The sequence below is a fragment of the Paraburkholderia sp. MM6662-R1 genome (assembly GCF_050436245.1).
GTDB classification, from domain to species: Bacteria; Pseudomonadota; Gammaproteobacteria; order Burkholderiales; family Burkholderiaceae; genus Paraburkholderia; species Paraburkholderia tuberum.
Window position 1 is genome coordinate 2,114,406 of record NZ_JBNDLV010000001.1, and the last position, 111,913, is coordinate 2,226,318.

113 protein-coding genes, 1 tRNA gene and 5 pseudogenes (2 of these 119 only partly in view) are annotated in these 111,913 nt (G+C 62.9%); 50 read left to right on the plus strand and 69 right to left on the minus strand.

Features of this window, described 5'->3' with window-relative positions; translation table 11 throughout:
* The 6 genes and pseudogenes from OKW39_RS09915 to OKW39_RS09940 form a co-directional block, all read right to left on the minus strand.
* A pseudogene (locus OKW39_RS09915) lies at nt 1–394 on the minus strand (antitoxin Xre/MbcA/ParS toxin-binding domain-containing protein) (it extends 156 nt beyond the left edge of the window).
* A 3-nt stretch (nt 395–397) separates the two neighbouring features.
* The gene (locus tag OKW39_RS09920; protein WP_429562559.1) at nt 398–784 is read right to left on the minus strand and encodes a hypothetical protein; all 387 of its coding nucleotides are present in this window, start codon (nt 782–784) and stop codon (nt 398–400) included.
* Between the two features lie 37 nt (nt 785–821).
* Nucleotides 822–1,268, minus strand: coding sequence for a hypothetical protein (locus OKW39_RS09925; protein ID WP_429562560.1), 447 nt, complete (start codon nt 1,266–1,268; stop codon nt 822–824).
* Between the two features lie 23 nt (nt 1,269–1,291).
* Nucleotides 1,292–1,498 carry a hypothetical protein gene (locus tag OKW39_RS09930; protein ID WP_429562561.1) on the minus strand — a complete coding sequence of 69 codons (207 nt, stop codon included), beginning with the start codon at nt 1,496–1,498 and terminating at the stop codon, nt 1,292–1,294.
* A 388-nt stretch (nt 1,499–1,886) separates the two neighbouring features.
* Nucleotides 1,887–2,543 (minus strand): metallophosphoesterase, encoded by a 657-nt coding sequence (locus OKW39_RS09935; RefSeq protein ID WP_429562562.1) that lies wholly within the window; start codon nt 2,541–2,543, stop codon nt 1,887–1,889.
* Between the two features lie 4 nt (nt 2,544–2,547).
* Nucleotides 2,548–3,033, minus strand: a complete 486-nt coding sequence (locus tag OKW39_RS09940) for a hypothetical protein (RefSeq protein WP_429562563.1) — start codon at nt 3,031–3,033, stop codon at nt 2,548–2,550.
* Between the two features lie 221 nt (nt 3,034–3,254).
* Between OKW39_RS09940 and OKW39_RS09945 the strand changes: the two genes are divergently transcribed.
* A complete protein-coding gene (locus OKW39_RS09945; protein ID WP_429354873.1) occupies nt 3,255–3,554 on the plus strand; it encodes a helix-turn-helix domain-containing protein in 300 nt (99 codons plus the stop codon).
* 1,690 nt (nt 3,555–5,244) lie between these two features.
* Here the strand turns inward: OKW39_RS09945 and OKW39_RS09950 are convergent.
* From OKW39_RS09950 to OKW39_RS09970, 5 genes and pseudogenes are all read right to left on the minus strand, one after another.
* Nucleotides 5,245–5,600: pseudogene (locus tag OKW39_RS09950) on the minus strand (antitoxin Xre/MbcA/ParS toxin-binding domain-containing protein); the annotation flags it as partial.
* Between the two features lie 73 nt (nt 5,601–5,673).
* Nucleotides 5,674–5,916, minus strand: coding sequence for a hypothetical protein (locus tag OKW39_RS09955; protein ID WP_429562564.1), 243 nt, complete (start codon nt 5,914–5,916; stop codon nt 5,674–5,676).
* Between the two features lie 351 nt (nt 5,917–6,267).
* Entirely contained in the window at nt 6,268–7,113 is an 846-nt protein-coding gene (locus OKW39_RS09960; RefSeq protein WP_429562565.1) for an MBL fold metallo-hydrolase, read from the minus strand.
* Between the two features lie 21 nt (nt 7,114–7,134).
* Nucleotides 7,135–7,461, minus strand: coding sequence for a hypothetical protein (locus OKW39_RS09965; protein ID WP_429562566.1), 327 nt, complete (start codon nt 7,459–7,461; stop codon nt 7,135–7,137).
* Between the two features lie 7 nt (nt 7,462–7,468).
* On the minus strand, nt 7,469–8,014 hold the full coding sequence (locus tag OKW39_RS09970; RefSeq protein ID WP_429562567.1) for a sugar ABC transporter: 546 nt from the start codon (nt 8,012–8,014) through the stop codon (nt 7,469–7,471).
* Between the two features lie 166 nt (nt 8,015–8,180).
* Here OKW39_RS09970 and OKW39_RS09975 point away from each other — a divergent pair, with 166 nt between their 5' ends.
* From OKW39_RS09975 to OKW39_RS10010, 8 genes are all read left to right on the plus strand, one after another.
* Nucleotides 8,181–9,074, plus strand: a complete 894-nt coding sequence (locus tag OKW39_RS09975; RefSeq protein WP_429562568.1) for a LysR substrate-binding domain-containing protein — start codon at nt 8,181–8,183, stop codon at nt 9,072–9,074.
* A gap of 400 nt (nt 9,075–9,474) precedes the next feature.
* Nucleotides 9,475–9,858, plus strand: coding sequence for a hypothetical protein (locus tag OKW39_RS09980; protein WP_429332209.1), 384 nt, complete (start codon nt 9,475–9,477; stop codon nt 9,856–9,858).
* A gap of 275 nt (nt 9,859–10,133) precedes the next feature.
* Complete coding sequence (locus tag OKW39_RS09985) at nt 10,134–10,754, plus strand: hypothetical protein (RefSeq protein WP_429562569.1); 621 nt, start codon at nt 10,134–10,136, stop codon at nt 10,752–10,754.
* A complete protein-coding gene (locus tag OKW39_RS09990) occupies nt 10,639–11,250 on the plus strand; it encodes an ABC transporter substrate-binding protein (protein ID WP_429562570.1) in 612 nt (203 codons plus the stop codon). Before OKW39_RS09985 ends, OKW39_RS09990 begins: the two co-directional genes overlap by 116 nt.
* A complete protein-coding gene (locus OKW39_RS09995; RefSeq protein WP_429332207.1) occupies nt 11,247–12,290 on the plus strand; it encodes a FecCD family ABC transporter permease in 1,044 nt (347 codons plus the stop codon). The genes OKW39_RS09990 and OKW39_RS09995 overlap by 4 nt, the downstream gene beginning before the upstream one ends.
* On the plus strand, nt 12,287–13,084 hold the full coding sequence (locus tag OKW39_RS10000) for an ABC transporter ATP-binding protein (RefSeq protein ID WP_429562571.1): 798 nt from the start codon (nt 12,287–12,289) through the stop codon (nt 13,082–13,084). The genes OKW39_RS09995 and OKW39_RS10000 overlap by 4 nt, the downstream gene beginning before the upstream one ends.
* Nucleotides 13,085–13,200: 116 nt before the next feature.
* Nucleotides 13,201–14,352 carry a porin gene (locus OKW39_RS10005; RefSeq protein ID WP_429562572.1) on the plus strand — a complete coding sequence of 384 codons (1,152 nt, stop codon included), beginning with the start codon at nt 13,201–13,203 and terminating at the stop codon, nt 14,350–14,352.
* Nucleotides 14,353–14,858: 506 nt separating this feature from the next.
* Complete coding sequence (locus OKW39_RS10010) at nt 14,859–15,290, plus strand: hypothetical protein (protein WP_429562573.1); 432 nt, start codon at nt 14,859–14,861, stop codon at nt 15,288–15,290.
* 162 nt (nt 15,291–15,452) lie between these two features.
* Here the strand turns inward: OKW39_RS10010 and OKW39_RS10015 are convergent, their stop codons facing one another.
* The 5 genes and pseudogenes from OKW39_RS10015 to OKW39_RS10035 all read right to left on the minus strand — a co-directional run bounded on the left by OKW39_RS10015 (nt 15,453) and on the right by OKW39_RS10035 (nt 18,099).
* Complete coding sequence (locus OKW39_RS10015) at nt 15,453–15,902, minus strand: hypothetical protein (RefSeq protein WP_429562574.1); 450 nt, start codon at nt 15,900–15,902, stop codon at nt 15,453–15,455.
* Nucleotides 15,903–16,182: 280 nt separating this feature from the next.
* Nucleotides 16,183–16,701: a hypothetical protein gene (locus tag OKW39_RS10020; protein WP_429562575.1), complete on the minus strand. Its 519-nt coding sequence runs from the start codon at nt 16,699–16,701 to the stop codon at nt 16,183–16,185.
* A gap of 204 nt (nt 16,702–16,905) precedes the next feature.
* Nucleotides 16,906–17,130 carry a hypothetical protein gene (locus OKW39_RS10025; RefSeq protein WP_429563514.1) on the minus strand — a complete coding sequence of 75 codons (225 nt, stop codon included), beginning with the start codon at nt 17,128–17,130 and terminating at the stop codon, nt 16,906–16,908.
* Between the two features lie 199 nt (nt 17,131–17,329).
* Nucleotides 17,330–17,743: pseudogene (locus OKW39_RS10030) on the minus strand (HAD domain-containing protein); the annotation flags it as partial.
* Between the two features lie 41 nt (nt 17,744–17,784).
* Nucleotides 17,785–18,099: a hypothetical protein gene (locus OKW39_RS10035; RefSeq protein WP_429562576.1), complete on the minus strand. Its 315-nt coding sequence runs from the start codon at nt 18,097–18,099 to the stop codon at nt 17,785–17,787.
* Nucleotides 18,100–18,602: 503 nt separating this feature from the next.
* Between OKW39_RS10035 and OKW39_RS10040 the strand changes: the two genes are divergently transcribed.
* Nucleotides 18,603–18,908, plus strand: coding sequence for a helix-turn-helix domain-containing protein (locus tag OKW39_RS10040; protein ID WP_429562577.1), 306 nt, complete (start codon nt 18,603–18,605; stop codon nt 18,906–18,908).
* Nucleotides 18,909–19,070: 162 nt separating this feature from the next.
* Here OKW39_RS10040 and OKW39_RS10045 read toward each other — a convergent pair.
* The 7 genes and pseudogenes from OKW39_RS10045 to OKW39_RS10075 form a co-directional block, all read right to left on the minus strand.
* Nucleotides 19,071–19,261 (minus strand): annotated as a pseudogene (locus OKW39_RS10045) (SDR family oxidoreductase); the annotation flags it as partial.
* Nucleotides 19,262–19,411: 150 nt separating this feature from the next.
* Nucleotides 19,412–19,879 carry a hypothetical protein gene (locus OKW39_RS10050; RefSeq protein WP_429562578.1) on the minus strand — a complete coding sequence of 156 codons (468 nt, stop codon included), beginning with the start codon at nt 19,877–19,879 and terminating at the stop codon, nt 19,412–19,414.
* 117 nt (nt 19,880–19,996) lie between these two features.
* Nucleotides 19,997–22,045: an integrase gene (locus OKW39_RS10055; RefSeq protein WP_429562579.1), complete on the minus strand. Its 2,049-nt coding sequence runs from the start codon at nt 22,043–22,045 to the stop codon at nt 19,997–19,999.
* Nucleotides 22,017–23,654, minus strand: a complete 1,638-nt coding sequence (locus OKW39_RS10060; RefSeq protein WP_429562580.1) for a tyrosine-type recombinase/integrase — start codon at nt 23,652–23,654, stop codon at nt 22,017–22,019. Before OKW39_RS10060 ends, OKW39_RS10055 begins: the two co-directional genes overlap by 29 nt.
* Before the next feature lie 12 nt (nt 23,655–23,666).
* Nucleotides 23,667–24,848 (minus strand): site-specific integrase, encoded by a 1,182-nt coding sequence (locus OKW39_RS10065; protein WP_429562581.1) that lies wholly within the window; start codon nt 24,846–24,848, stop codon nt 23,667–23,669.
* A 257-nt stretch (nt 24,849–25,105) separates the two neighbouring features.
* A complete protein-coding gene (locus OKW39_RS10070; protein WP_090802962.1) occupies nt 25,106–25,636 on the minus strand; it encodes a single-stranded DNA-binding protein in 531 nt (176 codons plus the stop codon).
* Between the two features lie 146 nt (nt 25,637–25,782).
* A complete protein-coding gene (locus OKW39_RS10075; protein ID WP_090802960.1) occupies nt 25,783–26,970 on the minus strand; it encodes an MFS transporter in 1,188 nt (395 codons plus the stop codon).
* 302 nt (nt 26,971–27,272) lie between these two features.
* On the opposite strand from OKW39_RS10075, the gene uvrA reads away from it, so the two are divergent.
* The 3 genes from uvrA (at nt 27,273) to OKW39_RS10090 (ending at nt 32,777) form a co-directional block, all read left to right on the plus strand.
* Nucleotides 27,273–30,146: an excinuclease ABC subunit UvrA gene (gene uvrA / locus OKW39_RS10080; protein ID WP_429335713.1), complete on the plus strand. Its 2,874-nt coding sequence runs from the start codon at nt 27,273–27,275 to the stop codon at nt 30,144–30,146.
* 34 nt (nt 30,147–30,180) lie between these two features.
* The gene (locus OKW39_RS10085) at nt 30,181–31,266 is read left to right on the plus strand and encodes an AI-2E family transporter (RefSeq protein ID WP_429562582.1); all 1,086 of its coding nucleotides are present in this window, start codon (nt 30,181–30,183) and stop codon (nt 31,264–31,266) included.
* 284 nt (nt 31,267–31,550) lie between these two features.
* Entirely contained in the window at nt 31,551–32,777 is a 1,227-nt protein-coding gene (locus tag OKW39_RS10090; RefSeq protein ID WP_429562583.1) for a PepSY-associated TM helix domain-containing protein, read from the plus strand.
* A gap of 58 nt (nt 32,778–32,835) precedes the next feature.
* Here OKW39_RS10090 and purU read toward each other — a convergent pair whose 3' ends face one another.
* From purU to OKW39_RS10115, 5 genes are all read right to left on the minus strand, one after another.
* Nucleotides 32,836–33,705: a formyltetrahydrofolate deformylase gene (purU, locus tag OKW39_RS10095; protein WP_429562584.1), complete on the minus strand. Its 870-nt coding sequence runs from the start codon at nt 33,703–33,705 to the stop codon at nt 32,836–32,838.
* Nucleotides 33,706–33,789: 84 nt separating this feature from the next.
* On the minus strand, nt 33,790–34,683 hold the full coding sequence (locus OKW39_RS10100; RefSeq protein WP_429562585.1) for an NUDIX hydrolase: 894 nt from the start codon (nt 34,681–34,683) through the stop codon (nt 33,790–33,792).
* A 73-nt stretch (nt 34,684–34,756) separates the two neighbouring features.
* The gene (locus OKW39_RS10105) at nt 34,757–35,371 is read right to left on the minus strand and encodes a LysE family translocator (protein ID WP_184027294.1); all 615 of its coding nucleotides are present in this window, start codon (nt 35,369–35,371) and stop codon (nt 34,757–34,759) included.
* A gap of 172 nt (nt 35,372–35,543) precedes the next feature.
* A complete protein-coding gene (locus tag OKW39_RS10110) occupies nt 35,544–36,110 on the minus strand; it encodes an adenine phosphoribosyltransferase (RefSeq protein ID WP_184062472.1) in 567 nt (188 codons plus the stop codon).
* 81 nt (nt 36,111–36,191) lie between these two features.
* Nucleotides 36,192–38,189 carry a cation:proton antiporter gene (locus tag OKW39_RS10115; protein ID WP_090802948.1) on the minus strand — a complete coding sequence of 666 codons (1,998 nt, stop codon included), beginning with the start codon at nt 38,187–38,189 and terminating at the stop codon, nt 36,192–36,194.
* Nucleotides 38,190–38,396: 207 nt separating this feature from the next.
* Here OKW39_RS10115 and kdsD point away from each other — a divergent pair, with 207 nt between their 5' ends.
* The 11 genes from kdsD to OKW39_RS10170 all read left to right on the plus strand — a co-directional run bounded on the left by kdsD (nt 38,397) and on the right by OKW39_RS10170 (nt 47,841).
* Nucleotides 38,397–39,380 (plus strand): arabinose 5-phosphate isomerase KdsD, encoded by a 984-nt coding sequence (kdsD, locus tag OKW39_RS10120; protein ID WP_429562586.1) that lies wholly within the window; start codon nt 38,397–38,399, stop codon nt 39,378–39,380.
* Nucleotides 39,380–39,940, plus strand: coding sequence for a KdsC family phosphatase (locus OKW39_RS10125; protein WP_184026959.1), 561 nt, complete (start codon nt 39,380–39,382; stop codon nt 39,938–39,940). Before kdsD ends, OKW39_RS10125 begins: the two co-directional genes overlap by 1 nt.
* A complete protein-coding gene (gene lptC, locus OKW39_RS10130) occupies nt 39,937–40,524 on the plus strand; it encodes an LPS export ABC transporter periplasmic protein LptC (RefSeq protein WP_429562587.1) in 588 nt (195 codons plus the stop codon). The genes OKW39_RS10125 and lptC overlap by 4 nt, the downstream gene beginning before the upstream one ends.
* Nucleotides 40,525–40,563: 39 nt before the next feature.
* Nucleotides 40,564–41,235 (plus strand): lipopolysaccharide transport periplasmic protein LptA, encoded by a 672-nt coding sequence (gene lptA, locus OKW39_RS10135; RefSeq protein ID WP_090802944.1) that lies wholly within the window; start codon nt 40,564–40,566, stop codon nt 41,233–41,235.
* 17 nt (nt 41,236–41,252) lie between these two features.
* Entirely contained in the window at nt 41,253–42,029 is a 777-nt protein-coding gene (lptB, locus tag OKW39_RS10140; RefSeq protein ID WP_090805577.1) for an LPS export ABC transporter ATP-binding protein, read from the plus strand.
* 193 nt (nt 42,030–42,222) lie between these two features.
* On the plus strand, nt 42,223–43,740 hold the full coding sequence (locus tag OKW39_RS10145; RefSeq protein WP_429336607.1) for an RNA polymerase factor sigma-54: 1,518 nt from the start codon (nt 42,223–42,225) through the stop codon (nt 43,738–43,740).
* Nucleotides 43,741–43,910: 170 nt separating this feature from the next.
* The gene (hpf, locus tag OKW39_RS10150; protein WP_027199628.1) at nt 43,911–44,267 is read left to right on the plus strand and encodes a ribosome hibernation-promoting factor, HPF/YfiA family; all 357 of its coding nucleotides are present in this window, start codon (nt 43,911–43,913) and stop codon (nt 44,265–44,267) included.
* A gap of 342 nt (nt 44,268–44,609) precedes the next feature.
* The gene (locus OKW39_RS10155; RefSeq protein ID WP_184026940.1) at nt 44,610–45,125 is read left to right on the plus strand and encodes a PTS sugar transporter subunit IIA; all 516 of its coding nucleotides are present in this window, start codon (nt 44,610–44,612) and stop codon (nt 45,123–45,125) included.
* Between the two features lie 80 nt (nt 45,126–45,205).
* Nucleotides 45,206–46,174, plus strand: a complete 969-nt coding sequence (hprK, locus tag OKW39_RS10160) for an HPr(Ser) kinase/phosphatase (RefSeq protein WP_008921706.1) — start codon at nt 45,206–45,208, stop codon at nt 46,172–46,174.
* A gap of 98 nt (nt 46,175–46,272) precedes the next feature.
* Nucleotides 46,273–47,166: an RNase adapter RapZ gene (gene rapZ, locus OKW39_RS10165; protein WP_041734268.1), complete on the plus strand. Its 894-nt coding sequence runs from the start codon at nt 46,273–46,275 to the stop codon at nt 47,164–47,166.
* Between the two features lie 39 nt (nt 47,167–47,205).
* Nucleotides 47,206–47,841, plus strand: coding sequence for an LON peptidase substrate-binding domain-containing protein (locus OKW39_RS10170; protein ID WP_184067043.1), 636 nt, complete (start codon nt 47,206–47,208; stop codon nt 47,839–47,841).
* 68 nt (nt 47,842–47,909) lie between these two features.
* Here the strand turns inward: OKW39_RS10170 and mutY are convergent, their stop codons facing one another.
* The gene (gene mutY / locus OKW39_RS10175; protein WP_429562588.1) at nt 47,910–49,043 is read right to left on the minus strand and encodes an A/G-specific adenine glycosylase; all 1,134 of its coding nucleotides are present in this window, start codon (nt 49,041–49,043) and stop codon (nt 47,910–47,912) included.
* A gap of 7 nt (nt 49,044–49,050) precedes the next feature.
* Nucleotides 49,051–49,881 carry a bifunctional DNA-formamidopyrimidine glycosylase/DNA-(apurinic or apyrimidinic site) lyase gene (gene mutM / locus OKW39_RS10180; RefSeq protein ID WP_090802940.1) on the minus strand — a complete coding sequence of 277 codons (831 nt, stop codon included), beginning with the start codon at nt 49,879–49,881 and terminating at the stop codon, nt 49,051–49,053.
* A gap of 87 nt (nt 49,882–49,968) precedes the next feature.
* Here mutM and OKW39_RS10185 point away from each other — a divergent pair, with 87 nt between their 5' ends.
* The 8 genes from OKW39_RS10185 to hisC all read left to right on the plus strand — a co-directional run bounded on the left by OKW39_RS10185 (nt 49,969) and on the right by hisC (nt 57,226).
* A complete protein-coding gene (locus tag OKW39_RS10185; protein WP_429562589.1) occupies nt 49,969–51,810 on the plus strand; it encodes a tetratricopeptide repeat protein in 1,842 nt (613 codons plus the stop codon).
* Nucleotides 51,810–52,442 (plus strand): lipoprotein insertase outer membrane protein LolB, encoded by a 633-nt coding sequence (lolB, locus tag OKW39_RS10190; protein ID WP_090802938.1) that lies wholly within the window; start codon nt 51,810–51,812, stop codon nt 52,440–52,442. Before OKW39_RS10185 ends, lolB begins: the two co-directional genes overlap by 1 nt.
* 88 nt (nt 52,443–52,530) lie before the next feature.
* Nucleotides 52,531–53,412 (plus strand): 4-(cytidine 5'-diphospho)-2-C-methyl-D-erythritol kinase, encoded by an 882-nt coding sequence (gene ispE, locus OKW39_RS10195; protein WP_429362417.1) that lies wholly within the window; start codon nt 52,531–52,533, stop codon nt 53,410–53,412.
* Between the two features lie 52 nt (nt 53,413–53,464).
* A tRNA-Gln gene (locus tag OKW39_RS10200) sits at nt 53,465–53,541 on the plus strand.
* A gap of 62 nt (nt 53,542–53,603) precedes the next feature.
* Nucleotides 53,604–54,560 carry a ribose-phosphate pyrophosphokinase gene (locus OKW39_RS10205; protein WP_008921698.1) on the plus strand — a complete coding sequence of 319 codons (957 nt, stop codon included), beginning with the start codon at nt 53,604–53,606 and terminating at the stop codon, nt 54,558–54,560.
* 163 nt (nt 54,561–54,723) lie between these two features.
* Nucleotides 54,724–55,341, plus strand: a complete 618-nt coding sequence (locus OKW39_RS10210) for a 50S ribosomal protein L25/general stress protein Ctc (RefSeq protein WP_090802936.1) — start codon at nt 54,724–54,726, stop codon at nt 55,339–55,341.
* Between the two features lie 149 nt (nt 55,342–55,490).
* A complete protein-coding gene (gene pth / locus OKW39_RS10215; RefSeq protein WP_429562590.1) occupies nt 55,491–56,096 on the plus strand; it encodes an aminoacyl-tRNA hydrolase in 606 nt (201 codons plus the stop codon).
* A gap of 50 nt (nt 56,097–56,146) precedes the next feature.
* Nucleotides 56,147–57,226: a histidinol-phosphate transaminase gene (gene hisC / locus OKW39_RS10220; RefSeq protein ID WP_429362420.1), complete on the plus strand. Its 1,080-nt coding sequence runs from the start codon at nt 56,147–56,149 to the stop codon at nt 57,224–57,226.
* A 78-nt stretch (nt 57,227–57,304) separates the two neighbouring features.
* On the opposite strand, the gene OKW39_RS10225 is transcribed toward hisC, so the two are convergent.
* Both OKW39_RS10225 and OKW39_RS10230 read right to left on the minus strand, forming a co-directional pair.
* Entirely contained in the window at nt 57,305–57,562 is a 258-nt protein-coding gene (locus OKW39_RS10225) for a YfhL family 4Fe-4S dicluster ferredoxin (RefSeq protein ID WP_184062491.1), read from the minus strand.
* Between the two features lie 33 nt (nt 57,563–57,595).
* A complete protein-coding gene (locus OKW39_RS10230; protein ID WP_429562591.1) occupies nt 57,596–58,366 on the minus strand; it encodes a hypothetical protein in 771 nt (256 codons plus the stop codon).
* 1,075 nt (nt 58,367–59,441) lie between these two features.
* Between OKW39_RS10230 and OKW39_RS10235 the strand changes: the two genes are divergently transcribed.
* On the plus strand, nt 59,442–59,789 hold the full coding sequence (locus OKW39_RS10235) for a MarR family transcriptional regulator (RefSeq protein WP_090802929.1): 348 nt from the start codon (nt 59,442–59,444) through the stop codon (nt 59,787–59,789).
* A 491-nt stretch (nt 59,790–60,280) separates the two neighbouring features.
* Here the strand turns inward: OKW39_RS10235 and coaD are convergent, their stop codons facing one another.
* Entirely contained in the window at nt 60,281–60,790 is a 510-nt protein-coding gene (coaD, locus tag OKW39_RS10240) for a pantetheine-phosphate adenylyltransferase (protein WP_062125937.1), read from the minus strand.
* A gap of 100 nt (nt 60,791–60,890) precedes the next feature.
* Nucleotides 60,891–61,505, minus strand: a complete 615-nt coding sequence (gene rsmD, locus OKW39_RS10245; RefSeq protein ID WP_429562592.1) for a 16S rRNA (guanine(966)-N(2))-methyltransferase RsmD — start codon at nt 61,503–61,505, stop codon at nt 60,891–60,893.
* Nucleotides 61,506–61,754: 249 nt separating this feature from the next.
* Between rsmD and ftsY the strand changes: the two genes are divergently transcribed.
* Nucleotides 61,755–62,936: a signal recognition particle-docking protein FtsY gene (gene ftsY / locus OKW39_RS10250; protein WP_429563483.1), complete on the plus strand. Its 1,182-nt coding sequence runs from the start codon at nt 61,755–61,757 to the stop codon at nt 62,934–62,936.
* 112 nt (nt 62,937–63,048) lie between these two features.
* Here the strand turns inward: ftsY and maiA are convergent, their stop codons facing one another.
* Together maiA and OKW39_RS10260 are read right to left on the minus strand one after the other, a co-directional pair.
* Nucleotides 63,049–63,693: a maleylacetoacetate isomerase gene (gene maiA, locus OKW39_RS10255; RefSeq protein WP_429562593.1), complete on the minus strand. Its 645-nt coding sequence runs from the start codon at nt 63,691–63,693 to the stop codon at nt 63,049–63,051.
* A 34-nt stretch (nt 63,694–63,727) separates the two neighbouring features.
* Complete coding sequence (locus OKW39_RS10260; RefSeq protein WP_429362427.1) at nt 63,728–64,426, minus strand: fumarylacetoacetate hydrolase family protein; 699 nt, start codon at nt 64,424–64,426, stop codon at nt 63,728–63,730.
* A gap of 222 nt (nt 64,427–64,648) precedes the next feature.
* On the opposite strand from OKW39_RS10260, the gene ybiB reads away from it, so the two are divergent.
* Entirely contained in the window at nt 64,649–65,620 is a 972-nt protein-coding gene (gene ybiB, locus OKW39_RS10265) for a DNA-binding protein YbiB (protein WP_176078932.1), read from the plus strand.
* A gap of 381 nt (nt 65,621–66,001) precedes the next feature.
* Nucleotides 66,002–66,988, plus strand: a pseudogene (locus OKW39_RS10270) (2-isopropylmalate synthase); the annotation flags it as partial.
* A 197-nt stretch (nt 66,989–67,185) separates the two neighbouring features.
* Here the strand turns inward: OKW39_RS10270 and OKW39_RS10275 are convergent.
* On the minus strand, nt 67,186–67,569 hold the full coding sequence (locus tag OKW39_RS10275) for a nuclear transport factor 2 family protein (protein ID WP_008921685.1): 384 nt from the start codon (nt 67,567–67,569) through the stop codon (nt 67,186–67,188).
* A gap of 41 nt (nt 67,570–67,610) precedes the next feature.
* Nucleotides 67,611–68,183, minus strand: coding sequence for an acyloxyacyl hydrolase (locus OKW39_RS10280; protein WP_090802919.1), 573 nt, complete (start codon nt 68,181–68,183; stop codon nt 67,611–67,613).
* Between the two features lie 354 nt (nt 68,184–68,537).
* On the opposite strand from OKW39_RS10280, the gene rpoH reads away from it, so the two are divergent.
* The 5 genes from rpoH (at nt 68,538) to cydX (ending at nt 73,056) form a co-directional block, all read left to right on the plus strand.
* Nucleotides 68,538–69,473, plus strand: a complete 936-nt coding sequence (gene rpoH, locus OKW39_RS10285) for an RNA polymerase sigma factor RpoH (protein WP_090802918.1) — start codon at nt 68,538–68,540, stop codon at nt 69,471–69,473.
* Between the two features lie 416 nt (nt 69,474–69,889).
* The gene (cydP, locus tag OKW39_RS10290) at nt 69,890–70,150 is read left to right on the plus strand and encodes a cytochrome oxidase putative small subunit CydP (RefSeq protein ID WP_018419327.1); all 261 of its coding nucleotides are present in this window, start codon (nt 69,890–69,892) and stop codon (nt 70,148–70,150) included.
* Complete coding sequence (locus OKW39_RS10295; RefSeq protein WP_090802916.1) at nt 70,140–71,732, plus strand: cytochrome ubiquinol oxidase subunit I; 1,593 nt, start codon at nt 70,140–70,142, stop codon at nt 71,730–71,732. Before cydP ends, OKW39_RS10295 begins: the two co-directional genes overlap by 11 nt.
* A 34-nt stretch (nt 71,733–71,766) precedes the next feature.
* Nucleotides 71,767–72,903 (plus strand): cytochrome d ubiquinol oxidase subunit II, encoded by a 1,137-nt coding sequence (gene cydB / locus OKW39_RS10300; protein WP_429362430.1) that lies wholly within the window; start codon nt 71,767–71,769, stop codon nt 72,901–72,903.
* 36 nt (nt 72,904–72,939) lie between these two features.
* Nucleotides 72,940–73,056, plus strand: a complete 117-nt coding sequence (gene cydX / locus OKW39_RS10305; RefSeq protein WP_184062516.1) for a cytochrome bd-I oxidase subunit CydX — start codon at nt 72,940–72,942, stop codon at nt 73,054–73,056.
* Nucleotides 73,057–73,163: 107 nt separating this feature from the next.
* Here the strand turns inward: cydX and nagE are convergent, their stop codons facing one another.
* The 5 genes from nagE to OKW39_RS10330 form a co-directional block, all read right to left on the minus strand.
* On the minus strand, nt 73,164–74,978 hold the full coding sequence (nagE, locus tag OKW39_RS10310; protein WP_429362432.1) for an N-acetylglucosamine-specific PTS transporter subunit IIBC: 1,815 nt from the start codon (nt 74,976–74,978) through the stop codon (nt 73,164–73,166).
* Between the two features lie 132 nt (nt 74,979–75,110).
* On the minus strand, nt 75,111–77,705 hold the full coding sequence (ptsP, locus tag OKW39_RS10315) for a phosphoenolpyruvate--protein phosphotransferase (protein WP_429562594.1): 2,595 nt from the start codon (nt 77,703–77,705) through the stop codon (nt 75,111–75,113).
* Nucleotides 77,706–77,716: 11 nt separating this feature from the next.
* The gene (locus tag OKW39_RS10320) at nt 77,717–78,733 is read right to left on the minus strand and encodes an SIS domain-containing protein (RefSeq protein WP_429562595.1); all 1,017 of its coding nucleotides are present in this window, start codon (nt 78,731–78,733) and stop codon (nt 77,717–77,719) included.
* Nucleotides 78,717–79,820, minus strand: a complete 1,104-nt coding sequence (gene nagA / locus OKW39_RS10325; RefSeq protein ID WP_429362435.1) for an N-acetylglucosamine-6-phosphate deacetylase — start codon at nt 79,818–79,820, stop codon at nt 78,717–78,719. Before nagA ends, OKW39_RS10320 begins: the two co-directional genes overlap by 17 nt.
* A gap of 74 nt (nt 79,821–79,894) precedes the next feature.
* Nucleotides 79,895–80,629: a GntR family transcriptional regulator gene (locus tag OKW39_RS10330; protein ID WP_184067009.1), complete on the minus strand. Its 735-nt coding sequence runs from the start codon at nt 80,627–80,629 to the stop codon at nt 79,895–79,897.
* Nucleotides 80,630–80,995: 366 nt separating this feature from the next.
* Here OKW39_RS10330 and OKW39_RS10335 point away from each other — a divergent pair, with 366 nt between their 5' ends.
* Nucleotides 80,996–81,922, plus strand: coding sequence for a bifunctional helix-turn-helix transcriptional regulator/GNAT family N-acetyltransferase (locus OKW39_RS10335; protein WP_429562596.1), 927 nt, complete (start codon nt 80,996–80,998; stop codon nt 81,920–81,922).
* 77 nt (nt 81,923–81,999) lie between these two features.
* Here the strand turns inward: OKW39_RS10335 and OKW39_RS10340 are convergent, their stop codons facing one another.
* Entirely contained in the window at nt 82,000–82,812 is an 813-nt protein-coding gene (locus tag OKW39_RS10340) for a MetQ/NlpA family ABC transporter substrate-binding protein (RefSeq protein ID WP_429562597.1), read from the minus strand.
* 270 nt (nt 82,813–83,082) lie between these two features.
* Here OKW39_RS10340 and OKW39_RS10345 point away from each other — a divergent pair, with 270 nt between their 5' ends.
* Nucleotides 83,083–83,373, plus strand: coding sequence for a YciI family protein (locus OKW39_RS10345; RefSeq protein WP_090802901.1), 291 nt, complete (start codon nt 83,083–83,085; stop codon nt 83,371–83,373).
* A gap of 75 nt (nt 83,374–83,448) precedes the next feature.
* Here the strand turns inward: OKW39_RS10345 and OKW39_RS10350 are convergent, their stop codons facing one another.
* Genes OKW39_RS10350 through OKW39_RS10370 form a run of 5 tightly spaced genes read right to left on the minus strand, consistent with a single transcriptional unit; the run spans nt 83,449 to nt 87,568 of the window.
* Nucleotides 83,449–84,078 (minus strand): SCO family protein, encoded by a 630-nt coding sequence (locus tag OKW39_RS10350; protein WP_429362440.1) that lies wholly within the window; start codon nt 84,076–84,078, stop codon nt 83,449–83,451.
* Nucleotides 84,079–84,082: 4 nt separating this feature from the next.
* Nucleotides 84,083–84,988 (minus strand): heme o synthase, encoded by a 906-nt coding sequence (gene cyoE, locus OKW39_RS10355; protein WP_090802898.1) that lies wholly within the window; start codon nt 84,986–84,988, stop codon nt 84,083–84,085.
* A 5-nt stretch (nt 84,989–84,993) separates the two neighbouring features.
* Nucleotides 84,994–86,103 (minus strand): COX15/CtaA family protein, encoded by a 1,110-nt coding sequence (locus tag OKW39_RS10360; RefSeq protein WP_090802896.1) that lies wholly within the window; start codon nt 86,101–86,103, stop codon nt 84,994–84,996.
* A gap of 22 nt (nt 86,104–86,125) precedes the next feature.
* A complete protein-coding gene (locus OKW39_RS10365) occupies nt 86,126–86,800 on the minus strand; it encodes an SCO family protein (RefSeq protein ID WP_184066991.1) in 675 nt (224 codons plus the stop codon).
* 51 nt (nt 86,801–86,851) lie between these two features.
* Nucleotides 86,852–87,568, minus strand: a complete 717-nt coding sequence (locus OKW39_RS10370) for an SURF1 family protein (RefSeq protein ID WP_429562598.1) — start codon at nt 87,566–87,568, stop codon at nt 86,852–86,854.
* A gap of 111 nt (nt 87,569–87,679) precedes the next feature.
* Here OKW39_RS10370 and OKW39_RS10375 point away from each other — a divergent pair, with 111 nt between their 5' ends.
* Nucleotides 87,680–87,889, plus strand: a complete 210-nt coding sequence (locus tag OKW39_RS10375; protein ID WP_429562599.1) for a twin transmembrane helix small protein — start codon at nt 87,680–87,682, stop codon at nt 87,887–87,889.
* A gap of 160 nt (nt 87,890–88,049) precedes the next feature.
* On the opposite strand, the gene OKW39_RS10380 is transcribed toward OKW39_RS10375, so the two are convergent.
* The 8 genes from OKW39_RS10380 to OKW39_RS10415 all read right to left on the minus strand — a co-directional run bounded on the left by OKW39_RS10380 (nt 88,050) and on the right by OKW39_RS10415 (nt 95,433).
* The gene (locus OKW39_RS10380) at nt 88,050–88,907 is read right to left on the minus strand and encodes a cytochrome c oxidase subunit 3 (RefSeq protein WP_429335693.1); all 858 of its coding nucleotides are present in this window, start codon (nt 88,905–88,907) and stop codon (nt 88,050–88,052) included.
* Between the two features lie 127 nt (nt 88,908–89,034).
* Nucleotides 89,035–89,244 (minus strand): DUF2970 domain-containing protein, encoded by a 210-nt coding sequence (locus tag OKW39_RS10385; RefSeq protein ID WP_090802890.1) that lies wholly within the window; start codon nt 89,242–89,244, stop codon nt 89,035–89,037.
* A 50-nt stretch (nt 89,245–89,294) separates the two neighbouring features.
* Nucleotides 89,295–89,933, minus strand: coding sequence for a cytochrome c oxidase assembly protein (locus tag OKW39_RS10390; RefSeq protein ID WP_187612627.1), 639 nt, complete (start codon nt 89,931–89,933; stop codon nt 89,295–89,297).
* A 42-nt stretch (nt 89,934–89,975) separates the two neighbouring features.
* Nucleotides 89,976–90,110 (minus strand): cytochrome oxidase small assembly protein, encoded by a 135-nt coding sequence (locus tag OKW39_RS10395; protein WP_429562600.1) that lies wholly within the window; start codon nt 90,108–90,110, stop codon nt 89,976–89,978.
* 109 nt (nt 90,111–90,219) lie between these two features.
* Nucleotides 90,220–91,833, minus strand: coding sequence for a cytochrome c oxidase subunit I (gene ctaD, locus OKW39_RS10400; RefSeq protein ID WP_429362445.1), 1,614 nt, complete (start codon nt 91,831–91,833; stop codon nt 90,220–90,222).
* 44 nt (nt 91,834–91,877) lie between these two features.
* Nucleotides 91,878–93,530 (minus strand): cytochrome c oxidase subunit II, encoded by a 1,653-nt coding sequence (gene coxB, locus OKW39_RS10405; RefSeq protein ID WP_429562601.1) that lies wholly within the window; start codon nt 93,528–93,530, stop codon nt 91,878–91,880.
* Nucleotides 93,531–93,594: 64 nt separating this feature from the next.
* The gene (locus OKW39_RS10410) at nt 93,595–94,071 is read right to left on the minus strand and encodes a DUF2244 domain-containing protein (RefSeq protein ID WP_429362446.1); all 477 of its coding nucleotides are present in this window, start codon (nt 94,069–94,071) and stop codon (nt 93,595–93,597) included.
* 396 nt (nt 94,072–94,467) lie between these two features.
* On the minus strand, nt 94,468–95,433 hold the full coding sequence (locus OKW39_RS10415; protein ID WP_429335691.1) for a methyltransferase domain-containing protein: 966 nt from the start codon (nt 95,431–95,433) through the stop codon (nt 94,468–94,470).
* 121 nt (nt 95,434–95,554) lie between these two features.
* Here OKW39_RS10415 and OKW39_RS10420 point away from each other — a divergent pair, with 121 nt between their 5' ends.
* A complete protein-coding gene (locus OKW39_RS10420) occupies nt 95,555–96,301 on the plus strand; it encodes a phosphoribosyltransferase family protein (protein ID WP_429562602.1) in 747 nt (248 codons plus the stop codon).
* A gap of 18 nt (nt 96,302–96,319) precedes the next feature.
* The gene (trmL, locus tag OKW39_RS10425; protein ID WP_184026590.1) at nt 96,320–96,790 is read left to right on the plus strand and encodes a tRNA (uridine(34)/cytosine(34)/5-carboxymethylaminomethyluridine(34)-2'-O)-methyltransferase TrmL; all 471 of its coding nucleotides are present in this window, start codon (nt 96,320–96,322) and stop codon (nt 96,788–96,790) included.
* Here trmL and OKW39_RS10430 read toward each other — a convergent pair.
* The 5 genes from OKW39_RS10430 to OKW39_RS10450 all read right to left on the minus strand — a co-directional run bounded on the left by OKW39_RS10430 (nt 96,763) and on the right by OKW39_RS10450 (nt 99,762).
* Entirely contained in the window at nt 96,763–97,323 is a 561-nt protein-coding gene (locus tag OKW39_RS10430) for an O-acetyl-ADP-ribose deacetylase (RefSeq protein ID WP_429335689.1), read from the minus strand. The genes trmL and OKW39_RS10430 overlap by 28 nt on opposite strands.
* 111 nt (nt 97,324–97,434) lie before the next feature.
* Nucleotides 97,435–98,433: an NAD(P)H-dependent glycerol-3-phosphate dehydrogenase gene (locus tag OKW39_RS10435; RefSeq protein WP_090802873.1), complete on the minus strand. Its 999-nt coding sequence runs from the start codon at nt 98,431–98,433 to the stop codon at nt 97,435–97,437.
* Between the two features lie 22 nt (nt 98,434–98,455).
* Nucleotides 98,456–98,932: a protein-export chaperone SecB gene (gene secB / locus OKW39_RS10440; RefSeq protein ID WP_018419299.1), complete on the minus strand. Its 477-nt coding sequence runs from the start codon at nt 98,930–98,932 to the stop codon at nt 98,456–98,458.
* 147 nt (nt 98,933–99,079) lie between these two features.
* A complete protein-coding gene (gene grxC, locus OKW39_RS10445; protein ID WP_090802871.1) occupies nt 99,080–99,340 on the minus strand; it encodes a glutaredoxin 3 in 261 nt (86 codons plus the stop codon).
* Nucleotides 99,337–99,762 (minus strand): rhodanese-like domain-containing protein, encoded by a 426-nt coding sequence (locus OKW39_RS10450; protein ID WP_090802869.1) that lies wholly within the window; start codon nt 99,760–99,762, stop codon nt 99,337–99,339. Before OKW39_RS10450 ends, grxC begins: the two co-directional genes overlap by 4 nt.
* Before the next feature lie 137 nt (nt 99,763–99,899).
* Between OKW39_RS10450 and gpmA the strand changes: the two genes are divergently transcribed.
* The 3 genes from gpmA to OKW39_RS10465 all read left to right on the plus strand — a co-directional run bounded on the left by gpmA (nt 99,900) and on the right by OKW39_RS10465 (nt 103,571).
* Nucleotides 99,900–100,646: a 2,3-diphosphoglycerate-dependent phosphoglycerate mutase gene (gene gpmA / locus OKW39_RS10455; protein WP_429562603.1), complete on the plus strand. Its 747-nt coding sequence runs from the start codon at nt 99,900–99,902 to the stop codon at nt 100,644–100,646.
* A 354-nt stretch (nt 100,647–101,000) separates the two neighbouring features.
* Complete coding sequence (locus OKW39_RS10460; protein WP_090802863.1) at nt 101,001–102,578, plus strand: S41 family peptidase; 1,578 nt, start codon at nt 101,001–101,003, stop codon at nt 102,576–102,578.
* Between the two features lie 234 nt (nt 102,579–102,812).
* The gene (locus OKW39_RS10465) at nt 102,813–103,571 is read left to right on the plus strand and encodes a HesA/MoeB/ThiF family protein (RefSeq protein ID WP_429562604.1); all 759 of its coding nucleotides are present in this window, start codon (nt 102,813–102,815) and stop codon (nt 103,569–103,571) included.
* A 100-nt stretch (nt 103,572–103,671) separates the two neighbouring features.
* Here OKW39_RS10465 and ptsP (OKW39_RS10470) read toward each other — a convergent pair whose 3' ends face one another.
* From ptsP (OKW39_RS10470) to OKW39_RS10500, 7 genes are all read right to left on the minus strand, one after another.
* Complete coding sequence (gene ptsP / locus OKW39_RS10470; RefSeq protein ID WP_090805570.1) at nt 103,672–105,414, minus strand: phosphoenolpyruvate--protein phosphotransferase; 1,743 nt, start codon at nt 105,412–105,414, stop codon at nt 103,672–103,674.
* A gap of 370 nt (nt 105,415–105,784) precedes the next feature.
* Nucleotides 105,785–106,054, minus strand: a complete 270-nt coding sequence (locus OKW39_RS10475; protein ID WP_018419292.1) for an HPr family phosphocarrier protein — start codon at nt 106,052–106,054, stop codon at nt 105,785–105,787.
* 124 nt (nt 106,055–106,178) lie between these two features.
* The gene (locus tag OKW39_RS10480; RefSeq protein WP_429356540.1) at nt 106,179–106,706 is read right to left on the minus strand and encodes a PTS sugar transporter subunit IIA; all 528 of its coding nucleotides are present in this window, start codon (nt 106,704–106,706) and stop codon (nt 106,179–106,181) included.
* A gap of 243 nt (nt 106,707–106,949) precedes the next feature.
* Nucleotides 106,950–107,906 carry a glutathione synthase gene (gshB, locus tag OKW39_RS10485; RefSeq protein WP_429562605.1) on the minus strand — a complete coding sequence of 319 codons (957 nt, stop codon included), beginning with the start codon at nt 107,904–107,906 and terminating at the stop codon, nt 106,950–106,952.
* 103 nt (nt 107,907–108,009) lie between these two features.
* A complete protein-coding gene (gshA, locus tag OKW39_RS10490; protein WP_018434736.1) occupies nt 108,010–109,299 on the minus strand; it encodes a glutamate--cysteine ligase in 1,290 nt (429 codons plus the stop codon).
* 252 nt (nt 109,300–109,551) lie between these two features.
* The gene (locus OKW39_RS10495; RefSeq protein ID WP_090802852.1) at nt 109,552–111,018 is read right to left on the minus strand and encodes an ammonium transporter; all 1,467 of its coding nucleotides are present in this window, start codon (nt 111,016–111,018) and stop codon (nt 109,552–109,554) included.
* Nucleotides 111,019–111,064: 46 nt separating this feature from the next.
* On the minus strand, nt 111,065–111,403 hold the full coding sequence (locus OKW39_RS10500; RefSeq protein ID WP_013088261.1) for a P-II family nitrogen regulator: 339 nt from the start codon (nt 111,401–111,403) through the stop codon (nt 111,065–111,067).
* 388 nt (nt 111,404–111,791) lie between these two features.
* On the opposite strand from OKW39_RS10500, the gene OKW39_RS10505 reads away from it, so the two are divergent.
* Nucleotides 111,792–111,913 carry the 5' end (the start) of an accessory factor UbiK family protein gene (locus OKW39_RS10505; protein WP_026228952.1) on the plus strand. Its footprint extends 133 nt past the window's final position, so the window shows 122 of its 255 coding nt (coding positions 1–122); the start codon lies at nt 111,792–111,794; its stop codon lies beyond the right edge, outside the window.

Sequence of the window (111,913 nt, forward strand, 5' to 3'; positions counted from 1 at the left end):
CGCCTGCGCGACTATTTTCGCGAGACGTGTCGCAAGGAGTAACGTGCCACGGGACTCGTCTTGCTCGCCGAACAGCAGTGGATTCATCTGGTCCACAGTTACCGCGCACGTCGGGTCGGGAAACGACGCCCTTCAAGGCTTCAATCACGTTATCCGTTGCGGACGGCGGATCGACCCGCAGCCATGACCCGAGCGTATCGCGGAGACACTGCTGACAAAGGTCAATGCTCAGATGGGCGCCGTCGCCAAAAACCGAGCCAAAGCCGCCGCGCCAGTCGAGCGACACTTTTTCATACCACTCCCCTTGGTCATCATCGGGCGACATGCGCTGGCTGCAGCGGTCGCATGTGCAGGCGGCGATCTCCTGCACCATCCTGTCACGGTATTCGCGCATGACCTACTCCCTTTCCCAGCCCGACTTTTTCCAGCCCGGAGGCACGAGACCGAGCTGCTTCGCGGTGGCGACCGGCAGGCGCAACAGCACCGTGCCCGGCCCGCGCTCCAGGTTCCCGAGCATCGTGACTTCAGCGTCTACACCGTCAAGTTCCAGATACACGACGTCCTCTGGCTCAAAAATCTCGGCGTAAAGATCCCAGCCGGGCTGACCGCCCTCTTTCGCCTGATACCGGATGTGGTCCTTGCTGCTCATAAATCGCTGTTCCTTTTGCGGGCGTTTAGCCGACGCGCCACGTGTCACGGGCAGTCGCTTCAGATACTGGACGCAATCCGCGTCGTCAATGACATAAGCCTTTTTCTGCCACGCGGCGGTCGCGCGTTCGGACATGTGCCCATCAGATCGAGCTGACACTTGCATCCTGGCATCAGCGGTGACCGTTGAGAAAGTCGAACCAGTCGTGCGCGAAAGCGCAGCCGTGATCCGGAATGCCCGAGCCGGCCAGCTTCCGGTCGAAGAACGTTCTGGTCGGCTCGGGAATTTCATCCAGACGCACGTAACGGTAGCCCGCATCGTTCGTGCGAACCGTTACCTCCGGCCGTGCAGGTCGCGGCGGCAACGCTTCGCGCCCCTGATTCAGCGCGGTGGCAAGACAGCGGGCAACGAGATCCCATACGCTGCTCGCCCATCTCGGATAGCTGCGCACGACCGTCGGTTCGCCAACCTCGCCGAGTATTGCGTCGCTCAGGGCGACCCTGTAATCGCCGAGTGCGCCGGTCGGCCCGTCACTCGCCCGTGCGATATCCGCCGTCGCGATGACACGCTTTCCCTCCTCCTGCCCACCGGGCAGCAACTCAATGGTGATTCGAAGCATCCGCTTCTCCTTCTGTTGACCTTTCATCGGGTGCAGCAGGCGTGCAGATCCGCAGTCGCCCGGACAGCCATATGCACCGCGGCCGCCTGCGTGACCCGGCTCGTTCTCGGGATGAACATCAACAGATTGGTCACGGCTAACAGATTCGTGGCCCCCAGATTCTGCCGCCTGCAGACCGTTTGAGCGGTCAGCCACATCGTTTCCTCAAGCGCGGCCGCAATTGTAGTCATCGCTGTTCCTGTTTTACGCGTGGCGAGCGCAAAGGCCTTCAGGCGCGCCCGTAACTGTGCGCTGCTCCCGTCAGGCGGCAATGACTGTCGCCGTCTTTTTCGCCGGTTCGCCCTGGTCAAGCGCGCTCCATGTCGAGATGCTCCCTCGAGTCCGTAGTCTTGGGGGTCAACCATTTTTTTGCAGGCGATCTCCTCGCGGCAGCGCCCATGCGCATCGCCAGAATGTTTGCGCCGCCTCAGCGCGCCACGGCACAGCTGCTCACAACTCGATCATCAGCGCCGGATCAAACGCCGGGTTTTCCCATTTCAGGTCGGTCGGCGCACCCGCCATCAGACGGTTCGTCGCATAGCCGCGCGGGTTGGCAATCACCCGCGACTGGCCAACGCGCTAATCGAACGAGTCATGCACGTGACCGTGAATCCACACGTCGGCCAGCTCGAGCACAGGTCGCAGGTCACTCACGAATGCAGCGTTGACCGGGTCGTTCGCATAGCGCGGATGCACCGACGGCGGAGCAACGCCGTGATGGGTCACGACGACCGTGCGCCCGTCGAAGGGCTTTGCCAGCTCGGTCCGCAGCCACTTCACTGTCTTTTCGTGCTCGGCCAGCGCATGCTCTGGCCGAAACCGTCCGCCATCGCTAGTGCGGATAACACGATGGTCATGCAACATACGCCCGGCCAGCGCCATACTCCGGTCGCGCACGCCACTGAGCGCATAGTCTGTCCAGAGGCAACAACCGAGAAACCGCACATCACCCATGAAAAACGTGTCGCGCTCAAGGTAATGAATCGCAGTACCGGCCGCGCGCATACGGATGGAGTTGGCAAGCGTGTCGTACTCCGTGCCATACGCTTCATGGTTGCCATGCACGTAGATGACGGGCACCGGCCAGCGCGCAAACGGCTCAACCGCATCGGCACCCTTCGCGATGTCCCCCGCGAGCACCAGCACGTCCGCATTGGACCGCACGACCGGGTTGAAGCCCGGAAAACTCTGGTGCACGATCTCCAGATGCAGATCCGAGGCGATCTGGATACGCATGCCGTCAGCTCATATCTGCGACATCAACCGTCGGTTTCCGGCGACCAGCCTTCGACGAACGCGCCGGCGTGGACGGGTAAATGCGCTTTCCGAGAGAGTGTTTCTCCGCGATACCGACAGGCATCGAGAATTCCTCCCCCCCTGCTGTCGTGAATCGCGCAAACGAGACCAGCGGATGGTCCTCGTCATAGGCTGCCGTTGCGCCGATGTGAATTTCGCTCAGCGGCTCCAGACTCCATTGTGCTGAGTCCTTGTGCGGCTTCGCGCTCAGCACTGCCGCGCCCCGCACGGTCTGGCCGTCTGCCGTCAGTTGTAGCAGCGTCTTCGCGGCACCCGACGCGAATTCCACCATGACAACCCGGGGCAGGTCGCGTTTTCCAGCGGCAAATTGCAGGATGAGCACATCTCCACAACCCGCCATCTCGGCAACGGCCCACAACGCCATTCCGTGCCATGTAGGCAAACGGTTCTGGTCAGAAGTCAAAAACATAAGTCTAGATTCCTATCTCTATAGGCCACCCACCGCCGCTTTTGAAAACAGTTCGGCGGCCGTGGGTTCGCAGAATGCCGCTTTCAACTCCTGCGCTGGGACGCCGCCGAAGCCGCTATCGCCGCGCTAAAAAGAGTGGTGATGACACGATAATTCATACTCGAGTATGAAGACAAATTATAGCGGTAAAAGGACAGTGCTCCCATTTCACGGGAGCAAATTTGGAAGCAGCGGAAGCCTTCGGAACTGTACTGCGTGCACGCCGGCTTGAGGCAAACCTGACTCAGGAGCAGTTGGCATTTGAGGCTGATATTCAACGGGTATATGTAAGCAAGCTGGAATTGGGCCGCGCCCAACCGACACTTGCAATGCTGCTTACTCTGGCAAGGGCGCTTGATTGTGCGGCCAGCGAACTGGTTGCTGCTGTCGAGCAACATATCGCGAACGCCCACTCGAAAAAGAAATCGGGACTTGAGCCCAGACGCCAGCGCGCTAGGGCAAGCGGGAAGCTTCCAAAATAAACATGCGTATTGGGTGAGGTATTCCAGGCGGAACGCATGAGCAGCGCCCTTCCGTGTTGCGCGCCGCCCTTTTCGAATGACGCGAAATTCGTTGTGGTTACGCCTGCATACCGAATCCCTCATTACCCCAGTTTCCAATGCGTCCCACGAATCGTCGAGCGTGCGTTTGCGCACCACATCATGGCTTGCCTTCAGAACATTGGCCCGGCGCTTCAGGTGCCTGGCATTGCGCCTTGGGTCTCCGCGCATGCTTTCCCGTGATAAGGGCGTCTTCGTCCAGAGGCATCCAAACAGCGGAGAGCATCACCAAGTCGAATTCTCTTCGTCGCGAACGTACAGACATGAGATCCGGCAGACTGTCGTCCACCCATTCAATCCGGGAAGACGAATGCAGCCCGATTCCTGCGACGCGCAACGCGTCCACTGGTTCTACGGCCACAACAGTATGCCCCATACCGGGTTACGGAAATTCGAAATGCGTTTCGGGCTGCAGCCCGACATAACAACGAGCCGGTCAAGTGGCCCGATTACGCCGATCCTGAGGTGGCTCCTATACGCCGATCATCGAGTGGCTCCAATACGCCGATCCTGCACTGGCTCGATTACGGTGATCATCTGGTGGCTCGATTACGCCGATCCCGAAATGGCCTCATTACGCCGATCCGTGACACTTGCGGAGCACCGTTTGCGGTCGCATTCTGTAGCGTCGCGCAGAGGTCGTCGATCAGGTCATACCAACCATCCCCGCACTCGAAGCTCCAGGATGCAAATGCCGAAGGCATAGCAGGAAGGTCTGGGTCGTCCGGATTATTAATTGGTTCGGTGGCAAAGATCAGCTGGTAGTTAGCGCGCAGCTTCTGGTCTCATCTGTTTTCTCCGTTGTTGGCGCGTTGACGCACGCCGGCCAAGCCGAGTGTTTCGCCGATCACGTTCATCGCGGTGTCGAGCTTCCTGCGGTCCGGTCTCGAGAAGATACGGTGCGGACCAGTTATGAAGCGGCCCCGACTGCGATGGCAAGCGCCGATAAACCGCCCGCGCCGGTTCCTCTGGAGATCTACCTATTCAACAAACGCACGAGGCGGGGCGACGCGCCGTGGGATTGGCCAGAGGAAACTATCTATCGGAGGCTGTGTGAAATCCAGCCAAAGCTCGCTCCTGACGGATTCGTCACAATCAATAGACATATCTACAGTTCAGATAGGTTGAAATTGCTTGCTAAAGAATATAAGCAAATGCATGGCAAGACGATCAGCATCACGACATACGAAATACCAAATGCTCCGCAATTTCTCCTTTGGGAGGGTCCCGACAAAAACTTAGATGTGTTAAACGCCACATCACAGACCGAGGAGGCATTTGGGTCCGGGCCTAGATGGGAGCATGACTTCATGGGTAAACTCAAGAACAGCGGACTTCAGGCTGCTCGCTATAGGTCACGGAAGGCTCCTTCGGTGGTGGAAACCGTGAGCTCAGGAACAGTGTCCGGAGCCACCCAGAAGAAAATTGAGGCGGTCGAACAGCGCGCTGAAAGGAGGGGCACAAAGACTGGGTTCGCTTGTGGAAGCAAAAGCGAAGGCGATAAAACACGAGCAAGAGCGACGTGCCAATGATGCGGCCGATTTGCTGGGCGCGCCACACAGAATCCCCGATTCCCGAGGGTCGGCGCAGTCGCTGATCCTCCACAACACCTTCAGGCGAAGAAGCCTTCGTTGAACTGCACCAAGGCTTCTTCGACGAGCCGCGCACCTTGTTCGGCGCCCGTCATCTGAAGTGCATTGCGCCCAGCAAACCTAACTTGCGCGCCGCGCAGCCAGCGCATGGCCTTCTCTGCATTTCCGAATGCGATGTTAGCCCGCGCAAGGATTCGCGCGAGGCGGATGGCGCGGTCGGACTCCTCGGCCGACAGCCGTTCGTGCTTCTGCCGACGATGTGCCAGCGTGCGCCGAGGGATGATGAACACCAGTTCGTCACCCTTGAGGCCTGTGCGTCCAGTCGGGCGATCACTTGAACGTCAATGCCTTCTTGCGCGATCTCAGCGAGATCGGCATCGTTTAACTCCGCGGGGTCTTCGATGTGCACACGATACGCACAGTTTGTGCATGGTGCGCAGCGCGGTCGGTTAGTGAATCGTCGTCGCTCTGGCGGCACCTTCGGCCTTCAGGTGCAGCACGAAACGCTGCACTGCCGACCAGCTACCCGTGTAGTCGTGGTTGCACTGAAGCGCGTTGAAGCGCGGCAGCGTCGGATTGCATCCGAAGTTCGCCGCCAGCTCGGCGTCGCCCGGTAAAGGCCCGACCGGGATCGCGCCAGCCCCCGGGGCGAGCGCGACCTGCCTGACGGTCTTCAGCGTCCCACGCTTCATAGGTGGGCTTTGCCCGTGCAATCCGCAAGGGTGCTGGCCGATTGACCATTGCGATCGCGCATCCGTGTCGAATTCCGCCGATCGCATAAGGCAGCAACCGGCCAGGAGCCGCCGTTCACATGCGTTGTCGGTCGGACGTTCATGCGTCGGCTTCATCCCGTAACCGGCCGTCCGATTGACAAAGACAAACGCTCCTTCATCGGCCGAAGTGGCCGCTCCGTTAGTGCAGTGGGAATGTCCCTCAAAGAGCACGAAGCGGCCAATGCCGTTGTCACGGCATCGTAGTGTTCGTCGTTGGTCCAGTGCAGAGTGCCGGACTGATATCAGACATGGTTGCTTCTGTTCGCGGCCTCATGCTTCGGTCTCGTAAAGCAGACCGTAGCTTCCGCTCGTTCGCTTTATTCGCGCGAAGCCGAGTTCCCCCAAATGCATACCGGCGATCAAAAGTCCCTCCGAGCTGACCAGGTCCAGAAGCCGTGAACGTGTGGTGGCTGCCAGGGCAGGGTCTTGATCGAATGCAATCGATACGTCTGGCCGTTTAATCTGGATGTGAGGAAAATGAACAATATCTCCCCAAACAAGCAGGCCCTGATCATGGGATTCGAGAAGATATCCGGAGTGTCCATCTGTGTGTCCCGGTAGCGGCATCGCTCTGATACCGGGCAGCACTTCGCCCTCGTCGAAAGTACGGAGCTTGTCGCGGTAGCCGTCGAACACTTGACGGGCTATCAGGAAGTTACCGCGGGCACGCTCGCTGGCACGGCTTAGATTTCCGTCATCCTGCCAAAATTCGACCTCTCGCTGATGAGCAACAAGTTCCGCATTCGGAAAGGTAATTTGTCCGGCTGTGTCCACTAGTCCTCCGACATGGTCGGGATGGGCGTGTGTGAGCAGGATTGTGTCGATCTCCGATGGTTCGACGCCAGCAAGCGATAAATTAGTTCTCAGCCGGCCGCCCCATCGCTTGATGCCCCCAGCCCCACCGTCGATGAGAATTGTGCGGCCCGCTCCGCGTACCACGTAGCAGTTGATATGCACGGCGGAAGGCTCCTTCTGCCCTGCATCACTTTGTATTCTGGAGGCCTCGGACGGGTCGATATTCGAGAGGAAGTCCAGGCTAGCGGTGAGGTAGCCGTCGCTGATTGCGGTGATCGTGAAATCCCCGGCTCGCTGACTTGGAAAGGTAATGGTGGACACAGTTCTTCTCCAGAAAACTTCCTAATTTCCGGCGTGAATGTTCGACGCGGCATAGCCGAAACAACGGATGCGCGCCGTGAGTCCAGTGCAGCGCGTGATGGCGTCGTCCAGGGCTTCCATGAACTGGTTCATTACCGGGGGCGTGCGAAACGTCTCAAGGCGATACTGGACTTCCGCGAAGACGGGATGTCCGTGCCCATGCCGAACCTCGACATAGATGACATGAACGTTTTCGAGTGCCGCTTCAAGCACTCTCGTGCAGAGTTTGATGCAGTCGCAGGAAAGCTCGGCAAGCCTCTCATCAGACGGCATTTGCCCCGTAGGAACATAGATAGTGACATTGGGCATTGCGGATCTATTTTTCCTGTTCGGTCGAAACGGTGCGGGAGCTTGTCAGTTGTTCCGTCATCGGCGAGTAGAGATGGACGCCTTCCGACATGCTCTCGACAAGCCGGGCGTTTCGCCGAGGCAGTCTTGCGAGCCAACGGCGTTCCGGAAACTTCTCCAATGCAACTGCTCGCATGGCCAACGGTGTGAGGCCCATCTGGATCAGAGGTTCGGGGCCGCTTGCACAAAGCACGAGGAGTTCGTCTGCATTGACCGCTGGCGCATGGCCGATATCGCTGTAGAGATTTCGGTGCCAGTCGGTGATGTGTTGCTGCCACCTTGCGAAATCGCCGCCGCCTTTCTGGCGATATTCCTCTCCCGTCAGGACATCGAGACCGTCAATCGTGTGGACGGCCAGGTAGACCGGGCAACCATCGCTTAACGACTTGAAGCGCTGCGACGTGCGAAAGCCAGTAACCGAGATGAGGGCGGGCAGTTTTTCAAGGCTGTAGAAGTCGTTCCATTCGGCTTCGCTGCTGGGATCGGCGAAGCTGCATTCCACGGTGTAGATCATCAGATTAACCTTCGTGACGGGTGAGCATATTGCAGCAAACGATCCATGTTCATTGCAATAACGTAATGCTAACCTGTGATTTCCTGCGTATATATCGATATATAGTCAGCCTTCAGTGACGTTTGCTCAAGCTGGCGTCGAACGCACATCAATCGGCGAGACTCCAATGCGACGTAAGATTCCAAGCAATTCCGCGCTCCTGGCTTTTGAGGCTGCGGCTCGACACGGCAGCTTCGCACGCGCGGCCGAGGAATTGGCGCTGACCGAGGGCGCCGTCAGTCGTCAGATCGGTCGATTGGAGGCGTTTTTGGGTGTCGCGCTGTTCGAGCGCGTTGGAAATCGGGTACGGCTTGCGCCCAACGGCACGCGATACGCGGTGCAGGTTCGCGAGATTCTGGATCGGCTGGAACGGGACAGCCTATATCTGATGGGGCAGCCCATCGAGGGTGCGAGCATTGATATCGCCGCAATTCCGACCTTCGCCACCCGTTGGCTTATCCCTCGACTGAAACGCTTTCAAAATAAGCATCCGAACATTACCGTGCATATCGCCGAACGTATGGAACCGTTCATTCTTGCTGGTAGCGGTTTCGACGCAGCAATCCATTTTGAGCATCCAGCATGGGCGGGTATGCATTTACATCGCCTGCTGGAGGAGGTGCTTGTGCCCGTCTGTAGTCCGGCGCTCCTCGCAGACGCCGATGCGAACATATCGCTAAATGAGCTGCCCCGCCTTCACAGACGACAAAATCCGGACGCGTGGCAGCTTTATGCGCAAGAGGCCGGCATCGTGCTGACCAATTCGGCGGTTGGCGCACGTTACGATCTCCATTCCATGCTGATAGAGGCGGCGCTAGCCGGCCTGGGTGTGGCATTGGTGCCGCGTCTTTACATCGGGGCAGAGCTTGAACAGGGCCGTTTGGTCGCACCCTGGCCGGACGGCAAAGCGATTACCAAAAACTTCTGCCTCGTTCTTCCTGAGCCGATCGAGTTGAGTGAAGGGCCGCTACAGGCATTTGCGAAATGGATTCTTCACGAAACCCGGGGCTTAACGCCTTAAAGCAGCACCTGACGCTCATCACAAAATAGCCATCCTGGAGTGTTGCCATCGCCAGACGGTCGCCTCGCTTCGAACTGACTGTCGCTGGTCGACGAACGGCCGTTGTAGCTGGCGGATTCAAGGGTGAAGCGCAACAGCGGGATTAATGTTTAGAGCTTAGAGGTTGACTTGCTGATGCGATGGTCGCACACGACGTTGTCCTTCGAATCGTGTTGCCGCAGCAGCCTTACAAACGCTGGTTGTTTGAGGCTAGCCTACCAAGGCGTTCGTAATCTCTGTAAAATGCGCGACCATGAATTCGCTCCGCCATCGCCTGACGTGGTGCGGTGCACGGGGACGGCAGGTCATCATTTGGATGCTCGCCATCCTCCTGCTCCGCGCTATCTGTCCAGGTGCCATCATGCTTGACCCTGAAGCGCCATCCGGCAGCTTCGGACTGGCCCTATGTACCGGACATGGACCGTTGGTGCTTCCTCAAGGCAGCAATCTCAGCGCCATGTCCGGCGTGATGGCAATGCCCGATGTGAGTGGGCTCAGCGACGCTCGCGACATCAGCGCATCAGGAGACGCCCACAACCCGCTTTCTGACTCGCGCGACACCCATTCGCTCTGCTCTTTCAGCGCGGCATTCCTGAGCGCGATCGCATCGATTTTCGCGCTGTCGGTGCTTTTCGGCATTATCGTCACCACCCCGTTCTGGTTCGCACCGAACCAGAACGGTCTCCCGCAGTTTCTCCTCCTGCGTTGCCCTGGCGCGCGTGCGCCTCCCGCCTTTTCGGGCTGACATTGAGCATATTTCCCCGCTGTGTCGAGCGATCGACCGCGAGAATGCGCTCGTTGACTGATGTGATCCGTGTTTCTTAGGTCCCCCTCTCGACCCTTGTGTCGAGGCCCTCACTCGCCATCTCGAACCGCGTTGTTTGTGACGATCGGATGACACGCCCGGGATTGACGGATTCGCATCGCCACATCATTTCGACCAGACATCACTGCCAACGCCGACCTCCGATCTGACTGAGCGGGCGGTTTTCGCGCGCACGTCTGGTCACCGGAGCTTATATGTTGAACTGGAAAGGCATGCTGACCGCGGCCCTAGTCGCCCTCGCCTGCATCCCTGCAAGCCAGGCCATCGCAGCACCCGTACATGTCATCGATGCACTGAATCGCGATGTCGTGGTCGACGCACCTGCAAAACGGATCGTTCTAGGTTTTTATTTCGAGGAATTCACCGCCGTTGCCGGCACCAGCGGATGGAACCGCGTCGTGGGTTTGAGCAAGGCAACCTGGGCGGGATGGCGCGCCGCGACCTGGAAAGAGTATGTCAAGGTGATTCCGCGGCTGCAGGATCTGCCTGACGTTGGGTACGCGGGGGACAACACGTTTAGCGTCGAGAAGGTACTGGCCCTGCGCCCCGATCTTCTGATTCTTTCGCAACTCGAATTCGATTCGCTCGGCACATCCAAAAGCCGTTTGGATGCGGCTGGTATTCCGATTGTCGTCATCGACTATAACGCCCAGACACTGCAACGCCCACCTCGCCAGCACGCGTGCCATTGGCGCCGTTATGAGCGAGAACACCCGCGCCGAGGAACTAGCCCGCTTCTATCAGCGCAAATACGACGACATCCTGCGTCGTGTCGCCGCCGCCCGCACGACCACGAAACCCAAGGTCTACGTTGAACTGGGGTATGACGGCGCAGGAACCATCGGCAATAGCTACAACGGCACGATGTGGGGAAAGATTCTCGATAACCTCGGTGCGGAAAATATCGCAGCGGGTCGAATTCCCGGTGGTTGGGGGCAAATGAATCCGGAGCTCGTCCTGGCGGCCGACCCGGCATTCGTCTTTATCGCAGGTTCCTCGTGGGACAACGCACCTAACGCGGTTCGCCTAGGCTTCGGAAGCGATCCCGCACCAGCCCGTGCCACCCTGAAGACCTATACCGCGCGTCCAGGCTGGTCGAACATGCGTGCCGTGCGGGAGGGGCACGTCTACGGCATTGATCACGCGTTATGCCGGACGTTCTTCGACTACACCGCGATGGAGTACATCGCCAAGCAGCTCTATCCTGCACAGTTCGCCGATATCGACCCGATGGCCGACCTGCGCGACTACTACGCCAGATATTTGCCAGTGAAGCTGACTGGAACGTGGATGTTGAGCGCGAAGCCATGACCGTCGTAGATTCCTTTCTTGCCGAGTACCGTCGACAGATAATGCGTCGCGGCGCGTGGTTGATAAGCGCCGTCCTGTTATTGACAGTCCTGTTCATGATTGACATCGCGACTGGCCCCGCGATGTTGCGACCGTGGGACATGCTCACGGCTCTGTTTGGGGCGGATACTGACCCGGTCAACCGTATCATTGTCTGGACGATCCGCCTGCCCATGGCGCTGATGGCGGTCGGTGTCGGGATGTCGCTCGGTCTCTCGGGCGCAGTCATGCAGACGGTGCTGCACAACCGGCTGGCCTGCAGCTATACGCTCGGCATTTCGGCTGCAGCGGGATTTGGCGCCGCCTTCGTGATCGTCCTGGGGCGATGGATCCCTCTCCCCGCCGATTATGCGATACCGATCGCAGCCTTTTTCTTTTCAGCAATTGCCTGTGCCTGTGTCTTTGCAATAGGAAACAGCAAAGGCGCAAGTCCCGAAGCGATGATTCTGGGCGGCATTGCGCTGTTGTTCCTCTTTCAGGCGCTGACATCGCTTGTACAGTTTCAGGCTTCGCCGGAAGCTTTGCAGCAGGTTGTCTTCTGGCTGTTCGGCAGTTTTCTTAAAGCGAGCCTCGGCAAGGTCGCTGTGCTGGCCGCAGTGGTCGCCGTGGTTTTTCCGTTTCTGATGCTGGACGCGTGGAAGCTGACGACGTTGCAACTCGGCGACGACCGTGCGCACGCTCTAGGCGTGAACCCTCGCGCATTACGGCTACGCTCACTCGCCTTCGTATCCTTGCTGACGGCCGCGGCCGTCGCGTTTGTCGGAACGATCGGATTTGTCGGTCTCGTAGCCCCGCACATCGCCCGGATGCTGCTTGGCGACGATCATCGCTTCCTGCTGCCTGGCGCCGCGATCACAGGCGCTTTACTGTTATCCGGCGCCTCGATTGCCAGCAAGGTGGTCTACCCGGGTGCGGTCGTGCCGATCGGCATCGTCACTGCACTCATCGGCGTTCCGTTTTTTGTCTGCCTCATCGTCAGCCAGAAGCGAGGTCCAGCGTGAAGATCGAACTTCGTGATATCAGTATCTCGTACGGGAAACGTGCGGTGATGCAATCAATTTCCCTCACCGCCATGCCCGGAGACGTGACCGCCATCGTCGGTCCGAATGGCTGCGGGAAGACATCAGTGTTGCGTGCCATTGCGGGGCTTGCTGGATACAGCGGCCAACTCCTGTTCGACGGCCGCGCGCTGGACCGCCCCCCGAAGAAATCGAACCGAAGCCTCGTCAGCTATGTCGCGCAGGATTCTGCAGGGCGTAGCAGCCTTACCGTTCTCGAAGTTGTCCTGCTGGGTCGACTGGCAACACTAGGTCTGCGTGTGACTGAAGTGGACAAACATGTCGTGTGCGAGGTCCTTGCGGAACTTGGCATCCTGCATCTCGCGCAACGCTTTCTGGTGGAACTAAGCGGCGGTCAGCGCCAACTCGTTTTCATTGCGCAGGCCCTCGCGCGCAATCCTGCGGCACTGTTGCTGGACGAGCCGACCAGTGCGCTGGATATATATCACCAGTTGCACGTGCTGGAGGTGGTAAGGCGAACGACGCAGAAGCGCGGGCTGGCAACCGTCATCGTCTTGCACGACCTCAACGCCGCCATCCGCTACGCGGACCAAGTCGCGGTCCTGCGAGAAGGACACATGCTTGCATGCGGCAAACCTGAGGAGATCGTGCGGCCGGACGTCGTCGGCCCGGTCTTTCGCGTGGAGATGGTGAGCCTCCCCGGCGCGGGCAATTACCCAACGCTGGTCGCGACAGGACCCGTGCATGGATCGCAGGGCGCCGCCAGTCCAACGTAGCCCCCCAACCGCAACTTCGATTTCATAGTCTCATTTACCAGGGGAGTCCGCGCTGCGTCGCGACTCACCGCGCGCGACGCTTCCGGACATCGGATAAAAACGTACGTATTGCGAAAATGAAAATAGCATCTACTCTTGCACTTATTCCTGCTGCGCTGGGACTGATCGCGCCACAGGTCAATGCACAAAGCGTCACCTTATATGGGGTGGTCGACTCCGGTCTGAGCTACATGACGACGAATACTGGTAACAGGACAAGCCTCGTAAGCGGCGGCTTGTCCAGCAACCGGTGGGGGATCCGCGGTAGCGAAGATCTCGGCGACGGCCTTCAGGCTGTTTTCCGCCTCGAAAATGGGTTCTCGATTGTCAACGGAAAGCTGGGACAGGGTGGCCGGCAGTTCGGACGGCAATCGGTTGTGGGTCTGGCAAGTCAACGGTGGGGAACCGTGATTTTCGGACGTATGTATGATCCGGTCGTCGATATGACAGAGGTGCTGACGGCCGAGACGATCGGCGGTTCGCCATTCGCGACCCCGGGCGACGTCGACAACAACGACGGCAGCGCCCGCGTCTCGAACGCGGTGAAATACACGAGTCCTGTGATCGCGGGACTTCGGGCTGAGGCAATGTACGCGCTGGGCGGCATCGCGGGGCAGAACGGCCAGGGATATACGGCTGCGGGTGCAGTTTCCTACACCTATGAAAGCCTCAGTGTTGCAGGCGGCTATTACCAGGCCAGCAATACGCATATGGGTTCGACATTGCGCTTGGGGTGGAGCGGCGCATCGTCAGACTCTCTGTTCGACGGTGGCTCGATCAATGCCGCGTACGCAACGGCGCACGTCATCGGGATTGCGCAAGTTGCGACGCAGTATACCGGTAAGCGTGTCTCATTTGGCTTCGGTTACAGCAACGCGACGTACAGGCCCGACGCACTGTCGTCGTTTTCAAGGACTGAGACATACAACACAGCGCGCGCCTTCACGTTCTATCGCGTGAACCCTATGCTTCAGTTTGGCTTGGGCTACGCCTATACGCATGCGAGCGGCGATACCTCGGCGAGTTATCATCAGTTCAGCGCTGGCAGTTTTTATAACCTGTCCGTGCGCACGGACGTTTATCTGACAGGTGCGTATCAAATCGCGAAAGGTGCGCAACGTACCGCAGATGGCGGTACGCAGCGCGCTGTTGCTTCGATCTCGTCGTACGGCGTCGACGGTACGCGCTGGCAAGCGCTAGCACTCGTCGGCATGCGTCACCGTTTTTGACCCGCCTTCGGGCCGTCGTTGGTCGAAGAATCTTTGCCCATCGAGGATTTGCATTTCCGGATAGCGGAGCAAGGTCGAGCCGCAGAGCCCTGCTGCAAGCGGCGCTGCCGGCGATCACCGCCACGTTTCTCACGGAAGGTGCCATGACCCGGAATCCGTGTTTCGTTTGCCGCGAAGCCACGATTGGGTGCGGCTGTTTCTGACCGTGCGATAGTTCCGAATAGAAAGCGGAACACTTGGCGCGTGGCGTGAAGGGAGGTTACTGCGGTTGACAATAAGCTTGCCATCAAAAGGCCGCTGCAGATAAAGGGATGGCTGCTGTACTCGGAAAGCGGTCATACAGGTGGCACCGGCTCTATGTCCGTAGTGGGTCGTTCAGCGACAGTCGTCAATGAGCAGTCCGATTCGCCTCACCTCCTGCATACGACGACACTTGTCCTCTCTCTGAACATCGGCTCCACCGGCCGCGTGCTGCCCAGCCACCTGCAACTCAAGAAGGATCTGGCATGAACTCACATCGCAGTATCGATCAGACCGGCAAGCGTACAGTCGATCCGTTGTCGGAAGCCGTTGCAGCGGTGATGAACGGAACGGAATGGGTGACAGCGCAAACGGTCGGCCAATGGCACGACCCCGAAGCAGCCAATCCGCTTGAAGTGACGAACCGGTGGAAGCAGGAAGCCAGGATTTTCGCCATCGAACTGGCCGGCCAGACCTTGTACCCCGCCTACCTCTTTGACGAAACCGGCAACCCGATCCCTGAGGTCGCAGAGATTCTGCGCGTTTTTGCGAGCTACGGTCCGTTCCGGATCGCGTCCTGGTTCGAGTCGACCAGCAGCATGCTTCATGGCAAGCGTCCTCGCGAGGTCCTGGCTTCGGACTCCCCGGCAGTCCTGGCCGCCGCAAAGGATCATGTGGTGGGCCCGGTGCACGGGTAGCTCTGCGCACACCATGCCGCACTGCCCGATTCATTCATGCCCGCCTCCGCCGGATGAAAAACTTCGCCGAGGCGGCCCCGTCTGCCCGCCACGCATTCCCACGCGCAATCCGCGTCGCACGCAGGCCAGACCCGCGCGTCACGTACGCGTTGCCCCCTGACATCAGCGCTGGCCGTTGAGAAAGTCGAACCAGTCGTGCGCGTAGGCGCAACCATGATCGGGAATGCCCGAGCCGGCGAGCTTCCGGTCGAAGAATGTTCGGGTCGGCTCGGGAATTTCATCCAGACGCACGTAGCGAAAGCCTGCTTCGTTCGTATGAACCGTCACCTCCGGTTTCGTCGGTCGCGGTGGCAACGATTCGGTATCCTGATTTAGCGCAGCGGCAATGCCACGAGCAACAAGGTCCCACACGCTAGTCGCCCATCGCGGATAGCTGCGCACCACAGCGCGCTCGCCGATCTCGCCACCAAGCACCGCATCTTTCAGGACGACCCGGTAGTCCGCGAGTGCCCCGAACGGCGCCTCGCTCACCCGCGCGATATCCGCCGTCGCGATGACACGCTTTCCGCTTTCCCGCCCGCCGGGCAGCAACTCAATGGTGACTCGAAGCATCCGCCTCTCCTTTTGGTAACCACACCTGCAGGGCCGCTTCCAGCAATTTCACCGCAGTTGCGTTCGCCCTGGCCGCAAGTTCGACTGGGTCAGCCCCGTCGCCCTTCGGCGCTCTCGCAGGCGCCGAGCAATCTTCGGTGCATCGGCTCGCGGAATCCATACACGGCCCCCGGTCATCCTGGTCTCCTGCCTGAGTACTTTCTTTACAGATGGAAAAGATGCGTCCGAGCGGCCGGACAAACGTGGTCCCCTGGCGGTCGCTTTACGTCCGCCGCCGCTTTCAGCCTGCATGGGCATACGCATTCGCCCGCGCGTCATGCAGCGCATGGTGCTCGCCGCCATGCCGGGCGAAGTATGCGGCGCGCCGTTCGCTGTCGCACCGTCCCGCGATGTTCTCCAGCGCCCACCCGCGCGGCAGTGGGCCACCGAGGAGATACCGCAGCAGGTTCAGGTCCGTTTCGTAGTCGTAGCAGAGCACCGGCCCGGACGTAACCGGAATGTCGGCAAGCCACGCATGCAGCGCCTCGCGCAACCGCTCAAGCGGCATGGCACGCTCCGCGAAGCGGCCAAGCTGCGGCAGCACCACCGCCCCGACGAAGTCGCTGCACAGCGCGACATCATAGTCAATGCGCTCGCCGTAGAACTCACAGCCGTTCTCGCCCACGATGGCGAGGCTGATGAGCTGGCAGCGCTGGAAATCAGTGAACTCGGTGTCGAGGAAGCAGCGGTTGTTCCAGCCGCTGTGCTCCCCGGGCGGGATTGGCCAGGCCAGCGCGCCGTGAAAGCGGGTATCCGTCATGACCGCATGCGCCTCACGCCGTCGTCCAGGGGCAGGTCCCAGCCGTCGAGCCCGGCGCGCACGCCCGGCGGCCCATCGTCGTCATCCAATCGTTCAAAACCTGGCACAGAGATCCTCCTGCCTGACTGAATCGATCCCGAGCGCACACGTGCGTGCCCGTCGCCGCGCCCCGACCTTCCATTTCCATGCCACATTCCGTTTGCCTCATGGCCGATTACTGTCATCTTCCTGCTCGACTCCGGCGGCGCCACGCCCCTGCTGCGGCCCGCTCCGGGCGGATGCGGACGCATACGGGCGGATGCGGCGCAGCGGCCCGGCAAGCCGGGTCGCGTCGTCGCGGGTGGCGAGCGCGAACCGCCGCAGCCGCGCGCGCAGTTGCGCCGATACCTCGTGCGGCGGCAATGCCGGCCGTATCCTGCGCTTTCTCATGGCAGCTCCCTGAAATACCTCGTCGATGGCGGCAGTGGTCAGCTGGCCGCGATAAGCGGCGGATTATCACGGCTACCCCTGCTCCGGTCGATGCATCGCGACGAGGTACGCCTGTAGTTGCGCGAGGACCGCCGGGGCCGATACCGAGCACGGGGTCGGTGTGCACCAGGTGACTTCGGCACACCACCGGCCAACCGATGTCATCGTCGTCGAGCGCGAGCCATGCTGCGGGCTGACGCCGGCACACGTCGCCCCAGACCTGCACGCCACGCGGCCCGGACCGGAAACACACTGGATCCCTCCAGCAGTGAAAGGTCGCGCCGACCACGCGTTGACGCAGTTCCGGCGGCAGACGGTGGGCCGCCTTGCGAACGCTGCGGAACACCCTCACCCAGCTAGTGGACAGCACGATGCGCAGCTCAGGGGACGGCTCGAGGCAACACGCGAGCCGCGCCGCGTGTTCGAACAGCGCATGGCCCGGCGGGCTCGCGACATACGGTCTGGTGCCCGGCCGGCGCCTCACGTCCTCCGGATGAAGCACACCGCCGAAATCGAGATACAGCAAGATGCCACCCCGTCGGCGCGGCAGCATGTCCGGCTCCTCGATGGCCATGCCCCGCCCCTGTCCAAATGCGCCTCCACGGCAAGCCAGGATCAGCAACGGGCCGCTGCGGTCGGCGCCTTCGCGCGCCAGAGCCGCCTGCCGCGCGCAGGCTGCGTCGCCACGTCGTACGGGATCGACAACGTGCGCCCCGCAGCGGTCGTGAACCGGGTCACCGTGAGCAACTGCTTGTCTTCGCCGCGATGCTCGTACTCGGTCACACCCACCCGGATTTCGCAAAGCGGTTCGAGCGTCCACTGGTCGACCTCCCGTGCCAGCCGCGTGCTCAGTATGGCCGCGTCGCGCAGGACAACCTCCCCTTCGACGAACTGTTCTAGCGTCGCAGCCGTTTCGGGCAGGTCCAGCATCACGATTGTCGGGACGGCCCGCGAACGCGCCCGCGACACCCTGAGAATCAAGACGTCCCGCGGTAGCAGTAGCTGAACCGCTGACCATACCCCCCTGCCCGGCAACCCGCCGAAAGGCACGTTCAACGCAGGCACACGGTTAATTTCACTCGTCACAAACATACAGCCACTACCTCAAACGCTTTCATTACCAACTAACGCTCGCTAGGCATTTGGTCCGCACGACAAAAGCCGACGAAAAAGAATCCACAGACATTTGCCCAACGAAACCCGATGCTGAGTATTTAGTCACCTCTGTATCGACGCTCGACGCGAGACTCAACAGAGACCATCCATGAGACTTCGACGGATCGTAAGCGTTGGAACCAGGCACGTGAGCGCGTCCAGCGAGGCGTCTAGTCCCTAGCTATGACCATTGCACCCGCCGAATTCGTTACATTTTGCACATTATAGATTGTAGCTCAATCGTGTGCATGCGAAGACATTGCTCGTATTTGAACTTCATGAGCAAACAGTCGATTCGCATCGGTTTGGGGCGGGCACTCAGGGCTGCTCGGCGCTACAGAAACGTGTCCCAGGAATCGATGACCGCTACCAGTCGGACGTATTTGAGTGCGTTAGAGAGAGGAAGGCAGAGCCCGACGCTAGACAAGCTCGAAGGTATCGCCGACGATATCGGCGTACACCCCTTGACCCTACTGATCTACGCGTACACGGCAGGGGCATCAGAGACAGAGATAGAGGAAACCAAGTCTCGGGTTCAGAGCGAACTCGACGATTTTGTTCGCTACGATCTTAATGCGCAGTAGCGAACCCGCACGGACGATTGCTCTTGGCCTATCGAGCGTCAATGATCGGATCACCCAACGACCGCGAATGCCTCGAACGAGGTGACAGTTCGAAACGGTGTGCGGCCCAAATACCGTGAGCGGCGAAGCGTCATTCAGAAATCGGGAACAGGCGTCCATTGATCAGCCCGTATCACCGCCGGCAACGGGCAATACCGTGCCCGGTGATATAGCTTGCCTCGTCGGAAGCGAGAAACAAGATCGGTACAACCTGTTCGTCGATACTGCCGCAACCCTTGAAGAAGATCAATTCGGTCACTTGGTGAACCGCCTCGCTCATCCACGGCTCTTTCCTGCTCACTGTCGCCGACGGCATCGGGCGCAAAGCGAAGCTTTCCTGTCCCGCGGTCGAAAGTGCGGCTCCTTGGGTGAATCGATACGCGGGACGCTCATCGCAGTTTGCAGGACAACACGCCCGGCACAAACACATCGAAGGCGGCGAAAGGTCATCGCACCCACCGTCCCTAATGCTGTCCCTTTCGCTTCCTGCCCCGCTTCACTTCCGACGTATCGCCCCGCCGGTTTAAATCGTCAAGTGGCTTATCGAGATCTTCAATGTTCAGCCCAAGCTCGCTGCAACGGACAGCAATGCGTTGCCAACGCTGGAACCACGTTTGCTCCAGATCCTGGTATCGCTTCACTTTCCCTTCCAAGTCCCTAACCGTTTGATCAAAATATTTCGGTTCTTCATCCCTGGAGCGCGAAGACGATACGCGCGCCGGATCGGCAAGTGCGCGCTTCGCTTCGTCATAGGCCAACTTGATTCTCGGATGGCGGCTTAGCGCCTGACGGGTATAACCTGAAAAGGCCTCAATTTTCTCCCACGTGAGCTTGGTCCCCAGCTCGCGGTCACGCCACCTCTCCAACTCGGAAACGATAGTGAGCGCTTTCACGTCGCTGATTTTTGCACTCGCCCTGATTACCTTGACCATACGTTATTCCCCAACCCGATATTTGGTTGCGCCAGCCTTTTTGCGCGACAATTCGTTGTGCAAGCGACCGGGAGTCCAGTGTGAATAGACCTTCGATGCGTAACCCTGTGCGCGTAGTCAACGGCCTTCCTCGGGAACTGGTTCAGACAATTCTTCGCCTCTATCAAGACCGTTCTCAGCGATATACCGATCGATATCCGATTTTTTCAGCCCTGACGATTTCATCTGCTTCAGGAGCTGACGGTACTTCGTTTTCAAGTGTTTCCACCAGTCACTCTTGACGATCCCTCCTGCTGCCTTGCGGCTAAGTGCGGCGCGGATGGTCCCCTGCACGAACGCCATTTGACGCAATAGCGCATCCTTGCGTTCCAGGTCACCTTTCTCCCAAACATATTCATCGCAATCGGCTGTGCACTCCAGATACTTGGGGCATGGCATCATCTGGAAATCATGGACGCACATCCCTGGGCCAACGTCGTGGACAGCCTGAACACGCGTAAGCAAGAAACCTCTGGCGACTTCAGTCGGCAATACCTTGGCAATATCGGTGACTTTCCCCTCCACCTTCCCGGCCATGATATCGTCGACAACCTTCCTCGCCCGCTGCGCAGGCGTCAGATGTTGATACGCTCTCGTATCCGAAGGATTCTTCCGCCCGAACCATTTGGTCTGAACCATATCCGGAGCCCCACCCTCATCCAGCAGATTGTTCAGAAAATGGCGAAACCCTTTTGAACTAATTTCGATTGGCTGCCCGTCAGCGTCGACAATGCCGGAGCGCTCAAAGATATTTCTGGTCCCCGTGCGAGCTGTCAGGAAATCGCGGATCTGCAGATCGGCGACCGGCTGTGCCGCGTAGAGCAACGTGGTTAGGGTTCCACGATGCATCTGGTTCGTGTACACGACACACAGGGCTTGATGAAGTTCGAGTCCCTTCCCTTTTGGTCCACGCAGCATCGGCCGTGACCAATGATCCCGGGCGATGCCTGCCAGGAAGTCCGACTTTCGAACCTGAACTCTTTTGGTCAGGACTTCGTATGGAATCTTGCGCTGCTTGAGAAACTGCGCGACGTTCTTGCTTTCGAGACCGACGAGTCGTCGGACATCTACGGGGCCCAGGACGGGCTTCAGATTTTTCCCGACAAGCAGTCTTCCAGTGTGGCTGAACGAGCGTGCGACGTTTCGAGCTCCGTCTGTCAACTCGTGTAGCTCCCTAATCGCCCCTTCCACAAGTTCAACGGTTGCGCTGAGGAGTGGTTTCACTTTCCACTCAACGGTAACATGGTCCCGCCGCCCCTTGAGCCGCGCATATCGCAGGCTTCTGGTGCCATCTCGTTCAGTCAGCAGCGGATCTTCTGGCAAGGTGAGGACTTCACCTATTCGCAGACCCGTGCACACGAGAATGGTCGTAATCAGGATTGCTATACGATCTGGATTCGCTACGCCACTGGCGGGGTCCTCACTCCGGATATTCTGGTATAGCCATCCCACCGCACGAATAGCCTCTTCTTTCGGAAGACGGTCGTCGGGCTCCGCAACGGGGAGTACGTCTTCGATACGGTCTGTTCGGAGCTTTTCTGGCCGGACCTTCCTGCGACACCGCCAGTCAAGCCGCAGCCTGCAGAGCCCGTTCGCGTCCAGCATGTCCGCGAACTCTTCCATATGGCCGACGGCCTTATACGCGGAGACCTCGGCCTCCCGCTTGAAAATCGCGGCGGCAGCAAGATCGAGATGCGCTGGCGTTATCAGGCTGATGTCGTAATCGACGGATTTCAGTGCGTCGTAGACATAGCGTGTCGCACGGACAAATACCATGTGACTCGGGACGGATTGACCTCGTTGTGAGTGACGTGCACAAACGAGTGACTTGACCACGTCACCGAATGTTCCGGCAAGAGGCTCGCCAGCGATAGGCGCCTTCTGTGAATGCTGAGTGAACAGCAAATTATGAGGTGTGCCGTTGGACTTATATCCACGATCCCGGGACTCATATGACGCTGTCACGTCCCAGACCGGATCCTCCCAGGTCACATGAAGAAAGGGGTTGGACATCTTCGAAAGCGCTATCAGGATGCCTTGGTTCGCGATCCAGTTATCGCACGGCAGCCCGATGACTGAGCCGACAGCTGCCATCGACTTACGTTTTCGTGCCTTTTCGTCGGACATAGGCGGCCACCTCCATTATCACCTCGCATACGGCGTAGATCACGTCGTCGATCTGGATCGCAATCTGCAACGAATATTTTTTTCGACGCTCTTCCCGGGTTGAAAGCAATTCAGTGAGGACGGCGTTATGATCGGCCTCCACGAACGGCTCGAATTGTGGGCAGCAATAGCAGGTAAAGGGGGGATCAAGCTGACAGTTCTTCTTTTTGCCGCAACCGCCAATGTCGACCGGGTCGACGACATGCTCAGCCCCGAAAAAAGTCACCGTTTTCTCGGGCTTCTCGCCATTTGTCGAATCCGCTGCAGATTCAACTATCCTGCCCTTAAAGAGCTTCATTAGGGGTCCGAGCCGGAGCGCGGCAGCGCGGTCGAGGATGCGCGTCAATCGCTTTCCCTTGAGCGAATAGTAAACCTGCACGTGCTGGGTATCAGAGTGATCCAGCATTGCCGCCAAGGTGCGCTTGGCCACCCCACGCTCGACCATCATCGTCGCAAACGTATACCGTAGGCGACGTGGCGTAATGAACAGGCGCTGATTTGTTCTGGGCGATTTCAGATCCAGGCGGTTCACAAACCTTGATAGGAGGCTACGATATTCGTCAATCGGGAGATGATATTTGTATTCACTCACGCCCGTTTCGTCGAACCATGGATCTGGAGTCGCTCGCATAAAGAGCGGACGCGGAAATTGTCCGCAGTCGATCACCCTGTTGCGGTCGATAAGATCCTGGATAATCTGGACGAGTCTTTCATCAATGCGCTCGTCAATGAACGCGGCCCGCGGCCCAATTCCCGGCTTCTTGATGCGGGGGATGGACAGAACCCACTCGGGCGGTACCTTGAAGCCTGCGAGCGCATTCTTCAAATCCTCCTCGCGAAGCAGGCAGTAGTTGGACGGGTTACGGCCAAAGGCCAGTCCCAGCGCTACCGCAGCCCTTTGCATGACGTGCTCACGCTCGGACGAATGATCGTCCAGAATTGCGTGTTGAAGCACTGAAACCTCGACGTCCCAAAGCGGCCCAGACTCCTCGTCTTCCAGTTCTACTGCAACACCTGAGTCGCGCCCGGGTACGCTAACCCTATCCAGCTCCAACGCAAACTCTTCGTCGAATCCGAGGCACGCAAGTAGGTCCGATGACCTACAGTACCATTGACGAAGACGATAGAAATCCTCCATTCTTTTCGTTGCTCTCAGGGTCTCAATTGCAGACCGCAAGAGAACGCGAAGAGCGTCGGCTAGCTCCTGTGCATCCTCAATGTCACACATGGAGTGCCACAGCTGATTCACGCGCTTAGAGGTTTGCGTCCTCCCGACCTGGCCCTGAAGGGCGTTCGCGACAGCATGTATATTCACTAAAGTGCCTTTCGCAGACTGCTGCTTGAGCAGTTGCTGTGTCCAAAGCCGCAGGGCATATATCACGATGATGTTGCCACCCGCCAACCGGCTCCAGTCAAAAGACGATTTCTGTGTTGGGACGTTGAATTTCCACACGACGCCACTTAGGTCCATCGTACGTCCGTCGCGATCCACAATCTGGCTCTCTAGCGGCGACAGTCCGAACTGATGGAGCTTACGACCCAATTGGCGGTTTATCTCGTCGTTTGTCACGATTCAGCTCGCTCAGCTTGAACTGCCGAAAAGCGAGTGCTGATACGCCAGTCCGATCTCGGCGGCTTCCCGGCGTGTTGCGTCCTCGACGTACGGCGCGATTGACTTGTCAGAGCGCCAGCCGAAGAAGGTTTGCATGTCCTTGTCGATATCCGATTCATCGAGACCTCTTCGGCGGGCGGTCTCCTTGAAGTCGGTGACACAGGTACTTCTCAAGCAGTGCGGATGCAGATCGGAGAATTCCGGATGCACCAAGCCGATCTGGCCGAAGATTCCATCCAGCCGGTTCAAGCTCAGGGGCAGGCCAGACCGGCTCTGGAACAGAAACGGCATTCGATCCGCCAGACGGTTTTCCCTCCGCGTGACACAGATAAACTGATGCAGGTCTCTGGCGAGCTGTCTGTCACAGGGCAACTGACGGGACTCGGTCTTGACCTGAGGTTCATTGATGCGGGGATCCTTGTCGTCGTCAGGTGAACGCTCAACGTGAATCTCCGGGATGGCACGCGAGAGATGGCAGTGAGAAACCTGCAGCTTGAGAAGTTCCCCCCGCCGCAGGCCGAGCGCCAGCATCAAGCGAATGATGAGGCGATTCCTGATGCGGTAGGGCTTCTTCCATGGATTTTCAGGGCTGTCTACCTCGCATATCGCCAGCAGCCTCCGCTTCTCCGGCTCCAGAAGGGGTTTGGCATGTTCAGATGATTGCCCGCGCCCTTTGGCGGCATCCGCGAATATTTTCTTACATGCCGTTTGTTTTGCCCGAATGTCCTTGATCTCGCTACTACCTACGGGCCTGGCAGTGATCGCTGCATTGAAGTGCCAGTCGACAAATTGCCATATGACGTCCAACCGGAACTTGACCGAGCTTGGTGCGACAGCCAATGACCGGACTGCATCCGCTGTGCGGAAGTTGCGGCGCAACCAGGAACAAAGGCTGTCAATCTCGTTCTGCGTCAGGCCGTTCCCGCTCTCCAGAGGTTCACGCAGCGAGGACGTCTGCCGGAGTGACCAGGCATAGAGGAAGCCCAGTATTCGCGTGACCTTCAGGAGACTGTTGAACGAAAGCCTGCGACGCAGGCGCTTGAGGATGTAGAGATTGATCCAGACGACTGGCTGACGGTCGGCGTCAAGCAGGATCGGAAGGCGTTCGCCCCCCGGATGCCGGACGGTTACCACGAAAAACGGATTGGCCACTGCCACCCTCCTCAACGGGCGTCAACAGCACAATAGGTGATGTTTACGTTTCTACCAAGGAGAATGTGCGAGCGTCAGCAACGGAGCCGGTTTCTGGGCAGCAATGTTTACACAGCCCGTTACGAACCAAAGCGCAGTCAGCCGCGGTATACCCTCCGCTCAATCTTGTCATTTCTCCAAGGCCGTAAACCCAAGAGAGATAAAGAAAACCCCGCACAAAGGCGGGGCTGATCTTTACATATTTCAGTTACGGGTGGTTAGAACGGAATATCGTCGTCCATCTCGTCGAAGCCGCCGCCAGCCGGCGCGCTCGGTCGGCTCGCACCGCCACCGCCGCTACCGCCACGCGAACCGCCGCCCGACGACATCGCGCGACCACCGCCGCCGCCGCTGCGCTCCGACGGCTCGCCACGGCTATAACCGCCTTCATCGCCGCCACCCATCGACGCGCCGCCGCGGCCGCCGAGCATCTGCATCTGCTCCGCGACGATCTCGGTCGAATAGCGATCGGTGCCGTCCTGCGCCTGCCACTTGCGCGTGCGGATGCGCCCTTCGAGGTACACCGACGAGCCCTTCTTCAGATATTCCGCCACGATTTCCGCGAGGCGGCCGAAGAACGCGACGCGGTGCCACTCGGTGGCTTCCTTCATCTCGCCCGACGCCTTGTCCTTGTAGCGGTCCGTCGTCGCAAGGCGGATGTTCGCCACTGCGTCGCCGCTCGGAAGATAGCGGACTTCCGGATCGGCGCCGAGGTTGCCGACCAGAATGACCTTGTTCACGGATGCCATGAATTTCTCCTGTTGATTCCTGTTGCAGGCGGCGCGGCACTACGCGGTTCGCGTCTCACGGCCGGCAGGCCCGAGACCAGAAGAGCGCCTCTGCCCGCCGCCGGGTGAGTTCTGGATGATTCGGGAGGTGCCCCGAGTACGCTGTGTTATGCCTTGCGCGGCGGCTGTTTCATCTTTGCGGCGATTATAAGCCAGCAAAATACCAGCCCGGAGCAGGCGAAGAAAACCGCGCTCTGGCCGTTCACCTTCAGGAGCCAGCCGCCGACCACTCCGCCCAGCGCAAGACCGATCGACTGCGTGGTGTTGTACACGCCGGCCGCGGCTCCCTTGCGGGTACCGGGCGCGAGCTTCGACACCAGCGAAGGCTGCGAGGCCTCGAGAATATTGAAGCCGAGAAAGTACACGAACAGGATCGCCGCCACACTCAGAATCGTATGCGGAGCAACGCCCAATAACAACTGGCCGATCAGGATAAGAGCGATCGCCGACAGCAGCACGATCTTCATCTTGCCGCGCTTCTCGGCGGCGATGATCGCCGGCACCATCATCACGAACGACAGCCCCATCACCGGCAGATACACCTTCCAGTGTGAAGCGACCGGCAGCCCGCCCGCTTCGAGAATGCGCGGCACGACGAGGAACAGCGCGGTTTGCGTGGCGTGCAGCACGAGCACGCCGAAATTCAAACGCAGCAACTCGACGTTGTGCAGCACTTCGGCGAACGGCGCGCGCACATGCACCGGCTTCGGCGCATCGGGCACGACCCATATCACGACGCCGATCGCGAGAATCGAGAACACGCCGACCAGCGTGAAGAGCCCGCTCATGCCGAGCCAGTGGAACACGATCGGCGCGCCGACGATCGCGACCGCGAACGACACGCCGATGCTGCCGCCGACCATCGCCATCGCCTTCGTGCGATGTTCCTCCGAGGTCAGATCGGCGATGAACGCGATCACCGCCGACGACACCGCACCCATCCCCTGAATCACCCGGCCGACGATGATCCACGTCATGTCGTGCGCGGCCGCCGCGACGAAGCTGCCGATCGCGAAGATCAGCAGGCCCGTCGCGATCACCGGCTTGCGGCCGACCTTGTCGGAGATCCAGCCATAGAAGATGTAGAGCATCGACTGCGTGACGCCGTACGCGCCGAGCGCGATGCCGACGAGCAGCACGTTTTCGCCGCCGGGAATGGTCTTCGCGTAGATCGAGAACACCGGCATGATCATGAAGAGACCCAGCATGCGCAGCGCGAAGATGGCGGCAAGCGACACGGTCGCGCGCAATTCGGGCGCGCTCATGCGTGTGGAGATGGCGGACGGATTGGACATCGAAGCGTTGTTTGAATGAACCGGGCGGCGAGCCCGTGGGGACAGCCTTGGCCGCCGGCACAGTGGAGCAGAACGAACAGGCAGGCGGCTAGCCCCGGCATATCGGCGGGTCCGCGCCGACGAGACGCGCAAAGCCCGTGCCCCATCGCCCCCGCTCACCCCTCGCGGCATCTTGTACTCACGGAAAACGGCCCCAGTTACGCCTTTTTCCCGCTGTCAGCACACCGTAACGGCGGTCTGGAAAAGTCGTTATAGTAGCAGGTTTGGCCTCTTTCCCTTTCCGCAGTTCATGGAATAAATCCGTGGAACAAATCCGTATTCGTGGGGCTCGCACCCACAACCTGAAGAACGTCAATCTCGACCTACCGCGTCACAAGCTCGTCGTTATCACGGGGCTTTCGGGCTCCGGCAAATCGTCGCTGGCGTTCGATACGCTGTATGCGGAAGGACAGCGGCGCTACGTCGAAAGTCTGTCCGCCTATGCGCGGCAGTTCCTGCAACTGATGGAAAAGCCAGACGTCGACCTGATCGAAGGCTTGTCGCCAGCTATCTCGATCGAACAGAAGGCGACCTCGCACAATCCGCGCTCGACGGTCGGCACCGTCACCGAAATCCACGACTATCTGCGTCTGCTGTTCGCGCGCGTCGGCACGCCCTACTGCCCCGATCACGAGATTCCGCTCGAAGCGCAAAGCGTGTCGCAGATGGTCGACGCGGCGCTCGCGCTGCCCGAGGAAACGCGCGTGATGATCCTCGCGCCCGTCGTCAGCGATCGCAAGGGCGAGCACACGGATCTGTTCGAGGACATGCAGGCGCAAGGCTTCGTGCGCTTTCGCGTGCGCTCGGGCGGCGGCACCGCCAACGAAGGCACGGCGAAAATCTACGAAGTCGACTCTCTGCCGAAGCTCAAGAAAAACGACAAGCACACGATCGACGTCGTGATCGATCGTCTGCGCGTGCGCCCCGACGTGAAGCAGCGCCTTGCCGAATCGTTCGAAACGGCGCTGCGTCTCGCCGACGGCCGCGCGATCGCGCTCGAAATGGATACGGACAAGGAGCACCTGTTCAGCTCGAAGTTCGCCTGCCCGATCTGCTCCTATTCGCTGCAGGAACTCGAGCCGCGCCTGTTCTCGTTCAACAACCCGATGGGCGCGTGCCCCGAATGCGACGGCCTCGGCCAGATTACGTTCTTCGATCCGAAGCGGGTGGTCGCGCATCCGTCGCTGTCGCTCGCGGCGGGCGCGGTGAAGGGCTGGGACCGGCGCAACCAGTTCTACTTCCAGATGCTGCAGAGCCTCGCGGCGTTCTACGACTTCGACATCGACACCGCGCTCGAGGACCTGCCGGAAAAAGTCCGCAAGATCCTGTTGTACGGTTCAGGCAAGCAGGAAATTCCGTTCTCGTACATCAACGAGCGCGGCCGCACGTCGGTGCGCGAGCACGTGTTCGAAGGGATCATCCCGAATCTGGAGCGGCGCTACCGCGAAACCGATTCGTCCGCGGTGCGCGAAGAACTCGCCAAATACCAGAATAACCAGCCATGCCCGGCGTGCGCGGGCACGCGGCTGCGTCGCGAGGCGCGCTTCGTGCGCATCGGCGCGGACAGCGACGCGCGCGGCATCTTCGAGATCAGCGGCTGGCCGTTGCGCGACGCACTCGGCTACTTCCAGACCCTGCGGCTCGAAGGCTCGAAGCGCGAGATCGCCGACAAGGTCGTCAAGGAGATCGTCGCGCGTCTGATGTTCCTCAACAACGTCGGGCTCGATTACCTGTCGCTCGAACGCAGCGCCGAAACGCTGTCGGGCGGCGAAGCGCAGCGCATTCGCCTCGCTTCCCAGATCGGCTCGGGGCTGACCGGCGTGATGTACGTGCTCGACGAACCGTCGATCGGCCTGCATCAGCGCGACAACGACCGGCTGATCTCGACGCTCAAGCATCTGCGCGATCTCGGCAACTCGGTGATCGTCGTCGAGCACGACGAGGACATGATCCGCATGGCCGACTACGTGGTCGACATGGGCCCGGGCGCCGGCGAGCACGGCGGCATGGTGATCGCCGAGGGCACGCCGAAAGAGGTGCAGAAGAACGCGGCGTCGCTGACGGGCCAATACATGTCCGGCGCGCGCACGATCGAATACCCCGACGAGCGCAAGGATCCCGACGAGCGGCGCCTGCGCATCGTCGAAGCGTACGGCAACAATCTGCACAACGTCACGCTCGATCTGCCGGTGGGTCTTTTGACCTGCGTGACCGGCGTGTCCGGCTCGGGCAAGTCGACGCTGATCAACGACACGCTGTATCACGCGGTCGCGCATCATCTGTACGGCTCGGCCACGGAGCCTGCGCCGTACGAGTCGATCGAGGGCCTCGAGCACTTCGACAAGGTGATCAACGTCGACCAGTCGCCGATCGGCCGCACGCCGCGCTCGAATCCGGCCACCTACACGGGCCTTTTCACGCCGATCCGCGAGCTGTTCGCGGGCGTGCCGGCCGCCAAGGAGCGCGGCTACGATCCGGGGCGCTTCTCGTTCAACGTGAAGGGCGGGCGCTGCGAATCGTGCCAGGGCGACGGCGTGCTGAAGGTCGAAATGCACTTCCTGCCCGACGTGTACGTGCCGTGCGACGTGTGCCACGGCAAGCGCTACAACCGCGAAACGCTCGATATCCAGTACAAAGGCAGCAACATCAGCGAAGTGCTCGACATGACGGTCGAACACGCGTACGAGTTCTTCAAGGCCGTGCCGGTCGTCGCGCGCAAGCTGAAAACCCTGCTGGACGTGGGTCTCGGCTATATTCGCCTGGGTCAGTCGGCCACCACGCTGTCGGGCGGCGAGGCGCAGCGTGTGAAACTGTCGCTGGAACTGAGCAAGCGTGATACCGGTCGCACGCTATACATCCTTGACGAACCGACTACCGGCCTGCACTTTCACGATATCGCGCAGTTGCTGGAAGTCATACACCGGTTGCGTGACCAGGGTAATACCGTCGTGATCATCGAACATAATCTCGATGTAATCAAAACTGCGGACTGGGTCATCGATCTCGGCCCCGAAGGCGGCGCCGGCGGCGGGCAGATCATCGCCCAGGGCACGCCCGAGCAGGTCGCGAAGTCGAAGGCCAGTTTTACCGGCAAATATCTGGCGCCGCTGCTCAAGCGCGCCGCCACCACAAAGTAACGCTGCACTACCGAGGTTGGAGACGGGATAAGCCATGACCAAGCGTAATCAGGCGCACGAAGAAGATCGGGTGCAGGACCTGCGCCCGCGCCCGGTCAGGCTGACCAGCGACATGAGTCTGCCGAAGCTGTCGGCGGTCGAGATCGGCAGCTACGTGGTGATGCTGTTCGGTATGTGGGCGGTGATCGAACTGAAGCTGCTCGGCGCGCTGCTCGCCGGGCTGCTGGTGTTTCAGCTCGTGCATACGATCGCGCCGCGCATCGAGCGTCACATGTCGAGCAAGCGGGCGCGCTGGCTCGCGGTGGTGATTCTGTCGACGCTGATCGTCGGCGCGCTGACGGGACTCACGCTCGGCATCATCTCGCATTTCGAGAACGACGTGCCGAGCGTGCAGGCTCTGCTCGATCAGGCCATGCAACTGATCGACCAGGCGCGCGGCAGGATTCCCCAATTCGTCGCGAACTATCTGCCGGTCGACACCGAGCAGATGAAGACGAAGGCCGCCGAACTGATGCACACGCACGCGAACATGCTGCAGCAAAGCGGCACGACCGTGGCGCGCGCGTTCACGCACGTGCTGCTCGGCATGATCATCGGCGCGATCATCGCGGTCGGCGCGCAGAAGCATATCCAGCGGCTGCCGCTGTCCACCGCGTTCGTCACGCGCGTCACGCGTTTTGCCGACGCGTTTCGCCGCATCGTATTCGCGCAGGTGAAGATCTCCGCGCTGAACACGGTGTTCACCGCGATCTTCCTGCTGGTGATCCTGCCGGTTTTCCACGACCGGCTGCCGCTGTCGAAGACGCTCGTGCTCGTCACGTTCATCGTGGGTCTGCTGCCGGTGATCGGCAATCTGATCTCGAACACGATCATCGTCGCGGTCGCGCTGTCGGTGAGTTTTGCGGCGGCGATCATGTCACTTGTGTTCCTGATCCTGATTCACAAGCTCGAGTACTTCCTGAACGCGCGGATCGTCGGCGGGCAGATCGAGGCGCGCGCATGGGAGCTGCTGATCGCGATGCTGGTGATGGAAGCGGCGTTCGGTATCGCCGGGGTCATCGCGGCGCCGATTTTTTATGCGTACATCAAGCGGGAGCTCATTTATTTGCGGTTGGTGTGAGTTGGGCTGGGTCGAGTAGCAAAAGTCAGCACTCACTAGCGCTCTGCAGCACACGCGGCAGTCCACGCAGCCGACGAAAGCGCAAGCGGCACTTCGGTGCCGCTTTTTTTTGCTTCCCGTGACCCTGCATCGTCGCCTCTTGCTGACAGAAAACTTGCAGCCGACCGCGCCACCCCCTAAGATGCGAACAATTCCTATTTACACCCAGTCCGCATCGTGACGTTTCGCCTGATCTCCCACCCGCGTCTCCGTCTGGGTCCCTGTTGCGCGTTGCCGGCTCGCGCATGAGACGCCGGCTTGTCCGCCTGCACCGCTGGTTCGGCGTCGCGACCGCACTGTTTCTGTTCGTCGCGGGCCTTACGGGCGCGATCATCGCGTGGGACCACGAGCTCGATGCCGCGCTGAACCCGTCGTTTTACCAGGCTCGCACGGTCGGGCCGACGCTGTCCGGCCTCGAACTGGCGAATCGCGTCGAAGCCGCCGATCCGCGTCTTCGGGTGACCTATCTGCCGCTCACGGTCGAACCGGGCCACACGCTGCAGATGATGGTGCTGCCGCGCACCGATCCGGCGACGAAGCAGCCCTATCCGCTCGATTTCAATCAGATCGCCGTCGATCCCGTCACCGGCAAGATCCAGGGATGCCGCGAGTGGGGCGCCGTGTCGCTCGCGCGACTCAACCTGATTCCGTTCATCTACAAGCTGCACTACACGCTGCAGTTGCCGTTTACCGGCGGTGTCGACCTTGGCACCTGGCTGATGGGGATCGTCGGCATCGTGTGGCTCTTTGACTGCGTGATTGCGCTGTGCCTGTCGTTTCCGAGCCTGAAGGCCTGGCGCAAGTCGTTCACGTTGCGCCTGAAACGCGGCGGCTATGCGTTGACGTTCGATCTGCACCGCTCCGGCGGCGTATGGATCTGGGGCCTGCTGGCGATCGTCGCGCTGACGTCGATTTCGATGAATCTGTCGTCCCAGGTGGTGCGGCCGATCGTGTCACGACTGTCGACGCTGACACCCGATCCGTTCAGCAACCCCGAAATCCTGCGCGCGCCGCAACCCGGCGATCAGGTGCAGAGCCGCGAGCGCATCGTCGAACTCGCCGGGCGGGCCGGCAAGGAAATGCATGTCGCCGCGCCGCCGGGCGGGCTCTACTACGCCGAATTCATGCACGCGTATGGCGTCGGCTTCTACACGTCCGGCAACGACCACGGCGACACCGGCCTCGGCAACCCGTGGATGTATTGGGACGCCGCCACCGGCAAGCGGCTCGCCGCGCGGATTCCCGGCCGAGGCACGGCCGGCGACATCTTCCTGCAGGTGCAGTTTCCGCTGCACTCGGGGCGCATCCTCGGTCTCGGGGGGCGGATTCTGATCAGCGCGGTGGGGGTGGCGGTGGCCGTGCTGAGCGTCACGGGCCTGCTGATCTGGCTGAAGAAGCTGAACGCGCGCCGTCGTTCCGCGCAAAACGCGAATCTCGCGAGAAGCACGGGCGGCGCGGCAGCGCGTTCGTAACACGAGCAGGTAAAGGGCCGCGCCGAGCTCGACCGGCGCAGTGTGACTGGCGCGGCTCCTAGCGGAACACCACCGTCTTGCTGCCGTTCAGCACGACGCGATGCTCCACGTGCCACCTCACCGCGCGCGCGAGCGTCACACACTCGACGTCGCGGCCGATCGCCGTCAGTTGTTCCGGCGTCATGCTGTGGTCCACACGCTCGACTTCCTGCTCGATGATCGGACCTTCGTCGAGATCGGTCGTCACATAGTGGGCGGTTGCGCCGATCAGCTTCACGCCGCGGTCGAACGCCTGGTAGTACGGCTTCGCGCCCTTGAAGCTCGGCAGGAACGAGTGGTGGATGTTGATCGCGCGGCCGGCGAGCGCCTCGCACAGGTTCGGCGACAGGATCTGCATGTAGCGCGCGAGCACCACGAGGTCGGCCTGATGCTCGTTGATCACTTCGAGCACGCGCGCTTCCTGCGCGGTTTTCGCTTCGAGCGTGCCGCCGAGCAGCGGGAAATGATGGAACGGGATGTCGTAGCTCGCGGCGAGCTGGTAGAACTCCTTGTGGTTCGAGATGATCGCCGGGATGTCGATGTTCAACTGACCGGTGCGGTAGCGGAACAGCAGATCGTTCAGGCAGTGGCCGATCTTCGACACCATGATCACGACGCGCGGCTTCACGTTCGCGTCGTGCAATTCCCAGCTCATGCCGAACTGCTCGGCGAGTGTCACGAACGACGCGCGCAGCGCGTCAAGCCCCGGATCGCCGCCCACCTGCTGAAAATGCACGCGCATGAAGAACTCGCCGGTGCGGCTGTCGCCGAACTGCGCGGAGTCGAGAATATTGCTGCCCCGCTCGAACAGAAAGCCCGACACGGCGTGAACGATGCCGGGCCGGTCGGCGCACGACAGTTTGAGGATAAAGCTGTGATCGGTCGACATGACCTCGGTGACTCCCTTCTTCAATGCGTGGTTTGTTTCAGTGGGTACTGGCTGCACGGCTTGAGCTCGACTGATGAGCCTGAGCTAGGCGAGCGCCGGCGGCGCGAACAGCGCGTCGATGCCCTCGCACGCGTCCTCGTCGATCCAGCGGCGGCGCAGCAGGCAATCGAGCGTCGCGAGGCTGGCATCGACGGTCAGCGCGCCTTCCTCGATCCAGCGCGCGACTTCGTCGATGCGCGCGAGCCGGTGTTCGCCCACTTCGCCGTCCTGGTTGCGCGGCGCGAAGTCGGCGGGCAGCGCGAGGTCGTAGATGAAAATCTGCTCGGCCTGCGTGCCTTCCGGCAGCGATTGCAGCACGTGCGCGGTGCGGCCCGCGACCGCGCTCGCCGCGATCTGCGCCGGAATGCCCGCCTCTTCCCAGCACTCCTTGACGATCGTCTCGGCGATGCCGAAGCCCCAGCCGATCCCGCCTGCGACGACGTTGTCGAGCATGCCGGGGTCGGTCGCCTTGGTATCGCTGCGGCGCGCGATCCACAATTGCGGTGCGCCACGCGGCGCTCCGCCAAAGGGCGCTCCGCCAAAGGGCGCCTCGCCATCCGCATATTCTACGACGCCGTTCAGATGCACCGCGTAGGTCATCGTGCCGAAGAAGCGCGACGCCGCGCGCTCGATATACGCGAGCGGCGGCGCGTCGAACGCATTGCGGATCGCGTACGTCTCGTTGCGCCAGCCGGGGATGCGACCATCGGCGGCGAGCGCGCCGATCACGGAAGCGAGCGCCGCGCTGCGCAGATCGACGGTATCGAACGTGGCGCAGAGCGTCACGCCGTCGTTCGCCATCTCGAACACGTCGGGCCAGCGCGCGAGCAGCGGCACGTCGCGCTCGCGAATCCACCCGACCTGTTCGGCGCCGATCAGAAACGGCCGATGCGCGTTCGCGTCGAAGCGGCGCGCGGCGGTGATGCAGGGCAAAGTCATCGGAAAACTCCAAACTGTCCGCCGTCGTGGCGAACCGGGGCAAAGCAGAAGCGGGCGGATTGCGTGACGAGCCTCAGTCGCGCAAGGCGACGCGAATCCCGATCGCGATGAACGTCGCGCCGGCCACGCGATCGAGCCACAGGCCCACGCGCGGCCGCCGTCTGAGCCAGCCGCCGATGATCCCCGCGCACACGCCGAATAGCGAAAACACCACGACGGTCTGCAGCATGAACAGCGCGCCGAGCTCCAGCATCTGCACGGTGACGCTCTGCGCGCCGTCCGGCTGCACGAACTGCGGCAGAAACACGACGAAGAACAGCGTGACCTTCGGATTCATCAGATTGCCGAGCACGCTCTGGCGAAACACCGTCGAAAGCGGCTGCGGCGCACGCTCGTGCGCGGTCGCGAGGCCCTGGCTGCGCAGCGCCTTGATGCCGATCCACACCAGATACGCGGCGCCGGCGAGCTTGATCGCTTCGAACGCGAGCGGCGACGAGCGCAGCAGCGCGGCGACGCCGAGCGCCGCGAGTGTCGTATGAAACGTGATGCCGGCGGCAAAGCCGAGCGCGGCGACCAGGCCGGCCGCGCGGCCCTGCGAGATGCCGCGCGCGAGCACCTGCAGATTGTCCGGGCCGGGCGCCACGGTGATCGCGATCGAGGTGGCAAGAAACAGCAGGAAGTTGGGCATCGTGGTGGCCTTCTGGTTGGGCGACTGGTGAACCATGATGGGTGAGCCATATCGTTGAGCCCGGTTGGTTTTGCTCGGCCAACGGGGCTTGTGCGGCTCATGCGACTTTAGCCGCTGGTACGGCGGGAAACGCTACCGCGCGTCACGGCACGCGCCGTGACTACCTCCCGGTTCAATGACCGTCGAAACTCGTCACGGTATAGAGCGCAAGACCGCCCTCGCCCAGCAGCTTCGAGCCGCCCAGCTCCGGCAGATCGACGATCGCCGCGCCTTCCACGACGACCGCGCCGAGCCGCTCGAGCAGCAGTTTGCCGGCCATCATCGTGCCGCCGGTCGCGATCAGATCGTCGATGATCACGACGCGGTCGCCCGGCTCGCACGCATCCTCGTGAATCTCGACGGTCGCGGTACCGTATTCCAGTTCATACGATTGCGAGATCCGCTTGTACGGCAGCTTGCCCGCCTTGCGAATCGGGATGAAGCCAACGCTCAACTCATGGGCGACGATCGGCCCGATGATGAAGCCGCGCGCATCGAGCCCGGCAATGTAGTCGAGCTTCGCGTCGATATAGCGCTGCACGAACAGGTCGATCAGCACACGCAGCGACTTCGGCTCGCGCAGCAGCGGCGTGATGTCGCGGAACTGCACGCCCGGCTGCGGCCAGTCGGGCACCGTGCGAATGTGACTTCTGATGTAGTCGGCCGCATCGAGCGGCGCGCTCGCGAGCGCCTTGGACATGATGTCTCCGGATGGACCTCGACAGGTCCGGTGAAAGGCTTGAATCACGGTCGCCCGCCAGAACGGGCCAGGCTCACGGGTTCAGGCCGCAGCGGCGCGGCGATGCTTCGACAGCCGCTCCTCGGCTTGCGCCAGTTGTTCGGGCAGACCGCGCAGCACCACGATGTCGCTCGCGCGCAGTTTCGTCGACGGGTCCGGTTCGACGCCGCGGATGCCGTGCCGGCGGATCGCGGTCACTTCGACACCGAGTTCGTACAGGCCCACCTCGGCGAGCGTACGGCCCACCGCGTCGGCGCTCTCGTCGACCGGCACCGATTGTAGCCGCACCTGCTCGTGGCCGTCGTCGTCGTCGATGTCGTCGGCGCCGTGGAAATAGCCGCGCAGCAGCGAATAGCGTTCGTCGCGCATCTCCTCGACGCGCCGCACCACGCGCCGCATCGGCACACCCATCACGACGAGCGTATGCGACGCGAGCATCAGGCTGCCCTCGACGATCTCCGGAATCACCTCCGTCGCGCCGGCGGCGAGCAGTTTCTCCAGATCGGCATCGTCGACGGTGCGCACGATGACCGGCAGCGTCGGCTCCATCTCGTGAATGTTGTGCAGCACGCGCAGTGCCGACGGCGTGTTCGCGTAGGTGATCGCGATCGCGGCCGCGCGATGCAGGCCGGCGGCCAGCAGCGACTCGCGCCGCCCCGCGTCGCCGAACACGACCGATTCGCCGGCTGCCGCGGCCGCCGCGACACGGTCGGGATCGAGATCGAGCGCGACATACGAGAGCCCTTCATGCTCGAGCATGCGTGCGAGGTTCTGCCCGGCGCGGCCGTAGCCGCAGATGATTACGTGGCCGCTCTGCTTCAGGCTTTGCGTGGCGATGCGCGTCATCTGCAACGACTGCATCATCCATTCGGTCGACGACAGCCGCAGCACGACACGGTCCGCGTTCTGGATCATGAACGGCGCGGCGAGCATCGACAGCAGCATCGCGGCGAGAATCGCCTGCAACAGCGTCGCGTCGACGAGATGTCGGTCGAGAATGAGGTTCAGCAGCACGAAGCCGAACTCGCCCGCCTGCGCGAGACCGATACCGGTACGCATCGCGACGCCCGGCGTCGCGCCGAAGAGCCGCGCAAGGCCGGTGATCATGACCAATTTCAGCAGCACGGGGCCGAGGAAAAAAGCCAGCACGACGAGCGGATGCTCCCAGATCACGCGCGGATTGAGCAGCATGCCGGTGGTCACGAAGAAGAGCCCGAGCAGCACGTCGCGAAACGGCTTGATGTCCTCTTCGACCTGATGCCGATACGGCGTCTCGGCGATCAGCATGCCGGCGATGAACGCGCCGAGCGCGAGCGACAGCCCGAATTTGTCGGTGATGAACGCGGCGCCGAGCGTCACCAGCAGCAGATTGAGGACGAACAGCTCCTGCGAGCGGCGCCGCGCGACCACGTTGAACCAGCGCGTCATGAAGCGCTGCCCGACGATCAGCAGCAGCGCGAGGGCCACGACGATCTTGATCGCCGCGACGCCGAGCGCGCTGACCAGATTCTCCGAGCGGCCGCCGAGCGCCGAAATGATGATCAACAGCGGCACCACCGCGAGATCCTGAAACAGCAGCACGCCGAAGATATTGCGGCCGTGCTCGGTTTCGATTTCGAGCCGCTCCGCGAGCATCTTGCTGACGATTGCCGTCGACGACATCGCCAGCGCGCCGCCCAGCGCGACGCTCGCCTGCCACGTGATATGCACCCAACGCTCGAGCACGAAGCCGAGCGACACCGCCACCGCGACCGTGCCGATCACCTGCAGCAAGCCGAGTCCGAACACGAGCCGGCGCATCGTGCGCAGCTTGGCGAGCGAAAACTCGAGCCCGATCGAGAACATCAGGAACACGACGCCGAATTCCGCGAGATTCTGCGCCCCCGCCGAATCGGGAATCAGCCCGAACGCATGCGGCCCGACGACGATGCCGACCGTCAGGTAGCCGAGCATCGGCGGCAGATTCAGGAAGCGAAAGATCACCACACCCGCCACCGATGCCAGCAGTAAAAACAGCGTCATTTCGAGCGGGGAAATCATCGGCAAAAACGCATGGGTGAAGCGTCCTCGTTCGTCAGCGGAACCGCGCACGAGAACGCCGTGCGAGATGATTGATTGGGCCGGCAAAAAAGCTGCAAAAAGGCGACAAAGCAGCTGAAAAAGGGGATTGTCGACAGGCCGATGCAGACAGCGGCTCGGCACAGCAGGCCCGGCGCGGCGAACAGGCGCCTTTGCTATACTCCGCGAATGATAGCGAAAATCAATGGCGACAGGGCACTCACGCTTGCTCGCGACGTACTCGACATCGAAGCGGACGCCGTGCGCGCGCTTCGCGACCAGCTCGACGGCAGTTTCGTCGGCGCGGTCGATTTCATCCTGGGTTGCCGTGGACGCGTGGTCGTCTCCGGCATCGGTAAATCCGGCCACGTGGCCCGCAAACTCGCGGCCACGCTGGCAAGCACCGGCACACCCGCGTTCTTCGTGCATCCGGCGGAAGCAAGCCACGGCGACCTCGGCATGGTGACCGCCGACGACGTATTTCTCGCGCTGTCCAATTCGGGCGAAACCGAGGAGCTGATGGCGATCCTGCCGCTCATCAAGCGGATCGGCGCGAAGCTGATCGCGATGACGGGCCGTCCTGGCTCAAGCCTCGCGCAACTCGCGGATGTGCATCTGAATTCCGGCGTCGCGAAGGAAGCCTGTCCGATGAATCTCGCGCCCACCGCCAGCACCACCGCCGCGCTCGCGCTCGGCGATGCGCTCGCGGTCGCGGTGCTCGACGCGCGCGGCTTCGGCCGCGACGACTTCGCGCGCTCGCATCCGGGCGGCGCGCTCGGCCGACGCCTGCTCACCTACGTGCGCGACGTCATGCGCACCGGCGACCAGTTGCCGCAGGTCACCCCTGAGGCAACCGTCAGCGATGCCCTCTTCCAACTGACCGCGAAGCGCATGGGCATGACCTCGGTCGTCGACCGCGAGGGCCGTGTGAAGGGCATCTTCACCGATGGCGACCTGCGCCGCGTGCTCGAACGCGACGGCGATTTCCGCCAGCTGCCGATCGCCTCGGTGATGACCGCGGGCCCGCGCACGATCGGGCCGGATCATCTCGCGGTCGAAGCCGTGGAACTGATGGAGCGTTATCGTATCAATCAGATGCTGGTCGTCGACGAAACGGGCAAGCTGATCGGCGCGCTCAACATGCACGACCTGTTTTCGAAGAAGGTGATCTGATGGCCGTTGCTCCCCCTACCGCTACCGAACGCGCAAGCCGCGTGAAGCTGATGATTTTCGACGTCGACGGCGTACTGACCGACGGCGGCCTGCTGTTCACGGCGGAAGGCGACACGATGAAAGGCTTCAACTCGATGGACGGCCACGGCATGAAGCTGCTGCGCCAGGCCGGCATCGAAACGGCGCTCATCACCGGGCGCAAGTCCGGCATCGTGGCCGCGCGGGCGAAAGAAATGAACATCGCGCACGTCTACCAGGGCGTGCAGGACAAGCCACAGGCGTTCGCCGACCTGCTGCGGCAAACCGGCCTCACCGCCGAGGACTGCGGCTACATGGGCGACGACTGGGTCGATCTCGCGGTGATGCTGCGCGTCGGCTTCGCGGCCGCGCCGGCCAATTCGCATCCCGAAGTGATCGCGCGCGCCCACTGGGTCAGCGAGGCGCGCGGCGGTTACGGCGCGGCGCGCGAAGTGTGCGACACGCTGCTGCGTGCCCAGCACAAATATGAAGCACTGCTCGCGGCGGCGTGCAGCGGCGAGCAACGGGGCCTCGTGGGATGAACCAGTTTCGCCTGACTTCGCTGATCCCGCTCATCGCGATGGCGGCGCTCGCCGGCATCACGTGGTGGCTGCTGCAAGCCACGTTGCCGCGCAAGACCGACGACGAGGTGCGCCCGAAGGAACACACGCCGGACTACTTCGCCGACAACTTTTCGGTGTCCGAGCTCGACCAGTCAGGCGCGACGCAGTACCGGCTGACCGCGCAGTCGCTGGTCCATTACGAGGACGACGAAATGAGCGACCTCGTCAAGCCGGCGATGCGTGCGTTCCAGCCCGGCAAGCCGATCGTCACCGCGACCGGCGACACGGGCACGGTCAACGCGGATGCGTCGATCGTCAATCTGTACCAGAACGCGCGCATCCTGCGCGCGCCCGGCGGCGGCGATCCGCAGATGCAGGCCGATTCCGAGCATTTCAGGGTCCTCGTCAACGACGATGTGATCGAGACTGAAAAGCCAGTTAAACTTCAGCGCGGCATGTCCGTGATGACTGCCAGCGGCATGAAATACAACAATGTCACCCGGCTTATGCAACTGTTCGGCAATGTAAGAGGCGCAATCGCCGCGTCCGATTCCGGCCACTAAGCCAACGCATACCGGGTAATCCATTCCAGGCGTGACTGCATGAACGAATCGCACCCCCGTTTTGATACCGGCCGTTCGCGCGCGCTGTCCGCGTGCCGCGCCGCACTCGCTGCGCTCGTCGTCGCGCTGCCGCTCGTCGGCTTCGCGCCGCTTGCGCACGCGGACCGCGCCGACAAAGACAAGCCGCTGAACATCGAAGCGGACAACATGACTTACGACGACCTGCGGCAGGTCAGCATCTTCACCGGCCACGTGGTGGCCACCAAAGGGACGATCCTGATCAAGGCCGATCGCGTCGAAGTGTCGCAAGACCCGCAGGGCTACCAATTCGCGACCGGCACCTCGAGCGGCGGCAATCTGTCGTATTTCCGCCAGAAGCGCGAAGGGCTCGACGAATACATCGAGGGTACGGCCATCCGTATCGACTACGACGGCAAGCAGGATCTGACCACGCTGACCACCAACGCGACGGTGCGCCGCCTGCAGGGCATGACGACGCTGCTCGACCAGGTGCACGGCAGCGTGATCACCTACGACGGCCAGAACGACTTCTACACCGCGAAGTCAGGCAAGGACGTCGCAGGTCCGGGCAACCCGACCGGCCGCGTGCGCGCGATGCTGTCGCCGCGCAACGCCGGCGCCGCGCCGCTGACCGGCGCGTCGGCCACGCTCACGCCGTCCAACTCGATCCAGGGAGCGCCGAACCAGTGAGCACCATGAGCAGCACCATCGCGCCCCTCCCCCATAGGAAGCCGGCCGGCACCAGCAGTTCGCTGGTCGTGCGCAATCTGAAGAAGCGCTATGGCTCGCGCACGGTCGTCAAGGACGTGTCGCTCGACGTGAAGAGCGGCGAAGTGGTCGGCCTGCTCGGCCCGAACGGCGCCGGCAAGACCACGTCGTTCTACATGATCGTCGGCCTCGTGCCGCTCGACGCCGGCGAAATCGATCTGGACGGCAAGTCGATCAGCCTGCTGCCCATTCACAAACGCGCATCGCTCGGCCTGTCATATCTGCCGCAGGAAGCGTCGGTGTTCCGTAAGTTGAGCGTCGAGCAGAATATTCGCGCGGTGCTGGAATTGCAGCACGACGAAAACGGCAAGCGCCTCGGCAAAGACGTGATCACGTCACGCACCGAAGCGCTGCTCGACGAGCTTCAGATCGCGCATCTGCGTGAAAATCCGGCGCTGTCGCTGTCGGGCGGCGAGCGTCGTCGGGTTGAAATTGCGCGCGCGCTGGCAACCAATCCGAGCTTCATTCTGCTCGACGAACCGTTCGCCGGCGTCGACCCGATCGCGGTGCTGGAAATCCAGAAAATCGTCAAGTTCTTGAAGCAGCGCAATATCGGCGTCCTGATCACCGACCACAACGTGCGCGAAACGCTAGGTATCTGCGATCACGCGTACATCATCAGCGACGGCAGCGTGCTGGCCGCCGGCGCGCCTAGCGACATCATCGAAAACGAAAGCGTGCGGCGCGTCTATCTGGGCGAGCACTTCCGCATGTAAGCACGTACGGCGTCCCCGGCCAAGCGAGCGCGCGCGGCCGGCCGCGGCGCCATTTTTGCGGCACCCGCACATTCGTTGTCAGGCGGCGCAGGGTGGCGCCGCGCGGCGCGCCAAATTGGGCGTACCCAAAAATTGCGAGTGCCGCAAGGTATCGCGGTCGTGGCAAACTCTCTACAATGAATCTCAACTTGCCATGAAAGCCAGCCTCCAACTCCGCCTATCGCAGCATCTTGCGCTCACGCCGCAACTGCAACAGTCCATCCGGCTGCTTCAGTTGTCGACGCTCGAACTGCAGCAGGAAGTCGCCATGGCGATCTCGCAGAATCCTCTCCTCGAAAACGAAGACGAGTGGATCGCGAGCCCGTTGCGGGTGGCATCCGACGGTTCCGTGATCGCCCAGACACCGGGCTCCTCGGCGCCGGCCGATCCGATGGCCGGCAACGGTTCGGCATCGTCCGAGGGCAACGGCGAGCGAGCCGAAAGCGGCGAGCCGCAGGGTGTCGACGAATACAATGGCCTTTCGGGCGACGGCGGCGGCGATACCTCGCAGTGGAACCTGGACGACTACGGCCGCTCCGGCAACGCGTCGGACGACGACGACCTGCCCCCGCTGCAAATCCACGAATCGAGCACGTCGCTGCGCGACCACCTGATGACGCAACTGCGCGTCACCCAGGCGAGCCAGCGCGACCGCGCGCTCATCACGTTCCTGATCGAATCGCTGGACGACGACGGCTATCTCGCCGCCACGCTCGAAGAAGTGCTGGCCGACCTGCCCGAAGAACTCGAAGTCGACGTCGACGAACTGAACGCCGCGCTTGCGCTGCTGCATAGCTTCGACCCATCTGGTGTCGGCGCGCGCTCCGCGTCCGAATGTCTGAAGCTGCAGTTGCTGCGGCTCGAGCCATCGCCCACGCGCACGCTTGCGCTAGACATTGTCAGCCATTACCTGGAACTGCTCGCCGCGCGCGATTTCACGCGGCTGCGCAAGCACCTTAAGGCCAGCGACGACGATCTGCGCAACGCGCATGTGCTGATCCGCTCGCTCGAACCATTTCCGGGCGCGGCCTACGGCAAGGCCGAAGCGGACTACGTCGTGCCCGACATCATGGTGCGCAAAACGGCACAGGGCTGGCTGGCGGAGCTGAATCCCGAGGTAGTGCCGAAGCTGCGGATTAACCATCTATACGCGAATATTCTGCGCAATAACCGCGGTGATCCGGGCAGTGGTTCGTTGCGCCAGCAACTGCAGGAAGCACGCTGGCTGATCAAAAATATCCAGCAGCGTTTCGAGACGATCCTGCGGGTTGCGCAGGCAATTGTCGAGCGTCAAAAGAGCTTTTTTGTGCACGGCGAAATTGCCATGCGCCCCTTGGTTTTGCGGGAAATAGCTGATACGCTGGGCCTACACGAGTCGACTGTCTCGCGTGTGACAACCGGCAAATACATGCTGACCCCATTCGGGACGCTGGAATTCAAGTACTTTTTCGGCTCACACGTTTCGACGGACACCGGCGGCGCGGCCTCCTCCACGGCCATTCGCGCGCTGATCAAACAACTGATAGGAGCGGAAAACCCGAAATCGCCACTTTCAGACAGTCGCATAGCCGAACTGCTGGCGGAACAGGGCTTCGTGGTCGCACGGCGTACCGTTGCGAAATACCGTGAGGCGCTCAAAATCCCGGCAGTCAACCTGCGCAAGTCTCTGTAGCCCGTCGCGTTTTGCAGCGGGCATTTACCGGCCGCTCCGCACCTGGCGGACAGGCCGGCCGCTGCGACCTGCCAGATGTCCGTCACCGGGGGGCGACACAGGCAAGCCGTCAGATCGACCGGACCTTTGTCATTGTGCGGACCAAGCGGCCATTAGCTTGGAGAAGCACTATGAATCTCAAGATCAGTGGACACCACCTCGAAGTAACGCCTGCGTTGCGCGAATACGTGATCACCAAACTGGACAGGGTGCTAAGACATTTCGATCAGGTCATCGACGGCAGTGTGGTCCTCTCGGTCGACAACCATAAGGAAAAGGACAAGCGTCAAAAGGTGGAAATCAACCTCCATCTGAAGGGTAAGGATATCTTCGTCGAGAGTTGTGACAGCGATTTGTACGCTGCAATCGATCTGATGATCGACAAGCTCGACAGGCAGGTGATACGCCACAAGGATCGTCTGCAAGGCCATCAGCACGAAGCGATCAAGTATCAGCCGGCGCCGCAACTGGACGTACCGCCGCAATAGGAGAAATTAGAGGAAATTCCTCAATTCCCTTGAACTCGTCGAGCCGCCCGCGACCGGGCGGTTTTTCGTTTCAGCGCCCCGGTTTCCGCTCACCGCCGGTGCGTCTCGCCGAGGCCGACCCGTACCATTCCCGCAGAGGTTTGCGCAGCGCGACACGTGCCGCGGCGCAAGCGCTGAAAAACCTGATATGCATAGATGGCGCGCCGCACCATCGGCCGTCACCCTGTTCTATAATGTTCCAGTTACCATCGGGGTCAAGCCAGCTCTGATGAAGTACGGCCGATCGAAATCTAACGCTTTCGCGATCGACTCTGACCGTCCGTCTTCGCCAGCATCGAACGAATGGAACGTCACTCAACCGCCCCGGTGGGGAGAACTCAGGCCACGTTTTCGCCTGTCAAAATGAATCGTTTAGCCAAATTTCTTCCCCTCGAGAACGTCGTCATCGGACTATCGGTCACCAGCAAGAAACGCGTGTTCGAGCAAGCGGGCCTGATCTTCGAGAACCAGAACGGCATCGCCCGCAGTACCGTCACAGACAATCTTTTTGCGCGAGAACGACTCGGCTCGACCGGGCTCGGCGAAGGCGTCGCAATCCCGCATGGGCGGATCAAGGGCCTCAAGCAGCCGCTCGCCGCATTCGTCAGACTCGCCGAACCGATCCCCTTCGAAGCGCCGGACGGCCAGCCGGTCTCGCTGCTGATCTTCCTGCTCGTCCCCGAACAGGCCACTCAACAGCACCTCGAAATTCTCTCCGAGATCGCGCAATTGCTGTCCGATCGCGACGCCCGCGAGCGGCTGCACACTGAAGAAGAACGCGAATCGTTGCATCGCCTGCTTACTCAGTGGCAACCTTGATGCAACGGCGGCGGTAGTTCATACGCGCCCGCACACGCAGCAAAGACCCGGCAAGCGGCTCACACTGGAGTCACTGACTCATGGATACGTCCAGCATCAACGCCCAAAGCATTTTCGACGACAACGCCGCCATGCTGAAGCTCAGCTGGCTCACGGGGCATGAAGGCTGGGAGCGCGGCTTTTCTTCGGAATCGGTCGCCAATGCCACGTCGAGCGCCGACCTCGTCGGCCACCTGAACCTGATCCACCCCAACCGGATCCAGGTGCTCGGCGACGCTGAAATCGACTACTACAAACGTCAGACCGACGAAGACCGCTCGCGCCACATGGCCGAGTTGATCGCGCTGGAGCCGCCGTTTCTCGTCGTCGCGGGCGGAGTCGCGGCGCCGCCGGAGCTGGTGCTGCGCTGCACGCGCTCGTCGACGCCGCTGTTCACGACGCCGACCTCGGCGGCCGCGGTGATCGATAGTCTGCGTCTTTACATGTCGCGCATTCTCGCGCCGCGCGCGACGCTGCACGGCGTGTTTCTCGACATCCTCGGCATGGGCGTGTTGCTGACCGGCGACTCGGGCCTCGGCAAGAGCGAGCTCGGCCTCGAACTGATTAGCCGAGGCCACGGTCTCGTCGCCGACGACGCCGTCGACTTCGTGCGCCTCGGCCCGGACTTCGTCGAAGGACGCTGTCCGCCGCTGCTGCAGAACCTGCTCGAAGTTCGCGGCCTCGGTCTGCTCGACATCAAGACGATCTTCGGCGAAACGGCGGTGCGCCGCAAAATGAAACTGAAGCTGATCGTGCAACTGGTGCGCCGCCCCGACGGCGAATTCCAGCGGCTGCCGCTGGAAAGCCAGACCGTCGACGTGCTCGGCCTACCGATCAGCAAGGTGACGATCCAGGTGGCCGCCGGCCGCAACCTCGCGGTGCTGGTCGAAGCGGCCGTGCGCAATACGATTCTGCAGCTGCGCGGTATCGACACGCTGCGCGATTTCATGGATCGGCAACGTCTCGCCATGCAGGATCCCGATAGCCAGTTTCCCGGCAAGCTGATCTGAAGCCCGCCACAGCGCCATGAAGCGCCCGCAGAAGGCAGGCCGCGGGCACGCGCATGGAGGCCAGATGCTATGATGAAATCTACGCTTTCGACGACTCCATGCGCATAATCCTGATCACCGGTATCTCCGGCTCCGGCAAATCCGTTGCCCTGAACGCGCTCGAAGACGCGGGTTATTACTGCGTCGATAATCTGCCGCCGCGTTTCCTGCAGCAACTCGCCACCTACCTCGCCGCGGACGGCCAGGATCGTCTCGCGGTCGCGATCGACGCGCGCTCCGGTTCGTCGCTCGACGAAATGCCCGCGATGATCCGTGACCTCAAGCGCTCGCACGACGTGCGCGTGCTGTTCCTGAGCGCGAGCACGCAGTCGCTGATTCAACGCTTTTCCGAAACGCGTCGCCGCCATCCGCTGTCCGGCTCGCCCGCGCACGACGCGGACGTTGGCCTGCTCACGTCGCTCGCCGAAGCGATCGAACGCGAGCGCGAACTGGTCGCGGGACTTGCCGAATTCGGCCATCAGATCGATACGAGCAATCTGCGCGCGAACGTGCTGCGCGCATGGGTCAAGCGCTTCATCGAACAGGAGGACGCGGGGCTCGTGCTGATGTTCGAGTCGTTCGGCTTCAAGCGCGGCGTACCGCTCGACGCGGATTTCGTATTCGACGTACGCACGCTGCCGAACCCATACTACGATCATGAATTGAGGCCGCTCACCGGCCTCGACAAACCGGTCATGGATTTTCTCGATGCGCAGCCGGTCGTCCACGAGATGATCGACGACATCGAGAAGTATCTGTCCAAGTGGCTGCCGCATTTCCGCGACGACAATCGCAGCTACCTGACCGTCGCAATCGGTTGCACGGGCGGCCAGCACCGCTCGGTATTTATCGCGGAGACGCTTGCCGCGCGTCTCGCAACATCGGCGAATGTGATTGTGCGGCACCGCGATGCGCCGGTCGACGTCGGCGAATCATCGAAGCTGGTGGCTTAACCGGCCGCATCGCGCGGCCTTAACCCGAAGCGTTGCGCCATGTCCTCTACACCTACTGTGTACGCCGATTTGCCGCTGTTTCCGCTGCATACGGTGCTATTTCCCGATGGCTTGCTGCCGCTCAAAATCTTCGAAGCGCGCTACCTCGACATGGCGCGCGACTGTCTGCGCGAAAAAACACCGTTCGGCGTTTGCATGCTGAAAAGCGGCGCCGAAGTCGCGCGCGAGGAAGAACCTTCGGTACCCGAAACGATCGGCTGTCTCGCCGAAATCGACGAGTGCGACGTCGAAGCATTCGGCATGCTGCTGATTCGCGCGCGCGGCACGACGCGCTTTCGTCTGTTATCGCATCGCGTCGAAGCGAGCGGTCTGCTGGTCGGCATGGCCGAGCCGCTCGCCGATGATCTCCCGCTCGAGGGCAATGAGCTATTGGCCAAATTCGGCGCGTGCGCGGAAGTGCTCGAGCGGATCATCGCAACGATCCGCGAACGCGATCCGGACAGCCTACCGTTCGCCGAGCCGTTCCGGCTCGACGATCCGTCGTGGGTGTCGAACCGTCTCGCCGAGGTGCTGCCAATCGCGTTGCGCGCACGGCAAAAGCTGATGGAATTAACCGATGCCGGCGCACGCATCGACGTCGTGCATCACTACATGCAACAGCATCAGTTGCTGTGAAATCCTGAAGTCGTGAAGGCTGCCGCGTCGGACCCAAGTCGCCCGCTCAGCACCTCCGATCCATTCCGCTAGAGCAACGAACCATTCAGACTGGCGAGCAGCTTGCGCACCGGCGCCGGCACGCCGAACGAATCCAGATCGCTGAGCGCAACCCATGCGGTGTCCGCATCGTTGAGCGCGGCCAGGGCGCCGACACCGCGATCGAACTCCGCAAGCCGCGGTTCGATATCGAGCTTGAAATGCGTGAATACGTGTGAGAACGACGCGAGCGCGGACACTTCGCCGTCGCCGCCGAACGCGCGCGCCCGCTCGGCCAGCGATGCTTCGTCGGCAGCTTCGGGCAAACTCCACAGACCACCCCAAATGCCCGACGGCGGACGCCGCTCGAGCATCACCGCATTGCCGTCGCGCAGCAGCAGCATCCACGTACGGCGTGTCGGCACCGCTTTCTTCGGGCGCGCGGTCGGCAATTCACGTTGACGTCCGGTGACGTTGGCAACGCAGTCCGGCGCGAACGGACAGCGCGAGCAATGGGGTTTGCCGCGCACGCACAATGTCGCGCCGAGATCCATCAAGCCCTGCGTGTACCCGCTGAGCTCCGCGTTCGACGCATTCGACGGCAGCAGTGATTCCGCGAGCGTCCACATTGCGTTCTCGACTTTCTTCTCGCCCGGAAAGCCTTCGACGCCGAATACGCGCGCGAGCACGCGCTTCACGTTGCCGTCGAGAATCGTCGCGCGCGCGCCGAACGCGAACGACGCGATCGCCGCGGCCGTCGAGCGCCCAATGCCGGGCAACTCGACGAGCTCATCGACCGACGCGGGAAACGCGCCGCCATGCTGCTCGACGACGACCTGTGCGCAGCGATGCAGATTGCGCGCGCGCGTGTAGTAGCCGAGGCCGGCCCACAGCGCCATCACGTCATCGGACGGCGCGGCGGCGAGCGCGGCGACATTCGGGAAACGCGCGAGAAATTTCGCGTAGTACGGAATCACCGTCGACACCTGGGTCTGCTGCAGCATGATTTCGGACAGCCAGATACGATACGGATCGCGCGTGTTCTGCCACGGCAGATCGTGGCGGCCGTGCTGGCGCTGCCACGCGATCAGCCGCGCGGAAAACTCGGGCATCGGCGCAAACGCGGGCGTGGTGTCGGACGCGCTGGAGCGCGCGCCGGTCGTTGGGGTCAGGCGGGAAGGCATCGAGAATCTAGCGCTGGCAAGTGGGACAGAAGTACGTGGAGCGTTGCCCCTGCACGATCTGTTTGATTGGCGTTCCACACACGCGGCATGGCAGGCCCGCACGATCGTAGACGAAGTAGTCGAGCTGAAAATAGCCGCTTTCGCCGTCGCTGCCGACGAAATCGCGCAGCGTGCTGCCGCCCTTGTCGATCGCGGCGGCGAGCGTCACGCGCACGGCATCGGCCAGCAGTTCATAACGCACGAGCGACACGCGGCGCGCCGCGGTGGTCGGCCGGATGCCCGCGCGAAACAGACTCTCCGACGCGTAGATATTGCCCACGCCGACCACGATGTCCCCCGCCAGCAGCGCCTGCTTCACCGACACCTTGCGCCCGCGCGTCAACCGATGCATCAGCGCGCCCGAAAAAGCCGGCGAGAAAGGCTCGACGCCAAGGCTCGCGAGCAGCGGATGTTCGAGGATGTCGCCTGCTTCGCGCGGATGCCATAGCACCGCGCCGAAGCGGCGGGGATCACGATAGCGCAGGATAAAGTCGTCGAAGATCCAGTCGACATGATCGTGCTTCGCCGCGGCAGGCGGATGCGGCACATGACGCAGAACGCGCAACGTGCCCGTCATGCCGAGGTGGACGATGAACCACCCAGCGTCGATTTCGAACAGCAAATACTTGCCGCGTCGCTCGACTTTGCGCACCACGTGGCCGCGCAAGGTTTTCGCAAGGTCGGCCGGAATTGGCCAGCGCAGCGCGGCCGTCCGCACGTCGACGCGCTCAACCTTGCGCCCGGACACATACGGTTCGATCCCCCGTCGGGTAACCTCGACTTCTGGCAACTCTGGCATGGCTGATTGGTCTGCTACTTGCGTGAGTGGTTGTGCGCGTATTGTAGCGAGCGCGTTACAATCGACTGAAACATTGAACGGATTTCCATGAACGTGTCCTTCGTGAAGCTGCTATCAAAGCGCCGCGCGCGCGTGTCCAACGTGCCGCTCGCCGTGTCCGCTCGCCGGATGCTCGGTGCGGCCGCGCTCGGATTGTGTGCGCTGGCCGCCGTGCCCGCGCATGCGCAGGACCCGTCGCCGGATTCCGACGACACGTCGGTCACGATGCCGGACCCGCTGGGTCCGGCAACACCTGAAGACGAAAAGTCGCTGCCCGGCGTACCGCTGTCGAGCCAGATCGTCTTCCAGGTGCTGGCCGCCGAGATCGCGCTGCAGCGCGACCAGCCGGCACCGGCCTATCAGACCTACCTCGCGCTCGCGCGCGACACTCACGACCCGCGCATGGCGCAACGCGCCACCGAAATAGCGCTGGCGGCGCAGAGCCCGTCGGACGCGCTCGCCGCCGCGCAACTGTGGCAACAGTACGCGCCGAGTTCGGAACGCGCCGCCCAGCTCGACGCGTCGCTGCTCGTGCTGTCTGGCAAGCCCGACGATGCTTCGCAAATCCTGTCGCAAGAACTGGCGAAGGTACCCGAGGAAAATCGCGGCAGCGCGATCCTCGCGCTGCAACTGCTGTTGTCGCGCGGCCCGAACCGCGTCGGTGGCCTGCACGTGTTGCAGGACCTGCTGAAGAACGACATGAACCGGCCGGAGGCGCAACTGGCCCTCGCGCGTCAGCAGTTGCTGGCCGACGACGCGCCGGGCGCGCACAAGTCGCTCGAGCAGGCGCTCACGATCAAGCCCGACTATCTGCCGGCGGCGTTGATGCTGTCGCAAATGGGTCCGGAGGAGCGCAAGGAAGGCATCGCGTCGCTCGAAAAGTACGTGCAGCAGAATCCGAAATCGCATGACGCACGGCTCGCGCTTGCGCAGATGTATCTTGCCAGCGACCGTCTCGACGACGCGCAGAAGCAGTTCGAGCTCATGCGCAAGGCAAACCCCAACGACTTGACACCGCTGATGGCCCTCGCGCTGATCAAGATCCAGCAGAAGAATCTCCCCGAAGCGCAGACGTATCTGATGCAGTACGCGCAGCAGGCCGAGAAGACGCCGGGTGTCGATGCGGGCCAGGCCTACATCTACCTCGCGCAGCTAGCGCTCGAACAGAAGAATGAGGCGGCCGCGAGCGACTGGCTGAACAAGATCTCGCCAGCGAGTCAACAATACCTGGCCGCGCAGATTACCCGCGCGCAACTGCTCGCGAAACAGGGCAAGACCGAGGAGGCGCGCCAGTTGCTTTCCAACTTGCAGACCTCCGATCCGCGTGATGTGGCGCTGATCGCGCGCACCGATGCGGCGATCCTGTTCGACGCGAAGCGCTACCCGGAGGCCGAAGCGCGTCTGCAGCAAGCCACGGCGAACTTTCCCGACGACCCCGACCTCACCTACGACTACGCGATGGCCGCCGAGAAAACCGGCCATTACGACATCATGGAAGCGCAGCTGCGCAAGCTGATCCAGACGCAGCCGGACAATCCGCAGGCGTATAACGCGCTCGGCTATTCGCTCGCAGATCGCAACCAGCGCCTGCCAGAGGCGGACAAGCTGGTCGAGAAGGCCTCGGCGCTCGCACCGAACGATGCGTTCATCATGGACAGCGTCGGCTGGGTCAAGTACCGGATGGGTGACACGGCCGATGCGATCAAGCTGCTGCGCAAGGCATACAGCCTCCAGCCGAACGCGGAAATCGGCGCGCACCTCGGCGAAGTGCTGTGGAAGGCCGGCGAGCAGGAACAGGCGCGCGCCGCGTTTCGCGAGGCTCGCAAGCTCGAACCCGACAACGAGACGCTCGTCAAAACGTTGCAACGTCTTCAGGTAAACAATCTTTGATGCGTCTTTCGCGTTTGATTTCTTTTTCCAGGGCGCCTCGCGGCAGCGCGGTTGGTTTCGCGGCGGCGGCGGTTGTCGCGCTGGCCGGCTGCGCGTCGGTGAAGCCGCAGGGGCCGTCCACGTCGAACGCCGCCACCGAAGTCACCGCGCAGACGAGCCGCTCGTATCAGGGCCGCTTCGCGATCCAATACAACGATCAGAACGGCCAGCAGCGCAACGCTTACGGCAATTTCTCGTGGCAGGAAACGGGCGACACCGTCACGCTGCAGTTGCGCAATCCGCTTGGCCAGACGCTGGCCATCGTGACTTCGTCGCCGGCTTCGGCCACGCTCGAATTGCCGAACCGCCAGCCGCTCACCGCCGATAACGTGTCGACGCTGATGCAGAACGCGCTCGGCTTCACGCTGCCGGTCGAAGGGTTGCGCTACTGGCTGCAACCGTCGCCGGCGCCGACTTCGCGCGCGAAGACCGAGAAGGATCCGGAGCAACCGTCGCGCCTGAAGCAGATCACCCAGGACGGCTGGACGATCGACTATGTGGCCTATGCCGATGCGCCAGCCACCGGCGTGAAGCGCCTCAATCTGAGCCGCTCGGAGCCGCCACTCGACATCAAGCTCGTGCTGGATCAGTGAGTCGTTCTTGCTGGGCCTTTTGTCCAGCATCCGCTCACGTAACCTTGCTACCCGTTTGGCGCCACCGTGGCGCATGTAGCCTTCACTCATGATCGAAACAAGCAATTCGCTGCGCGACTGTCTCGCGCCAGCGAAACTCAATCTCTTCCTGCACATCACCGGCCGTCGGCCGGATGGTTATCACACGCTGCAGACGGTCTTCCAGTTGCTTGACTGGGGCGACACGCTGCACTTCACGCGACGCGACGACGGTTTCATCACGCGCCGCACCGAAATCGCCGACGTGCCACCCGAGCATGACCTGACCGTACGCGCCGCGACGTTGCTGAAGGTACATACGGGCTCCCGCGAAGGCGTCGATATCGAAATCGACAAGCGCCTGCCGATGGGCGCGGGCCTCGGCGGCGGCAGTTCCGATGCGGCGACGACGCTGCTCGCGCTCAATCGCCTGTGGAAGCTCGATCTGCCACGTCAGGAGTTGCAGGATCTTGCGTTGAAACTCGGCGCGGACGTGCCTTTCTTCGTATTTGGAAAAAATGCGTTTGCAGAGGGTGTCGGAGAATCATTGGACGTTGTACAATTGCCGCCGCGTTACTTCCTGGTAGTGACGCCGAGGGTGCAGGTTCCGACTGCAGCGATTTTTTCCGAAAAAGCGTTGACAAGAGATACAAAGCCCCTCAAAATTACGGACTTTCCTGCAGAACACAGCTGCAACACTGAATGGCCAGAAAGCTTCGGCCGGAATGACATGCAGCAAGTTGTCGTAGGAAAGTACGCGGAAGTAGCGCAAGTGTTGCGGTGGTTTGAAAGCATCGCGCCAGCGCGGATGTCCGGATCGGGTGCCAGCGTTTTTGCAGCGTTCCGTAGCAAAGCTGAAGCAGAAGCGGCGCAAGCCAAACTGCCCGGCGAGTGGAACAGCGCAGTAGCAGCGGGCTTGGATCAGCATCCACTCTTTGCTTTCGCGTCATAAGTTTTGCATCGTCGAACGAAACTCCACGTTCGGCGGAGCTCAAAGTTAGTGTAGGGGAGTCGCCAAGCTGGTTAAGGCACCGGATTTTGATTCCGGCATGCAAAGGTTCGAATCCTTTCTCCCCTGCCAAAAATTCTCGTAGTTCGCTGTAGTTCGCATTTCTCCCGCCCCCAGCCTGAAGTAGGTGCACGATGAGCAGCCATGACGGCCTGATGGTTTTTACTGGCAACGCAAATCCCGCGCTTGCACAGGAAGTCGTCAAAAACCTCGGTATTCCCCTCGGCAAAGCAATGGTTAGCCGTTTCTCGGACGGTGAAATCCAAGTCGAGATTCAGGAAAACGTGCGCGGCAAGGATGTCTTCGTCCTGCAATCCACGTGCGCACCGACTAACGACAATCTGATGGAACTGATGATCATGGTCGATGCGCTCAAGCGCGCATCCGCAGGCCGGATCACCGCAGCCATCCCCTACTTCGGTTATGCCCGTCAGGATCGTCGCCCGCGTTCGGCGCGAGTCGCCATCTCGGCTAAGGTCGTGGCGAACATGCTGGAAATCGCCGGCGTCGAGCGGATCATCACGATGGATCTGCACGCCGACCAGATTCAAGGCTTCTTCGACATCCCGGTCGACAACATCTACGCAACGCCCGTGCTGCTCGGGGATCTGCGCAAGCAGAACTACGACAACCTGATGGTAGTTTCGCCGGACGTCGGCGGTGTGGTCCGCGCCCGTGCATTGGCGAAGCAACTCAATTGCGATCTCGCGATCATCGACAAGCGTCGCCCGAAGGCGAACGTCGCCGAAGTGATGAACATCATCGGTGAAGTCGAAGGCCGCACCTGCGTGATCATGGACGACATGGTCGACACGGCTGGCACGCTGTGCAAGGCCGCGCAGGTTCTGAAGGAACGCGGCGCGAAGCAGGTATTCGCGTACGCCACCCACCCGGTTCTGTCGGGCGGCGCGGGTGAGCGTATTGCCGCTTCCGCACTCGACGAACTCGTTGTCACGGACACGATTCCGCTCGGCGAAGAAGCCCGTTCGTGCGCGAAGATCCGTTCGCTGACGAGCGCCGGTTTGCTCGCCGAAACGTTCTCGCGCATCCGCCGCGGCGATTCGGTGATGTCGCTGTTCGCTGAGAGTTAAGCATTTGCGAAGACACCGCGTACCGCTTCACGCGACACGCGGCGTTTTTGCACAATCGGCATGAACGAACGAAGGTTCTTGCCGCTATCCTGGGCCTCAGCCATTACGGCTTCGAGGCCCTGTTTTTACTGCCTGGTCGCGGGCAGTGCATTGGAGATTCAACATGAAAGTAGTCGCTTTCGAGCGTTCCCTGCAAGGTACGGGTGCGAGCCGCCGCCTGCGTAACTCGGGCAAGACCCCGGGTATCGTTTATGGCGCCGGCGCTGACACGCAACTGATCGAACTCGATCACAACGCCCTGTGGCACGCGCTGAAGAAAGAAGTTTTCCACTCGTCGATCCTCGATCTGGAAGTGGCAGGCAAGTCGCAACAGGTTCTGCTGCGCGACGTGCAATACCACCCGTTCCGTCAGCTCGTGCTGCACGTGGACTTCCAGCGCGTCGACGCGACGAAGAAGCTGCACACCAAGGTGCCGCTGCACTTCTTGAACCAGGAAACCAACCCGGCAGTGAAGCTGTCGAGCGCGGTGATTTCGCACATCCTCAACGAAATCGAAATCGAGTGCTTGCCGTCGGCACTGCCGGAGTTCATCGAAGTCGACCTCGCGAAGATCGAAGCAGGTCAATCGGTTCACGCGAAGGACATCCCGTTGCCGGCAGGTGTGGCGCTCGTGGCCCACGTCGACGCGGAAAACCCGGTGGTCGCTGCTGCAACGATCCCGGCTGGCGCAATCGCTGAAGACGCTGCTGCTGCTGAAGGTGGCGAAACGCCGGCTGCTTAAGAGCCTTCCGGTTCGAAGCAAGCAATCCTCTCGATCCGTTTCCTATGAAACGGTCGATGTGACCCGCCGAGGTTCGCCCTGGCGGGTTTTTTTTTCGGCTTTTCTAGTCCGGTACGTTTCACTTCCGGACTTGGTGGACTCACGCAATCATGATCAAGCTGATCGTCGGGCTCGGCAATCCGGGCGCCGAATACACCGCGACGCGTCACAACGCCGGCTGCTGGCTGGTCGATCAAATCGCGCGCGAGGCCGGCACCGCGCTGCGCGACGAGCGGCGCTTTCACGGCTTTTACGCGAAAGCGCGGTTGCATGGCGAGGAAGTGCATCTGCTCGAGCCGCAAACCTACATGAACCGCTCTGGTCAATCGGTCGTCGCGCTCGCGCAATTCTTCAAGATTCTTCCCGACGAGATCCTCGTCGCACACGACGAGCTCGACATGCCAGCCGGCAGCGTCAAGCTGAAGCTCGGGGGCGGCAGCGGCGGGCATAATGGGCTGAAGGACATCAGCGCGCATCTGTCGTCGCAGCAATACTGGCGGCTGCGGATCGGCATCGGCCATCCGCGCGATCTGATTCCCGAAAGCGCGCGCGCCGGCGCGAAGCCGGACGTCGCGAACTATGTGCTGAAGCCGCCGCGGCGAGAAGAGCAGGAGGTCATCGACGCGTCGATCGAACGCGCGCTCGCGGTGATGCCGCAGATCATCAAGGGCGAGCTCGAACGCGCAATGATGCAACTGCATCGCAACAACAGCTGACGCGCGCCACACTCATCGACACCCGCAATCGGCCCCGCAAGGAGAATCGCTTGAGCCGCTACTGGAGCGACATCGTTCACCGTCTGACGCCGTACGTGCCGGGCGAGCAGCCCGCGCTCGCGCATCCGGTGAAGCTGAATACCAACGAGAATCCGTATCCGCCGTCGCCGCGCGTGCTAGACGCGATCCGCCGCGAGCTCGGCGACACGGCCGACGCACTGCGCCGCTATCCCGATCCGAGCGCACGCAAGCTGCGCGAAACGGTCGCCGCGTATCACGGCATCCGCGCCGAGCAGGTGTTCGCGGGCAACGGCTCGGACGAGGTACTCGCGCTAACGTTCCAGGCCTTGCTCAAGCACGACAAGCCGCTGCTGTTTCCCGACATCACTTACAGCTTCTATCCGACCTACGCGAAGCTGTTCGAGGTCGACTACCGGACCATCCCCCTCGACGACAGCTTCGCGATCAACGTCGACGACTACACGGTGCCCAACAGCGGCATCCTGTTTCCGAATCCGAACGCGCCGACCGGCCGGCCGCTGCCGCTCGCGGAAATCGAACGCCTCGTCGCGAGCCATCCTGATTCGGTCGTGGTGATGGACGAAGCGTATGTCGACTTCGGCGCCGAGTCGGCGATTGCGCTGATCGCGCGCTATCCGAATCTGCTCGTCGTGCAGACCGTGTCGAAGTCGCGTTCGCTCGCCGGCATGCGCGTCGGCTTTGCGTTCGGCGATCCCGCGTTGATCGATGCGCTCAATCGCGTGAAGGACAGCTTCAATTCGTACCCGCTCGACCGCCTCGCGCAAGTCGCGGCCACCGCCGCCTACGAAGACGACGCGTGGTTTCGCGAATGCTGCGCGAAGGTGATCGCGAGCCGCGAACGGCTTGCGGCGGAATTGACCGCGCTCGGCTTCGAGGTGGTGCCATCGGCGGCGAATCTGCTGTTCGCGCGGCATGAGGGGTACAACGCGGCGACGCTCGCGTCGCGGTTGCGGCAAAAGGAAATTTTCGTGCGGCATTTCAACGCGCCGCGCATCGACCGGCATTTGCGGATCTCGGTCGGCACCGACGCCGAATGCGACATACTGCTCGACGCTTTGCGCGGCATGTTCAGCGCTTACGTCGGATAACGGAAACGCCGCCCCCAAAAGAAAACGGCGAAGGCCCGCAGGCCTTCGCCGTTTTCTTTTGCGCGTCTCCCGCGAACGTCAGGTGCCCTTGGCGGCCTGCAACGCGTGATATTTCGCCATCAAACCTTCGGGCGTTTCCAGGTGGTTCGGGTCACGCGGAATGCACTCGACCGGACACACCTGAACGCATTGCGGCTCGTCGAAATGACCGACGCACTCGGTGCACTTCTTCGGGTCGATCACATAGATTTCCGGGCCCATCGAAATCGCGTCGTTCGGGCACTCGGGCTCGCAGACGTCGCAATTGATGCACTCGTCGGTAATCATCAGGGCCATGCCGCCACCAACTTTGCTAGAGAAAACAATACATTATAGCTTTTTCGCCCCCGCACGGCCGTGCAATCCCACGCCAGGATCATGGACGGCTGCGCTTCTCGGCCCGGTAGCCTTCGTCGCAAACTGGTTGGCGTATGCGCTGTTCAACGCCAACTGGATGCTGAACATGCCATTCGACACGCGGGAATTGCCGGGCTGTTTCGGCAACAGGGCCAGCAATGCCTTCATCACATACAGAATGATTAGCGCGCCGGCCAGATCACCCACAAACATCGTGAAGAAGCTTTCGAACCAGTTCTTCGTCGTACCGGCCAGCGCGAACCACAGGTGGTGAAACAGCGTATTTGCTCCCGAATAGGCGACAGCCAGAACAAGCAGCCGCTTCGGCGTCAGGTTCGTCAGCGATGCGCGCAGATCGAAATACTCGAGCGCAAACCTGTAGACCAGATACGGTGCCAGTGACCCAAGCAAGGCGCCTGCTATTGCACGCACCGGGTCATGCGGAAACCAGTACAGAAAGTCTGTAATCAGTCCGGCAAGCAGCAGGCCGAGTGCACCATCGAACCCAACCAGCAACGTGCTGAGAAGCCGAACACCAGACGGCAGGAAAATCCAGTTGACGCCTCGCACGAAAGACGTGTGCGTAAACACCTCCTGATTGATCCACAGCGACGCCAGGAACGCGATCAGGGTCCCAGCGATCGACCAAAAATGCAAACGTAAGCTAGACATTGCGGTGAGCCATCCTCGGTTGCTTTTGCCGAATGCATCATAGCGTGCCCGTATGGCGTTCCGCGAGCACAAGCAGCAGGCTTTCGGTCACAGATATCGTGACGCTCACGGAAAAAATTTCGCGAGGCCCTCAAGTTCTGCGCGACGCGACCGAAAACCCATGTATAGCTTTATGCCCGGCTCGACAAGCATGCAGAGCCGCGTCCATATTGATATGCTTTTTATAGCGATGAACCTGAGAGAACAGGCTGGAACGGAACGCGCTATCCGGACGAACCGGTGGCTATCGGCACGCCGACCAGTAGGCCGGCCGCCTGCTGCATGGCTCGCGTGCTATCCCGTCTTTCGAGATGCGTTGCTCGGCTGCGAAACAAGGTTGGGGGCGCTTCCTGACTTCGTCAGGCGCGCTGCTTTGGAAAGACTGGGTGGCTCCAATTATTCGTGTGTGCCCACTTCAGTACTTGATGAAGTCCGCGCCTCTTACCTGGAACTTCGCAGCACATGCGTCGCAGAAGAAGTACGTCGATACCTGTCTGATACCGAGGACAGTCTGCTGGCGTCACACGAATCGTCGGACGCCCTTGAAACCCTGGCGGCGGGAATGCCGCGGATGCTGGTTCCGCCTGTCGCTCGCCCTCCGTGTCTGCTGAGTTCTGGCAACGGAATGTTTCTCGGGGGCTGGGCGCGGTTTGTTGCGTACTGGTGTCGGAAAGACCCAACGATTCCGCTACTCGCGGTAGATTGGCCGATCCTGTACGAGCACGTAGCGCCCTACAGCCTTCGCCACTTGATCGACGATCCTAGTGTTGCATCGACCGGTTGAATCCGCCTTCGGAAAGCAGCCAATCGTCCTCCAGCGACGGCTCGAGTTGATCACCCGCACGAATCTTGGCAATGCGCGACTTTATCGTTATAGTTTTTGTAACGGCCAAACCTGAGAGAAATGGTTCGCGTGGAACTCGATGTGCGTGAAGACTTCCTGGTCGATCCAGAGCGACAGCGCGAACGCGATGGCCGTGCCCGCGACCGGGAGCAAACCCAAACGTAAGCTGGACATGGAGATAAAATAGGGAAGCCCGGTTGTCGCAGGGCATCAAGGTTCGCTTTCCGCGCTCGGGTGAGCGGCGTTTTCGTTGGAGCGATGGTCATGGGCCGCCCTGCTGATATCTATCTTCGATTTCTTCAATTGACCGAAGCACTGCGAGGTCTTCCCGCACTTCCCGCGCTCGATCCACTCGAAGAAAAGATCCTGGAGTTCGTTGCTCGCATGAGGCAAAAAAACGAACGCCTGTCAGTTCGAGACATGATGGCCCAAAGTGCGCTGGGGTCGCCGGCTACCTTGCATGCCCGTATCACGTCAATGCGCGAAAAGGGCTGGCTCCTGCTCAACGACACCGAAGACGCTCGCCGCAAACAGGTCGAGCTGACGCCCGCGGCCCTCCGGCACTTCGACAAACTTGCCGAGGCGTTCACGAAAGCTGCGAAGGGAAGCTGACATTGTTCTGCTTCGGTTAAGCCGGCACTATCCGGTTAGGAAAAACTCCTCATTCCTCTTGCAATGCCCGTCTGGTTGCTCCGCTCCGGCAATTCCACGTATGCGGCACCTGTACCCTGTTGAAATCCATCGTACCGTACTGGTGCGCTTCGTCAGTTCATACTCGGCGAATTGGACAAAGGTATATCGATTGCCCACGCCCGTGACTTTTTCCGGATAGGGTTCCGTAGGAACCTGACAAGCCGGCGTGACTATTGATGATCGCCCCGTTTGCGATGAAGAGACAATTCTTGTTCTTCGCATCATCATTGACATCGCAGCTTGCACGAACCATCGAATACACCGATGCCCGTGCATAACGACAGGATTGACGTTCGCCGCCAATACGGCTCGCCAACATTACCTGGAACAGCCGACCGATGCCCCTGGCGCCGATCACCGAGGCCTGGCCGGTCTTGATCCGTCAAAACCGGCATTCGCGCGACTCAGGCTCAGGTCCCCTGAGCGCCGTCCTGCGGATCCAGCGAAGCGACCTTCTCCTTCAGCCATTTTTCGACGGACGGGAACACGAACTTGCTGACGTCGCCGCCCAATTGCGCGATCTCGCGCACGATCGTGCCCGAGATGAACTGATACTGATCGGACGGCGTCATGAACATCGTCTCGACGTCGGGCAGCAGATAACGGTTCATGCCCGCCATCTGGAACTCGTACTCGAAGTCCGACACCGCGCGCAGCCCCCTGACGATCACCCGCGCGTTATTGGTCCGCACGAAGTCCTTCAGCAGTCCCTTGAAGCTCATCACCTGGACGTTCGGATAGTGACCGAGCACCTCATGCGCAATCGCGAGGCGCTCCTGGAGAGTGAAAAACGGCTTCTTGGCACGGCTGTCGGCCACACCCACCACCAGCGTGTCGAAAATGCTCGACGCGCGCCGAACGAGGTCTTCGTGACCGCGCGTCAGCGGGTCGAACGTGCCCGGGTACACGGCGACTACCATGAGACTTCTCCTCTCTTCAGACAAAAGGGCACGTCCGGGCGACGCATTTCGCACCGGCGCGGATGACGATAAACCGCCCGGCCCTTTTTTGGAACGCGCATTATTCCTTATTTTCGCGCTGCAGCAAATGAAAGTGCACAGCGCCCGCTTTGCCCTGCCGCACGAGTTCCCAGCCTGACAGTGGCTCGTGAGCGGCCGGTTCGAGCGCTTCGCCGGCCTCGACATAAAGATAGCCGTCGGAGCGCACGAGCGGCACGGCCACCGCGAGCGCCTTGCCGAGCAGGTCGGCATCGAACGGCGGATCGAGGAACACGACGTCGAACGAGCCTGGCGCGAGACTCGCCGCAAGACGCAGGCCGTCCGCCTCGGCGATTTCGATCATGCGTGCATCGAGCCGCTGCTGGTTTGCGCGCAACTGGCCGGCAGCGCGCGCATGGCGCTCCACCATCAGCACGCGAGCGGCGCCGCGCGACGCGGCCTCGAAGCCGAGCGCCCCACTACCAGCGAACAGATCGAGGCAGTGCTGGCCGTCCAGACGCTGGCCGAGCCAGTTGAACAGCGTTTCGCGGACGCGGTCGGGCGTCGGGCGCAAGCCGTCCAGATCGAGCACGGGCAGCGGCGTGCGTTTCCAGTCGCCGCCGATGATGCGAATGGCATGCGGTTTGCCACTTTTGGACGAAGCGCCAGCGGCGCGTGAAGGTGCTAAACGAGGCATGCAGTATCGCGCAGTTTCAGCTAGGTGATGAACACGCCCACGGCGTCGATGCGCGCGGGCCGGAGCGCTCACGTTACCACAGGGTTGGCGCGCGTCCAGCCTGGCCGAGCGGCCGATACGACGCGCCGCGGCACGCCTGATAAAATGTGCGGCTGCCAGCGCCCCGCCTTTTCGCATCCCGGCGCTGCCCACCGCTTCGCCGGTCCCGTGCCGGTTGCGCGCATCGGCGCGCTCTCCCATAGTCAGATCATGTTCAGCTTTTTCAAACGATTCAAGGGCTCGAAAGAGTCCGATACCGCCGCAGACGAATCGCTGGCGGCGCAAGACGGCGCGGCACCCGAGGCCGAGGCCGTTGCGCCCGCCGAGCCCATCGAGCCCATCGAGCCCATCGAGCCCATCGAGCCCATCGAGCCCACCGCGCCCACCGTTCCTCCTGTGGCCACGACGATCATCGAGCCGCAGTCCGAGCCGCCAGACGCCATGCTCGACACCGTCGAAATCGTCCCGCCGCCCGTGCAGGATGCCGGCGCGAAGCGCTCGTGGCTTACGCGTCTGAAGAGCGGCCTCGCGAAAACCAGTTCGAACCTGACCGGCATTTTCGTCGGCACGAAGATCGACGAGGACCTGTACGAGGAACTCGAAACCGCGCTGCTGATGTCTGACGCCGGCGTCGAGGCGACCGAATTCCTGCTCGAAGCGCTGCGCGAAAAAGTGCGCGGCGAACGCCTGACGGCCCCGCTGCAGGTCAAAACCGCCTTGCGCACACTGCTCGTCGAGTTGCTCAAGCCGCTCGAAAAATCGCTGATGCTCGGCCGCGCTCAGCCGCTCGTGATGATGATCGCCGGCGTCAACGGCGCGGGCAAAACCACGAGCATCGGCAAGCTCGCGAAGCATCTGCAGAGCTTTGACCAATCGGTGCTGCTCGCCGCCGGCGACACGTTCCGCGCCGCCGCGCGCGAGCAACTCGCCGTGTGGGGCCAGCGCAACAACGTGACCGTGGTCGCGCAGGAAAGCGGCGACCCGGCCGCGGTGATCTTCGACGCGGTCGGCGCCGCGCGCGCGCGCAAGATCGACGTGATGATGGCCGACACGGCTGGCCGCCTGCCCACGCAACTGCATCTGATGGAAGAACTGCGCAAGGTGAAGCGCGTGATTGGCAAGGCGCAGGACGGCGCGCCGCACGAAGTGCTGCTCGTGATCGACGCGAACACCGGCCAGAACGCGCTCACACAGGTCAAGGCGTTCGACGACGCACTCGGGCTCACCGGCCTGATCGTCACCAAGCTCGACGGCACCGCGAAGGGCGGCATCCTCGCGGCGATCGCGCGGCAGCGGCCGATTCCGGTGTATTTCATCGGCGTCGGCGAAAAGGTCGAGGATCTGCAGCCGTTCAGCGCGGAGGAGTTCTCGGACGCGCTACTGGGCGGCTGATCGCGTGATCGTTGCGGCGCTCGGCGCTCGCGGCGAACCAAAGGAAAAGGGCACTCAGCGGAGCGCCCTTTTTTCGTTTCGAGCTACCGTCGAAGTGTTAGCGATCCCGGGCTCACTCCGCGTCCGGCTGCACGCCCGGCGCCGCGCGCGCGAACGCGTCGAGTTGCATCGCGTGATCGTAGATGCGCTGGATCGTCGGAAACTTTGCGGTGTCGAGCTTGAAGCGCTGCGCGTTGAATACCTGCGGAATCAGGCACGCGTCGGCGAGTGTCGGTGCGTCGCCGAAACACAGTTTGCCGGTGCGCGCGTCGCCGGCAAGATGCGTCTCCAGCGTCGCGAAGCCCGCGTCGATCCAGTGCCGGTACCACGCGTCCTTCGCGTCGTCGTCGACTCGCAGCGTGTGCTTCAGATAGCGCAGCACGCGCAGATTGTTCAGCGGATGAATCTCGCACGCGACCTGCAGCGCCACCGAGCGCACATACGCGCGATCGAGCGGTGCCTTCGGTAGCAGCGGCGGCTCGGGATGCGTCTCCTCGAGATACTCGATGATCGCGAGCGACTGCGGCAGCAAATGACTGCCGTCGGCGAGCGTCGGCACGATGCCGTCGGGGTTGATCTTGCGATACGCGGGCTTCAGCTGCTCGCCGCCTTCGCGCACGAGGTGCACGGGTACGTAGTCGTACGACAGGTTCTTCACGTTCAGCGCGATGCGTACGCGATACGACGCCGAGCTACGGAAATAGCTGTAGAGCTTCATGTTGTCTGCCTCCTCCACCTGCACGCAAGCCGTCTCAGACGACGCGCACGCTGAACTCGCCGAGCCCGTCCACGCCGCCCTTCATCAGGTCACCCTTCACGACCGCGCCGACACCTTCCGGCGTGCCGGTGAAAATCAGGTCGCCAGGCCGCAGTTCGAACAGCGTCGACAGATACGCGATCGTCTCGGCCACCGACCAGATCAGCTGCGACACATCCGCGCGCTGCTTGTCCTCGCCATTCACCGACAGCCAGATCCCGCCTTTGCCGATGTGACCAACCGTCGAAGCCGGATGGATGGGGCCGAGCGGCGCCGAGTGATCGAAGCCCTTGGCGGTATCCCACGGACGACCCATTTTCTTCGCTTCGCCTTGCAGGTCGCGGCGCGTCATGTCGAGACCGAGCGCGTAGCCGTAGACGTGGTCGAGCGCGCGGTCGACGGGGATGTCTTTGCCGCCCTCGCCGATCGCCGCGACCATTTCCATTTCGAAATGGACGTTACTGGTCTGCGACGGATACGGGAATTCGCCGGTCGTGCCCGGCGCGACGTACACGATCGCATCGGCCGGCTTCGTGAAGAAGAACGGCGGCTCGCGGTCCGGGTCGTGGCCCATTTCACGCGCGTGCGCCTCGTAGTTGCGCCCCACGCAGTAGATGCGGCGCACCGCGAACTGCTCGCCCGACCCCACGACCGGCACCGCGACCTGCGGTGCGGGTGCAAATACGTAACTCATCCCGTTCTCCGTTTTCCGATGTGCGCCGCCGAGGCGGCGAGAAACATCGAGTGTAACCCGCGGCACGGCGCGGAGGCGTGTCAGGCGGCCCGTCGCGCGCCACTGCGTGCCCGCTTCGTTGCTGTTCGCCCGCTCGCCATAGATGCGATACTCACACCGAACTGTTCCCCGAATGGCGTAGCGAACCGCCAGGCGCGGCACGCCACCCGCCTCTTGCGCACGATGACCGACTCCACCGATACCACTCCTCCCTTCCCCTGGGCCCGATTCATCAAGGAAATCGGCCGCGGCCCGAATGGCGCCCGCGCGCTGACCGCCGACGACACGCGCTCGCTCTACACCGCGATGCTCGACGGCCGCGTCGACGATCTCGAACTCGGCGCGGTGCTGCTCGCGTATCGCGTGAAAGGCGAAACCGCCGACGAACTCGCCGCGATGCTGGCCGCCGCGCATACGTCGTTCGAGCCGGTGCGGCTGCCGCACGGCGCGTTTCGGCCGGTGTCGATTCCGTCGTACAACGGCGCGCGCAAGCAGCCGAACCTCGTGCCGCTGCTTGCGCTGCTGCTCGCCCGCGAAGGCGTGCCGGTGCTGGTTCACGGCGTCACCGAGGATCTGGGTCGGGTGACGAGCGCGGAAATCTTCACACATCTGCGCATCGCCCATGCGCAGTCGCACGCGCAGATCGAAGCTGGACTTGCGGAGCGCCGCGTCGCGTTCGCCTCGATCGACGTACTGGCGCCCAAGCTCGCGCGCCTGCTCGCGCTGCGCCGGCGCATGGGCGTGCGCAATTCGACGCATACGCTCGTGAAGCTGCTGCAGCCGTTCGCACCCGCGGGATTGCGGCTCGTGAACTACACGCATCCGCCGTATCGCGACAGTCTCACTCAGCTGTTCGTCACGCATCCCGATGCGGCCGTCGGCGGTGCGCTGCTCGCGCGCGGCACCGAAGGCGAGGCGGTCGCCGATACGCGCCGCCAGGTGCAGGTCGACTGGCTGCATGACGGCATCTGCGAGACGCGGCTGCCGCACGAGCGCTCGTCGCCCGATGCGCCCGAAGTGGAACTGCCCGAAGCGCGCGACGCGGCGACCACGGCCGCCTGGATCGACGCCGTGCTGCGCGGCGAAGCGCCGGTGCCTGGCGCGCTCGAGCGGCAGGTCGAGCTGATCGTCGATATCGCGAAGACGGCGGCCTGACGGCCGCGGGTTGACAGGCCAACGCACGCCGTCATACATTTGGCCTCATGCGTTCCCTTCCGAACACCCTCCGAATTATCTCCGGCCGCCTGGCGCGGCCCCTATCGCTACGCCTGGCCTAAGTCTCGCGTAGCGCCGCGCGCTGGCAGCTCCGGTTGCCGTCGGCGGTCCTCCCCGTAGTTCCCGCAGTTTCGCTTCACCCCCGTCGTAGTTCTCCACAACCTGTCGTCGTTTGCATTCGTCCGTTTACCGCGCGGACGATGCGAGAGGATCACATGTACGTTGCATGGGCAGCATCCGCAGCGTGCATGCGTGAACAGTCGGCCAACCGCTCGACGTCCCCACCCTCCGCCGACGACGCCACGAATGAGGCACCTCACCATGTTGCGCAATCCCGCTGAAAAGTACCGCCCTTTTCCCGCCGTCAGGCTGACCGGCCGCAAATGGCCGAGTCGCACGGTCGACGCCGCACCCGTCTGGATGAGCACGGACCTGCGGGACGGCAATCAGGCGCTGATCGAACCGATGAACGCCGCGCAGAAACTCGAATACTTCGAGATGCTGGTCGCGATCGGTTTCAAGGAAATCGAAGTGGGCTTTCCGTCGGCGTCGCAGACCGATTTCGACTTCGTGCGCAAGCTGATCGACGAGCGACGCATTCCCGACGACGTCACGATCGAAGTCTTCGTGCCGTCGCGCGCGGAGCTGATCGCACGCACGTTCGACGCGCTCGAAGGCGCGCCGCGCGCGATCGTGCATCTGTACAACGCGATCTGCCCGTCGTTCCGGCGCATCGTGTTCCAGCAGTCGAAGGATGAGACCAAGGCGCTCGCCGTCGAAGGCACGGGCCTCATCAAGGAACACGCGCAGGCGCGGCCGGGCACGCGCTGGACCTTCCAGTACTCGCCCGAGACCTTCAACACGACCGAGCTGCCGTTCGCGCGCGAGGTGTGCGACGCGCTCGCGCAAACGTGGCGGCCTACGCGCGATCACAAGATGATCGTCAACCTGCCGGCAAGCGTCGAAGCGGCCACGCCGAACGTGTTCGCCGACCAGATCGAATGGATGCATCGCAACCTCGGTTACCGCGACAGCATCGTGCTGTCGGTGCATCCGCACAACGATCGCGGCACCGCCGTGGCCGCGGCGCAGCTCGCGCTGCTGGCGGGCGCGGATCGCATCGAAGGCTGTCTGTTCGGCAATGGCGAGCGCACCGGCAACGTCGATCTCGTCACAGTCGCGATGAATCTCGACGCGATGGGTATCGACAGCGGTCTGGATTTCTCGGATCTCGCGACGATCAGGCGCGTGGCGGAGCACTGCACGCGGCTTCCGGTTGCGGCGCGGCATCCGTATGCGGGACAGGTAGCGATGCGCGGCACGCGCGAGGCGCGCGACGCGGATGCCGATGTAGACGAGCACGGCGCAAACAGCCGCGACAAAGCTGGCGAATGCGTGACCGCGTGAATTCGCGTTGGGCCTCGAGCCTGCTGCAGCGGAGTGCACACCCGCATTCCGCTGCCGCTGGAGACGCGCTCACGAGGCGCGCCCGCCCGATGAGAATCTCACTCGAGCGCGCAACGGGTCGCCTGCCACGCGATCAGTCGCCACTGCCCGTCTTCGTGCGTGTGAATCGCGGTATAGGCAATCGGAAACAGGAGCGCGCCGTTGTTGGCCTCCATCTCGATCAGCGCGCGGCCCGTGACGACGTAGGTCTCGCGCCCGGCCGGCAAGACATCCTGCGACTGCACCTCGATTTGCCGATAACGACGGCGCCCCGCGGTGATCCCGTCGATGAACTGCCGCTTCGTCTCGCGCTTGCCATTCGTGTGGACGTAGCTCACGTTGTCCGCGAGCAGCGTGTCGAGCGACTGCCCATCGCCATCGACCATCGCGCGAAAACGCTCTCGCTCGAGCCCGCGAATCGCTTCGATCATCTTTGCCGCCATTGCAGAGCCCCTCGAACACCGCGAGCCGCAGGCGGCCACGGTCAGAAGTGATATTGCAAATATAGCTGGCTGAAATTTATACCAGGATTCGGCTCTTTGATACCGCCATTGGAGACATGCTGGAAGCGGTAGCCGGCGACATACTGCTCACGAGCGCCGAACTGCAGCCCGACGCCCGCCATCTCGGCGAACTGGAACGCGGTGCCCAACGTGAAGTCGGAAGAAATGCGCGGGCTGGTCAGCAGCCGGACGCCGGCACCCACCTCGATGAATGGCCGCACCGAACCCGACGACCTGATGAAGCGGATCACCGGCGTCACGCCGATCTCGCCGATGTTGTCGTGAACGTTTCCTTCATTGGTGTGCCACCACGCGACATGCGCCTCGCCGAGCAGCGCGAAATGCCAGTCGCCGATCTGCCACCAGGTCAGGTTTGGATCCCAGACCACGCCGAGATCGAGCGTCCTGACGTGATGGTCGCCGACGCCGGCGGCCACCTGCACGCCGAACTGCTCAGCTTGGGACGCGCCCGCCGCGCTCAACAGCAGAACGAGCAGAACGGCAAACGTGCTTTTTAGACTAAGCCCACGCACCACAAGATTCTGCCTGTTCATCCGCCCCCCATACTGCCGAGTATTAAGCGAGCGCCCCCTTTATTCCAGGCACGAATTCAGGAGCAAGTATTTCCCAGATAATGCCCATGATCAGCAATTATTCTCTTCAAAACCGGACGATATCAGTCAAACGTGAGCCTGCACCCGCTCCGGGCGGTACTTTCTACAGGTCCAACGCGCAGGGCAAATAGGGCGTATGATGGCTATCGGAAGTCAAAACTCAATAGGATTTTTGGGAACTCGGATACCCCTGCGACCTCTAAGTATTAGCACTCGGCAGATCTGAGTGCTAACATCCGTCGCTGGAGTCGTTTACTGAGTACGCAATTGTCTGATTCCAAAGGAGCTTCAAACGTGAGCCATGCAATGACCCTTCCGAGTACTTTGAGCCCGTCGTCGGCTAAGGCCGCTCCGGCAGGTGCACTGGCGCTCTCGCATTCCTCGCTGCTGTCCGGTCACCTGGGCAACATCGACGCCTACATCCAGGCGGTCAACCGGATTCCGATGCTGACGCCGGCGGAGGAACGCCAGTTCGCCACCGAATTGCGCGAACACGACAATCTGGAGGCGGCGCGCCGCCTGGTGCTGTCGCACCTGCGACTCGTCGTGTCAATCGCGCGTAACTACCTCGGTTACGGGTTGCCGCACGCCGATCTGATCCAGGAAGGCAACATCGGCCTGATGAAAGCGGTCAAGCGCTTCGATCCCGAGCAAAACGTGCGCCTCGTGTCGTACGCGATGCACTGGATCAAGGCCGAGATCCACGAGTACATCCTGCGCAACTGGCGCATGGTGAAGGTCGCCACCACCAAGGCGCAGCGTAAGCTGTTCTTCAACCTGCGCAGCCACAAGCAGGGGCTTGGCGCGTTCACGCCGGACGAGATCGACGGTCTCGCGAAGGAGCTGAACGTGAAGCGCGAAGAGGTCGCGGAGATGGAGACGCGTCTGTCAGGCGGCGATATCGCGCTCGAAGGTCAGGTCGAAGACGGCGAGGAGTCGTACGCGCCAATCGCCTATCTGGCCGACTCGCATAGTGAACCGACTGCGGTGCTGGCTTCGCGTCAGCGCGACCGGCTGCAAAGCGACGGCATCGCAAGCGCGCTCGACGCGCTCGATCCGCGCAGCCGCCGCATCATCGAAGCGCGCTGGCTGAAGGTGGCCGACGACGGCTCGGGCGGCTCCACGTTGCACGAGCTGGCCGACGAGTTCGGTGTCTCGGCCGAACGTATCCGCCAGATCGAAGCCAGCGCGATGAAGAAGATGCGCGGCGCGCTGACCGAATACGCGTAAAGCGTCGAAGCCATGCGCGCGTCAATTGTGTCCCGCCTATGACATAGGTAAAAACGACACGCGTTAATCGGTCGCGCCATTTAGCGACCATCGCGCTCAAGCCCCGCCCTCGCAAGACGGCGGGGCTTTTTCATTCTTTTCGCCCTTTCCTGCGTCCCCGCGGCCGCGCTTCGCGTCGGCCTATCCGCAAGCCGGCCTGCCGAGGCCGGTAAGCGTTTCTTGACGTATCGCAAGTCCGGTAGCAATACTGCACAGACGCGGCAAGTTTCGCGACGTGTTGCCGCATGGCTAAACCTGAGCGCGCGAGGTTCACCTCCTACAATCGGCATGCATTCGCCAGACTGCCAGACTGCCTGACGGCCAGGGCGGTCTGGATCCAGCCGGACTCACCGGCGTGAAGTCGTCTTCGACCGATCATGACCATAGCCCTGAATCGCAGCAGCACTGTCCGGTCGCGCTTGCGCGGCCGGTTCACCAGGTGGGTGCGCGGTCCAACGCTGGCGCGCGATATCGCCATCATCCTCGCCATCAAGTTCGTGCTACTGATGGCGCTCAAGTACACATTCTTCAATCATCCACAGGCGCAGCACATGATGCTGCCGCCTGAGCAGGTCGCGCAGGCGCTGCTGTCGGTGCCCGCCCCGCATCCGTCTCGAGGTGATCAACATGCCCGTTAGCGAAGTCGTAGAACTGTCGCGGTTCCAGTTCGCCATCACGGCGCTTTATCACTTTCTGTTCGTGCCGCTCACGCTCGGTCTCGCCTGGCTGCTCGTCATCATGGAATCGGTCTACGTGATGACCGGCAAGCAGATCTACAAGGACATGACGCAGTTCTGGGGCAAGCTGTTCGGCATCAACTTTGCAATGGGCGTCGCGACCGGCCTCACGCTCGAGTTTCAGTTCGGCACCAACTGGGCTTATTACTCGCATTACGTCGGCGACATTTTCGGCGTGCCGCTCGCCGTCGAAGGGCTGATGGCGTTCTTCCTCGAATCGACGTTCGTCGGTCTGTTCTTTTTCGGCTGGAACAGATTGTCAAAAATCCAGCATCTGATCGTCACGTTCTGTGTCGCGCTCGGTTCGAACCTGTCGGCGCTGTGGATTCTGATTGCCAACGGCTGGATGAACAATCCGGTCGGCGCGAAGTTCAACTATCAGACGATGCGCATGGAGCTCGACAGCATCAGCTCGGTGATCTTCAACCCGGTTGCACAGGTCAAGTTCGTGCACACGGTATCAGCTGGATACGTGACCGCGGCGATGTTCGTACTCGGCGTGTCGTCGTGGTATCTGTTGAAGCGCCGCGACACCGAGTTCGCGCTGCGCTCGTTCGCGATCGCCGCCGGCTTCGGCCTAGCGTCGGCGCTGTGCGTGATCGTGCTGGGCGACGAATCCGGCTATCGCACCGGTGAAGTCCAGCAGATCAAGCTCGCGGCTATCGAATCCGAATGGGACACCGCGCCCGCGCCGGCACCGTTCACGATATTTGGCATCCCCAATCAGAAAGAGCAACGCACCGACTATGCGATCCGTGTGCCGTACGCGCTCGGCATTATCGCGACCCGCTCGCTCGACGAACCCGTGGTCGGCCTGCGCGACCTGATCGCCCAAAACGAAGGTCGCATCAAGGACGGCATGCTCGCCTATTCGGCGTTGCAGCGGTTAAAGGGCGGCGACTCCAGCGACGAGGCGCATGCGGAGTTCGACAAGTACAAGGACGATCTCGGCTACGCCCTGCTGCTCAAGCGGTTCACGCCGAACGTCATCGACGCGACGCCAGACCAGATCGCCGCGGCGGCACGAAGCACGGTTCCGCCGGTGTTGACACTGTTCTTCTCGTTCCGCACGATGGTCGGCCTTGGCCTGCTGTTCCTCGCGACCTTCGTGCTCGCCTTCTGGTTCTGCGCGCAGCGCACGTTGCTGCTCGAAAGGCGCCGCTGGTTTCTGCGCTGGGCGGTCATCGCGATTCCGCTGCCGTGGCTCGCCGCCGAGCTAGGCTGGATCGTCGCGGAAATGGGCCGCCAGCCGTGGAGCATCGCGGGCATTCTGCCGACCAACCTGGCCGCGTCGACGCTGACGCCGCGCGATCTGTATCTGAGCATCGGCGGCTTCGTGCTGTTCTACACGGGGCTGTTCGTCATCGAGATCATGCTGATGTTCAAGTACGCGCGGCTCGGCCCTTCGTCGCTGCATACGGGCCGCTATCACCACGAGATCGGACAGCCGGTGACGCAGCCACTGTCGAACACGGCCGCATGACGCACCGCTGCACCGCCCCGGAGGAGAAACCCATATGGACTACGCAGCTCTCAGACTGATCTGGTGGGTGTTGATAGGTGTACTGCTGATCGTCTTCGCGCTCACCGACGGCTTCGACATGGGGGCGGCGATCCTGCTGCCGTTCATCGCCAACACCGACTCCGAGCGACGCATCGTCGTGAACACGGTCGGCGCGACGTGGGAAGGCAACCAGGTCTGGTTCGTGACCGCGGCCGCCGCGATGTTCGCCGCGTGGCCGCTCGCCTACGCGGCATCCTTCTCGGGATTCTACTTCGCGATGCTGCTCGTGCTGTTCGCGCTGTTCTTCCGCCCGGTCGGCTTCGACTATCGCGGCAAGCGCGAGGATCCGCGCTGGCGCAACGCGTGGGACTGGGGCCTCTTTATCGGCGGCTTCGTGCCGGCGCTGGTGTTCGGTGTCGCGTTCGGCAATCTGCTGCAAGGCGTGCCGTTCTCGTTCGATACCGATCTGCGCGTCACCTATCACGGCAGCTTCTTCGGCCTGCTCAATCCGTTCGCGCTGCTGACGGGACTCGTCAGCGTGTCGATGCTAGCCGCGCACGGCGCCGCGTTCGTCAAGTGGAAGACCGATGGGGTGGTTCACGAGCGCGCGTCGAAGGCGCTGCGGCTCGCGGCGCTGTGCACGGTGGTGTTGTTTCTCGTCGCGGGTGCGCTCGTCGCGACGATGATCGGCGGCTATCAGATCGTCGACGCGCCGCCGCTCGACGCCGTCTCCAATCCGTTGATGAAGACCGTGATCGGCGCGCCGGGTTTGTGGCTGAACAACTACGCGCTCTACCCGTGGATGGCGGTTGCGCCGCTCGCGGGTCTCCTCGGCGGGGTGCTCGCGGTGCTGCTCGCGCGTTCGCGCTTCGAGGCGACGGCGTTTCTGTCGACGTCGTTGATGATCGTCGGCGTGATCTTGACCGCGGGCTTCTCGATGTTCCCGTTCATCATGCCATCGTCACTCGACGGCCGCAGCAGTCTGACCATGTGGGATTCGACGTCGAGCCGCATGACGCTCGAGATCATGCTGTTCGCCGTCATCGTGTTCCTGCCGATCATCCTGCTCTATACGGGCTGGGTGTATCGCGTGATGCGCGGCAAGGTGACCGCCGCGGCGATCAAGGAAAACCACCATTCGATGTATTGACCGGCACGACGCTTCAACAGAAAACAGGAGTTGGCGATGTGGTATTTCAGCTGGATTCTCGGCGTTGGCGTCGCGCTGGCGTTCGGTGTCGTCAATGTGATGTGGCTCGAATCGCGCGAGGTGGCGCGCTCGGCAAAGCGGGGGACTCGCTAGGGACTGGTCGTAAACGCGAAAGCGGCACCTTGGGACCAGGTGCCGCTTTTTTATTGGCGTGCTGCGATCGCCGTGCAACTCAACAGCGCTCGACAGCCATCAACCGATCACGCCGGCACCGGCGCCGCGCCCGCGCCGCCGCCTTGCGACGACAGGCGCTCGGCCAGCTTCTGCGCATAGCGCTGCGCGGCCTCGCCGACGACGATATGGAACGTGTCGGTCGACACCCACGCGGTATCGAGCGTCGCGAGGCGCTGACGATCGACCGCCGACGGATCGCGCACGACTACCCGCAGACGCGTCGCCGCGACCGCATCGAGCGACATCACGTTGCCCACGCCGCCGAGCACGGCGAGCCAGCGCAGCGGATCGGGATCGAGCGGACCGCCTTGCGCGTCATCGGCGTGCCCAGCGTTTCGCGCGACCGGCGCGGCAGCGGTAGCCGCCGCGGCAGCAGCCGGCGCCGATACAGCAACACGCGCCACCTTCACCGCGTCGCCCTGACCCTGCGCGATCGCCGTACGCATCTCATCGGCGATGATGTCCGCCTCCGGTCCGATGATCACCTGCACGTTGTTCGTGCCGCGCTTGAGCACACCGCGCGCACCGATCGACTTCAGTTCGCTTTCGGAGACCTTCCCCGTATCGACGACAGACAGACGCAGACGCGTCGTGCACGCATCCACGACCGACAGATTCGCCGCGCCACCGAGCGCCGCGATATAGCGCTGCGCACGCGGCACGGCCGCACCAGCCGCCGGCGCGACGAAACCGCGCGCCGCGAACGACTCGACCTGCTCGTCGGCAGCGGCGGGCTCACGGCCCGGCGTCGCCATGTTGAACTTACGGATGAAGAAGCGGAACAGACCGTAGTACACGACCGAGTACACGATGCCGAGCGGAATCGCCCACCAGCCCTTCGTCGACAAACCGAAGTTCAGCACGTAGTCGATGAAGCCCGCCGAGAACGTGAAGCCGAGGTGAATCCCGAGCGCCGAGCAGATCGCGAGCGACAGACCCGTCAGCAGCGCGTGGATCGCATACAGCACCGGCGCGAGGAACATGAAGCTGAACTCGATCGGCTCGGTCACACCGGTCAGGAACGACGTGAGCGCCATCGAAAACAGCAGGCCGAACACCATCGCGCGACGCTCTTTCGGCGCCTCGTGATACATCGCGAGACATGCGGCCGGCAGGCCGAACATCATCACCGGGAAGAAGCCGGTCATGAAGGTGCCCGCGGTCGGATCGCCAGCGAAGAAGCGGTGCAGGTCGCCCGTGACGGGCGCACCGCCCGCCGGCGTGAAGGTGCCGAACACGAACCACGTCAGCGAGTTGAGGATGTGATGCAAGCCCGTGACGAGCAGCAACCGGTTCAGCACGCCGAACACGAAGGCGCCGAGCGCGCCGGCCGTCGTGAGCCAGTGGCCGGCCACGTCGATCGCGTTCTGCACCGGCTCCCACACATGCCCGAATACGATGCCTAGCACCACGCAGACCACCCCTGTCACGATCGGCACGAAGCGTTTGCCGCCGAAGAACGCCAGGTAGTCGGGCAGCTTGATGTCCTTGTAGCGGTTGTACAGCAGCCCCGCGACGATGCCCGCGATGATCCCCGACAGCACGCCCATGTTGAGCTTGTCGTTGATGTCCTTCATCACCGCGATCTGCACCAGATAGCCGATCGCGCCAGCCAGACCCGCGACGCCGTTGTTGTCTTTCGCGAAGCCGACCGCCACGCCGATCGCGAACAGGAGCGGCAGGTTGTCGAAGATCGCGCCGCCCGCATCGGCGATCATCTTGATGTTGAACACGTCGGGCTGGCCGAGCCGCAGCAACAGGCCGGCCACCGGTAGCACCGCGATCGGCAGCATCAGCGCGCGTCCCAGGCGCTGAATCTTCAGAAACGGATTTCCATCCATCGGTATCTCCAATTTTGTCTCGTAGGGGTAGGTCTTGGTTGAGTGGTGCAGCTATACGGAGAATCGCGCCGCGCGTGAAGGCAGACGTGCTGCCGGGCGCACGGCGTGCGGCTTCTCAAATTCGCTAGTGTTTCAATCGAGGGGCCACGTGGCGCGGCTTGCGGCTCTGACCGCCTGCGCCGAGTCGAGCGCTAGCGCATCGCGGGCGCGCTGGCGACACAGCTGATAGTCGAGCGTGCGCACGCGTGCCTTGATGCCTGGCACGGAGACCGGATCGACCGACAGCTCGGTCACACCGAGGCCCACCAGCAGCGGCATCGCAAGCGGGTCGCCGGCGAGCGCGCCGCACACGCCGACCCATTTGCCGTGCTTCGCGGCACCTTCGACGGTCGCCGCGATCAGGCGCAGCACCGCCGGATGCAGGCCGTCCGCCTGCGCCGCCAGATCGGGTTGGCAGCGGTCCATCGCGAGCGTGTATTGGGTCAGGTCGTTGGTGCCGATCGACAGGAAATCGGCGTGCTGCGCGAGCTGATCGGCGAGCAATGCAGCCGACGGCACTTCGATCATCACGCCAACTTCGACCGGCTCCGATCTACCCGCTTCGCGTGCAAGCTCGTCGATACGCTTGCGGATGCGGATCAGTTCGCCCGCATCGGTGACCATCGGCAGCAGGATGCGCACGGCGCCGACCGGACGCACCGCGAGCAGGCCACGCAACTGGTCGTCGAGCAGATCGGGGCGCACCTGCGCGAGGCGCACGCCGCGCAGGCCGAGTGCGGGGTTCGGCTCGGGCGGCAGCGTCAGATAATCGACTTCCTTGTCCGCGCCGACGTCGAGCGTGCGGATGATCGCGGCGCGGCCGCGCAACGCATCGACGATCGCCTGATAGCTGTGGCGATGCTCGTCCGCGCTCGGCGCGGCCGGGCGGTGGATGAACAGCAGCTCGGTGCGCAGCAGGCCGACCGCGTCCGCGCCGTTGTCGACCGCGGCGTTCGCGTCGTCGAGTGTGGCGATGTTGGCGGCCACTTCGATCGCGCGGCCGTCGGCGGTCGCCGCTGCCTGCTGCGAGGTGCGGCGATTCGCTTCGCGCACGTCGGCGAGGCGGCCGCGTTCGCGTCGCGCGCGTTCGACGTCGAGTTCAGTCGGCGCGAATTCGAGCCGGCCGGTGCTCGCGTTCACCACCACCTGAGTGCCCTCGGGTATCGCATGCAACGCGTCGCCGAGCGCGACCAGCGCCGGAATGCCCGCCTGACGCGCGAGAATCGCCGCGTGCGAGGTCGCGCCGCCGCGTGCCATCACGAGCGCGGTCACGCGCGTGCGATCGAGCGACGACAGATCCGATGGCGTGAATTCGTCGGCCGCGAGCACCGCCTCGTCCGGCAGGGTGCGAGCCGCGCTGCTCGTGTAGCCGAGCGCGCGCTGCACGCGCTTTTCGATGTCGCGCAGATCGGCGGCCCGCTCGGCGAGCAGTGCGTCCTCCACATTACTCAGAATGCCTACTTGCGCGCGGATCGCTTCGCGCCACGCAAAACCGGCGCTCTTGCCGAGGCTGATCAGATCGCGCGCGGCGTCGAGCAGTGTCGGATCTTCGAGCAGCACGCGATGCACCGCGAAAATCCCCGCCTCGCCGACCGAGCCGCGTTGCGACGCATCGCGCACGATCGTGTCGAGATCGGCGTCGACGGTCGCGATCGCCTTGTCGAGCAGACGGCTTTCCGCCGCCGACGTGCCGCTCGCCTGTTCCGGCGGCTCGAGATCCGCGTCGTCCCAGCGCACCAGCTTGCCGAGCGCGATGCCCGGCGCGGCGCACACGCCCGCGAGCGTGTTCGGCGGGAGCGGCTCGCCCGCGGCGGGCGCCGCAACGACTGCCGCGGGCCGCGCCGCTTTCTGTTCGCGCTTCGGTTCGACCTCGCCGTGCGCTTCGCGCGTCAGTTCGTCAGCGATTGCATCGACCGCCGCCTGCGCGTGCGGACCGACGCCGAGCAACTCGACGCTTGCGCCTTCGCCGGCACCGAGTCCAAGCAAACCCACCACGCTTTCGATCGACGCCTTGCGCCCGTCGTACCGCACCTCGACCCGTGCGTCGAAGCGGCGCGCCGCTTCGCGCGCCCGCGCCGCGGGCCGCGCATGCAGGCCGCCCGCGTGCGTCAGCGTGATCTGCCGGCGCGCTTCGTCCATCACCTGCGCGGCGCTCGCCTCGCGCACCGCGTCGTGGCTGACGCCCTCGCGCGCGCGCAGCACCAGCAGCGTCGTTTCGCCGGCCTTGACATGCCCGCTCGGCGCCCGCTCGATGACCTCGAACGCATCCGAATTCGCAATCGCAATCACCGAGACGAGGCTCGGCGCATTCAGCGCGATCTGATCCAGATCGAACTCGATCAGCACGTCACCGGCGCGCACCTGCGCGCCCTGCTCGACCATCGGCGCAAAACCCTTGCCGTTCAGTCCGACGGTGTCGATACCGATATGCAGCAGAATCTGCGCGCCCTCGGCGCTCTCGAGCGTTACCGCGTGGCCGGTGCGCGCGAGATGCGTGACGACGCCGTCGCATGGCGCGACGAGCCGACCCTCGAGCGGATCGACGCCGATGCCGTCGCCGAACATGCCGCCCGAAAACACCGGGTCCGGCACCTTCGCGAGCGGCACGACCGGTCCGGTCAGCGGTGCAAGCAAAACAATGTGATTCTCGGAATGGCTCATCAGATTGGACTTCTCGACACGTCGCATCGTCATTCTCGTCAGTGAGTTTCGGTGACTTTGTTGAGATGGCGAGGCGCGTCGGGATTGCGCCCGCGCGCGGCGGCAAGATCCGCGGCCATCACGTAAAAGGACAGGATGGCGGCGATCGGATCGAGCGCCGCGTGTGCGGTGGCGACGAGCGGCAGCGAGGCTTGCGCGACGTCATCGGGCGCCGCGAGCAGCACGCGCGCGCCGCGCGCGCTCATGTCGTGCGCGAGCTGCAGCAGACCCGCCTGCTCCGGGCCACGCGGCGCGAACACGAGCAGCGGATAGTCGCGGTCGATCAGCTCCATCGGACCATGACGCACTTCCGCGCTCGAAAACGCTTCGGCCTGGATGCCGGAAGTTTCCTTCAGCTTCAGCGCGGCTTCCTGCGCGATCGCGAGGCCAAGACCGCGGCCAATCACGATCATCCGTTCGATACCGCGCACCTCGTTCACGGCCATCGACCAGTCGAGCCGGCCCGCGCGTTCCAGCGCGTCGGGCAGCGTATTCAGTCCATCGAGCAACTCGGCGTCGTTCTGCCAATGCGCAACCAGCTGCGCGGAGATCGACAGCATGGCGATATAGCTCTTGGTCGCCGCGACGCTCAGCTCGGGACCGGCTACGAGCGGCAGATGCCATTCGCACGCGTCGGCGAGCGGCGAGCTCGGTGCGTTCACGGCGGCGACCGTCAATGCACCGGCCGCGCGCAACGCGTTCATCGTGCCGACGAGGTCGGGGCTCTTGCCCGATTGCGAAAACGCGAGCGCAAGCTGGTCGCGCACCTGCAGCGGCGCCTGCTGCAGCGTCGCGACCGACATCGGCAGCGACGCAACCGGCACGCCGAGGCGGCTCATCGTCAGCGATGCAAAGTAGCTGGCGGCATGGTCCGAGCTGCCGCGCGCGACGGTCAGCGCGACATGGCGCGGCTGTTGCGCGAGCTTCGCGGCGAGCGCCGCGACATGCGAGGTGTCCTTGAGCTGCCCGGCTACTGTTGCGGCGGACGCGAGCGCTTCCTTAAGCATATTCGACAATGGCTTCTCCTTCGACGTAGGTCGCGTTCAGCGCCAGCTCGCGGTCGAATACGACCACGTCGGCCCACGCACCGCGCGCGATGCGGCCGCGGTCCTCGATGCCGAGATAGTCGGCGGCGTAGCGTGACAAACGGTGGGATACATCGGCGATCGGCAGGCCGATCGAGACGAGATTGCGCAGCGCCTGATCCATCGTCAGCGTGCTGCCCGCGAGCGTGCCGTCGGCCAGACGTACGCCGCCGAGGCACTTGGTTACGTGCTGGCTGCCGAGGCGGTATTCGCCGTCGGGCATGCCGGTGGCCGACGTGCTGTCCGTCACCACATACAGGCGCGGAATCGCGCGCAGCGCGGTGCGGATCGCCCCCGGATGCACGTGCAGCAGGTCGGGAATGATTTCGGCGTATTCGGCGTGCGCAAGCGCAGCGCCGACGAGGCCAGGGTTGCGGTGATGCAGCGGCGACATCGCGTTGAACAGATGCGTGAAGCCGCACGCGCCGTGCTTGAGCGCGGCGACCGCGTCGTCGTAGGTGCCGAGCGAATGGCCGAGCTGCACGCGTACGCCGCGCGCCGCCATCTCCGAGATGATCTCCATGTGGCCGGCGATCTCGGGCGCCAGCGTGACGACGCGGATCGGCGCGATCGACAGATATCTGAGCACCTCGTCCAACACCGCCGATACCGCCGCGTCGGGCTGCGCGCCGAGCTTGCCGGGGTTGATGTACGGTCCTTCCAGATGCACGCCGAGCACGCGCGCGCAACCCGGCGTGCGCACCCGCGTGACGTTGCCGAGCCCGGCGACGACGTTCATCAGCTCGTCGCGCGGCGCGGTCATGGTCGTTGCGAGCAGGCTCGTGGTGCCGTAGCGCGCATGCGTGCGGGTGATCGTTTCGATCGCGTCGCCAGCTTCCATCACGTCGGCGCCGCCACCGCCATGCACGTGCAGATCGATGAAGCCGGGCAGGATGTACGGTGCGTCGTTCGTCGACGGATCGACGCGCTCGCCGGACAGCGTCGTGATGCGGCCGTTTTCGTATTCGAGCGTGCCGTGGATCCACCCTTCGGTGGTGAGTATGTTTCCGGTCAGCATGAGTCTCTCTGGTGCGTGATACGTATGCGGCAAATGGCGTCCGCCGGACTTGCGGCCTGCGAGGGCCGCGCAGCTCAGGTACGCAATTCAGCGACGAAGTCGTAGTAGTCGTCGCGGCAATAGGTGTCGGTCAGCTCGATCGCGCGTTGATCCGCGCTGTAGCCGATCCGGGTGATGACCAGCAGCGCGGTGCGCGGTTCGATGTCCATCAGCGCGGCGATTTCGCTCGACGCGTTGACCGCGCGGAAGTGCTGCAACGCGCGCACGACCGCCGCGCCGCGCTGCTCGAGATAGCTGTACAGCGAGTCGCCGATCACCAGCGGATCAGGCACGATCGCGACCGGCAGCGCCGAATGTTCGACCGCCATCACGATGCCGTCCGCGCGCCGCAGCCGCCGCAGGCTCGTGACGGCCGCGCCGGGTGACAAGCCGAGGCGCAGCAGCTCGTCGCGATTGGCGGCGCGCACGTCGCGTTCGAGCCAGACCGAATCGGGCCGGAAACCGCGCTGCTGCATCTTCTTCGTGAAGCCGGTGAGACGCGACAGCGGATCTTCGACGCGCGGCGTGATGAAGCTGCCCGCGCCGCGCGAGCGCCGGATCAGCCCCTGCTCGACCAGCAGTTCGATCGCCTTGCGCGCGGTGACGCGCGACACGCCGATCGCGTCGGACAGCGTACGCTCGGAAGGCAGCGCCTCGCCGGCCGACCAGACGCCGCAATGGATCGCCGTCGCCAGGTTGCGCGCGAGCTGCAGGTAGAGCGGCGTGACGTTGCGCACGTCAGGCATCAATGCGGACCAGCGAGTTTCCATGGGGCTCCAGGGACGCCGTGAGCAGTACAGCCCGGAAAATTGAGAGCCCATTATATAACCAACATAATACCAGTCAACGGGCTGGTTCCATGCCGGTCCGGATCGCCGGAAAGCCTTGCTGAGTGGGGATCACAGCGGGATTCAAGGGCTCCCTCGGAGGGATTGGCAGACCAGGGACTTTCCCGCATCGCACGCATTTGACGATACCAGCGAGTCGTTATCGGCTCCTGGTGGTGTCAACAGCCCAAATAATCAATACCTATTTAATACCAGTTGGTGTCTCGCGGGGGTGGAGTGGCTTTGTAAATAAGGGTCGTGCCGATATAGTGCGCTGTACCGACCATAAAAAGTCCCGGGGAGCCGCCCTTGACAGATTCCGAGGCGCTGCGGCGCGCTCAGGCCGTCCGCCATTTCAATCGCTTCTATACCCAATGCATCGGTGCCCTGCACGAGCATCTGGCTCGAAGCGGGTTCTCGCTGACGGAAGTGCGCGTGCTACACGAGCTATCATGCGCCCGCGCGCAGACCGCGTCGGTGCTCGGGCGCGCACTCGGGCTCGATAGCGGCTATCTGAGCCGCCTGCTGAGCAGTTTCGAGCGACGCAAGCTGATCACCCGCCGTCCGTCCGACACCGACGCACGCCAGTCGCTGATCGCGCTCACCGAGCACGGCCACGCGATCTACGCGCCGCTCGACGCCGCCGCCATCCACGAAGCACTCGGCCTGCTCGACAGACTCAGCGCGCTATCGCAGGAGCAGTTGATCGCCGCGATGAAGCTGATCGAGCGCCTGCTCGGCGACAAGCCGAAGCACGAACTCGTGGTGCTGCGTCAGCCGCGCGCCGGCGAATGTGGCTGGCTCGTGCATCGTCAGGCGCAGTGGTTCGCCGCGCAGTACGGCTTGGATCACACGTTCGAGGGCTTGCTCGCGCGCGTCGTCGCCGAGTACGCGCAGCGCAACGATCCGCTGCGCGAGAAGTGCTGGATCGCCGAACAGGAGGGTCTGGTGGTCGGCTCGGTTTGCCTCGTCGGGGTCTCGACGACGGTCGCGGGCGTGCGCCTGCTGTGGGTCGAACCGGACGTGCGGAAGCTCGGCATCGGCACGCAATTGCTCAGCGAATGCGTGCGCTTCGCGCGGCGCGCGGGCTACACGAAGCTCACGCTGACCACCGCGAGCGCATTGGCGGAGCCACGGCGGCTTTGCGAGCGCGCTGGGTTCGAGTTGGCCGGCAGCGCGGCGCAGCGCCGCTTCGGCCAGGATCTGATAATCGAAAGATGGGAGCTGGAGCTATAAAAAAAGCACGCGCCTGTACGGCGCGTGCCTTTCCTGATGCCATGCGGCTGCGCTTGCGATCGCGCTGAACGCGTCGCTTAGAACGACGGCACCATCGAACCCTTGAACTGCGTCTTGATGAACTGGCGCACGTCTTCCGACTGATACGCCGCGACCAGCTTCTTCACCCATGGCTGATCCTTGTCCTTCGCGCGCACGGCGATCAGGTTCGCGTTCGGGCTGTGGATGTCTTCGAGCGCGATCGCGTCCTTGGTCGGCTGCAGGCCGGCGGCCAGCGCGAAGTTCGTATTGATGACGGCAGCGTCGACGTCGGCGAGCGAACGCGGCAGTTGCGCGGCGTCGAGCTCGACGAACCTGATCTTCTTCGGATTGTCGACGACATCGAGCGGCGTCGCGTTGTTGCCGCCTGTGGCCGCGCCGTCCTTCAGCTTGATCAGCCCTTGCGCCTGCAGCAACAGCAGTGCGCGATTTTCGTTCGACGGATCGTTTGGCACCGCGACCTTCGCGCCCTGCGGCAGGTCCTTCAACGACTTCAGCTTCTTCGAGTACGCGCCGAGCGGCGAGATGTACGTGAGGCCCGCGTTGACGAGCTTGTAGCCGCGCTGCTTGATCTGGCTATTGAGGTACGGCTGGTGCTGGAAGCTGTTGGCGTCGAGGTCGCCCGCGTCGAGCGCGGCGTTCGGCTGAATGTAGTCGTTGAACTCGACGACCTTCACGTTCAGGCCTTCGCGCTTCGCGACCCTGGTGACGACTTCCCAGATCTGCGCGTCCGGGCCGCCGATCGTGCCGACCTTGATGACCTTGTCGTCGGCGTGCGCGCCGAAGCTGGTCAGGATCGCCGCACCGGCGACGACTGCGGTGAGGGCTTTGAGGATATTTCTGCGCTGCATGTGATTCTCGCTGTTGCGGTTCGACGTTTGAGTCGATGGCTCCGATCGATGTCGGAGTCGGATGAAATGGGCGGCGCTCCGGTTCGTGCTGGCGCGCCGTCGGCCAAGCCCAAAATTCTTTCATATGGGCGGCAAGCTGGGAAATACCCTTACCGCATATGGTTATGCGGAGCGCAAGCGCAATGGCTAGCGCAACGCAAAACCTACGGCTGACCGATAATCCAGAGCCGTAGCCGCGCACGGCCCACTCACCCGCCCCTGAGAACGACCATGTACATGATCAACCTGATCTACACCGCCCCGCTCGATCGTATCGACGACGCGCTCGACGCGCATCGCGCGTTTCTCGCGGAGCAGTTCGACGCGGGCATCTTCGTCGCGGCCGGGCCGAAAGTGCCGCGCGACGGCGGCATCATCCTCGCGGTTCGTATCGAGCGCGACAGGCTGGATCGCATTCTCGCGAGCGATCCGTTCGCCCTGCAACAGCTCGCGCGCTACGAGGTGACGGAGTTCAAGACGACGCGTCTCGCGCCGGGGCTGAATTTGCCGATTCCGGTCTGAGCGCGAGTGGCGAAGAGGGGAGGGATGCGGGGAGGCGTGAGCGGCGCCGCTTTAAAAAGCCGCCTGCGATGCGCGTCAATCAAGCAGCAGCTTGAGGTCATGCACCCATGGTGTCGCGCCTTGGCCATCGCGCGCGAACAGACGCAGCTTGCCGTCCGTGTCGAACACATAGCTCGCGGCCGTGTGGTCCATCGTGTAGCTGTCGGGCGTCTTGCCCGGGACCTTCGCGTAGTACACGCGGAAGTCTTTCGCGACCTTCGCGAGCTGTTCTTCGCTGGCGGGACGCAAGCCCACGAAGCTCGGATTGAACGCCGGCACGTATTGCGCGAGCAACTGCGGCGTATCGCGCTCAAGGTCGACGGTGACGAACAGCACCTGCACGCGCTTCGCGTCCTCCGGACCGAGTTGCTGTAACGCCTGTGACAGCTCGGCCATCGTCGTCGGGCAGACGTCCGGGCAATGTGTATAGCCGAAGAACAGCACGACGACCTTGCCTTTGTAGTCGGCAAGCGTGCGGATCTTGCCGGACGTGTCGGGCAACGAGAAATCGCTGGCGAATTGCGTATTGCCGGTGATGTCGAGATTCGTAAAAGCCGGCGGCTGCTTGCCGCAACCCGTCATCAACAGTGTGCCGCCCAGCGTCGCGCCGAGCGTGCAAGCCATCACAGCGGCGCGCGCAATGCGCGCAAAGCGATTGTTGAGCATGGTGTTACGCGCCTATCACGACGCGGGCGTAGTGGTCGATCAGCAGCGCGGCGAACAGCAGCGACAGATAGACGATCGAATAACGGAAGGTTTTGCGCGCGAGCTCGTCCGAATACTCCCGGTAGATCTTCCACGCATAAGCGAGAAACACGGCGCCGAGCAGCACCGCCGACGCGAGATACACGACGCCGCTCATGCCGGAGATGAACGGCATCAGCGTGACCGCGAACAGGATGATCGTGTAGAGAAGGATATGCAGGCGCGTGTACTTTTCGCCGTGCGTGTTCGGCAGCATCGGCAGGCCGGCGTTTTCGTAGTCCTTGCGGCGATACAGCGCGAGCGCCCAGAAATGCGGCGGGGTCCACACGAAGATGATCAGCACGAGGATCCACGCGTCGGCGGGCACGTGGCCCGTTACCGCGGCCCAGCCGAGCGCGGGCGGCATCGCGCCCGACGCGCCGCCGATCACGATGTTCTGCGGCGTGGCTGGCTTCAGCAGCAGCGTATAGATAACCGCATAACCGACGAACGTGGCGAGCGTGAGCCACATGGTCAGCGCATTGGCGAACGTGTACAGCGTCCACATGCCGAGGCCGCCGAGCACGGCCGAGAACAGCAGGATCTGCGGGGTGGTGATTTCGCCGCGCGCGGACGGACGCCACGACGTGCGGCGCATTTTGGCGTCGATCTGCTGCTCGACGAGGCAGTTGATCGCGAACGCGGCGCCGGCCAGCAGCCAGATGCCGACCGTGCCGCCGATCAGTACGGTCCATGGCACCATGCCCGGCGTCGACAGGAACATGCCGATGACCGCGCAGAACACCGCAAGCTGCGTAACACGCGGCTTGGTCAGTGCGAGATATTGGGAGACCCGGCTGCCGGGCGTTTGGGAGAGTGTTGTGCTGTCCATGTGAGTCACGCTGGCGCGGCTTCGCGCGCAGGGAGCGCGGCGCGGCCGGGACGGCTATAAGCGATCCGAAAGTTTAACATAACGAGCAGCAGCAGCAGGATCGCGGCCCCGCCGTTATGGGCGACCGCAATCGGTAACGGCCATTGCAGCACGATATTCGACAAGCCGGTGACGAACTGGATCAGCACCACCAGCAGCACGCCGTTGGCGGGTCGCCGCAGTGACTCGAAGCGGCGCATCTTCAACGCGAACCACACCAGATAGGCGATCACAGCGAACGCGAACGTGCGATGCGTCCAGTGAATCGCGACCAGCGCATCCTGCGTAATCATGTCGCCGTCGCCGGTCATGCCGAGCGCGCGCCAGAGGTGGAAGCCGTGCGCGAAGTCCATCGGCGGAATCCATTGGCCGTTGCAGGTCGGGAAGTCGGTGCACGCGAGCACCGCGTAGTTCGTGCTGACCCAGCCACCGAGCGCGATTTGCAGTACCAGCAGCGCGAGACCCGCGAGCGCGGCCACGCGCCAGCGCGCGGCCTCGGGTTCGTAGGCCGGCAGCGGCGTCAAGCGCGCCGCGAGCCAGCCGAGCGTGCCGAGCAGCGCCAGGCCGAGCAGCAGATGCGTGGTCACGATGATCGGCTGCAGCCTCATGGTCACGGTCCACGCGCCGAACACGCCCTGCACGACGATCAGCAGCAGCAGCGAAGTCGGCCACCACGGCGACACATGCAGCGGACGACGCTTGATACGCGCCGTCCAGGCAATGATCGTCTGCGCGATGATCAGCACGCCGATCGCCATCGCGAAGTAGCGATGGATCATTTCGATCCACGCCTTCGTCATGCTGACGGGGCCGCTCGGCATCGCCTGATAGGCCGCGGAGATCGCCGCGTGCGCGATGAACGGCGACGACGTGCCGTAGCAGCCGGGCCAATCCGGGCAGCCGAGGCCCGAATCGGTGAGGCGCGTGAAGCCGCCGAACATCACGAGATCGAGCGTCAGGAAGGTGGTGAGCCAGACCAGCTTGCGGAATTTGTTGTCGTCGGCCTTGACCCACACGTAGGACAGCGGCAGCAACGCGATACACAAGCCGATCAGGCCCAGTTGCAATACGAACATCTCATTTACCCAGGTTGGGGCGTCAGCCGATGGTCGACCATTTGAGCAGCTTGGTCAGGTCGCCTTTGATCTTGCTCGGGTTCGCGTCTTTCGGAAAACGCATCATCAGATTGCCGTTCGGATCGACCAGATAGATGTGGTCGGTGATCCGCGTGCCGGTGTCGGCAGGCAGCCACGCGGCGACCTGCGCCGGATCGGCGATCAGCATGTCGGTGTTGGGGTAGGCGGTTTGTATCACGTCCGCGACCTTGTCTGCATCGGTGCGCAGCCACACTTCCATGACGCGCTCGCGTTCCGGCCCCTGAGCTGCGCGGATTTGTCGCATGAAGTAGAGCTTCGTCACGCAGGCTTGGTCGCACGCGCTGTTGTCCACCGAGATCATGAGCCAGCGGCCATGCAGCGAGGCGAGCTTCAGCGGCTTGCCGTCCGCGCCGGTGACCATGAGCGAGTCCGGGATCGGCCGTTGCGGCTCGATCAGCGCGCCGTAGTTCGTGCTGCCGCCGGTCGGCTTCACGACGAAGTACATGAAGTACGAGATCGCGATCGGCGCCGCGCAGATCACCGCGAGCAGCAGCAGCACCCAGCGGCCGCGCCGCCACGAGCCCGGGCCGTTCGGTTGGCCGGGCATCGCTTTGGCCGCGGCGGGTTTGCCGCTGGATTTGCCAGCTTCCGGCGAACGGGGAGTTTGAGTCGACACTACAGAACCTCTTTCAATGTTTGGACGGCGGCGAGCCGTGCCTTGCGTTCCTCACGCGCCCGGCGCGTGCTCTTTTTTGCCCGCGCGGCGCGCCGCATACAGACCGAAGGCGAGCGCGGCGGCGGCCATGCCCCACCACTGCAGCATGTAGCCGTAGTTGCGCTCGACGCCGGTGGTCGGTGCGGGCCAGTCACGCACCAGGCCGTCGCCGGCATCGCCGGTCTGCTGGATCACGAACGATTGCAGCGGCAGCCCGGTCTCCGCGGCGTACGAGCCGACATCGAGATTCTGCCGGATCAGGCGATGCGCGGCCGATCCGCCCTCGCCGAGCTCGAACGCGCGCGACGCGTCGGCACGCGCAATCCCTTCGATCTCGACCTCGCCCGGCGGCGTCGTGTACGGCGCGATGGTCTCGCGATTGCTCAGGTTGCGCGGCAGCCAGCCGCGATTGACGAGCACGTAACCGCCGTCGGCGAGTTTAAAAGGCATCACGACGTAAAAGCCCGGCTGATCGTTATACGGACGATTATCGAGGTACACGACCTTGTCCGTGACGAAACTGCCGCTCGCTTTCACGCGATGAAACTCGACGTCCTTCAGCGCGAGCGGCGCCGCGCTGACCGGCAACGCGGGCGCGTTCTCGAACTGCGTGATGCGCGCCTCGAGCGCTTCCTTCTGATGCGCGCGATCGCGCTGCCAGAAACCGAGCCGCATCGTCACGACGACGACCAGCAGGATCAGCAGCGCGGGAATCAGGCGAAACTTCATTGCGGGCGCTCCGGCATCGCGCTCAGGGCCGCCGGGAACCTGCGGCAGACGCCCGCTCGCGGTGCGATAATGAATGTCTTGCCACTGCGCTTTCCGGTTTCAGTTGGTTCCATGCACATTATCGTTCCCATCGCCTTTGCTCTCATCATCGCCAGCATGGCGTCGGCGCTGTATTTCATGATGCACGACAGGGGCAAGACCAAGCGGATGGTCTGGTCACTCGCCACGCGGGTGGGCCTGTCGATCTCGCTGTTCCTGTTCATCCTGTTCGCACACTGGATGGGCTGGATTCAGTCGACCGGGATTCCGTACGGGCGCTGACGCTCGCGGATAGGTCGCCGCCGCATCCCCGTCAGCGGCAAATTTTCCTCGCCGCCAAACAAAACGCCGCCCTGAGAGGTCGAGGGCGGCGCTGCATTCAGCCTTGCATACTGCTCGTGCGCGCCGCCTGAACGGCGTTGCGCGCACGGATCTGGCCGCATTACAGCCAGTACACGACGACGTACAGCCCGAGCCACACGACGTCGACGAAGTGCCAGTACCAGGCCGCGCCTTCGAACGCGAAGTGATGTTCCGGCGTGAAGTGGCCGCGAATCAGGCGCACCAGCACAACGGAGAGCATCGTGCCGCCGAGGAACACGTGAAAGCCGTGGAAGCCGGTCAGCAGGAAGAACGTCGAACCGTAGATGCCCGAAGCCAGCGTCAGGTTCAGCTCGTTGTACGCGTGGAAGTATTCGAAGCCCTGCAGGAACAGGAAGCTCGCGCCCAGCACGATTGTCGCCGCGAGCCACGCAATCGCCTTCTTGCGATGGTTGTCGCGCAGCGCGTGGTGCGACACCGTCAGCGTCGCACCCGACGACAGCAGCAGCGCCGTGTTGATGGTCGGCACCGGCCACGGCTGCATCGACTTGAAGGTGCCCACGAGTTCGGCCGGGCCGTTGTTCGGCCACACCGCCGTGAAATCGGGCCAGATCAGTTTGTAGTCGAGGCTGCCGAGTTGATGCAGCGCGATTTCGCGGGCATAGAACAGCGCGCCGAAGAATGCGCCGAAGAACATCACTTCGGAGAATATGAACCAGCTCATGCTCCAGCGGTACGACCGGTCGACGTTCTTGCCGTACATGCCGCCTTCCGACTCGGCGATCGCGTCGCCGAACCAATGCCACAGCGTAAAGAGCAGCCACAGCAGACCGATGAGCACGCCAAGCGGCGCCCAGGTATGGTCGTTGATCCAGGCCGCAAGCGATCCGAGCATGACCAGCAACCCCGTAGCGGCGCTGATCGGATGCCGCGACGGATGCGGTACGAAATAGTACGGGCTCTCGTTTTGACCGCTCATTCTTGATTCTCCACTTCAGTCCAGTTGTTCCGGAATCTCCGGCTGTATCTTCGGCGGCGCGTCGATACCGCACCGCTTCTCTCTAATTCGTGGGCTCTTCTCTGCTGTGCTGCGCCCTGCTACTGTCTCAACCGACCACGAGGCGCACGACCAGAATCAGCACCCCGATCAGAACCGCCGCGCCGATCAGCGCCGCCACGATCACATGCAGCGGGTTCAGTTGCGTCGCGTCCGCCTCGAGATCGCGGCGCTTGCGCACGCCGAAAAACGACCAGAACACCGCGCGCAACGATTGACCGAAACTGCTCTTGCGCGGACTGCCGCCGTTATCGTTCATGTCGCTTCGTCTTCCTTCGTTCGTCCGCGGCTCGCGCCGTCAGATCTGCTTCAGGCCGGCTTCGCGGGAGTGGCTGCCGCGCTGGTCACTGCATCGTTCACTGCATTCGCCTTCGGCGCCGCATCATCCGCGCTAGCCGCCGCCGGCGTGTTCAACTCGAAAAACGTGTACGACAGCGTGATCGTCTTCACGTCCTTCGGCAACTTCGGGTCGACGACGAACACCACCGGCATCCGCTTCGTCTCGTTCGCGTTCAACGTCTGCTGCGTGAAGCAGAAACACTCGATCTTCCTGAAGTACTCGGTCGCCTGCTTCGGCGCGTAGCTCGGAATGGCCTGCGCACGGATCGTGCGCGACTGCTCGTTGCTGACGTCGTACATGACCGTCGTTACTTCGCCCGGATGCACGTCGAGACTGCGCTGCTCCGGCTTGAAACCCAACAGGCCCCGCGCGTTCGCATCGAATTCGATCGAAATCGTGCGGCTCATGTCGACCTGCGTATTCTTCGCCTCGCGCGCTGAAACGTCGCGCTGCACGAGGTTGTTCACGCCGGTGATCTGGCAGATCGCGCGATACATCGGCACCAGCGCGAAACCGAAACCGAACATCATCAACGCGACGACGAACAGCTTGATCAGCATCGAACGGTTGAAAGAGCGGTCGGCCTCAGCCGGCGGTTGCGTCGACATCTGAATCCTCAACAAACCTGCCTACGGACTGCGAAGGCGGCGTTAGCTGAACCAGCACTGCTTCAGAATCGCGCTCGCGAAAAACACCGCGGCGATCGCGAACATCAGCAACCCTATCCGCCTGTTGCTCGCGCGAATCTGCTCCGGCGTACGTCTTTCCTGTGGATTGCGCGTCATGCTCGACTTTCTGAGTACGGTTCTTGACTGGCGAGGCCGCCGCGCGAAGCGCCCGAGTCCGGTGGCGGCATGTCGCGCCGCCGGAACCCGGCACCTCGCCGGGATAGGCTTACTCGACGGTCGGCGGATGCTCGAACGTGTGGAACGGAGCCGGGCTCGGTACGGTCCACTCGAGGCCCGTTGCGCCGTCCCACGGCTTGTCGCCCGCTTCTACGTGCTCGCCACCGCCACGGTAGGCCGGCAGCGCCACCGCGAACAGGAAGTACACCTGTGAGAGACCAAAGCCGAACGCACCGATCGAGATCACCTGGTTCCAGTCGGTGAACTGCGCCGGGTAATCGGCGTAACGACGCGGCATGCCCGCGAGACCGACGAAGTGCATCGGCAGGAACGCGAGGTTGAAGAAGAACATCGACGCCCAGAAGTGGATCTTGCCGCGCGTTTCGTTGTACATCCAGCCGGTCCACTTCGGCGACCAGTAGTACCAGCCGGCGAACAGCGCGAACAGCGACCCCGCCACCAGCACGTAGTGGAAGTGCGCGACCACGAAATAAGTGCCGTGATACTGGATGTCGAGCGGCGCCATGGCGAGCATCAGACCCGACAGGCCACCGAACGTGAACACGATCAGGAAGCCGACCGCGAACAGCATCGGCGTTTCGAACGACAGCGAACCGCGCCACATCGTCGCGACCCAGTTAAACACCTTCACGCCGGTCGGCACCGCGATCAGCATCGTCGCGTACATGAAGAACAGCTGGCCCGTGACCGGCATGCCGGTCGCGAACATGTGGTGCGCCCACACCATGAACGACAGGATCGCGATCGATGCCGTTGCGTACACCATCGAGCTATAGCCGAACAGCGGCTTGCGCGAGAACGCCGGGATCACCTGCGAGACGATCCCGAACGCAGGCAAGATCATGATGTACACCTCGGGGTGCCCGAAGAACCAGAAGATGTGCTGGTACATGACCGGGTCGCCGCCGCCTGCCGCATTGAAGAACGACGTGCCGAAGTGACGGTCGAACAGCACCATCGTGATCGCGCCCGCCAGAACTGGCATCACGGCGATCAGCAGGTACGCGGTGATCAGCCAGGTCCAGACGAACATCGGCATCTTCATCAGCGTGAGGCCGGGTGCGCGCAAGTTCAGGATCGTCACGACGATGTTGATACCGCCCATGATCGACGACGCACCCATCAGGTGGAGCGCGAAAATCGCGAAGTCCATGCCCGGGCCCATCTGCGTGGAGAGCGGCGTGTACAGCGTCCAGCCCGCGGCGGTCGCGCCGCCCGGTGCGAAGAACGAGCCGACCAGCAGCACAGCGGCGACCGGCAGCAGCCAGAAGCTGAAGTTGTTCATCCGCGCGAAAGCCATGTCCGATGCGCCGATCTGCAGCGGCACCATCCAGTTCGCGAAGCCGACGAACGCCGGCATGATCGCGCCGAACACCATGATCAGCCCGTGCATGGTGGTCAACTGGTTGAAGAACTCGGGACGCATGATCTGCAGACCCGGCTCGAACAGTTCGGCACGGATCATCAGCGCCATCACGCCCCCGGACAGGAACATGGTGAACGAGAAGATCAGATACAGCGTACCGATGTCCTTGTGGTTGGTTGCGAACAGCCAACGACGCCAGCCGTGCGGCGTTTCGTGGGCATGGTCGCCGTGCACGTGCTCGTGGCCCGCGACTACATCGTGTCCGATGCTAGACATGACAATCTCCTAAAGCGAATTCTGCGGTGCTGACCATGAACACGTCAGGCTGCCGGGCTGATCTGAACGCGCCGGGCTTCCTTCGCGTCGGTGCCGCCGGTGATCGTTTCCGGCTTCTTCAAAATAATATGATCGTCGGCAATGCCGGCTGCTTTCAGCGCGTCGCGAGCGGCTTCGGCACGACTCTTCGCGAGCTTCGCGTTGACGTCGGCGGAGCCGGTTGCGTCGGTGAAGCCCGACAGCGTGAATTTCGCGTCCGGATGCGCCTTCGCGTAGGCCGCGGCCGCGTCGACCGCCGCTTTCGCGTCGGCCGGCAGCGTGCTCTTGCCGGTCTCGAAGTAGATGCTCGCCGGCAGCGCGGCCTCTGCGCTGTTCGAAGCCGCCGCGCCAGCCTCGTTGCCCGATGCGGCCGGTGCGGACGCCGCTTCTGCGCCCGACGCTGCTTGCGCGCCCGATGCCGCAACGGCGCCGCTCGCGGCAGCACCGGCGTTGGCCAGATGATCGCCGCCTTCCGGCAGCTTGCCGTTGCGCGCGTCGGCGACCTGCTTCGGCTGCAGGATGTCGCCCGTGTGGTTGCCCCACGAGTTACGTTCGTACGTGATCACCGCGGCGATTTCGACGTCGTCCAGCGTCGGCGCCCACGAAGGCATCGCGTTCTTGCCCTTCAACACGAGGCTCACGTGCTGCCCGATCGGACCGTTGGCGATCTTGCTGCCGTCGAGCGCCGGGAATGCGCCCGCGCCCTTGCCGGTCGGCTGGTGGCAGACCGCGCAGTTCGCCGCGTAGACCTTGCCGCCGCGTTCCATCAGCTCGGCCATCGTGTAGGTCTTGTTCGGATCGTCCTGGCCGGCGGCCATTTTCTTCTTCTCCTCGTCGACCCACTTCGCGTAGTCGTCGGCAGACAGCACCTCGACGACGACCGGCATGAACGCGTGTTCCTTGCCGCACAGTTCGGTACAGAAGCCGCGGAACGTACCGGTGCGGTTGGCCTTGAACCACGTGTCGCGCACGAAGCCGGGAATCGCGTCCTGCTTCACGCCGAAGGCCGGCACGTACCAGGAGTGGACCACGTCGTTCGCGGTGGTGATGATGCGGATTTTCTTGTCGACCGGCACCACGAGCGGGTTGTCGACTTCCTGCAGATACAGCGTGGAGATCGGCTCGCGGCCATCGGTTTGCGCGCGCGGCGTGGCGAGCGTGGACAGGAAGCCGATGCCCTCGCCCGGACCCTTCACGTAGTCGTAGCCCCACTTCCACTGGTAGCCGGTGACCTTGATCGTGAGGTCGGCGTTCGAGGTGTCCTTCATCGCGACAACGGCCTTGGTGGCGGGCAGCGCCATCAGCACGACGATGACGAACGGCACGATTGTCCAGATGATTTCGACGGTGGTGCTTTCGTGGAAATTGGCTGCGTTGTGGCCTTTCGATTTGCGGTGCGCGAAGATCGAATAGAACATCACGCCGAACACACCGATGAAGATCACGGTGCACAGTCCCAGCATGAACATGTGGAGGCTGAACAGCTCCTCAGCGATTCTCGTTGCAGGCGGCTGGAGATTGATCGCGTTGACGGCAGGGCCGCCCGGAGCATCGCCCACTGCCAGGGCGGCACCGGCGAAAAGCAGTCCGCTCGTCGCCAGCACGCTCATGAGCGCTCGCTTGATTGTTTTCATAGCTTCCTTACCCAAATTTTCCATTCAAACCCCTCGACCCCGCTGGCAGCGTGTCGCGCCCCCTTGAACGCCGCGCGTCCGGCACCATCTAACACCGCGCCAGCCACGTACGTAGTTCGCCTGCGAACTGCGCGCGCCGATTCTGCGCGAGATGTTGCCCGATCATGATCGTCTGCCCGCGCGAGACCAGCTTGATCTGATCGCGCGGCGTTGCGCCCGGCTCTATCCGCACCCAGCGCGGATTGAATTCGAACTGCGTAATCTGCTCGGCGCTGACCTGCTCGATCACGAGCCGGTTCGGAAACAACCGGATGCGCTCGTAATCGACAGCATGACGCGCATATATTGCAAACGCGATACCTACGGCCAGCAATTCGATTCCGGTGAACGGCAACACCAGCCAGGCGCCGACCAGAACCAGCATGAATGCAATTGCCAATGAAAACAACGCAAGCGACACGTACAGACAGACGAACTGCCGCGGCGATATCGAACAGTTGCGCTTCATGGTCCAGTCCCTGAGGACCGGTTCTGAATCCGCCAGCAGATGATCTGATGCGCCCATCGCTGCCTCCTGCGAATCGTCGAGTCCGGCCTGCCTTCTTTTACTTCCGGATGCATCTCGCGGCCGCCGTTCGAGTCACTGTTTCCAGCATCACTCGCGAGCGCGCCAACCCCTACCGCATCACTTCATTTTGCAGCCCCGCGCCTCGCGGCTTGCCACCCCAAATGTGGGAACTTCGGGTGACAAACTGACGCATTATAGGCGTGATCCATAGCATCGACAAGCAAGCCCCAATCGGCCCACAAGCCAGGCGCGACAAGCCTTCGCGCCATTTTGCCCAGCATTTTGCGGCTCTTTTGAAGGGCAAATCCCAGGCATAACGGATGTCCTCTTTACCGCTTTTGCAACACGTCAACCGCACCGTCGGCAAGCAGTTGATGACAGCACCGCAATCTGCTACCCACGCTTGCCCGGACCTCGTCCGATGTCCTCGAGCCGCACGATGCCATGTCCTTCCGCCGTGGTGCGCGGCACGGCTTTCCATGCGTGGCCGTAGATCACCTCGAAGGTCAGCGCGATCGTGCCGTCGGCGCGCCGGCGCGCTTCGAGCGCGGCGAGCAGGGCTTTGTGCAACCGACGCGTGAGCACGCCGTCATGCGCATCGCGCTCGAACGGGTACGCGCCCCAGCGACGCACGTCCGCGAGCAGCGACTCGGGCGACTTATAGGTGATCGTCAGCGTCTCCTGGTCCATCACCGGAATCTCGAAGCCCGCCTCGACGAGCATGTCGCCGAGGTCGTGCATGTCGACGAAGTCGATCACATGCTTGCGAGACGCGACGCCGTGCGCGGCCTCGATCTCGGCGTAGGCACCGCGCAACTCCTTCAGCGTATCGGGGCCGAGCGTGCTGAACATTAGCAGGCCGTTGACCTTCAGCACGCGCTGCCATTCGGGAAAGACCAGATCGGGCCGCGAGTGCCAGTGCAGCGCGAGGTTGGACCAGATGAATTCGAATGCGCCGGACGTGAACGGCAGCGCGGAGAAATCGGTTTGCGCGAAGCGCGGGCCACGCGCACCGAGCGCCTTGCCGAGCGAGGCGGGAAGAAAGCGCCGCCAACTGGTGTCGCCGGCATCGTGACGCAGCGCGCGGCGGAGCATGCCGTGCGACAGATCAGCGCCGAACACCGGCGCCTCGGGAAAGCGTTGGCGCAATGCGGGGAGGTCTTCGCCCGCGCCGCAACCGGCGTCGAGCACGCTCGAGGGCGCCACCTTGATGTAATCGAGACGCTCGCGCATGCGCTGCGCAATCTCTCGCGGCAGGAACGCAACCTCGTCGAAGGTGGCAGCGCGACGGTCGAAAATACGCCTGAGGCGCCGTGAATCGTAGGCCGGACGGCCAGATTGAGCGGATGTTGGGGACATGTGTGTCGTGCTGGCGTGAGCTCGAAGTATACTCGGTCGTTCCCCTCCATTCAGCGAGAACGGCTTTCACCGGCGCTCACTCGTGCGATTCCAGTCATTTTCTTCGTCGTGTCGAAATCAGGTGGCGCGTTTTGCGCGCGGTCTGCATTCGGCATGGCCGCGGGCCTTGAACGCCGCGCTGCCGAACCTGTGCGCGTTGTGCGGCAATTTGTCGCATAAGACGTTGTGCGACGGTTGCGACGCGGCCTACTGGAACGAGAGCCGGCTGCGCTGCACCGTTTGCGCGGTGCCGTTGCCGGCGTCACGCCGGGTCGCTCAGGCGCGGTATCGCTGCGCGGATTGCGTGGCCGAGCCGCCGCCGTTCGACGCGAGCTTCGCGCTCGCCGACTATCGCGCGCCGCTCGATACGCTCGCGGTCGGCCTGAAGTTCCGCGCCCGGCTGATGCTCGCGCGAGACTTCGCGCAACGCCTCGCGCGGCTCGCTGAAGCCGATTGGCACGACGCGGCCGAGCGGCCCGACGTGATCGCGCCAGTGCCGCTCGCCGGTCGCCGTCTGGTCGAGCGCGGCTACAACCAGGCCTGGCAGATCGCGCGGCCGCTCGCCCGGGCGCTCGGCGTGCGCGGCGACCCCACGCTGCTCGAACGAACGCTCGACACCGCGCCGCAATCGCGCCTCGATCTCGATGCGCGCCGGCAGAACGTCGGCCGAGCGTTTCGCGTCGCGCGCCCAGTGCGCGGCCTGCACGTCGGCATCGTCGACGATGTCATGACGAGCGGCGCGACGCTCGAAGCGCTCGCGCATACGCTGAAGGCCGCCGGCGCGCGGCGGGTTACGAACTTCGTCGCGCTGCGCACTCCGAAAAACTAGCTTTTACGTGGTCTTCTTATGTTCAACGTCGTTCTCGTAGAACCCGAAATTCCGCCCAACACCGGCAACGTGATTCGCCTGTGCGCGAACACCGGCGCCCGGCTGCACCTGATCGAGCCACTCGGCTTCCCTCTCGACGACACCAAGATGCGGCGCGCCGGCCTCGACTATCACGAGTACGCGGAAATGAACGTGCATGCCGGTTGGGACGCGTTCATCGCGAAAGAAACGCCCGACGCGTCGCGCATGTTCGCATTTACGACGCGCGGCTCGGGGCGCTTTCACGACCACGCGTTTCAACCGGGCGACTGGTTCGTGTTCGGCGCCGAAACGCGCGGCCTGCCCGGCACGGTGCTCGAGCGCTTTGCGAACGAACAGCGCGTGCGTCTGCCGATGCGTCCCGGCAATCGCAGTCTGAATCTGTCGAATACGGTGGCGATCGTGGTGTTCGAAGCGTGGCGTCAGGCCGGCTTCGAAGGCGGCGCCTGACGGCGTTCGAGCTCGGCCTCGTAGCGTGCGAACATCGCGTCGTCGAAGCACGCGAACGTCACGTGCTTCATGTGTGGTGTGCGCGGCAACGTGTCGAGTACGGTCGCGACCGCGATGCTGACCGCATCGTCGGCGGGGAAACGGTAGATACCGCAGCTGATCGCTGGAAACGCGATGCTCGTGCACTGAGTTTCGCGCGCGACTTCGAGTGAGCGCTGATAGCACGATGCGAGCAGGTCGGCTTCGCCATGCGCGCCGCCACGCCACACTGGACCGACCGCGTGAATAACATGCTTCGCGGGCAGACGATAGCCGGCGGTGATTTTGGCGTCGCCGGTCGCGCAGCCGCCGAGCGTTTCGCATTCGCGCAGCAACTCCTTGCCGGCCGCGCGATGTATCGCGCCATCCACACCGCCGCCACCGCGCAGCGAAGTATTCGCGGCATTGACGATCGCATCGACGGCGAGCGTCGTGATATCGACCACGCGCGCTTCGAGCGTGCACGCGCCAGGACCGAGATTGAAGGTGGGCATGGGAACCTCGCTGACCCGAGTCTCGCTCACGAAGTGGACAACCCGAAGTGGACAACCGGGCGAGGCAGCCGTTCAACGCTAATTTCCGCTAAACGGCTGATAGAAAAGGCTTTATTCCGCCTTCGAATCGCGCCGCAGGAGCGCGCTAACCGCATCGCGCGGCGCCACGCCGTCGAACAGCACCGCGCAGACCGCCTGCGTGATCGGCATTTCGATTGCATGAGCACGTGCGATCGAGAGTACCGCCCGCGCGCAGCGCACGCCTTCGGCCACGTGACCGAGACCGCCGAGGATGTCGTCGAGCGTGCGGCCCGTGGCGAGTTGCAGGCCCACGGTGCGGTTGCGCGACAGATCGCCGGTAGCAGTCAGAATCAGATCACCGAGGCCGGTCAACCCGGTAAAGGTTTCCGCGCGCCCACCGAGCGTCACGCCAAGGCGCGACATTTCGGCGAGGCCGCGGGTGATCAGCGCCGCGCGTGCATTGAGGCCGAGGCCGAGGCCATCGGCGATGCCCGTGGCGATGGCGAGCACGTTTTTCACCGCGCCGCCCACTTCGACGCCGACGACGTCGTCGCCGGTATAGATGCGCATCGCGCCGTGATGGAACGCCGCGACCGTGCGTTCGCGGCACGCCGCCGACGGGCTCGCGATCGTCAACGCAACCGGCAGCCCCTGCCCGACTTCGCGCGCGAAGCTCGGTCCGGACAACACGCCGTTGCTCGCATGCTCGGGCAATTCCGCCGCGACCGCCTGATGCGGCAACAACTGCGAATCCGCTTCGAACCCCTTGCACAGCCACACGATATGCGCGGGCACCTTGCCCGCATCGCGCATCGCGCGCAACAGGCCGCGCAGGCCAGCCACGGGCGTCGCGACCACGCACAGCGCATCGTCGTCGAGCGCGTGATCGAGCGCCACGCCGAGATCCGCTTCAAAGCGAAGCGCGGGCGGCAACGCGACGCCCGCCAGATAGCGGGCGTTTTCATGCGAAGTGGAAAGCTCGGCGATGAGCGCGGACTCGCGCGCCCACAACACCGTGTGGTGCCTTAAGGCCAGATGGCCGGCGAGGGCGGTGCCCCAGGCGCCAGCGCCGAGAACGGCGACTTTCATAGCCGGCACTGCGCGCGGCGCCTTAATGCGTGACGCCTTTTTGCGCCGCGCCGTCCTGCTGGGCCGCGCTCATCTGGGCGAGACGCTGCTCGTACAGCGCCTGGAAGTTGATCTCGGCGAGGTGGATCGGCGGGAAGCCGGCGCGGGTGATCGCATCGGCGATGTTCGAGCGCAGGTACGGGAACAGGATGGTCGGGCAGGCAATGCCGACGAGCGGATCGATCTGCTCGGCAGGAATGTTGCGAATGTCAAAAATGCCGGCCTGTTTCGCTTCGATCAGGAACGCGACCTTGTCCGACACCTTGGCCGTGACCGTGCCCGTCACGAGAATTTCGAACACGGATTCGGCGAGGCGCTCGGCCTTCACGTCGACTTCGACTTCGACCGACGGCATTTCCTGCTCGAGGAAGATACCCGGCGAATTCGGCTGCTCGAGCGACATGTCCTTCAGATAGATGCGCTGGATGTTGAAGAACGGCTGGTTATTCTCGTCGGACATGATGGTGATTCCTGATAGGTGTGCGTGGCGGCGGCCGATGCACGCATGGGCCGCCAGATTATTGCGCCGGCTCGCCGGCTCCACGAGGAGCGCGTGCGCCGGCTTATCGAGTGGTCCGCCCGTTCGCGCTGCGCGAAACGCGCGAACTCAGGCTGCTTCGAGCAGCGGCGTCAGACCGCCCGCGCGATCGAGCGCGGAAAGGTCATCATAGCCGCCCACATGCGTCTCGCCGATGAACACCTGCGGCACCGTGCGACGACCGGTCCGGGTCATCATCTCCTCACGACGGCCCGGGTCCTTGTCGATCAGTACTTTCTCAACGTGCTCGACGCCGCGCGACTTTAAAAGACGTTCGGCCATCTGGCAATACGGGCACACCTGGGTGCTGTACATGATCACTTTGTTCACTTGGCTGCTCCTTGTTTCACAACCGGCATACCGGCTTTCTGCCAGGCGTCGACGCCGCCCTCGAGAACATGGACTTCCGCGTATCCCGCTTCCTGCACGATACGCGCGGCCTTGTTCGACTGCTGGCCGGTCTGGCACACCAGCAGCACCGGGTTGCTCTTGTTCTTCGCGAGTTGCGTGACTTTCGCCTGCAACTCTGCGAATTCGAAATGCCGTGCCAAGGGCAGGTGCCCCTTGGCGTAATCGGCGGACGGCCGCAGATCGATGACCGCCGCGTTGCGCCGGTTGATCAGTTGGGTGGCTTCAGCGGCCGACAGGCCGCCACGTCCACGCCGACTGATGGTCGGCCACAGCAGCAACCCACCAGAGATAAGGACGATTGCGATCAGGACAAGGTTTGTGTATTCGGTGAAAAACTTCACGGAAGATCCGCCGGAAAGAGAGAAATCGAAAAGGTCAACCCGAGCATTATAAAATAACCGTTCGACGCGATGGCGATGCGCCGCCCGAGGCGCCGCACAGAGCGAGACCGCTTCCTCACTACCGACCGGCAACTCTCATGTACAAACTCGTTCTCATCCGCCACGGCGAATCGACTTGGAACAAGGAAAACCGCTTCACCGGCTGGGTCGACGTCGACCTCACCGAGCAGGGCAACCTCGAGGCGCAGCAGGCGGGCGGGCTGCTCAAGGAATCGGGCTATACGTTCGACATCGCCTACACGTCGGTGCTCAAGCGCGCGATCCGCACGCTGTGGCATGTGCAGGACCAGATGGATCTGATGTACCTGCCCGTCGTGCATTCGTGGCGCCTGAACGAACGCCACTACGGCGCGCTGTCGGGTCTGAACAAGGCCGAAACCGCCGCGAAGTTCGGCGACGAGCAGGTGCTGGTCTGGCGCCGCAGCTACGACACGCCGCCGCCCGCGCTCGAGCCCACCGACGAGCGCGCGCCGTACACCGATCCGCGCTACGCCAGGGTGCCGCGCGAGCAACTGCCGCTGACCGAGTGCCTGAAAGACACGGTCGCGCGCGTGTTGCCGCTGTGGAACGAGTCGATTGCGCCGGCCATCAAGTCGGGGCGCAGCATCCTGATCGCCGCGCACGGCAACTCGATCCGCGCGCTGGTCAAGTATCTCGACAACATCTCGGACAACGACATCGTCGGCCTCAACATCCCGAACGGCGTGCCGCTCGTCTATGAACTCGACGAGAACCTGAAGCCGATCAAGCACTACTATCTCGGCGACCAGGACGCGATCGCCAAGGCGCAAGCCGCGGTCGCGAGCCAGGGCAAGGCGGGCTGATCCGGCATTTCCGGGCGCGGCCCACGCCACGAAAACGCGCGGAGCCGCACGCAGACAACCGGGCCGACAAGAAATTCTGTATTGCGCCCGGCGGGCAGATTCAGAGGCCCGCTGCAGGCTTCACCGTAGCGGCGAGCGCATCCGCTGGCCTTGCGCGGCAACTCTCAGTTCCGACCCGCCGAGTGCCATGTCGTACGGCTCGCCATCCGCGGCTCGGGTCGCAAGAACCAGGACCTTCCCGTACTGTCGAACCACGATTGCCTGCACCGCGCCCTGAGCAGGCGGGTGTGCAGTTATACTTGTCCGTCCAATCTTTATATACGCTGCCACGCGCTTCCGACCGCAACAGACTCTATGCGAAAGAACCTGAAAAATTTCGGCCTGATTGCCGCGGGCCTTGCTACCGGTGTCTTTGCCACCCTGCAATACTCCGCCTCGGCCCAGCAACCCGCTAGCGCTGCGGTCGCCCCGCTGCCGCTAGACCAGCTCAGGCTTTTCGCCGAAGTGTTCGGGCAGATCAAGCACGAATACGTTGAACCGGTCGACGACAAGAAGCTGCTCACCGCCGCGATCAAGGGCATGGTGTCCAGCCTCGACCCGCACTCGTCGTACCTCGACAAGACCGACTACGAAGAGCTGCAGGAGCAGACCAAGGGCCGCTTCGCGGGCCTCGGCATCGAAATTTCGTCGGAAGACGGCCTGATCAAGGTAATTTCGCCAATCGAAGACACGCCCGCGTTCCGCGCCGGCATCCGTCCGGGCGACCTGATCACGCGCATCAACGACAAGCCCGTGCGCGGCATGACGCTCGACCAGGCGGTCAAGCAGATGCGCGGCGATCCGGGCACCAAGGTCACGCTGACCATCTTCCGCAAGACCGACGACCGCACGTTCCCGCTCACCGTCACGCGCGCGATCATCAAGGTGCAGTCGGTGAAGGGCAAGATCGTCGCGCCGGGCTTCGCGTACGTGCGCATCACGAGCTTCCAGGAACGCACCACGCCCGACCTCGCGGCCAAGCTGCAGGATCTCGCGCGCCAGGAGCCGAACCTGAAGGGCCTCATCCTCGACCTGCGCAACAACGGCGGCGGTCTGCTGCAAAGCGCGGTCGGCGTCGCGGGTGCGTTCCTGCCGCCGAATTCGGTGGTGGTGTCGACCAACGGCCAGATTCCGGATTCGAAGCAGATCTATCGCGACACCTACGATAACTACCGTCTGCAATCGTTCGACAGCGATCCGCTCAAGGACGTCCCGGCCATCTTCAAGACCGTGCCCATGATCGTGCTGACCAACGCGTATTCGGCGTCGGCGTCGGAAATCGTCGCGGGCGCGCTGCAGGATCAGCACCGCGCGCTGATTCTCGGCAAGACCACGTTCGGCAAGGGTTCGGTGCAAACCGTGCGCCCCCTGACGGCCGACACCGCACTGCGCCTCACCACCGCGTATTACTACACGCCGAGCGGCCGTTCGATCCAGAACAAGGGCATCCGCCCCGACATTCCGGTCGATCAGTACGCGGACGGCGATCCGGACGACGCGCTCGTGACCCGCGAAGTCGACTACTCGAATCACCTCGCGAACACGCAGGACCCGAACGAGAAGAAGGAAGCGGAGCAGCGCGAGCAGGAGCGCATGGAGCAACTGCGTCAACTCGAAGAGCAGAACGACAAGAAGACGCCGGAACAGCGCCAGAAGGAGCGCGAACGCAAGCCGGTCGAGTTCGGTTCGGCCGACGACTTCATGCTGCAACAGGCGGTCGACAAGCTCGAAGGCAAGCCGGTTCAGGAATCGAAGTCGCTGATGGAGCGCCGTCTCGCGCAGAACAAGCCGGGCACGTCGGCCTCCGCGCCGGTCGCGGTGAAGCCGACGCAACCGGTGCCGGGCGCATCGGGACCGGCGCCGGCTTCGGCACCGGCTCCCGCTGGCAAGTAAGCTGACCGACAGGCAGCGAACCCCGCGCGTGTCTTCGCAGCACGATAGTCTGCGAAGACACGCCGCAACAGTTTCAGCAAAAGCCGCCGCCTAACCGGTGGCGCATCACGGCAAGCCGCAACCGCCACCCGCCCCGCGCGATTAAAATAACAGCCACGAATGCGCGCCGCGGCCCCTCGGCCTGCCTCTCCTTGCGCGACACGCGACATAGCGACACACCCCACGCGCCCCGCCATGAATGACGATCAACTCCTTCGCTACTCCCGCCACATCCTCGTCGATGAAATCGGCATCGAGGCGCAGCAGCGTTTTATCGACGCCCACGCGATCATCGTCGGCGCGGGCGGGCTCGGTTCGCCAGCCGCGCTGTATCTCGCGGCGGCGGGCGTCGGCCGTCTGACGCTCGTCGATGCCGATATCGTCGACCTGACTAATCTACAACGACAGATCCTGCACGTGAGCGCGTCGGTTGGACGTAGGAAGGTCGAGTCCGGGCGCGACATGCTCGCGCGGATCAATCCCGAGGTCGTCGTCAACGCGGTGGCCGAGCGCGTCGACGATGCGTGGCTCGACCGCGAGGTGCCGCACGCGAGTGTCGTGCTCGATTGCACCGACAACTTCGCGACGCGTCACGCGATCAACCGCGCGTGCGTCAAGCATCGCGTGCCGCTCGTGTCGGGCGCGGCGCTGCGCTTCGACGGCCAGATCAGCACTTTCGATTTCCGCGATGAAGCGTCGCCGTGCTACGCGTGCGTGTTTCCCGAAGACCAGCCGTTCGAAGAAGTCGCATGCTCGACGATGGGCGTGTTCGCGCCGACGGTCGGCATCATCGGTTCGATGCAGGCTGCCGAAGCGCTGAAGGTGATCGGCGCAATCGGCACGCCGCTCGTGGGCCGCCTGACGATGCTCGATTCGCTGCGGATGGAATGGAACACGATGCGCATCGGACGTCAGCCGGATTGTCCGGTGTGCGGCCACGCGCAGGGGTCTTGAGGCGGTTCTGCACTGCCCGTTCGCGTGACGCCGAAATAGCAGAACGCCGCACATGTGCGGCGTTTTTTCGTTCAACGAGGCAAGACGATGCGCGTCAGATTCAAACCAGCGCGACCCGCTTGAGCGCCGCTTGCACCTCCTCCGGCTCGAACGAAGCCAGCACGTCGGCAACGGGCTTTTCGAGCGTCTTCAGATGCGAGCGCAGCACCTCCTGCTTGACCTCGAGCAGTTGGCTCGGATGCATCGAAAACTCGGTCAGACCCATGCCGAGCAGCAGACGCGTCAACGCCGGATCGCCCGCCATCTCACCGCACACCGACACGGGCACGCCCGCGCGCTTCGCCTCGCGCAGCGTGAACGCGATCAGATGCAGCACGGCCGGATGCAGCGGATCGTACAGATGCGCGACCGCGTTGTCCGCGCGATCGATCGCGAGCGTGTACTGAATCAGATCGTTGGTGCCGATCGACAGGAAATCGAGCCGCTTCAGAAACAGCGGCAACGCGATCGCGGCGGCCGGGATCTCGATCATCGCGCCCACCTGCACGTTCGGATCGTAAGCGATACCCGCGTCGTCGAGTTGACGCTTCGCTTCGCGGATCAGATCGAGCGTCTGGTCGATTTCCTGCGCGTGCGCGAGCATCGGGATCAGGATCTTCACCCTGCCGAACGCCGACGCGCGCAGGATCGCGCGCAACTGCGTGAGGAACATCTGCGGCTCGGACAGGCTCCAGCGAATCGCGCGCAAACCGAGCGCCGGATTCGCGGCGGTCTCGTAGCCGTCGCCGCCCATCGAATCGAGCGGCTTGTCGGCGCCGACGTCGATCGTGCGGATCGTGACCGGCAAGCCGTTCATCAGTTCGACCGCGCGACGATACGCGCTGAACTGCGCCTCCTCTTCGGGCATCCGGTGCTTGTGATTCATGAACAGAAACTCGGTGCGGAACAGACCCACGCCGGTCGCGCCCGATTCGACCGCCGCGCGCGCGTCGTCCGGCAACTCGATGTTCGCGCACAGTTCGATGCGCGTGCCGCACAGCGTTTGCGTCGGCGAGAACTTGAGCCGTTGCAGCTTGCGCTGCTCGAGCTCCTTCTCGCTTTGCCGGTACGAGTATTCCTCGAGCACGATCGGCGCGGGATCGACGATCACGATGCCGTGGTCGCCATCGACGATGATCAGATCGTCCTGGCGGATCAGCGCGCTCGCATGCTGCACGCCAACCGCGGCCGGAATGCCGAGGCTGCGCGCGACGATCGCGGTGTGCGACGTGCGCCCGCCCAGATCGGTGACGAAGCCCTGGAACGTCTGCGTCTTGAACTGCATCATGTCGGCCGGCGCGATGTCGTGCGCGACCACGATCATCTCGTCGCACGCGCCATGCACGTTGCCGACGATGCCCGGCGCGCCCGCGAGCGCCTTCAGCACGCGCTCGACGACCTGCTCGATATCGGCCTTGCGCTCGCGCAGGTATTCGTCTTCGATAGTGTCGAAATGGCGCGACAGTCTTTCGAGCTGTTCGGTCAGCGCCCATTCCACGTTGTAGCGGCGCGTGCGGATCAGGTCGATGGTTTCCTGAACGAGCATGACGTCGTTCAGGATCATCGTGTGAACGTCGATGAACGCGCCCATTTCGCTCGGGGCATCCGCGGCAAGATCGGCGCGCAATACGTTGAGTTCTTCATGCACGCGCTGCTGAGCCGCGCGAAAACGCCCGACCTCCCCTTCGATCTGGGGCGGTTCGATCAGATAGTGGTCTACGTCGAGTGCTGCCGGGGCGATCAGATAGGCCCGCCCGATGGCGATACCGCGTGACACGGGAATTCCATGCAGCGTGAATGACACGCGCACCTCCTCTAGTTGTGTAATGCCGCGGCAAACCGCTGCAATGCTCTCAGACTGTACTAGGCATTATAAATTCCGCGCCTTTTTGAAGTGTGTCAGCGGTGTGTGCAGCGCAGCACGGATTATCGCAATGAGGTGCCCTCGTACCCGGCGAAGCTTCGCTTTATACACGTCGCGCAAAACATATGGTTTAAACATTGAAAACGCATGTCGTCTTACGCACTCTTCCCGATGGCTTTCGCGCCGCTTCTAGATCCCTTTAATGTCGATTAACGGCGCGCCTCTTCTGATATTCAGATGTCGGCGGCGAAAAAAAACCGCGGACTGAGCCGCGGCATTTTCGGGTTTGTCGAACGCAAAGCGCGCGGCTTTATTGACCTTCGCCAAATTTATCGGCGATCAGTTTCAAGAGCGCGTCCATCGCGTCCTGTTCGTCGGTGCCTTCCGTTTCGATCAGCACGGTACTGCCGATGCCCGCGGCCAGCATCATCACGCCCATGATGCTCTTCGCGTTGATACGACGGCCATTGCGGCTCATCCAGATTTCCGCCTGGTAGTTGCCCGCGAGTTGCGTCAACTTGGCCGACGCGCGCGCGTGCAGCCCCAGCTTGTTCACAATTGTCGTTTCCTGTTGCAGCATGTGGTGGTCCGAAGCGCGGGTGAATGAAATGGTGAAACGTGTTACTGCAAAGCGGCTTCAATGCGATCGGCACCGTTGCGAAACCGCTTGAATCCGTCGAAGCTTGCCTGCGAACCAGCCCGGCTTACAGGCCGGTCGCGTCCGTCTTTTGCGTCAGATCGGCATCGGCCGGCAAAGCGGGAACACAGTCGGCGGCCGCCGCGTCAGGCGGCAGCGCCGGCAGGCACTCGGCAGCGCACGCTGGCGGCGTGACCGGTGTCGGCATCGCCGGTCCGATCGCGTGCACGCCCTTGGTCGCGCCGGCGAGCGCCTTGTCGACGAGCGTGTCGAGCGGCGTCGCGCGATAGCAGACCGCGCGCACCAGCATCGGCAGATTGACGCCGCACAGCACACGCACGTCCGGCACGGTGGCGAGCCGGCCCGCGATGTTGGCCGGCGTCGCGCCGAACATGTCGGTCAGCACGAGCGCGCCGTTCTCTTCCTTCAGCCGCACGACTTCCGAATTCGCGAACGCGACGACCTGCGCAGGATCGCAATCCGGCGACACGTCGATCACGCCGATACGCGCCGGCAAACCGCCATAGATGTGTGAAATGCAATCGCGCAACGCGGTGGCGAATGGAGCGTGCGCAATGATCAGAATACCTGCCATATCAGCCTTACTGCAAAAGAACGGCCCCAAACCGTGGACCGGGACTCGAGCCCGGTTCGCCATCGCCCCGGACCGGCCGTGGGTCGCGAGGGCGGGAGTGCATCGTCGGGCGAGCGGGCATTGTAGCAGCCTCATTTTCGCGCCAACCCCGACGCCACGCCTGATGCGGATTTACTACACAGATTGGGGGTGCAGCCGGGCAATCAAGGCCACTGCGTCGGCGCGCCACGCGAGCGCCACGCGTCAGCCGACCGCGCGCTCCAGCGCGTCGACGAACATCGCGGCGACGTCGAAGCCGGTCTGGTCCATGATCTCGCGGAAACACGTCGGGCTCGTGACGTTGACTTCGGTGAGCCAGTCGCCGATCGCATCGAGTCCGACCAGCAGCAGGCCGCGCGCCGCCAGCACCGGCGCGAGCGTATCGGCGATCTTGCGATCCTGCTCGCTGAGCGGCCGCGCGACGCCCAGTCCGCCGGCCGCCAGATTGCCGCGCACCTCATTACCCTGAGGAATGCGCGCGAGCGAGTACGGCACCGCTTCGCCGCCGATCAGCAGGATGCGCTTGTCACCTTCCTTGATCTCGGAGATGAATTTCTGCGCCATCACCGAGCGCGCGCCGTCGTGGCTCAGCATTTCGACGATCGAGCCGAGGTTCATGCCGTCCGCCTTCACGCGGAATACGCCCATGCCGCCCATGCCGTCGAGCGGCTTCAGGATCACGTCGCCGTGCTGTTCGTGGAACGCGCGCAGACGCGCCGGGTCGCGAGTGACCAGCGTCGGCGCGACGAACTGCGCGAACTCGCCGATTGCGAGCTTCTCCGAATGATCGCGGATCGCCTGCGGTTTGTTGAAGATGCGCGCGCCGCCACGCTCGGCCAGTTCGAGCAGCCAGGTCGACGTCACGTATTCCATGTCGAACGGCGGGTCCTTGCGCATCACGACCGCGCCGAAGCTCGCGAGCGCGCGCGGCGTGGCGGCATCGGCGGCAAACCAGACATCACGATGCAGATCCGTGGTATCGCCGACGATCGCAATGCGCTGCACGTTCGCCTCGACATCGCCGCCCGTCCACGCCAGATGCTTCGGCTCGCAGGTGTACACCGTGTGACCGCGCCGCGCCGCTTCGGCCATCATCGCGTAGGTCGTGTCTTTGTAGATCTTGAAATGGCTGAGCGGATCGGCGATGAAAAGAATGTCCATGAAAGTCCCGGTGCGCCCTGAGGGGCGTGACATTGTTCGTCAATATAGTCTTTGAAGACGGCGATGGCGGCACGCATGCCGCCATCCTGCCGCGCGAGGCGGCTTAGACCTGGATCGCTTCAGGATCGGTCTTTTCGAGTTCGACCGATGCGGCCAGCAACCCGAGCCGCGCCACGACGCCATACATATAGAAGCGGTTCGGCGGCGCCGCGCCGGGCTTTGCGTGCGCATCGGGCAGCGCCGTGTGTTCGAAGCCGAGCGGCACGAAGTGCATGCCCGGCGCGTTCAGGTTCTGATCGCGCTCGCGGCTGCCGTGCACGCGATAGAAGCCGCCCACCACATAGCGGTCGATCATGTAGACGACCGGCTCGGCGACTTCCTCGCCGATACGCTCGAACGTGTAGACGCCTTCCTGCACGATTACGTCGTGCACTTCGAGGCCGTCTTTGGTCGCGGCCATGCGCGTGCGTTCGCGCTTCGTCAGCGCGGCGACTTCCGACGCGTCGTGCACGGTCATCACGCCCATGCCGTAGGTGCCCGCATCGGACTTGATCACGACATACGGTTTTTCGGAGATGCCGTACTCGCGATACTTGCGCGCGATCTTCTTCAGCACGCCGTCGATCGCATCGGCAAGGGCTTCCTCGCCGGTGCGCTGCTGGAAGTCGACGCCCTCGACGTGCGCGAAATACGGATTGATCATCCACGGATCGATCTCGACCATCTTCGCGAACTTCTTCGCGACGTCGTCATAGCACGAGAAATGCGTCGACTTGCGACGCACCGCCCAGCCCGCATGCAGCGGCGGCAGCAGGTACTGCTCGTGCAGGTTTTCGAGCACGGGCGGAATACCGCCGGACAGATCGTTGTTCAGCAGGATCGAGCACGGGTCGAAGTTCTTCAGACCAAGGCGCCGCTGCGAGCGCTCGAGCGGTTCGAGCACCAGCTTCTGGCCGTCCGACAGCGCAATCGTGACCGGGCCGTTGATGGTTTCGTCGAGCGTGCCGAAGCGTACGTTCAGACCCGCCTGGCGCATGATCGACGCAAGCCGGGCGACGTTTTCGAGGTAGAACGCGTTGCGGGTGTGACGCTCGGGAATGACGAGCAGATTCTTCGCGTCCGGGCAGATCTTTTCGATCGAGGCCATCGCGGCCTGCACCGCGAGCGGCAGCACTTCCTGCGGCAAATTGTTGAACGCGCCGGGAAACAGATTGGTGTCGACCGGCGCGAGCTTGAAGCCCGCGTTACGCAGATCGACGGAACAGTAGAACGGTGGCGTGTGCTCCTGCCATTCGAGCCGGAACCAGCGTTCGATAGCGGGCGTGGCGTCGAGGATCTTCCGCTCGAGGTCGAGCAGCGGGCCGTTTAACGCCGTAACTAGGTGCGGAACCATTGATCACTCGCAGACTGGAGAAAAAAGATTGTAGAGCAAATGCTTTGTCCATTTGGGGACGGTTTCTCCATTCGCAAGCAGACTCGAATGCATTCTCCCTATCTCGATGATAGGCGCGGAAAATCGCCGTTCGCAAGCCGATCAGCAAGAAAAAAGCCCGCCATGAAGGCGGGCGAAATTGCTGCGCTTGCTTAACCATTTTTTCTTACTGACGGGCCCGCGAGCGCGGGCCGAACCGGGACAGGTTCTCCGTTATTCGACTTTCTCGCCGTGCAGGCTCACGTCGAGGCCTTCGCGCTCCTGCTCTTCGGTCACGCGGATGCCCATCACCAGGTCGATGATCTTCAGCAGCACGAAGCTCACCACGCCGCTGTAGATCAGCGTCGTCAGCACGCCCTTCGCCTGCAGGATCACGCTGCCGTCCGAGCCGCTGATGTCCTTGACCGCGAACACGCCGGTCAGCAGCGCACCGATGATCCCGCCGATGCAGTGCACGCCGAACGCGTCGAGCGAATCGTCGTACCCGAACTTGTGCTTGAGCCACGTGGCCGCCCAGAAGCAGACCACACCCGCGACGATACCGATCACGAGCGCGCCGACCGTGCCGACGAAGCCCGACGCCGGCGTAATCGCCACCAGACCCGCGACCGCGCCTGACACGATACCGAGCACCGACGGCTTGCCCTTGGCTGCCCATTCGGCAAACATCCACGCGAGCGCCGCCGCGGCGGTCGCCACCTGCGTCGCGAACATCGCGAAGCCGGCACGGCCATCCGCTGCCACGGCCGAACCCGCGTTGAAGCCGAACCAGCCGACCCACAGCATCGCGCCACCGATCAGCGTGAGCGTCAGGTTGTGCGGCGCCATCGCTTCCTTGCCATAGCCGACGCGCTTGCCGAGCACCAGACAGCAGACCAGGCCCGCGATACCGGCGTTGATGTGCACCACCGTGCCGCCCGCGAAGTCGAGGATGCCCGCGCTAGCCAGCCAGCCGCTCGGCTCCCACACCATGTGCGCGATCGGCGAGTAGACGATGATCGACCACAGCGTCATGAACACCAGCATCGCCGAGAACTTCATGCGGTCCGCGAAGGCACCGGTGATCAGCGCCGGCGTGATGATCGCGAAGGTCATCTGGTAGACGAAGTAGACCGTCTCCGGGATCGTCGGCGCGAGGTGGCTGACGGTCAGCGTCGTGGCCTTGTCGCCCTTGATGTAGTTCATGCCCGTCATGAACACGCGCGAGAAGCCGCCGATGAACGAGTTGCCCGGCGTGAACGCGAGGCTGTAGCCGACCACGGTCCAGACGATCGTCACGACACAGGTGATCGCGAAGCTTTGCATCAGCGTCGCGAGCACGTTCTTCTTGCGGACCATGCCGCCGTAGAACAGCGCGAGACCCGGGATCGTCATGAACAGCACCAGCGCGGTGGAGGTCAGCATCCACGCGGTGTCGCCGGAGTTGATCTTCGATGAATCGACCGAGAACGGCGCGGTCGGGGTGGCCGGCGCGGCCGCGGCGGCGGCCGATGCATCGGCGGCGGGAGCCGAGGCCGCCGGGGCAGCGGCTGCGGCGGAGGCGTCCGGTGCGGGCGCGCTCGCCGTCGTATCGGGAGCGGAGGCGGCTGCGGGAGCGGACGCATCGTCCGCGAGGGCGGTGCCGACACCGCCCGCGAGCAGCGAGCCGGCCATCAGCAGGGACATCATTAGTTTGCGCATCTTGGTTTTCCTCTTGTCGCTGTCCGTGTCGCGATGTTCTGGTCTTTTACAGTGCGTCCGCGCCGGTCTCGCCGGTGCGGATCCGAACCACCTGCTCGATCGGCGTGACGAAGATCTTGCCGTCGCCGATCTTGCCGGTACGCGCGGCGCGCTCGAGCGCCTCGATCGCCTGATCGACGATGTCGTCCGATACCGCCGCTTCGATCTTCACCTTCGGCAGAAAGTCGACGACGTATTCGGCGCCCCGATACAGCTCGGTGTGGCCCTTCTGCCGTCCGAAGCCTTTGACTTCGGTCACCGTGATGCCCGACACGCCGATCGCCGACAGGGCTTCGCGCGCTTCATCCAGCTTGAACGGCTTGATGATTGCGGTAATGAGTTTCATGAAATCCTCGCTAGTTATTGCTGATCCGTTGTGCCCCGTGGCGTACCCGTGACGGTGTCTCCTGCGCTACCGGGAAAAGCGCCCTGGCAGTGCGCGCGCGGGGCAGTAACAGCAACTCCTATGCCATGTTGTGTCGGAGCGCGCCTCGCGCGCGTGGCGCAGCGCGCCCGAGCGGCCTTGTCCGAACGGCCAGCGGCGCGGCGGGCGGTGGCGCGGCGGGGGGATCGTTGCTAGAGTGTTCGAACGTTCTGAACGCGAGGGCGCGCACCAAACACGCTCACGCGGCCGCGGCAACCAATACGTCGCGCGCACCAGGATCGGCCGTTCGCCGTAACGGGGCACGGGCGCAATGAAACATGCACTTTTTTTGTGCACCAAGGGGAATACGATGAAACAACCGAACGACGTTTTTAACGACTTCCAGGCTCGCGTCAGCGATCTGTTCAAGAATTCGCCGGCCAAGGATGTCGAACGCAACGTCAAGGCAATGCTGTCGCAGGGCTTCTCGAA

Bases quoted from the DNA above. Each gene is read 5' to 3' on its own strand.
- OKW39_RS09920 (WP_429562559.1), bottom strand. From the start codon at position 784: ATGTCCGAACGCGCGACCGCCGCGTGGCAGAAAAAGGCTTATGTCATT.
- OKW39_RS09925 (WP_429562560.1), bottom strand. From the start codon at position 1,268: ATGCTTCGAATCACCATTGAGTTGCTGCCCGGTGGGCAGGAGGAGGGA.
- OKW39_RS09930 (WP_429562561.1), bottom strand. From the start codon at position 1,498: ATGACTACAATTGCGGCCGCGCTTGAGGAAACGATGTGGCTGACCGCT.
- OKW39_RS09935 (WP_429562562.1), bottom strand. From the start codon at position 2,543: ATGCGTATCCAGATCGCCTCGGATCTGCATCTGGAGATCGTGCACCAG.
- OKW39_RS09940 (WP_429562563.1), bottom strand. From the start codon at position 3,033: ATGTTTTTGACTTCTGACCAGAACCGTTTGCCTACATGGCACGGAATG.
- OKW39_RS09955 (WP_429562564.1), bottom strand. From the start codon at position 5,916: ATGAAGCGTGGGACGCTGAAGACCGTCAGGCAGGTCGCGCTCGCCCCG.
- OKW39_RS09965 (WP_429562566.1), bottom strand. From the start codon at position 7,461: ATGCCCAATGTCACTATCTATGTTCCTACGGGGCAAATGCCGTCTGAT.
- OKW39_RS09970 (WP_429562567.1), bottom strand. From the start codon at position 8,014: ATGATCTACACCGTGGAATGCAGCTTCGCCGATCCCAGCAGCGAAGCC.
- OKW39_RS09975 (WP_429562568.1), top strand. From the start codon at position 8,181: ATGCGACGTAAGATTCCAAGCAATTCCGCGCTCCTGGCTTTTGAGGCT.
- OKW39_RS09980 (WP_429332209.1), top strand. From the start codon at position 9,475: ATGCTTGACCCTGAAGCGCCATCCGGCAGCTTCGGACTGGCCCTATGT.
- OKW39_RS09985 (WP_429562569.1), top strand. From the start codon at position 10,134: ATGTTGAACTGGAAAGGCATGCTGACCGCGGCCCTAGTCGCCCTCGCC.
- OKW39_RS09990 (WP_429562570.1), top strand. From the start codon at position 10,639: ATGAGCGAGAACACCCGCGCCGAGGAACTAGCCCGCTTCTATCAGCGC.
- OKW39_RS09995 (WP_429332207.1), top strand. From the start codon at position 11,247: ATGACCGTCGTAGATTCCTTTCTTGCCGAGTACCGTCGACAGATAATG.
- OKW39_RS10005 (WP_429562572.1), top strand. From the start codon at position 13,201: ATGAAAATAGCATCTACTCTTGCACTTATTCCTGCTGCGCTGGGACTG.
- OKW39_RS10010 (WP_429562573.1), top strand. From the start codon at position 14,859: ATGAACTCACATCGCAGTATCGATCAGACCGGCAAGCGTACAGTCGAT.
- OKW39_RS10015 (WP_429562574.1), bottom strand. From the start codon at position 15,902: ATGCTTCGAGTCACCATTGAGTTGCTGCCCGGCGGGCGGGAAAGCGGA.
- OKW39_RS10020 (WP_429562575.1), bottom strand. From the start codon at position 16,701: ATGACGGATACCCGCTTTCACGGCGCGCTGGCCTGGCCAATCCCGCCC.
- OKW39_RS10025 (WP_429563514.1), bottom strand. From the start codon at position 17,130: ATGAGAAAGCGCAGGATACGGCCGGCATTGCCGCCGCACGAGGTATCG.
- OKW39_RS10035 (WP_429562576.1), bottom strand. From the start codon at position 18,099: ATGCTGGACCTGCCCGAAACGGCTGCGACGCTAGAACAGTTCGTCGAA.
- OKW39_RS10040 (WP_429562577.1), top strand. From the start codon at position 18,603: ATGAGCAAACAGTCGATTCGCATCGGTTTGGGGCGGGCACTCAGGGCT.
- OKW39_RS10050 (WP_429562578.1), bottom strand. From the start codon at position 19,879: ATGGTCAAGGTAATCAGGGCGAGTGCAAAAATCAGCGACGTGAAAGCG.
- OKW39_RS10055 (WP_429562579.1), bottom strand. From the start codon at position 22,045: ATGTCCGACGAAAAGGCACGAAAACGTAAGTCGATGGCAGCTGTCGGC.
- OKW39_RS10070 (WP_090802962.1), bottom strand. From the start codon at position 25,636: ATGGCATCCGTGAACAAGGTCATTCTGGTCGGCAACCTCGGCGCCGAT.
- OKW39_RS10075 (WP_090802960.1), bottom strand. From the start codon at position 26,970: ATGTCCAATCCGTCCGCCATCTCCACACGCATGAGCGCGCCCGAATTG.
- OKW39_RS10085 (WP_429562582.1), top strand. From the start codon at position 30,181: ATGACCAAGCGTAATCAGGCGCACGAAGAAGATCGGGTGCAGGACCTG.
- OKW39_RS10090 (WP_429562583.1), top strand. From the start codon at position 31,551: ATGAGACGCCGGCTTGTCCGCCTGCACCGCTGGTTCGGCGTCGCGACC.
- purU (WP_429562584.1), bottom strand. From the start codon at position 33,705: ATGTCGACCGATCACAGCTTTATCCTCAAACTGTCGTGCGCCGACCGG.
- OKW39_RS10100 (WP_429562585.1), bottom strand. From the start codon at position 34,683: ATGACTTTGCCCTGCATCACCGCCGCGCGCCGCTTCGACGCGAACGCG.
- OKW39_RS10105 (WP_184027294.1), bottom strand. From the start codon at position 35,371: ATGCCCAACTTCCTGCTGTTTCTTGCCACCTCGATCGCGATCACCGTG.
- OKW39_RS10110 (WP_184062472.1), bottom strand. From the start codon at position 36,110: ATGTCCAAGGCGCTCGCGAGCGCGCCGCTCGATGCGGCCGACTACATC.
- OKW39_RS10115 (WP_090802948.1), bottom strand. From the start codon at position 38,189: ATGATTTCCCCGCTCGAAATGACGCTGTTTTTACTGCTGGCATCGGTG.
- kdsD (WP_429562586.1), top strand. From the start codon at position 38,397: ATGATAGCGAAAATCAATGGCGACAGGGCACTCACGCTTGCTCGCGAC.
- OKW39_RS10125 (WP_184026959.1), top strand. From the start codon at position 39,380: ATGGCCGTTGCTCCCCCTACCGCTACCGAACGCGCAAGCCGCGTGAAG.
- lptC (WP_429562587.1), top strand. From the start codon at position 39,937: ATGAACCAGTTTCGCCTGACTTCGCTGATCCCGCTCATCGCGATGGCG.
- lptA (WP_090802944.1), top strand. From the start codon at position 40,564: ATGAACGAATCGCACCCCCGTTTTGATACCGGCCGTTCGCGCGCGCTG.
- OKW39_RS10145 (WP_429336607.1), top strand. From the start codon at position 42,223: ATGAAAGCCAGCCTCCAACTCCGCCTATCGCAGCATCTTGCGCTCACG.
- hpf (WP_027199628.1), top strand. From the start codon at position 43,911: ATGAATCTCAAGATCAGTGGACACCACCTCGAAGTAACGCCTGCGTTG.
- OKW39_RS10155 (WP_184026940.1), top strand. From the start codon at position 44,610: ATGGAACGTCACTCAACCGCCCCGGTGGGGAGAACTCAGGCCACGTTT.
- hprK (WP_008921706.1), top strand. From the start codon at position 45,206: ATGGATACGTCCAGCATCAACGCCCAAAGCATTTTCGACGACAACGCC.
- rapZ (WP_041734268.1), top strand. From the start codon at position 46,273: ATGCGCATAATCCTGATCACCGGTATCTCCGGCTCCGGCAAATCCGTT.
- OKW39_RS10170 (WP_184067043.1), top strand. From the start codon at position 47,206: ATGTCCTCTACACCTACTGTGTACGCCGATTTGCCGCTGTTTCCGCTG.
- mutY (WP_429562588.1), bottom strand. From the start codon at position 49,043: ATGCCTTCCCGCCTGACCCCAACGACCGGCGCGCGCTCCAGCGCGTCC.
- mutM (WP_090802940.1), bottom strand. From the start codon at position 49,881: ATGCCAGAGTTGCCAGAAGTCGAGGTTACCCGACGGGGGATCGAACCG.
- OKW39_RS10185 (WP_429562589.1), top strand. From the start codon at position 49,969: ATGAACGTGTCCTTCGTGAAGCTGCTATCAAAGCGCCGCGCGCGCGTG.
- lolB (WP_090802938.1), top strand. From the start codon at position 51,810: ATGCGTCTTTCGCGTTTGATTTCTTTTTCCAGGGCGCCTCGCGGCAGC.
- ispE (WP_429362417.1), top strand. From the start codon at position 52,531: ATGATCGAAACAAGCAATTCGCTGCGCGACTGTCTCGCGCCAGCGAAA.
- OKW39_RS10205 (WP_008921698.1), top strand. From the start codon at position 53,604: ATGAGCAGCCATGACGGCCTGATGGTTTTTACTGGCAACGCAAATCCC.
- OKW39_RS10210 (WP_090802936.1), top strand. From the start codon at position 54,724: ATGAAAGTAGTCGCTTTCGAGCGTTCCCTGCAAGGTACGGGTGCGAGC.
- pth (WP_429562590.1), top strand. From the start codon at position 55,491: ATGATCAAGCTGATCGTCGGGCTCGGCAATCCGGGCGCCGAATACACC.
- OKW39_RS10225 (WP_184062491.1), bottom strand. From the start codon at position 57,562: ATGGCCCTGATGATTACCGACGAGTGCATCAATTGCGACGTCTGCGAG.
- OKW39_RS10235 (WP_090802929.1), top strand. From the start codon at position 59,442: ATGGGCCGCCCTGCTGATATCTATCTTCGATTTCTTCAATTGACCGAA.
- coaD (WP_062125937.1), bottom strand. From the start codon at position 60,790: ATGGTAGTCGCCGTGTACCCGGGCACGTTCGACCCGCTGACGCGCGGT.
- rsmD (WP_429562592.1), bottom strand. From the start codon at position 61,505: ATGCCTCGTTTAGCACCTTCACGCGCCGCTGGCGCTTCGTCCAAAAGT.
- ftsY (WP_429563483.1), top strand. From the start codon at position 61,755: ATGTTCAGCTTTTTCAAACGATTCAAGGGCTCGAAAGAGTCCGATACC.
- maiA (WP_429562593.1), bottom strand. From the start codon at position 63,693: ATGAAGCTCTACAGCTATTTCCGTAGCTCGGCGTCGTATCGCGTACGC.
- OKW39_RS10260 (WP_429362427.1), bottom strand. From the start codon at position 64,426: ATGAGTTACGTATTTGCACCCGCACCGCAGGTCGCGGTGCCGGTCGTG.
- ybiB (WP_176078932.1), top strand. From the start codon at position 64,649: ATGACCGACTCCACCGATACCACTCCTCCCTTCCCCTGGGCCCGATTC.
- OKW39_RS10275 (WP_008921685.1), bottom strand. From the start codon at position 67,569: ATGGCGGCAAAGATGATCGAAGCGATTCGCGGGCTCGAGCGAGAGCGT.
- OKW39_RS10280 (WP_090802919.1), bottom strand. From the start codon at position 68,183: ATGAACAGGCAGAATCTTGTGGTGCGTGGGCTTAGTCTAAAAAGCACG.
- cydP (WP_018419327.1), top strand. From the start codon at position 69,890: ATGACCATAGCCCTGAATCGCAGCAGCACTGTCCGGTCGCGCTTGCGC.
- OKW39_RS10295 (WP_090802916.1), top strand. From the start codon at position 70,140: ATGCCCGTTAGCGAAGTCGTAGAACTGTCGCGGTTCCAGTTCGCCATC.
- cydB (WP_429362430.1), top strand. From the start codon at position 71,767: ATGGACTACGCAGCTCTCAGACTGATCTGGTGGGTGTTGATAGGTGTA.
- cydX (WP_184062516.1), top strand. From the start codon at position 72,940: ATGTGGTATTTCAGCTGGATTCTCGGCGTTGGCGTCGCGCTGGCGTTC.
- nagE (WP_429362432.1), bottom strand. From the start codon at position 74,978: ATGGATGGAAATCCGTTTCTGAAGATTCAGCGCCTGGGACGCGCGCTG.
- ptsP (WP_429562594.1), bottom strand. From the start codon at position 77,705: ATGCGACGTGTCGAGAAGTCCAATCTGATGAGCCATTCCGAGAATCAC.
- nagA (WP_429362435.1), bottom strand. From the start codon at position 79,820: ATGCTGACCGGAAACATACTCACCACCGAAGGGTGGATCCACGGCACG.
- OKW39_RS10330 (WP_184067009.1), bottom strand. From the start codon at position 80,629: ATGGAAACTCGCTGGTCCGCATTGATGCCTGACGTGCGCAACGTCACG.
- OKW39_RS10340 (WP_429562597.1), bottom strand. From the start codon at position 82,812: ATGCAGCGCAGAAATATCCTCAAAGCCCTCACCGCAGTCGTCGCCGGT.
- OKW39_RS10345 (WP_090802901.1), top strand. From the start codon at position 83,083: ATGTACATGATCAACCTGATCTACACCGCCCCGCTCGATCGTATCGAC.
- OKW39_RS10350 (WP_429362440.1), bottom strand. From the start codon at position 84,078: ATGCTCAACAATCGCTTTGCGCGCATTGCGCGCGCCGCTGTGATGGCT.
- cyoE (WP_090802898.1), bottom strand. From the start codon at position 84,988: ATGGACAGCACAACACTCTCCCAAACGCCCGGCAGCCGGGTCTCCCAA.
- OKW39_RS10360 (WP_090802896.1), bottom strand. From the start codon at position 86,103: ATGTTCGTATTGCAACTGGGCCTGATCGGCTTGTGTATCGCGTTGCTG.
- OKW39_RS10370 (WP_429562598.1), bottom strand. From the start codon at position 87,568: ATGAAGTTTCGCCTGATTCCCGCGCTGCTGATCCTGCTGGTCGTCGTC.
- OKW39_RS10375 (WP_429562599.1), top strand. From the start codon at position 87,680: ATGCACATTATCGTTCCCATCGCCTTTGCTCTCATCATCGCCAGCATG.
- OKW39_RS10380 (WP_429335693.1), bottom strand. From the start codon at position 88,907: ATGAGCGGTCAAAACGAGAGCCCGTACTATTTCGTACCGCATCCGTCG.
- OKW39_RS10385 (WP_090802890.1), bottom strand. From the start codon at position 89,244: ATGAACGATAACGGCGGCAGTCCGCGCAAGAGCAGTTTCGGTCAATCG.
- OKW39_RS10390 (WP_187612627.1), bottom strand. From the start codon at position 89,933: ATGTCGACGCAACCGCCGGCTGAGGCCGACCGCTCTTTCAACCGTTCG.
- OKW39_RS10395 (WP_429562600.1), bottom strand. From the start codon at position 90,110: ATGACGCGCAATCCACAGGAAAGACGTACGCCGGAGCAGATTCGCGCG.
- ctaD (WP_429362445.1), bottom strand. From the start codon at position 91,833: ATGTCTAGCATCGGACACGATGTAGTCGCGGGCCACGAGCACGTGCAC.
- coxB (WP_429562601.1), bottom strand. From the start codon at position 93,530: ATGGAAAATTTGGGTAAGGAAGCTATGAAAACAATCAAGCGAGCGCTC.
- OKW39_RS10410 (WP_429362446.1), bottom strand. From the start codon at position 94,071: ATGGGCGCATCAGATCATCTGCTGGCGGATTCAGAACCGGTCCTCAGG.
- OKW39_RS10415 (WP_429335691.1), bottom strand. From the start codon at position 95,433: ATGTCCCCAACATCCGCTCAATCTGGCCGTCCGGCCTACGATTCACGG.
- trmL (WP_184026590.1), top strand. From the start codon at position 96,320: ATGTTCAACGTCGTTCTCGTAGAACCCGAAATTCCGCCCAACACCGGC.
- OKW39_RS10430 (WP_429335689.1), bottom strand. From the start codon at position 97,323: ATGCCCACCTTCAATCTCGGTCCTGGCGCGTGCACGCTCGAAGCGCGC.
- OKW39_RS10435 (WP_090802873.1), bottom strand. From the start codon at position 98,433: ATGAAAGTCGCCGTTCTCGGCGCTGGCGCCTGGGGCACCGCCCTCGCC.
- secB (WP_018419299.1), bottom strand. From the start codon at position 98,932: ATGTCCGACGAGAATAACCAGCCGTTCTTCAACATCCAGCGCATCTAT.
- gpmA (WP_429562603.1), top strand. From the start codon at position 99,900: ATGTACAAACTCGTTCTCATCCGCCACGGCGAATCGACTTGGAACAAG.
- OKW39_RS10460 (WP_090802863.1), top strand. From the start codon at position 101,001: ATGCGAAAGAACCTGAAAAATTTCGGCCTGATTGCCGCGGGCCTTGCT.
- OKW39_RS10465 (WP_429562604.1), top strand. From the start codon at position 102,813: ATGAATGACGATCAACTCCTTCGCTACTCCCGCCACATCCTCGTCGAT.
- OKW39_RS10475 (WP_018419292.1), bottom strand. From the start codon at position 106,054: ATGCTGCAACAGGAAACGACAATTGTGAACAAGCTGGGGCTGCACGCG.
- OKW39_RS10480 (WP_429356540.1), bottom strand. From the start codon at position 106,706: ATGGCAGGTATTCTGATCATTGCGCACGCTCCATTCGCCACCGCGTTG.
- gshB (WP_429562605.1), bottom strand. From the start codon at position 107,906: ATGGACATTCTTTTCATCGCCGATCCGCTCAGCCATTTCAAGATCTAC.
- gshA (WP_018434736.1), bottom strand. From the start codon at position 109,299: ATGGTTCCGCACCTAGTTACGGCGTTAAACGGCCCGCTGCTCGACCTC.
- OKW39_RS10495 (WP_090802852.1), bottom strand. From the start codon at position 111,018: ATGCGCAAACTAATGATGTCCCTGCTGATGGCCGGCTCGCTGCTCGCG.
- OKW39_RS10500 (WP_013088261.1), bottom strand. From the start codon at position 111,403: ATGAAACTCATTACCGCAATCATCAAGCCGTTCAAGCTGGATGAAGCG.